Here is a 112225-nt window from a genome sequence, read left to right on the forward strand (position 1 = left end):
GATGATGTCCCGGGTATCTGACAGCCCCGCTTCCCGGGCTTGGCGTATCCAGCGAAAGGCTTGTGCGGCGGCCTGCGGAGGCAATAGCGAGGGACCTTGCCAGCGACCCGGTGCGTACGACAATGGCAATTGCAGCGATCGGCGCCAGGCCGACAGCAGTTGCGCAATTAGCGGCGCGTCACGTTGAGTCTGTCGGGCAAGCGCGGGGAGCTCGGCGCCAATGCGCCCGACGCCAATCCCGACATCAATCCCCGCACTGCGCTGGAAACCATTCACCATCGCAAGCGATCCCCAACTGCTAGGCAACAACCACGTGCGTATGGGCCACATCAGCGGCCCCAGCGTTTCAGCGTGGATGGACGCGGCCAGCAGTTCCAGGCGCAACGGTTCAAACCATGGCGACATTCCGCGCGGGGAATCGGCCGAAAAGTCCATGCAGCGCGCGGCCACGTGATCCGCCAACGTCTGCCCGTCCAGGGGACTGAGCAGGCAGCCGCACACATAGCGACGGCGGCGGGCGGCGTCCGCCTGCGCAAGGCGTTGGGCCAGCCCCATGAGTTCGGGCGCGGGCACATCCCCACATCCCGCCAACCGGACCAGCACTGGGCATGCCTTTGGCGAGTGGGCCAGGTCGGGGCGCGCGACGGTCGTTAGCGCATCGGCGCCCAACACCTTGGTCAACGACGCAAGACTCAGCCCATGCTCCGGCGCGCAGTCCGCCAGGGGATTCAACAACAGGTAGACGCTGTCATCCGCTGCGCGGCGCGCTGCGACCAGGGCGGCCATCGTGCCTGGCGTCGTGGTGTCTGTCGGCATCATGCGTGCCGCGGGCCGGACCGCCCCCTTCGTAGACGCCGTCATATTGCCCAACGTCACCGTGCGCCCCGTCATCGCGCGCGTTCCATGCAATCGTCCAGCAAGCCTTCGACGACATCGCCCGCCATCGACAGCGAATTGCCGCCGCCGCCCGCCTGCGCCACCGGGCCTTTTAGGTTGATGGCAAGTGCTTCCAATGTGATGCCGGAACCATTGATCGTGATGGTGCCGCCCGGCCCCTTGATGACCACGCTTTGCGCGGCCTGCAATTCCAGTGTCACCGTCTTGCCCTCGATCCGCTCGCCCGCATGTACCTGAAAATGCCCCTGGACCTTATGTTCCACATGCCCGCCCGTTTCAATCCAGTGATTGGCCACAGTCTTGTCGCGCCGGTTGTTGCCTACGTCTTCCGTGCGGTCCCGGCCGGTGGCGATGGTGTGGTTGCGGTCGATGGTCAGGAAGTCGTCCTGGCCGATGGTGTGGCGGCGGTCCTGGCCGATGTGGACCTGTTCATCGCTGCCCACCGATTCGCTGCGGTCGTGGCCGATGGTGATGGTTTCGTCATGCTCGACCTGTTCGCTGCGGTCGTTGCCGACGAAGGTGGTCTCGTTGTGATTGACGTGGAGGTTCTGGTCTTTTTGCGCGTGAACGTAGACCTCTTCCTGATCCCGTTCGTCTTCAAAGCGCAGCTCGTTATAGCCCTCGCCCTTGTGGGTCTGGCTTTTGATCGTCATGCGCGTTTTGTGGCGCGGCAGCTCGTAGGGCGGCGGGTTGATCGACCGGTGCGTTCTGCCCGTGACGATCGGCTGCGAGCTATCGCCATCCAGAAAGCTGACGATGACTTCCTGGCCGATGCGCGGGATGGCCATGTGGCCCCAGCCCGCACCCGCCCAGTTTTGCGACACGCGGATCCAGCACGAGCTGTGCTCGTTGTTCTGCCCCACCCGGTCCCACGGAAACTGCACCTTGATGCGGCCGAATTCGTCGCAGTAGATTTCTTCATTGGGCGGGCCGACCACGCTGGCGATCTGCGGGCCGTCCACGCGCGGCTTGCGGCTGGGCGCGGGTTTCCAGTCGACCTTGTCCGGCACGATGTCGGCGGTGTAGCCGTAGCGCGTGCCTTGTTCAGCGCCCGCGCCGTCTTCTTCCTGGCTGCTGTGCTGGATGCCGTGGTGGCGCATGCGCACCGGGCGCCAGCCGTGGTTCCAGTCATCACGCGGGTGGCCGGTCAGGTCGAACGCCACGCCGGGAATTAGCCGTGCGTCGTCGCCGTGCACCTGGGCCATGCGCGCATCGCGGCGCAAGCCCAGCAGGCGGCTTTGCGTGAAGGGTTTGCCGGCCTCGTCGCGCTTGTAGCGGCCAGGGTAGTCGTAGCGCTCGTAGCGGCCGTCTTGGTGTTGCAGGTCGGTGGCGAGGTGCGTGTGCTCCTGGTCGTACTGCGGGTGCGTGTAGGTGTAGTCGCGTTGCGTCTGGCGGGCGGTGCGTAGTTGTTCGGTGTAGATGAAGCGATGCAATGCAGGTTCGCGTTGATCGCCGCCCGGCGTCGGGTTGTAGAGGACCGGCCCGCCGGCGATCTCGCCATGGATGTAGATGCGGTCGCCGTGGATCAGGCGGTGGGAATTTTCGGTATGGGCGTAGCGGTGGAAGTAGCCCTCTTCGGCGGCCAGGCGCGCCACGAAATCCAGATCGGTTTCGCCGGCCTGCACGCAGTATTCACGCACCAGGTGGTGGTGGGTGGTGACCTGTTCGTAGTCGGTAATGCCGTGGCGCTTGAAGACATCGGCCAGGATGTCCGGCACAGACAGTTGCTGGTAGATGCGCCAATCCGAACACAGCGCCGCGCGCGCCAGCGACGGTTCGACCACGGCGCGGTAACGCGTGCGCCGAAAGCCGGTGTCGCCTTGCTCGAAGGCCGTGACGATGCCGTGCACGTGGCGCACGGGCGCATCGCCCCGCCATAGCGTGAACAACGCTGTTTGATCCAGCAGCGCGCCAAAGTCGATGGCGGGGTCGAAGCTGGATAGCTCAAGCTCTAACCGATAGGTCTCGGACAGCGCCTCGTCCAGCGTGAATTCAATAACGTCGAACGCCACGCCACGGGCGGCGGGCACGAAGGTAAAACGCAGGTCGGATGAGTGGGCCATGGGGATCCTGGAATAAGTCCCGACAGCTATGCAACATCCATGCCAACTTTCACGGCGTCCGGTTAAACCCAATGCTTTCAGCGACTTAGGATTTCGGGCGCAGTGCGAACGGCGAAGAAATGGACCTGGTTATCGCCAAACGCGCCGAAAGCCGTGAAAACACAGGTTTTCCTCGCTAAAACCGGCTTGTTCTGCAATAAATCAGGCCAGATCTGGCCCGAAGTTTTGCAAGTGCCTGATTCCTAAGGAGGTTCACTGGGCCAGAATTGGCCCGATCGGGTCAATTCTGGCCCGCGCGACGGTGGGCGGCCTTGGTCCGGCATGCCCTTTTACGCCGCCCTTTTACGCCGCCCTTTTTACGCAGCCCATTTACGCGCCCATTTACGCCGCCCTTTTACGCCCCTTGCCTCCCGGCCAGCCATGCGGGTTTCGCATGACCTCGATCAAAACCGGCATGTCCGCCGCGCCGCTTTCGTCCCTACCATAGGCCTGCTATCCCGACGCCGGCAGCCTGGCGCCATATGAACAGCAACCACGAAAAGACAGGGGCAACGATGAATCAAACCGTCCACGCGACGCTGCCGGCAGGCACGCTGACCGGTGTGCAGGAACGCGGCGGCGTGTGCCGCTTCAGCGCCATTCCCTATGCGCGGCCGCCGGTGGGCAAGCTGCGTTTTGCGCCCCCTGAAGCCGCGACCTGGCAAGGGGATCTGGATGCCACGCAGCCCGGCCCCGTGGCGCCGCAACTGCCGTCGCGCCTGCGCGATGCCATGGGTGACTTCAACGCGCCGCAATCCGAAGACTGTCTGCATCTGACGGTATGGACGCCGGCCGCGGATAGCGCGCGTCGGCCGGTCGTGGTGTGGCTGCATGGCGGCGCCTGGCAAAGCGGCGGCGGCGCGCTGGACTGGTATGACGGGTCCGCCCTGGCCGCTCGTGGCGACGTGGTGGTGGTGGCGGTCAACTACCGGCTGGCCGCGCTGGGCTGGCTGTACGTGCCGGGTCAGACCGCGAACGTGGGGCTGTTGGACCAAGAGGCCGCCATCGATTGGGTGTTTGACAACATCACGGGCCTGGGCGGCGACCCCGAACGCGTCACGGTGATGGGACAGTCGGCCGGCGCGTCGTCGATCTGCGCAATGCTGGCGCGCAAGCCGCGCTTCTCGCGCGCTATCTTGCAAAGCGCCGCGCTGGGCCGGGGGTTTCGGTCGGCGGCACAGGCGCAGGCGTTGGGCCAGGCCTTTCTAGAGGCGGCCGGCGTCGCGTCGCTGGACGCCGCGCGCGCGCTTCCCGTTTCCGCTTTGCTGGCCGCGCAGCAATCGCCCGCGGTCGCGGAGGTGTTGCGGGCCGAAGGAAGCAGCCGCAGCCAGTTCTGCCCGGTGTTGGACGGGCACGTGCTGCCCGAGGACATCGCGCCCGCGCTACAGCGGGCCGCGTCCCGCGCCGACGTGCTGGTGGCGTACACGCGCAATGAAATGGCGGCCTTTCCCGGGTACGTGGCGAATGCAACAAGGGCCGAAGGGCTGGCAACGACGGATAACCACGCCCGCGCACACGTCGACCCCAGCCCCGTCGGCAATGTCAGCCCCTGCCACGTCGACCCCAGCCAGGTCGACCACGTCAAGCCGGGCCACGTTGACCAGGTCGGCCCCGCCCTTGACGACCCCATCGGTGATCAAGTGTTCGGCGCACCGTCACGCGCGTGGGCGCGGGCGGCGGTCACGCAGGGCCGTCAAGCCTGGCTGGCGCGCTTCGACGTTGCTCCGACCGCGCGCTTCAAGGCGTGCCACTGCATTGAACTGCCCTTCGTGTTCGACACGGTATCCGCGTTCGGCGACGCGCCGATGCTGGCCGGATTGGACGCGGACCACGCGCAGCGCCTGACGGCGCAGACGCAGCAGGCATGGCTCGCGTTCATACGCGGCGACGCACCCGATTGGCCAATGGCGCCGCACCTGCACGTCTTTGCCTGAAGGCTGATGTCGGGCGCCGGATGTCACATGGCGGATGTGACATGCCAGACGTCACGTGCCAGATGTCATTGCCGGATGGCACATGCCAAATGCCACACGCCGGATGTCACATGCCAGATGTCACTGCCGGATGACACATGCCAAATGCCACACGCCGGATGTCACATGCCAGATGTCACTGCCGGATGGCACATGCCAAATGCCACACGCCGGATGTCACATGCCAGACGTCACGTGCCAGATGTCACTGCCGGATGTCACATGCCAGACGCCACATGCCTGACCTTTGACGCCGAACTTTCTGTACACACCTACAACACAAGGGGAATTCCATGATTAAGCACATTGCGCCGATGCGCACGTTGGCACTGATGCTAATGCTCGCGATGCTGACGCCGCTGGCCGCGCAGGCCGCCTATCCCGACAAGCCGGTCAAGATCATCGTGTCCAATCCGCCCGGCGGCCCGGTGGACGTGATGCTGCGCGTGCTGGCCAGCAAGCTGGGCGCGGCGTGGAACCAGCCCGTCGTCGTCGAGAACCGCCCTGGCGCGTCCGGCATCATCAGCACCGGCGCGCTGGTGAAGTCCGCGCCCGACGGCTATACGCTGGGCATGGTGGTGGCCTCGTCCGTGACCATCGTGCCCTTCGCTGTCGACAGCCTGCCTTTTGATACGCAAAAAGACTTGCAGCCGATTTCGCTGGTGGCGCGCACGCCATTCATCTTCATCGTGCCCAAGGACAGCCCGCTTAAGACCTGGGACGACTTCGTGCGCGAAAGCAAGACGCGCAGCCTGAGCGTGGGCTCGTTTTCCATCGGCACCGCGTTTCATCTGGTCTGGGAACAAACCGCGCGGCGCGCCGGCATCCGCGCGTTGTACGTGCCGTCGTCCTCGTCGGGCAAAACACAGAACGATCTGATAGGCGGTCAATTGGACGTGGGCCTGGACGCGCCATCAAGTTCCAAGGGCTTGATCGACAGCGGCCGTTTGCGCGCGTTGGCAATCACCAGTCCGGAACGCTTTGGGGGCCTGCCGGACACGCCCACGTTAAAGGAGTCTGGCTTGAAGGATTACGCCCCGCAACCCTGGATCGGCTTGATGGCCCCCGCCGGCGTGCCGCAAGACCGCGTGGCGCTGATTCAGAAATCGGTGGTGGACATTCTGAAAGAACCGGCGATGCGCGCGCAGATGGAAACGTTGGGCATGATTCCAATCGGCAGCACGCCGGAAGAACTGGCGGCCACGATCAAAGCGGACCGAGCCGACATGGAGCCGCTGATCAAGGAGCTGGGCATCAAGCTGCAATAGAAAATGCGGCGGTCGAAATTTGGCTTGTCCAACCTTTCACCGCCGGAAATTCCACCTTTCGGAATCAAAACGGTCGGAATTTAAGCATCCGTAACAAACACGCCGGCCGTGTGGCGCTTGGGTAAGATCCTTGTCCAATAACAGGTTAACAACCACGAGGAGAACACCCATGCAGTCTCGCAACATGCGATTCCGGTTGGCGCCGCTGGCCCTGGCCGCCCATCTGCTGATGAGCGGCCCGGCAGCCGCGCAAAGCGCCCCCGGCACGCAAGGCCCGCTGGCCCCCGCCCCCAACGCCGCGCTGTCCGAACAGATCGACACCCGCGCCCGCGCCATCGAAGACAAGCTCATCGCGTGGCGCCGCGACATTCATCAGCACCCCGAACTCGGCAACCAGGAAACGCGCACGTCCAAGCTGGTGGCGGACCACCTGCGCGCGCTGGGCATGGATGTGAAGACCGGCGTGGCGGGCACGGGCGTTGTCGCCGTGCTCAAGGGGGGCAAGCCCGGCCCCGTGGTGGCGTTGCGCGCCGACATGGACGCGTTGCCCGTCAAGGAACAAGTCGACGTACCCTTTGCGTCGAAAGCCAAGGGCACGTACCTGGGCAAGGAAGTGGACGTGATGCACGCCTGCGGGCACGACACCCACACGGCCATCCTGATGGCCACGGCCGAAGTGCTGGCCGGCATGAAAGACCAGCTGCCCGGCAGCGTGAAATTCATCTTCCAGCCCGCCGAGGAAAGCCCGGCCGACTTCGAACCGGACGGCAAGAAGATCTGGGGCGCCAAGATGATGGTGCAGGAAGGCGTGCTGGAAAATCCCAAGGTGGACGCCATCTTCGGCCTGCACGTGTCCAGCGCGTATCCGGCCGGCTGGTTGTCGTGGCGCAGCGGCCCGGCCATGGCCGCCGCCGACCAGTTCTGGATCGACGTCACCGGCAAGCAGACGCATGGCGCGCGCCCGTGGTCGGGCATCGACCCCATCGTCGTCAGCTCGCAGATCATTCTGGGTTTGCAGACCATTCCCAGCCGCCAGATCAACAGCATGCTGGAGCCGGCCGTCATCACGGTGGGCGCCATCCATGGCGGCAATCGCATGAACATCGTGCCGGACAGCGTGGCCATGACGGGCACCATCCGCACCTACGACGAGGGCATGAAGAAGGACATCCACCAACGCATCGCGCGTACCGCCGACATGATTGCGCAAAGCGCGGGCGCCAAGGCCGATGTGCGCGTGGTGGAACTCTACAACGCCACCGTCAACAACCCGGCGTTGACCGAGAAGATGGGCCCGACCTTGCGGCGCGTGGCAGGCGAAGGCAACTATGGCTTGCAGCCCAAGTCCACCGCGTCCGAGGACTTTTCGTTCTATCAAGAGAAGGTGCCGGGCATGTTCTTCTACCTGGGGGTCACGCCCAAGGGCACCGACGTGGACAAGGCCGCGCCCAACCATTCGCCGCGCTTTTACGTGGATGAATCCGGCCTGATCAACGGGGTGCGCGCGTTGTCGAACCTGACGGTGGATTACATGGCGCGCGCGCAACAACAATCCGGCAGCTGAGCCGGTAGCCTGCGGTCGCTACGCATTGACGCCCGCCCGGGCGCTGGATAAAGTGGCTGGCAACCTTGCGCCATCGGCATCGATGGCGTTCTTTTTTCTTGGCCCGGCTTGCGGTGCGCCGCAGCCCTACCTTCCGGATTCACCATGAACAGCTACCGCGTCGGCATCGCCGGCTTCGGCGCCATCGGCCAGGCCGTGGCGCAATCCCTGGATGCCGGGCTGCCCGGCCTGACCCTGTCCGCCGTCGCGGTGCGCGACCCCAAGGCCGCGCCCGACTTCGCCTGGACCCAGGCCGCCCCCAGGTTCACCACCCTGGACGCCCTGCACGAGCATTGCGACGTGGTCGTTGAATGTGCGCCGGCCGCCGTGTTTCGCAGCATTGCCGAACCCGTGCTGCGTGCCGGCAAGAAGCTGGTGGTGCTCAGTTCCGGCGCGCTGCTGGCCAACCAAGACCTGATCGACGTGGCGCGCCAGCATCACGGGCAGATCCTGGTGCCGTCCGGCGCCATCCTGGGGCTGGACGCCATTACGGCAGCCGCCGAAGGCGTTATCCATTCCGTCACGATGATCACCCGCAAGCCGCCGCGCGGCCTGCTGGGCGCGCCTTACCTTACCGACAACAACATCAGCCTGGACGACGTCACCGAACCGCGCTTGATCTTCCGCGGCTCGCCGCGCGATGCCGCCACGGGCTTTCCGGCCAACCTGAATGTGGCGGTCAGCGTGTCGCTGGCCGGCATCGGGCCGGACCGCACCACGCTGGAAATCTGGGCCGACCCGTCGCTGGAACGCAACGTGCATCGCGTGGAAGTCGTGTCCGACTCGGCAAATTTTTCGATGGAAATCCAGAACATTCCTTCCGCCAATCCCAAGACCGGCCGCATCACCGCGCAAAGCGTCGTTGCCGCGTTGCGCAAGCTGACGGGGCCTTTGCGCGTGGGCACGTAAGCGTCACGCCGCCTCGCGCAGCGGCGCGCCCTGCGGCGGGCCATACGGGTCCATCGGCCCGATCGGTCCCATCGTCCAGCCGCCCGCGCCGTCCAGTTGCAGCCGGTGCGTGTGGAACGGGTCCAGCGTGCTGCGATGGCCCACGCTGACCAGCATGCAATCGGGCAAGGCGCTGCGCAGCAGGCTGTATAGCGAATGTTCCAGGCCTTCGTCGGTCGCCGATGTGGCTTCGTCCAGGAACACGATGGCCGGTCGATTGAACAGCACGCGGGCAAAGGCCACGCGCTGCTGCTCGCCAATCGACAAGATGCGTGACCAATCCGCAACCTCGTCCAGCCGTTGGCTCAAGTGGCCCAGGTTGACCTGATGCAGCGCCTGGGCCAGGCGCGCATCGTCTTGCGGCTGCGCGTGTCCGGGATACGCCACGGCGCTACGCAGATCGCCCAGCGGCAGATACGGCCGCTGCGACAGGAACAACGCCGACGCGCCTTCCGGCCGCCGCACCTGGCCCTGTGCATACGGCCACAAGCCCGCCAGCGCGCGCAGCAATGTCGTCTTGCCGCTGCCCGACGGCCCCTTGATCAGCAGGGTCTGGCCCGGCCGCAGGCGCAAGGTCAGCTCGCGCAGCAAGGTGCTGCCGTCAGGCCGCCTGACCGTGACGCCATCAATGTCCAGGCCGTTGGGCAAGGGTTCGGTACGCACCGTCGGCAGCGCGCGCGCCGCTTCGTTGGCATCCAGGAAGCCGTTCAGCCGGTCCAGCGTGGCGCGGTACTGCGCAAAGGTGTCGTACGACGTGCGAAAGAACGACAGCGCGTCCTGCACCTGCCCAAAGGCCTGCGACGTTTGAATCACATCACCCAGCTTGATGGCGCCGCTGAAGAAACGTGGCGCCTGCAAGATAAACGGAAACACCACGGCCACCTGGCTGACCGACAAGTTGAACCCGTCGAACTTCAAGCCTCGGTACACGCGTGCCCACAGGTTGACGATGTAGGCGGAAAACCGCTGCAACAGGTTCCTGCTTTCTACGGCTTCGCCTTGATAGAACGCGACGTTCTCGGCGTTTTCGCGCAGCCGCACCAGCGCATAGCGGAAATTGGCCGTCAATCTTTCAGACAGAAAATTCAGGCGGATCAGCGGTCGGCCGATCTTGAAGGCAAACCAGGTTGCGACAATTACGTACAGGAACACGACGAAGACCATCGCGCGCGGAATCTCCACGCCCGCCACCGTCAGCGGCCCGGACAGGCCCCACAAAATTCCCGTGAACGCCACCAGCGACACCATCGCGCTTAACGCGCCGATGGCCAGCGTGCGCGAGCCCGTCACGAACATGGCGATGTCTTGCTCGATGCGCTGGTCGGGGTTGTCGACCGGCTCTTCAACAAAGTGGCCTCGGTAGTACGCGCCCGCGCCCAGCCAGTCGCGCGTCAGGCGGTCGTTCAGCCAGACGCGCCAATGAATGTCGAAGGCCTGGCCGGCGTAGCTGTCCGCCAGCGAGCGCACCACGTGCACACAGGCCAATACCGAAAAGATGCCCAGGAAGCGCCAGAAGGCGCTTTGGTCCAGCGCTTGCAACGCGCTGTAGAAGCCGTTGTACCAAAACGAAAACAGCACCGTCATGCGCACGGCAGCCATCGCCAGCAGCAACAACAACGCCAGCATCAGCAGCGGCCGCCAACTGCGTCGAGGGGTCAGATACGGCCATGCCAGGCGCCAGAACTTGCGCCCCCAATCCGTTGTGCGTGCCAGCACGACGGACACGGCCACCAGCACGACGGCCGTGATGCCAAACGCTTGCGCCAGCCAGATGGCGCTTTCCATCAACTGCTGCTGCCAGTTCAAATTCATTGGCGCACCCCATTCGAAACCGTTTCTGGTTAGACGGGACGCATGCGCCGGGTTCCGCGAAAACTGCCGCTTTAAGCGTCGCTTAAGCGTTCTGGCCAGGCAATTGAAGGCGGGTTGAAAGATTGGCGCAAATCAACCTCTGCCCAGGTCCAGATTGGCGAAGACGTCGGCCAGCGTGGGCACGGATCGGGCGGGCCAGATGGCGCTCAGGTCGAAGCTGGGCAGCGCCTGTCCGTCGCGCACTTCGCAAAAGCGGACGCCGCCGAAGTTCATGGTGCGAATCCAGCTGGGCAAGAGCGCCACCCCGCAGCCGCCCGCCACGCACGACAACACGGTCAGCGTGCGGTTGGCCTCTTGCGCGACCTGCACCGCATGCCCGCCCTTGCGCATCGCGTCCATGATGCCGGCATAGAACGCCGGCAATTGCGCTTGCGGATACATCACCAGACCGGCTTGTGCAATTTGCGCCATCGTCACCGTGCCATCGTCCGCCACGTCGAACTCGTCTGGCACCGCCGCCACCAGCCGGTCGCGCAACAGCTGGCGTTCACGCATGCGCCCGCCCACTGCGACCGGCGTGTGCATCAGGCCGATATCGATTTCGCCGGTTTGTAGCGCATCGGCCTGTTCGGCGTTGCTCATCTCGCGCAGGATCACCCGCACGCCGGGCGCCTGCCGACGCATTTCGCGTAGCGCGCGCGGCAGGGTGTCGAACAGCGCGGAGGACACCAGCCCCACCGTCAACTGCCCCGCGCTGCCGCGCCCGATCTCGCGCGCGCGATGCGCCGCTGCGTCGATGCGGGCCACGCTGATACGCACGTCCTCCAGGATGGCCAGCGCGGCGGGCGTGGGCGCGGCGCCCTGGCGCGAGCGGTCGAAAAGGCGCACGCCCAGGTCTTTTTCCATGCGGCCAAGCGCCTGGCTCAGCGCCGGCTGCGCGATGCCCAGCCATTCCGACGCGCGGCTGACGCTGCCATGGTCCACCACCGCCAGAAAATAGCGCAGGTGTCGGGTTTCCATATTGATCCGATATATAAAAAGCGGTTTTAGGCAATAGAAAACTATACCCGCGCTGCCTAGAATCCGCCTCATAGAACAGCGCGCGGCCACGCCGGCGCACAAAACAGGAGACCGCGTTGCCCTCGTCCCCCCTCGGCGTTGCCGTCGATACCCATGCCCATGTTTTCCGGCAAGGGCTGGCGCTGGCGGACGCCCGGCGCCACACGCCCGATTACGACGCCACGCTGGAGCAATACCTGGCGCTGCTGGACGCCGATGGATTGCGCCACGGCGTACTGGTGCAGCCCAGCTTCCTGGGCACCGACAACAGCCATCTGGTGCACGCATTGCGCGCGGCCCCGCAGCGCCTGCGTGGTGTCGCCGTCGTGTCGCCCGAGGTCACCGACGCACAGTTGCAGGCACTGGCCGACGCCGGTGTCGTGGGCATGCGGCTGAACCTCATCGGCCTGCCCTCGCCCGACCTGCAAGCCGCCGACTGGCAGGCTTTGCTGGCCCGGGTCAACGCGCTGGCCTGGCATGTTGAAGTGCACATGCAAGCCGGCAGGCTGCGCGAGGTGTTGCCCGCGCTGCTGGCCGCGGGTTGCCGCGTGGTTGTCGATCATTTCGGTCGGCCTGACCCGGCGCTGGGCGTGTCGGACCCGGGCTTTGCCTACCTGCTGCAACAGGCCGAAAGCGGGCAGGTATGGGTGAAGCTGTCGGCGCCGTACCGGAATTGGCCGGTGGCGGATAGCACTGACCACAGCGATGCCACCGCGCCCACCGCCCCTACCTTTCGCCCCGGCATCCCCGATTACGGCGTTGCCGGCCGTCAGGCTGCCCAGCTTTTGCTGCGCGCCTATACGGCCAAGCGCCTGATGTGGGGCAGCGACTGGCCGCACACCGAACACCGCCACCTGGCGTCCTACCCGGCTGCGACGCAGTGGCTGGGCGGGTGGATCGACGATCCCGCGCAGCGACGCATCGTGCTGGCGGACACGCCGATGCAGCTATTCAACATCCAAAGCCAGAGCCAAGGCTAGACCCAAGGCCAGAACCAAAACCAAAACCAGATCCAACTCCCAGGAGACAAATCATGACCCCCTTCATCAAACGTCTGGCGCGTAGCAGCGCCATGCTGGCCGCCGCCGGCCTGCTGGCGGGTGCAGCCGCCACCGCGTCGGCCGCCTACCCCGAGCGCGCCGTCACGCTGGTGGTGACCTACCCGCCCGGCGGCACGGTGGACGTCGTGGCGCGGCTGATCGGCCCCAAGCTGGCCGCCGAACTTGGCCAACCCGTGGTCATCGAAAACCGCGGTGGCGCGGGCGGCATGATCGGCGGCGCGGTTGTCGCCAAGGCGCAGCCCGACGGATACACGCTGATGCTGGACGCGTCCAACCACGCGCAGAATCCCGCGCTGCATTCCAAGATGCAGTTCGATACGCTGACCGCTTTCGCGCCCGTGTCGCTGCTGCTGCGCGTGCCCAACGTGCTGGTCGTCACGCCGTCGTACGAAGTGAAGTCCGTGGCCGACCTGATCAGGCTGGGGCAGCCCGGACAGAAAGAGCAGGTGTACTTTGCATCGGCCGGCCCGGGGTCGGCCCAGCACTTGGCCGGCGAACTGTTCAATCTGCTGGCCAAGACGCATTTGCAGCACGTGGCCTACAAGGGCGGCGGCCCGGCCATGATCGACGTGATGTCGGGCCAGGTGCCCGTCATGTTCGCCAGCATGGGCTCGGCCTGGCAGCACGTGAAAAACGGCAAGCTGCGCGCGGTGGCGGTCGGCGGGCTGGAGCGGTCCAAGACGGCACCCGACTTGCCCACCATCGCGGAATCCGGCGTGCCGGGCTACGAGACGTATGAATGGAACGCGGTGTTCGCCCCCGCCGGCACGCCGCCGGCCATCGTCGACAAGGTGTCGCAAGCGTTGGCCAAGGTGCTGCGCGACCCGGCGATTGCCGAGCAGCTTGCCGGCATCGGCGCGGAGCCCATCGGCTCGACGCCGGCCGAACTGGACACGTTCCGCCGCGCCGAAATCGCCAAGTGGCAGCGCGTGGTCAGCGAAGCAAATCTGAAACTGGATTGATGGCGGGGCGGGCCATCTTGCCCGCCCCATCGCTACATCGCTCCACCGCTACACCGCCACACCGTTTCACCGCTACACCGCCACGCAGCAACACAGCAACGCACCCAGCCCCCCAGCGCCCCATCTCCCAAGGGGCGCTTTTTTTTGCGCCGGCGTCCCGGCGCTATGATTGCGGCTTGGCTAGAACCCACGCAAAGAGCAGCAACATGGACAAGATTCGACTCGACAAATGGCTATGGGCGGCGCGCTTTTACAAGACGCGCAGCCTGGCCGTGCAAGAGATCGGCAAGGGTCGCGTCTTCGTGAACGACCAGGCCGCCAAACCGTCGCGCGAGGTCGCGCCCGGCGATCGCATCACGATCCGCAAGGAAGATCCGGCGCTACAGGTAAAGGTGGTTGCGGTCAGCGGGGTGCGCGGCCCCGCGCCCGTGGCGCGCCTGTTGTATGAGGAAACGCCGGACAGCATCGCCGCCCGCGAACGCGCAGCGGAAATGCGGCGGCTGGCACCCGAGCCCGCGCTGGGCATCGAAACCGGCCGGCCCACCAAGCGTGACCGCCGCCTGATCGACCTGATGCGGGGCAAGTGATGAAGCGCCCAACCACCGGCGGGCTGGTCTATTCCACCGAAAGCGGCCGCATGTGCCCGCAGTGCCGCCAGCCGCTGGCGCAATGCCAATGCCAGGCGGCAGCGCGCGGCGCACCGGCGGGCGATGGCGTTGCCCGCGTATCACGCGAGACCAAGGGCCGGGGCGGCAAAAGCGTGACCGTGGTGCGGGGCCTGGCCCTGGACCCGATGGCGCTTGCCGTGCTGGGCAAGCAATTGCGCACGGCCTGCGGGTCGGGCGGCACGGTCAAGGACGGGGTGATCGAAGTGCAGGGCGACCACTGCGCACGCATCATCGACGTGCTGACTACCAGCGGCCATCGCGCCAAGCGCGCCGGCGGCTGAATCAACGAGACAACCATGAACGATTTGGCAGTAAGCGGCGTGACCAGCTGGCACGCCCATGTGTACTTCGACGCGGCCAGCCGCGATGCCGCGTTTGCGTTGCGAGAGCGCGTGGTGGCGCAATTCGACGGCAAGATGGAAATGGGGCGCTTCCATGAGCGCCCCGTCGGCCCGCATCCGCAATGGAGCTATCAGATTGCCTTCGGCCCCGAGCAGTTGGCCGAGATCGCCACGTGGCTGACGTTGAACCACGGCGCGCTGGACGTTTTCATGCATCCGAACACGGGCGATTCGCTGCGCGACCACCGTGATTGCGCGGTGTGGATCGGCCATAGCCACACGTTGAACCTGGCCGCGCTGGGCGGCTGAACGCTTACAGCGCGCGGCCCACGATCAAGGGGTCCAGCGCCAGGCCCGGTTCGGCGCTTTTGCCTTCGTACGGCAGGCGGCTCAGCACGTAGCGCATGGCGTTCAGCCGCGCGCGCTTCTTGCAGTCCGACTTGACCACGATCCACGGCGCGTCCGCGGTATCGGTATGCGCGAACATTGCCTCTTTGGCGCGCGTGTAGTCGTCCCATTTGTCCAGCGACGCCAGATCCACAGGGCTTAATTTCCATTGCTTCAGCGGGTGCACCTTGCGTTGCAGGAAACGGCGGCGTTGCTCTTCCTGGCTGACCGAGAACCAGAATTTCACCAAGTGAATGCCGCTGGACACCAGGTGGCGTTCGAAGTCAGGCACCTGACGCAGGAAATCCAGGTATTCCTGCTGCGAGCAAAAGCCCATCACGCGCTCGACGCCCGCGCGGTTGTACCAGGACCGATCGAACATCACGATCTCGCCGGCGGTGGGCAGATGCTGCACGTAGCGCTGGAAATACCATTGGCCTTTTTCCGTGTCGGACGGTTTTTCCAGGGCCACCACGCGCGCGCCGCGCGGGTTCAAGTGTTCCATCATGCGTTTGATGGTGCCGCCCTTGCCCGCTGCATCGCGCCCTTCAAACAGAATCACCACGCGCTGGCCCGTGGCTTTGACCCAGGCTTGAAGCTTCAGCAGTTCGACCTGCAACTGGTATTTCTGCTTTTCATAATTGCGGCGCAGCATGCGGTTGCGATACGGATAGATGCCGTCGCGCCAGTCCGTCGCCAGCTCTTCGTCGGGGTTGCGGCGCACGGCCGGACCCTGCGCGTTTGCCTCCAGCAAGGCGCGATGCACGGCGCGTGCATCGTCGGGCGACAGCTCTTCAATGACGGACCGCAGCGCCTCGTGCGCTTGCGCTTGGGGCACCACGTTATAGCGCCGCGCGATGTCAGCCAACACCGACACCGCTTCCTGGCGCGCGGCGTCTTCACGGGCCACGACTTTCTTGCGCGCCAGCAGGGTTTGCTCGGAGGGCTGCTTGGTGGCGGGGCCGGAGGCCGTCTTGGGGGTCGCCTTGGAAGTCGCCTGTGAAGCCGCTTTGGAAGTCGCCTTGGAAGTCGCCTTGGAAGTCGCCTGCGAAGCCGCCTGGAAAGTCCCTTTAGAAGCCCTCTTCGTCGCCGGGCCTGCCGCCGCCTTGGCGGTTCCGGCACTTCGCTGGGCGGCGGGCGACGGGGTGCCGCGCTTGCGCGGTGTGGCGGCAACGTCTTCCTTAGGGGCTGCTTGCGGTGTCTTGTCTGTCATCGATCCTGTCCTTGCTGCGCTGGTCGTCTGCCCCACGCCGGTCGCCCCGTCACGGGGCGCCCATTCGGGCAAGGCGCCACCCTACCCGCTTGTAGACGGCATGGAATTGACGAGAATCAAACGTTGTAACATTTATTACATGGTCGCGCCCCGCTACACTCTGGCAACTCCCGCCCGCACGGCCCGCCAGCCTTTCTCCGATTCCCATCCCGTATCCCATCCCGATTCCCATGTGGTCAAGCATCAAGCGCTTTCTGTCCGGCCCGGCCCCCGTGGAAGACCCGTTCCGGCAGTCGGTCAGCTTTGACGACACCGGCTTCACCCGGCACTGCGAACTGGCGCGCGCAATCGGCCTGCAAGAGCACTGGGCCTGGGCTGACGTTCACGAATTCGGCTTTTCTTTTCGCCCGGCGATATACCCCGACCCCTGGTCCGGCGACTACATGGAAAGCCTTTGGTATCTATGGGTACGCTGCGACGACGGCGACATGATGCGGGTGATCCTGGACGAGCGCCTGCTTGACGCCAAGCACTTGCCGCCCGCCCTGCTCCGCAACCTGCCGGGGCTGGACATGGGCGTGCTGCATGAGGGGCTGGCCACCGCCGCGCGCGGCGACCGCTACTTTGAAGGCGAAGGCGAATGGGCGGCGTGGCGACGCAATGCCGCCGCGTCATAGCGCCCGGCGGGCGGCTTCGGCACGGTACTTGCGGTAGCGCTGCGGTACTCCGTTACGACTGCCGGCGCGCGTTGACGCGTGCCGGCCCGCTTACTACATTCATGCCCTATGACCCCAATCTTGGTGCGCCATGACTCCGCAGGAAGACACCCTTACGCTTTCCAGGCGCTTGCGCGTGCGTCGTGACGGCCGGCGCTTACTGGCAGGGGCCGCGCTGATTCTGCTGGCGCTGGGCTTGGCCGTGGGCTGGAACCGGATGGGCGAGCGCGCGGAGGAAAAAGTCGCCACCGCTGAAATCCGCAAGGTGGCCGACACCCTGAACCAGATGGTGACGGGCGGCGACGGCGTGCCGGACAACCTGCCGTCCATCGACCCCACTCCCAAGGCGAAAGGCTTTTACGGCGAGCTGGAGCGCGCGATCAAGACGGTGGCCGGCGAACGCGTTGCGCAGCACAAGGCCTATCTGAATGAACTGAAAGACATCGGCATGCCCCGGCTGCTGGACGCGCATCGGCTGGCGCTGGACACCGGGCTGGTGGAAAGCCGCATGATTCTTGAGCTTGCCGAGCGGCTGGTGCCGAAGTACCGCGATCAGAGCATGCAGGTGCTGAAAGACATGCCTGAACTGATCCGGTCCCTGGCCATCCGCGAACCCGAAAAGCAGAAAATGATGGCGACGCTGACGTCTACGCTGGCGCGGCGCAGCGACAGCCTGGGCAAGGTCTGGTTGCTGGAAACGCGCATCCTGCAAGAGTTTGGGCAGATGATCACGCTGCTGGACGACAACCGTCAGTATTGGTACGCGGATCACGACGAACTGATGTTCGAACGCGACGATGATCTGAAACGCTTTTACGCGCACATGGCGGCCATCAACACCATGGCGACCGAACAGGAAAAGCTGGGCAAGCAGCAGCTGGCTAATTTGTTCTCGGCGCTGCCGTAGCGTTGCCGTTGATTTCCCGTGGTGTTGTGCCTCGGTGTTGCCGTGGTGTTGCCTCGGTGTTGCCGTTGAGTTCCCGTGGAGTTGCCGTAGCGCTGCCCGGCGCCGCCGCCCCGCAGCCGCCCTTCAGTGGCGGGAACGTGGGCGCGGGCGCTCGTTGTTGAAAGCGCTGGGGTCCGCCGGAAAATCAGGCCCATGAAACATCGAAGCCGCGTCCAGCGCGGCGCCAAGCAGCGCCTGGAACCAGCCGCGATAGCCGGGCCGGCGTGGCGACGCGTTGCCGTCTTCCCGGCGCGCGTCGGTCTGGACAGTGCGGGTGGTCATGATTGAATCGCCTTCGCGGTCTTGCGCGGATACGTCCGTGCAAAGCAAAGCACGCGCGGACAGGACAGACGATTCTAGGCAGCCGACCGCCGCCCGCCAACGACGCGTTGGTTGAATCCTTATTACAAGCTTGGGGCGATACTGCCCGCGCGCGTCAGAACGGCTTGACCAGCACCAATGTCACGATGACGCCGCAGGCAATGACGGTGAACGGCGCGTAGAAGTCCACCATCGGCGGGCGTTTCAGCGTGCCGTTGGCCATGCGACGCAGCGACGCGCTTTGGATGCCGAGCAGCGCCGACAGCGCCAAGGCAAACCCCGCCTTGACCCAAATCCAGTTCATGGCGAACCAGCCGAACGTCATGGCCAGATGCAGGCCGATCAGCCACGACACGACCATCGCGGGCGTCGTCACCCACAACGTCCAACGACGCAGCGCGCCAAGCATCTTGCGTTCCTTGGGCGCTTCATCGCCCTCTTGCGGCGCCGACGACAGCAGGAACAGCGAGACAAACAGCGAGCCCCCAAGCCAGGCCACCACGGCGGCCACGTGGGCCATTTTCAGCAGTTGATAAGTCATGGCGGGCATTATCGCCGGATGCGGCGGCGGGCAGTAGTCGGCTGCGGCGACAGGTCGGTCGCGCGGGATGACATGCCGGATGACGTGCCGGAGAGCAGGCCGGATGACGTGCCGGAGGGCAGGCCAGATGACATGCCGGATGGCACGCCGGATGACATGCCCGAGGGCACGACCGAGTGCACGCCGGGCCCGGCGTGCGCGGCAGGGGTCAGTTGCCGGTGACGGACGCCGACGCTGCGGGGCTGGCAGCGGCGCCGCTGACGGTAGAGGAGACGCCCGCCGTGGTACCGGTGATCGCAGCCGTGGCCGGCCCTCCGGCTCCGGTCGTAGCGCCGGTCGCAGCGCTGGTAGTCGCACCGGTCGTAGCAGCGGACGGGCTGACCGCCGACGGAGTCGGGATCGACGCGCCCGGCCCCGGCAACGCCGGAGACGTGGCGGGCGTGGCGGGCGGGGTGCCGGTTTGGGTATTGCCCGGCGTCGATGACGGCGTGGCGTGCGGCGCGTCCGCGGCGGGCTTTTGCGTGGTCGTGTCACCGGCCTTGTCACCGGCCTTGTCACCGGCCTTGTCACCGGCCTTATCACTGCCCTTGTCGCTGCCGGCGCCTGGCCCGGACGGCCCGTCCGCCGCAGCGGGATTCAGGGTGTCGGCGGGCGCATCCGGGGACACGACGGGATCGGCGGGCGGTGCCGGCGGCTTGGCTTGGGACGCGCGGGCGCGCGGGCTTGGCGGTACGTGCGGGGCGGCGGCGGCTTCCGCGTCGGGCAGGAAGCGCTGCAACAGCTGGAAAAAGCCTTCGTAGAATTTCGGACGCGACACCGTCTGGCTAGCCGTTTTGACCAGCGAGTCGTCGCTGGAGCCGAACGGCATCGACACCTGGCCCAGCACGCTGACGCCCACGCTGGCCGAGCTGGAAGTGCGCTTGATCGAATAGCGGTCTTGCACCGCGTTGGCAAACACCGTGGCGCGCTGGTTGGCGCTGCCGTCCGAGGCGCAGTCGATATTGAAATTGATCTGCGTGTGCAGCCCGTCTTCGCCCTGGAAGTTCTTGTGCCCGGACACGCGGGCCGCGTCGAAGCGGTCGATGTTGTAGCCCTGGCTCAGCAAGGCGCGGCGGCCCGCATCGCAAGCGGTGGTGCTGGCCGTGGGGAAGGTGCGCGAGAACACGTCATTCTGTGCGAAGTCTTCCCGTTCGTAGGCCGGCTTGGGTGAACTGCATCCCGCAAGGATCGCCGTCAGGCAGACAAACAGGGCAACGGGCAGACGACGGGTAACGCAAGGCATGAGGGGGGTCCGGCTTTAGGCGTAAAGCGGGCATTATCGGCCAGGAAGGGGGCGGCTGGCGAATCTCGCCTGCCCGGCGTGATCCCTTGAAACAGTTTTAACGGGGCCGGGGCGACAGCACAGTTCCGACCCCGTTTTCCGCGCGCCCTTCCTCTTGCCCCAGGCTGCGCCGATAGCTGGCGCAACCCGCCGCCAGCAGCAACACGCACAGCACCGTGGCCACGCCAATCAGCAGCGATAAGGACTGCCCGACCGCCGCCGGATTCTTGAACAGACGATCGGTCAACAAAGCCACCGCCGTCGTCCCCAGCCCCAGGCCGATCAAATTGGAGATCAACAGGAACAGCGCCGACACCTGCGCGCGGATCTGGTTGGGCGGCAATATCTGCATAGCCGCCGTGGACGTCGGCATGGGAAAGGACGCAAAGAACATCGCGGGCAGCAACAGCGCCACCGACGCCGCCAAGCTGTCCACCTGCGTGAACGCCACGGCCGGCAGGGCCATGCCGACCGCCCCGATCACGCCCGCCCGCAGCGGCGCATCGCGATAGCCGCGCTTGGCCAGCGCGTCCATCAGCCAGCCGCCGCAAAAAACGCCCGCCGTATTGGCCACCAGAACCACCACACCCAGCATGTAGCCCACATCCACCGGCGACATGCCGAACTTGCGCATGTAGAAAGCGGGCGTCCAACCCAACAGGGCAAACAGCACCATGGCATAGAACGAAAAGCCCAGGTAGTGGCAAAAGAACGTGCGGCGATGGCGGCCCAGGAAGCGAAACGTGTCGCCCACCGTAGGCTTGTGCGCGTGGCCGTCTGCGCTACGGCGCAAGCCCAGGCGCTGCGGATCGCGCACCGTCAGCAGGATAAGCAGCGCCACCAGCAGGCCCGGCAGGCCCACGATGAAAAACGTGACCTGCCACGGCCGCATTGCGCCGACCCACGGCACCACCACGCTGTCCACGCTTTTAAGCAGGTTGATGACATAGCCGCCGATCAAAAACGCCATGCCGCCACCAATGAACGAGCCGATCGAATAGATGCCGACGGCGCGGCCCAGCTTGTCGCGCGGAAACATATCGCTAAGCATGGAATACGTGGCGGGTGACAAGGCGGCCTCGCCCACGCCCACCCCGATGCGCGCCAGGAACATGTGCGCAAAGCTGCGCGACAGGCCACAGGCGGCAGTGGCCAGGCTCCAGAACGCCACGCCGATGGCAATGATTTTCGGACGCGAATAGCGGTCGGCCAACAAGGCGATGGGGATGCCCATGACGGCGTAGAACAGCGAGAACGCCAAGCCGTGCAGGAGGCTGAACTGCGTGTCGGACAGTTGCAGATCGTGCTTGATGGGTTCGATCATCAGCGCCAGGATCTGTCTGTCGACGAAGGAAAATATGTACGCTAGCATGCATATCACGACGACGTACCACTCGTAGGCGTAGCTTCGTTTCGTCAGTGGCGGCAGCGTCGCGTCAGTCATGTTTTTCCCTTGTTTTCCTTAGTCTTGTCCATCGTTTGTAGGTCTTTGCGCAGCGGGGCTCTATACGCCGCGCGCAACGACTATTCCCACCGCGCAGGAAAGCATGTTCAACGACACCTATCCGCTGAACCGCCATTGCTTGCTGGACTCGGGCAACGCCGCCGAGGTCAAGGACCAGGTCAGCCAGCACCTCTGGTCGCACCGCATGTGCGTGGCTCAGGGCAAACCCTTGCAATCGCGGCTGTATGGCGTGTTCTTCGGCAACGCGGCGCTGTTTGACCTGCACTACGGCGCCGAAGTCGAAATCGACGCGGGCGACATCTCCAGCTACTACCTGATCCGCATCACGCTGCAAGGCTCGGGCCTGGTCACGCTGGGCAAGCGCAGTGCGTCCATGCAAGCGGGCAGCCTCACCATTTCGTCGCCGTCGGAACCCAGCGTGATCAGCATCGGCCGCGACTGCCGCAACCTGATCCTGCGTGTTGAGCGGCAAGCGCTGGAACATCAATTGCAGCGCCTGCTGGACCGCCCCATCAAGCACGCGCTGGTGTTCGACCTGGAAGCGCCGCCCGATTCCCCCGGCCTTGCCGCCGTGCGCGAAACACTGGACTACCTATGCCGCCTTTATCAGCACCCCGCCATTGACGGCGTCACGCAGACGCTTGCGGCCGGCTTTTCCGACTACCTGCTGGCGCTGCTGCTGACCCAACTGCCGCACAACTATTCCGACGCGTTGCGCGCCGACCACCGCCAGCCCCTGCCCCAGCATGTGCGCGCCGCGCGCGACTACATCGAAAGCCATGTCGACGAAGCGATTTCATTGGCGGACCTGGCGGCGCACTGCGGCGTGTCGGTACGAACGCTGCAAAACGGCTTCACCCAGTTTCTCAAACAAAGCCCCAGCGACTACGTGCGCAACCACCGCCTGGCCCTGGTGCACGCCGCGCTGGAACAGGCGCGCGGCGGCGACAGCGTGACCGATATCCTGCTGCGCCACGGCGTCAGCAGCTTCGGCCATTTCGCCACGCATTACCGCAAGCGTTACGGCTGCCTGCCGTCGGACACGCTGCGTCGGCCTCGCCCCTGACGCGCCGTCGCACTCGTCGGCCAGCACTGGCGTTGTCCCCTGCCCGCGCGGCCGCGACACGCTGCCTGCGCTGTCGAAATCCCTTGCCGGATCGGAACGGCGCTTGCGCGTTTGGCGCAGCCCAGGCGCCACGCCGCCGCTAGGATCAAGCCTTCAAAGAAGGAGCTTGATCATGCGAATCAGCGTAATTGGCGGCGGCCACGGCTGCTACGGGGCCGCGGCCGAACTTGCCGAAAACGGACACGAGGTGTGCTGGTGGCGCCGCGACGACGCCGCGTTCGACGGCTTGCGACAGGCCGGCGCGCTGACTGTCACCGACTATCGCGGCACGCGCCAGGTTCCGTTGGGCCAGGGTCCCGGCCACCTGGCGCTGCAAGGCTCGCTGAAGGCCGCGCTGACTGACGCGCGGGTTGTCGTCATCCCCCTGCCCTCGACCACGCACGATGCGCTGGCGCCCATGCTGGCCCCGCTTTTGCAGGACGGGCAGGTGGTGTTCCTGCCGCCCGGCACCTTTGGCAGCTACCTGTTTGCGCGCGCGCAGCGGGACGCCGGCAATACCGCCCGCGTGGCCTTTGCCGAGACGGGCACCCTGCCCTACCTGGCGCGCAAGCACGGCAACACGGTCGTCATCAGCGGCTACGCCACGCGCTTGCCCACCGGCGTGTTCCCCAGCCGGCTGACCGACGACGCGCTGGCGTTGCTGGGCCAGGTCTACCCCAGCATCGAGCCCATCGAAGACGGATTGGCGGGCGCCTTGATGAACGCCGGCCCCATCATCCATCCGCCGCTCATCATGATGAACGCCGGCCCCCTGGAGCATTTCGACAAGTGGGACATCCACAACGAAGGCACCCAGCCATCAATCCGCCGCGTTACCGACGCGCTGGACGCCGAACGCATCGCCATCCGCGAGGCGCTGGGCTATGCCGCGCCACACTTTCCGCTGGCCGACCACTACGCCACGGAGGGCGATGAATGGATGTACGGCCGTGGGGCGCACGGCAAGCTGACCGACAGCGGCGACTGGCGTGAAGCCATCGACCTGCACACGCACCGCTACATGCTTGAGGACACGCGGCTGGGCCTGTCCTTGCTGGTGTCCACGGGGCGCTGGGCGGGCGTGCCGACGCCGGTGGCGCAAGGCTTGCTAAGCATTGCCAGCGCCATCACCGGCCGCGATCTTTACGCCGAGGGCCGCACGCTGGAAAGTCTCGGCCTGGAGCGCCTGTCGCGCGCCGGCATGGCGGAATTGCTGGAACAAGGATGCTGACCATGGAAGACAGAATCTGCGTGATCGGCGCCGGGCGCATGGGGGAAGGCATCACGCTGTCGTACATCCACGCGGGACGCGCCGTGACACTGGTCGACATCAAGCCCAGGACTCAGGCGGAACAAGCCGATCACCACGCGCGCGTGCTGGCGAACCTGCGGCGCGAATTGGGCACGCTAAGCCGGCTTGGCCTGCTGGATGACCAGCAAGCCGAGACCGCCATGCAGCGCGTGCGCCTGTGCGGCCGCGACGACGCCGTGGCCGACCTGCAACGCGCGCGCATCGTCTTCGAAGCCGTGCCGGAACGCCTGGACGCCAAGCGCGACACCTTCGCCTGGCTGGGCCGCGTGTGCGCGGCGGACACCGTGATTGCGTCAACCACGTCCACGTTCCTGGTGACCGAGCTGGCCGAATTGATGCCAGGCCCCGAGCGTTTTTTGAACGCGCACTGGCTCAACCCCGCCTATCTGATTCCGCTGGTCGAAGTCAGCGCCGGGCCGCGCACCGCCGACGCTGCTCTGCAAGCGTTGCTGGCCGTGCTGCGCCAAGCCGGCAAGACGCCCGTGCAATGCGCGCCCACGGCGGGCTACATCGTGCCACGCATCCAGGCCCTGGCCATGAACGAGGCCGCGCGCATGGTCGAGGAAGGCGTGGCCAGCGCCGAAGACATCGACACCGCCGTGCGCCTGGGATTCGGCTTGCGGTTTTCGGTGCTGGGCCTGTTGGAATTCATCGACTGGGGCGGCGGCGACATCCTGTACTACGCATCGCGCTACCTTGAAGCCCAGATCGGCCCACGCTTTGCATCGCCCGACGTCATCGCCAAAAACATGGAGCAAGGCCGCAACGGCTTGCGCGATGGCAAGGGCTTCTACGACTACGCCGACCTGGACGTGGACGCCTACAAGATGCAGCGCCTGGGACAGCTGTGCAAAAGGCTGGAGGTCATGGGGCTATTGCCGCGTTTTGATGGCGCCCACACGGCGGCGGGCACCCAAGCTTGACGGCTGACAGGGGCCGGCCACGGCCTTCGGCCGGCCACCGCCTTCTGCCTGTTTCAGTTCGCTTGCGCGCGGGCTTCGGGTTGCGTTTCCGGGGCCGATCCCGAATCCGTTCCCGTTCCCGTATCCGTTCTTGCTCCCGCCGCCGTTTCCCCTTCAAGAATGCGATACGCCAGCCGCACGCGGGCGTCGTTCGGAATGTTCCGATTCGCCAGGATCACCACGCCGATTTTCCTGGCCGGCACAAACGCCACGTAGGCGCCAAAGCCATTGGTGGAACCCGTCTTGTTGATCCACACATCGGCACGCGGGGGCTGCGGCGGGGTCAGGGCCTTGGCCGGGTGGCTCTGACTGTTCAACGTGCCGGCATTGGCCGCCAACAGCGCTTTGAGCGTCACCGGATACGCCAGTTGTTCCCAGGCCAGGTCCTGCGTCATTCCACCCACGTCGTAGTAGCCCACATGCGTATCGGCCAAGGCCTTGGATAGCACGGCGTCGTTGACGACGGCCTTGGCGATCTTCGCATCCCGGGCGGCCTTGGCACCGAATTCCGCGGGCGCTGACGCCACGCCCATGTTCGCGTCCACGAAGCGGATCAGGTCGCTGGCGCTGGTCTTGACGCCGTAGGCTTCGTCGGCCAGCACGCCCGGGTTCACACGCACCGGCGCGTTCTGTTTGTTGTAGCCCTGCGCGTAGTCGCCCATCTTGGCGGCGGGCACGTGGATATAGGTGTTGGCCAGGCCCAGTTTGGGCAACAGCGTCTTCTCCATGGCCTGCGCATAGGGCTGGCCCAGGCTCTTGGCCGCCACCACGCCCAGCATGCCGATGCTGGGGTTGGCATACGTGCGGTAGGTGCCCGGTGCGTAGCGCGGCGTCCACGCCGACAGGTAGGCCATCAGCTGGGCATCGTCGCCCACCGTGTCCGGCACTTGCAGCGGGAAGCCGCCGCCCGTGTGCGTGCCCAGGTGGATCAGGTTCAGCTTGCCGAATTCCGTGCCTTGCAAGGCAGGCACGAAGCGCGCCGGGCTGTCGGTCAGCGACAGCTTGCCCAGCGCCTGGGCGTAGGTCGCCAGCGTCGCGGTAAAGGTCTTGCTGATCGAGCCCAGCTCAAACAGCGTGTCGCGGCTGACGGGCGCATGCGTTTGCAGCGAGGCCACGCCATAGCTGCGAAATTCATGCCGCCCTTCGCGCGTGACGGCGATGGCCAGGCCCGCCACGTCGTACTCGCGCATTACCGCATGCACGGCGTCGTCGATGTCGGCGCCGGGGGCCACCGGCTCGGCCGACGCCAACGAAACCAGGGCGCCTCCGGCCATCACGGCCAGGGTTTGCAAAACAGTGCGTCGCACGGCGCGAAAGCTCATTCCTATCGTCCTATTCGGTTCACGCCGGCCCAACGGCGCACCCGACATAGTACTAACCCTGAAGCAAATGCGACATGAACTTAGCTATTCTCTACCCCGTCGATTCAAAACCGCGCAGAAGAGACCGGCCCTGGCGGCCGGCGCCGACGGAGCAACCGCCCCGGAAACTCTCAGGCAACAGGACTGCGCGCGTATAGACAATCTGGAGAGAGGCGCCGTGCGCGCCCACCGAAGGGGAACCCGCCGCCCGCGCGGGTGAAACTCTCAGGTACCAAAGACAGATGGGGTGCCGCGTCCACATTGGTCGCGGCCACCTTGTCTGGAGCCACCATGCCCCGCATCGCCATCATTGGCGCCGGTATCACCGGCGTCACGTCCGCCTATGCCCTGTCGAATCTGGGATACGCGGTCACCGTCTACGACCGCCAACGCTATCCCGCCATGGAAACGTCCTATGCCAACGGCGGCCAGCTATCCGCCAGCAACGCCGAAGTCTGGAACAGCACGGCCACGATCATCAAAGGGCTACGCTGGATGCTGCGCAAAAACGCGCCGCTGTTGCTGAACCCCCGCTTCAGCTGGCACAAGTATTCGTGGCTGGCGCAGTTCATGGCGCAAATTCCCAACTACCGCGAAAACACCATCGCCACCACGCGCATGGCCATCGAAGCGCGCCGGCATCTGTTCGACATGGCCGAGGCGGAAGGCATCGACTTCGACCTGGAGCGCCGGGGCATCCTGCACATCTACCACGACGCCGACAGCTTCAAGGCCGCGCATCGCGCCAACGCGCTGCTGCAAGCCGGCGGCCTGGACCGCTACGCAGTCACCGCCGACGAAGCGCGCGCCATCGAACCCGCCATGCAAACCGGATGCCACGGCGGTTTCTACACGCCATCGGACGCCACCGGCGACATCCACAAGTTCGCGCGCGGTCTGGCCCAGGCATGCGAACGCCGTGGCGTCACGTTCGTGCACGATGCCGACATCGACAACATCCAACGCCACGACCGCCCTTACGTGCTGGACATCCGCCGCGACGGCGGCACCCAGCGCGAACGGCACGAAGCGGACGCCATCGTCGTGTGCGCGGGCGCGGCCAGCAGAAAGTTCGCCCGCCTGCTGGGAGATTCCATCAACATCTATCCGGTCAAGGGCTATTCGATCAGCGTGCACCTGGACGACGCCGACAGCCAGGGCGCCGCGCCCCGCGTCAGCCTGCTGGACGAAGCCGCGAAGATTGTCACCAGCCGCCTGGGCGACCGCTTTCGCGTGGCGGGTACGGCGGAATTCAACGGCTTCAACATGGACATCCGTGCCGAACGCGTGCAGCCGCTGATCGACTGGACGCGTAAACACTTCCCCAACATCAACACCACGCGCGTCGTGCCGTGGTGCGGCCTGCGCCCCATGACCCCCAACATGATGCCGCGCGTGGGGGCGGGCAAACGCCCAGGCGTGTTCTACAACACGGGGCACGGACACCTGGGGTGGACGTTGTCAGCCGCGACGGCGCAGGTGCTGGCGCAAAGCGTCAGGGCGGCGTTGCCGGCGCCATCAACAGCGTATAGGGGTTGATCGCGCCGCCGTCGTAGATGCCGTAATGCAAATGCGGCGGCGTGCCTCGCGCGTTGCCGGTGTTGCCGACGTAGCCCAGCACGTCTCCGGGGGCCACCAGCTGCCCCCGTTCAATATCGGCGTAGCCATCCAGGTGCGCGTAGTAATGGCGCTGGCGTCCGGGCCCGAGCACCCACACGACCTGGCCGCCCAGGTTGTTCGTGCCAACCTGCATGACCACGCCTTCCGTGGTGGACAGCACAGGCGTGCCGCGCGCGGCAAAGATGTCGATGCCTTCGTGTTGGCGGCCGCCGGACCGGGCCGCGCCCCAAGTGTCGGTCAAGCGTCTGGCGGACACGCCCTGTACCGGCACGGGCAAGGATGACGGGGCTTGTTGCCAGGCCAGCCGCGCCATATGCCACGGTGCGCGTGCGGCGTCGGGCAGGCGGGGCCACGCCCACGCAGCAAGCCAGATCAATAAGCCCAGGATGACGAGGCGCCAGAGGAAGCGCAATACAGGATTAACGGTCATGCAAGGTTCGACGGCGGGCTGGCCGAGGGGTTCCCGAGGGGTTTCCGAGGGGGTTCCCGAGTGGGTGCCCGAGTGGGTGCCCGAGTGGCTTCAGAGGGGCTTCAGAGGAGCTTCAGAGGGGCTTCAAAGGGGCTTCAGAGTGGCCTGTTGCGCCGGCTATCAAGATCGCCCGCGGTTGCCCCGCCTATGCAAACACCAGGCATACCGGTGTTGGCGTCTGCGCTGCCACGTCCATGTCGCTTAGCTGCCCTGTTGCCACATCGATGCGCAGGCGCAGGATGGAGTCGCCCTTTTGGTTCAACGCGTACAGGCTGCCGCCGTCTGGCGCCAGGGTGAGTGCGCGGGGAAAGCGCAGCCCCTCGGTCCAGGTTTGTACGCGGCGTAATGCGCCATCCTTGGCGATGGCGAAGACGGCGATGCTGTCGGCTTGCGGGTGGTCGTTGTCGACGCGCCGGGTGGAGGCGTACAGGAAGCGGCCGGACGGGTGGACAAGCAACGCCGCCGCGTTGCCCGCGCCGGTGAATCCGGGCGGTGTGGCGGGGACCAGGTGGCGCTGCGCCAGCACCCGGCCGGCGTGGGCGTCGTAGCCGAAGCACGCGATTGAGGCGTCAAGTTCGTTCAACGCGTATAACAGCGCGCCATCGGGGTGCAGCGCAAGATGGCGTGGCCCGCTGCCCGCGGGCAGCGTCGTGCGCTCGGACAGCGACAGCTTGCCATCCTTGAACGTGAACAGATTGATGCGATCGCTGCCCAGATCGGTGGCCAGGACGCGCTGGCCGGTGGAGTCGAACAGCACCATGTGCGGATGCGCGGATTGCTGTTCGGGGCGCGGCCCCGAGCCGGTTTCCTTGACGATGCCCGACACTTCACCCAACGCGCCGTCGGCCTGGACGGGCAACACGTTATACGTGCCACCCCCGTATTGCGCCGTGACCAGGTAGCGGCCGTCTGGCGATACGGCAAGAAACGCCGGCGCGGTGCTGGATAGCGACAGGGGCTGCCGGTTCAGGAAGCGCAGGCTGCCGTCAGCCGGGTCGATCGCATAGGATTCGGCGGTGCCTCGGGCCAGGCCTTCCCATTGATCGATCTCGTTGATGGCGTAGAGAAAGCGCTGCGTGGGGTGCACGGCCAGGTAGGACGGGTTGTCGCTTTCTATCACCTGGATCAGATGCCAGCCGCCCTGCGGACGCAGGGCATAGGCGTGTATGCCGCGCGATGGCGGCCCGCCGGCCGTGCCCCCGGGCGCATCGCGGGTATAGGTGCCCACATAGGCGTAGCGGGGGTCGGCGCGCGCGGTCGCGGCGCCCATGGCCGACAGCCAGGGGCCTGCCGCGCCGGCCGCGGACAAGCTCCCGGCGAACTGGATGAAGGATCGGCGGGGTGCGCTGGATAGGGAATTCATGGCGAAGTCCGGCAAGGCGGGCGGCGCGTCATGACGGGCGCACCGACATCGCATGGTGAAAAACGTTGTTGGGATCGTAGCGGCGCTTGACCTCTTGCAGGAAAGGATAAAGCCCGCCGTCGCCGTAGTACAACCGTGGCCAGAAGGGGTACGCCAGCATGTCGCTGTCGGGGTAGTTGATGTAGCACCCTTCGTAGCGGTCGCCGGGAAACGGGGTGCCGGCGTGGTCGGGCCGGGATGCCGGGTCGGCATACACGTCGCGATAGAAATCCGCCATCCAGCGTACGTGCAGGGCGTCGTGGTCGGCGTGCGTCCAGTACGTTTGGTATTGCAGCTTCATGATCGACGCCCGCTGGTGCACGGCGGTGTCGCGCAGGCGATCCGGCTGGTTGACGGCGCCCCCGTACGAATCCACCTGCAACAGCGATTGGCGCAGGTCGGCGCCGGGGACATCGCGCGTCAGGTGGGCATGGATACGCGCGGCTTCGTGCGCCGTGAAATTGCGCTTCATGTAGGCGGATTTGTATTTGCCGCGCTGATTCGGCCCCGAGCCGTTAAGCGTTTGCGTGGCCACCAGCCAGTCATGGCGAATGACCGTATGCGGTTCGCTGCAAAGCAGGTCGCCGCCCGCGCGCGGACGTGGCAAGCCGGGCGTGGTGGCGCGCGCGGCCACCGGTGCGCAAGGGCGAAAGCGATCCAGGAAATCTTGCAGCACGGTCAGGTCCTGGCAGGTGCCGTCGGGGTTGCAGAACTGCACGATCATGACAATCTGCCCGGCGGAGCGATGCGTCAGTTTCAGCAGCGAGAACATGCCCCAGGTATCGGCGTCGCGGCCGCGCGTGTTCCAGTAGCTGCCGTAGATATCCAGCAACTGCGCAAAGCGCCCGGGCGTCATGCCCGCCCAGTCGAATGCGACGGTGGCGATGGCCACTTCGCGCGGGGCGCGCGGCAAGGCGGCAAAGCCATAGCTGGTGATCACGCCGAAATTGCCGCCACCACCGCCCCGGCATGCGCGGAACAGGTCGGCGTCTTGGGTGGCGCTGGCGGTGCGTGGCACGACATTGCCGTGGGCGTCCACGGTCAGGATGTCGACCGCGCTTAACCAGTCGCAAGCCAGCCCTTGCAGGCGCGACAGCAGCCCATACCCGCCGCCGCTGATATGGCCGCCCGCGCCAACCGAGTAGCACGACCCGCCGGGTAGCGACACGCCGTGACGCTTGTAGAGGTCTTGATCGCCATTCCAGTTTTGCGAACCGGCCGCCACACGCAGCAGGCCATCCGAGGACGGCACGCGGTCCAGCAGGCTAAGGTCCAGGATGACGCCGCCGGGATTGTTGGAGACAAAGTCTTCGTAGCAATGGCCGCCGCTGCGTATCGTGGGGCGCTTGCCCTCGGCAACGATACGGCCCAGCGCTGCCGCCGCCTGGGCCGGGGTTTCGCATAGTTCGATGCGCGTGGCCGCATGGCTGGGCCGCGCGGGCCAGCGTAGGTTGAAGCCCTTTTTCAAGGTCTTGTAGCGGGGATCGCCTGGCGTCACGCTGATGCTCATCTTGACTCGCCCTCCTGGCCTGGGGTCAGGCCGCGACGTGTCAAGGATAGGCCGGTGGCGCGCCAATAGCTGTAGTAGAAATCTTATTTTCGGGGGAGTTCGGCCAGCACTTTTGCCAGTGCCATAGCGAATTCTTCGACGTCCTATTGATAGCGGTCCCGATACCCGACGGGCGACATCCCGCAGTGCTTGCTGAAGATGTCGCGAAACGCCTTCGTGTCGTTGTAGCCCACTTCATACATGACTTCGGCCACGCTTTTGCGCGACGTTTCCAGCCGCTTCTTGGCGGCCTCCACGCGCACGCGTTGCAGGTACTGCACGATGCTGTTGCCCGTCGCCTGGCGAAAGCGCCGTTCCAGCGTGCGCCGCCCCATCGCGTGGCGCTCGGCCAGGGATTCAACGGTGATCTTTTCGGTGTAGCAACGTTCGATGTAGCTCTGCACCGCGCGCACGACCTCGTCGGCATGCGCCTTCTGGCCCATGAACACGGCGAACGGCAGCTGGCTCTGGCGGCTCCAGTCCAGCTGGAAGTACTTGGCGCACCAGATGGCGGTATCGCGGTCGGTGTATTTTTCGATCAGGTGCAGCACCAGATGCGCGGCGGAAAACGCGCCGCCGCTGGTATAGACACCGTTTTCGGCCATCACCACGCGGTCGCTGATCCAGTGGACGTTGGGAAACAGGCTGGCGTACAGATTTTGCGCCACCCAATGCACCACCGCCTGCTGCCCGTCCAACACGCCGCCCGCCGCCAGCAAGGCGGCTCCCATGCACAGGCTGGCCACTTCGCCACCGGCGCGATGGTGGCTTGCCAGCCAATCGATCAGCTCGCGGTTGGACAGCACCACATCGGGCACCGCGCCCAGCAGGGGCGGCGCGATGCAGATATCGATACGCGGCGCGTCGGCCAGCACCTGGTCCGCCAGCACCTTGATACGCCCGTCGTCCAGGCTGACCTCGCGCGTCAACGCCAGCGTGCACACGTGGAATTGCGGTTCGCGGCCTTGCGCGACCAGGTAGGCGTTGGCCACCTGGAAGCCGTGGCGCGCCGTTTCCAGGGACGCAATGTTGGTGCCCGTCGGCAGCAGGAAAGCGACGTTTTTCATGTCGGTAAGCATACGCCCGAGCGCTGTCGCAATCCACCCGCAAGAATGTCGCAATCCCCTATCTGAAAGCGCCGGCGATCCCGATAAAGTGGCGTCTACCGGCCGCTCGTGCCGGGTGGACGCGGCGTGACCAGCGGGCATGCCGAATCCCACACAACAACAGCAACCGAGGAGTGTGCGATGCAGGAATACATAGATGGTTTTTTGCTGCCGGTGCCCAAGGCGAACGTGCCGGCCTACCAGCAGATGGCGGACCAGGCCAAGGCGGTCTGGCTGGAGCACGGCGCGCTGGATTACCGCGAAGGCGTGGCCGATGACCTGGCCAGCGAAACCTTCCGGTCGTTCAGGGAAGCGGCCAGCGCCAAGGACGATGAAACCGTGGTGTTTGCCTGGATCGTGTACGCCAGCAAGGCCGAACGCGACCGGATCAACGCGCTGGTGATGGCCGACCCCCGTCTGGCCAACACGTGCTGCGAAGGCGTGTTCGATTTCAAACGCATGTGCTGGGGCGGATTCAGCACGCTGGTAGCAAAATAAAAACCGTGGGGCGTGTCGATGTCGGCGCTGCCCGTTCGTCGTATAGGCAGGGACACGCCTACCGCCTGTCCCGCCAACCCAACACCGATTTTGGAGACGCATCATGGCTACGCCCGCAACCACGCCCATTCCCGCCGGCATGCACACGCTGACCGCGCACATCGTTTGCGAGGGCGCGTCCGACGCCATCGCCTTCTACAAAAAAGCCTTCGGCGCGGAAGAACTGGCGCGCATGCCCGGGCCGGAAGGCAAGGTCATGCACGCCGCCATCCGTATCGGCGATTCGGTGCTGATGCTGATGGACGATTTTCCTCAGTGGGGCAGCCTGGGCCCGAAGGCGCTGAAGGGCTCACCGGTAACGTTGCATCTGTACGTCAAGGACGTGGACGCCTCGTTCAAACAGGCGGTGGATGCCGGCGCCACCGTGGCGATGCCGGTGGCCGACATGTTCTGGGGCGACCGCTACGGCCAGGTGATCGATCCGTTCGGCCACCGCTGGTCGATCGCCACGCACCAGTTCGATTACACGCCCGAGGAAATCCAGCAGAACATGGCCAAGATGGGCGAGATGTCAGGCTGCGGCAACGCCGACTGACCCGCCTGACGGCCCCGCCCTTCCTGGCTACGTCAACATCCGCTTACTGCGAATACGGACCCAGGAAGTCCAGCTTGCCGATCTTCACGCCGGCGTGGCGCAGAATGTCGTAAGCGGTCGCCACGTGGAAGTAGAAGTTGGGCAGCGCGAAGGTCAGCAGGTAGGTATCGCCGCGAAATTCCGGTTTGAAGTCGCCAAAGTTGACGACGATCTGCCGGTCTTCGGCGCCTTCCACCTGTTCGGCCGTCACGCTTTGCAGGTAGGCGATGGTGTTGGCGATGCGCTGCTGCAACTCTTCCAGGGTCTTTTCTTCGTCGGCAAACTTGGGCGCCTGCCCTTGCGACAGGCGCTGCGCCGCGAATTTGGCGGCGTCGCTGGCGCGTTGGATCTGACCGGACAGCGGGTACATGTCGGGCGCCAGGCGGGCGTTGACGAGTTCAGCGGGGTCGATGCCGGCGGCCTGGGCATGCGCGGCCGCTTTTTCAAGCAGCGTGGCCAGCACGGTCATGCCGCGGATGAAGACAGGCACGGAAGCCTGGTAAACAGAAAGAGTCATGGCAGAAGTTCCAGTTGGGTCCTGGCCGGCGGCTGCGTCAATGCAGCGCCAACCGGGGATGCGGCGATGTTACCGCCGCGACGAGCCATCGCCATGACGCGCCGGGTCGACATATCCATTCCCAATCGGCGAACAATCGGTAGCCGGGTCCACGTCCTGGGTCGGGTCCACGTCCTGGGTCGGGTCCGGATCTGGGTAGGGAGCTGGCCTGGGTCCGAGTCCGCGTCCGCGCTCACTGCCTGCTCAGGCCCCGGCCCCCGGTTCGCCCGCACCCACGCGCCGCAGTCCCTGAAAAAACCGCCACACCAACGCCGACGCATCCGGGCCGTTGCGGGCGTGGTACTTCACCGACGGATCGCCGCCGCTCCAGGCGTGTTCCAGCCGCGTGATCTCGCACAGGCGCAGCACCGTTTTGCGTCCCCGCGTAAGGTCCACGCGGCGATAGGCCTTCTCGGACCCCAAACCCAGCACACGCTCGATGGGCATGTCCTCGGGGCGCGGGTGGTTCAAGGCGCGAAACTGCTCGAACAATTGCTTGGCGTTGCGCGGGGCCACCGCCGGGTCCAGCTGGCCGTGCAGGATCAGCGCGGGCATGCCCAGGTCGAACGCAGCGGGGTCCGCCACGTCACGCACCAGCGACGGCAACGGCTTGAGCGAGCCGCGCCGCATGGTGCTGATGCCGGCGGCGGCACTATGGGCGTCGCCCACCACCGGACCGGAATGCATGGCCACGGCGGCAATCAACGACGGGTGCCGCAACGCCACCAGCGCCGCCATGCCGGCGCCCGCGGACAGGCCGGCCACATACACGCGTTCGGGATCCAGCCCATGCCGCGCCACTTCTGATTCGATCAACGCCGCAATCAGGTCTGCCTCGGCGCCGCCATGTGCGTCATCGGGTTGGAACCAGCGCCAGCAGCGCTGCACCTGACGCGTCATGGATTGCTGCGGGTACAGCACCATGAAGCCGCCGGCGTCCGCCCATTGGTTCATGCGCGTACCGCGCGCGAAAGCCAGCGCGGTCTGCCGGCAACCGTGCAGCATCACCACAACCGGCATGCCTGCCGGCGTGGCCCCGGCCGGGGTGTAACGCGCAAACGTCAGCTGCCGCCCCTTGCCGTCGGAAAATTGACGCGTGCCTTCCCAGCGCCCGTTGCCCAGCGATGGGGTCGCGGGCTGACGGGTCGCGGCGGCGGAAGACGCGGTCTTGGTAGCGGTCTTGGTAGCACTCTTGCGTGGGGTGGTGGCGCGCTTTCTGGCGGGCTTGGGCGATGCCATGCGCAGCGCCGTGCGCTGTAGCTTGCTGATCTTCTTTGCGGCTTTGAAAAACAGATTGGAAAAACTGCGCGCCATTGGTAGGCCTCGGCCAGTAAACCTGCTTGAACCTTCCCGGCGTAGCCGGGGCCACCTGTCGCCATGGCGCACAGGCCACCAGCGCGACGGCGATGGTCAGATCGGTAAGGATATCCGTTGCGTCTTGCGCGACTGCGCGAGCGCGGGTGCGAGCCCAGAAAAAAGAACGTGGTCGCCTCTGTGGGCGGTAGAACTCAATCAAACGGTGTCGGTAAAACAGCCGCAGGAAATGTATCACAGGGTAACCAGCGTTCCCACCCTTTTGTCCCGAGCGTGGCAGCGCCTATTGCTGAAAATCAAAGCGATGCGGCTTTGCGACCGACTGGACGCCGCCGTGGCGTTGAGCCCGGCACGCAAAGCGCTTAAGGTGATGACCTTGCAACCCCCATCACGTATCACGCATTCACCAGACGCACCATGTTTCCCAACGACAGACCCCAGACCCTGGGCGAAGAAATCGCCAACACCATCAGCCACGGGATCGGCGCGGTAGGCGCTTTGGCCGCCGCGCCCATTTTGATCGTGGCCGCCGTGCGCCAGGGCGACGCGGCCTTCATCGCGGGGGCCGCGGTGTTCGCGGCGTCGATGTGCCTGTTGTACCTGGCGTCCACCATCTATCACGCGCTGCCGCTGTGCCGCGCCAAGCAGATTTTCAACGTCCTGGACCATTCGGCCATCTACCTGCTGATCGCCGGTACGTACACGCCGTTTGCGCTGGGCGCGCTGCGCGGGCCGTGGGGCTGGACGCTGTTCGGCCTGGTCTGGGCCATGGCCTTGCTGGGCGTGGGCCTGAAAGCCAGCAAACGCTTGAACCGGCCGGCGCTGTCCACCGGGCTGTACCTGGCGATGGGCTGGCTGGTGGTCATTGCCATCAAGCCGCTGATCGAAAGCGTGCCCACGGGCGGGCTGGGCTGGTTGGTGGCGGGCGGTCTGGCGTATACCGGCGGCGTCGTGTTCTTCGTGTTCGACAACCGTTGGCGCTACGGCCACTTCATCTGGCATCTATTCGTGCTGGCGGGCACCGTGTGCCACTTCTTCGCCGTGCTCTGGTACGCGGCGTGACGGGCAGGCCACAGGCCGCTACCCGCCGCGCAAGTAGTCCGTGGGCGACTGGCCCAGCACGCGTCGGAACATCGTTGAGAACGCCGCAGGGCTTTGGTAGCCGAAGTCCAGTGCAATGGTGGTGACGGCCCCGCCCGCGGCCAGCCTTGCCAGCGCCAGCACCACGCAGGCGCGTTGGCGCCATTCGGAAAACGTCATGCCCGTTTGGCGGCGGAAATAGCGGCTGAAGGTGCGCGGGCTCATGTGCAGGCGGGCGGCCCATGCGTCGGGCGGCGTGCGCGCGTCCGGCGCGGCGATAAAGGCGCGGCACAGCGGCGCCAGCTTCTTGTCGCGAGGCAGCGGAATGTGCAGCGGCAACACCGGCGCACGGTCGATTTCATGCAGCAGCAAGGCCGCCAATGCGCCGTCGCGCCCGTCTGACGCATACGCAGCGGGCATGTCCACCGCTTCCAGCAACAGCTGCCGCAGCAGCGCAGACACCTCGATCACCTCGCAGGCCTGGCGCCCTGCCCGCGCGGCATCTGGCTCGATATACGCGCTACGCGTGCTGACCTCCAGCATGCGCACCTGATGCGTCACCCCTGCCGGAATCCACACCGCGCGCTGGGGCGGCACCACCCAGTTGCCATCGCGTGTGGACACCTGCATCACGCCGGTCGCGCCGTACAGCAGTTGCGCGCGCCGGTGCGAATGCGCGGGCAGCACATGGCCGGTCGGATAGTCATTGCCGATGGCAACCACGGCGCGGTCCAGCTGATCGTAGCGGTCGATGTGCGTATTGCGCATGGCGGGAGCGGGGGGGTGGAAGTGCGGGGCTGAAGTGCGGGGCTGGAGCGCGGGGCTCAACGCGGGGCTGGAGCGCGGGTCGGGAAATGTGCACCCCGGCGCGCGGCTTGGCCGAAACGCAAACATTATTGTCCAAAGCACGAAAGCCGGCCACCCCCGCCTTTCGTATCGTGACGACTTCCCCTCCTGGACCCGTCCGATGCTCTACCTGATATTGGCTTTCTTTGGCTGCGCCAGCGGCGTCACCACCGTGCTGTTCGGCTTTGGCGGCGGCTTTGTCGTGGTGCCGGTGTTGTATGGCGTGTTGACCGCCGCGCATGGCGCGGACGACGCCGTCGGGGCGTCGGCCATGCACATTGCCGTGGCCACCTCAACCTGCGTCATGGTCGTCAACGCCATCGCCGCCACGCGCCGCCAGCAACGCGCGGGCAACCTTGTGCGGGCCTATATCTGGCCTCTGGCGGGGTACATCGCGGTGGGCGCATTGGTGGGCGCGTTGGCCGCCACGCACGCTAGCGGCACGCTGGTGCGCTGGGCCTTCGTGGCCTACCTGGCGGTGACGATTCTGGACTGCCTGCTGCGCCAGGGGTTCCTGGCGCAAGCCGACGGGGCCGACGCGGTGCCGTTGAGCCCAGGCGTGGTGGTGGGCGGCGGCGTGGTGATCGGCATCGTGGCCACGTTCCTGGGCGTGGGCGGCAGCGTGATGACGGTGCCCTTGCTGCGTCGGCGCGGCCTGCCGATGGCCAAGGCGGCGGCCATGGCCAACCCCTTGACGATACCCGTCGCCATCGTCGGCACCGTGGCCTACATGGCAGCGGCGCGCGATCTGCCCGCGCCGCTTGCGCCCTGGATCATCGGCTATGTCGACCTGCTGGCCTTCGCCGTGCTGGCGCTGGGCGCGCTGCTGGGCATCCGTCTGGCGGCGCCGCTGATTCCGCGCCTGCCAGACCGCCTGCATGCGCGCGTCTACATCGCGTTGCTGGCGTCGGTGATGCTGGCCATGCTGCTGATGTAACGGCACCGCGCGCCGCGACGCCAGCACCGCCTTCGGCTGAAAACCGGCACACCTGCGGAAACATCGCGGCCAGCAGCGACTACGAAACCACGCAAAACGTTTCCGAACCGCCCCCCGGCCCCCCTCCTGACAGGCTGCCCGCCATCGTGTCCCGCCGACACAGGAAAACACATCGCGAAACTTGTCCCATGGCGGTTGTGGTCGTCATCATGATCGGACATTTACCGGAACACGGAGGTTTCATGCAGCGTTCCAAATACGCATTCCTATCCGCCGCCATCCTGTCGACGGCGCTGTCCGGTGCAGCGGCCATGGCGCAAAACGCCAGCCAGCCGCCGGCGCAACCGCAGATGGCCCCCGCCATCACGCAACCCACCGACCAGCAATTGCAGCGCTTCGCATCGGCATCGCAAAAGGTCTCGGGCGTGGTTGACGAATACCGCCCGAAGGTCGACGCCGCCAAGACCGATGACGCCAAGCAGAAGGTCGTGCAAGAAGCCGACGCCAAGATGGTGCAGCTGGTGCGCGCCGACGGTCTGACGGTTGAAGAATTCAACGGGATCGGCCAAGCCGTGCAACAGAATCCGCAGCTCAAGCAGCGGGTGATGAGCATGAGCAAAGGCGCGCCCAAGTAGGACAACCAAAGCAGGGCAAGGCTGGACCGGGGATTGTCCGGCCTGCGCCACGCGTCCCTGGGCGCGTGGCGCTTTTTTTTGGCGCTCTTTATTGGCGCGCTTCTTTGGCGCTTTTCCTTGACGTTTCCCGCACGGGCGCAAAGCAGTATCCTGGCAGCCGGTTTGCATTCGACCCACTCGGCAAGGAGCACGGCATCTTGACCCCGGACATCACCCTGTATGACCTGGCTGGCGCGGACGAGTCGCTGCGCTTCAGCCCGCACTGCTGGAAAACGCACCTGGCGCTGGCGCACAAAGGCCTGTCGGCCAAGACCGTGCCCTGGCGTTTCACGGAAAAGGAAGCCATCGATTTTTCCGGCCAGAAGCTGGTGCCCGTGCTGGTGCACGGCGAACACGTGGTCAGCGATTCGTGGCGCATTGCCTGCTATCTGGAAGACACGTTCCCCGAGCGGCCCTCGCTATTTAACGGCGCGGGCGGGCGCGCGGTCAGCCTGTTTGCGAACGCCTGGGCCGACACCACCTTGGTGCCCGTGCTGGCGCGCTTGCTGTTGCCGGCCATCCACGGGCTGATCCACGAGAAAGACAAGGACTATTTCCGCGCCTCGCGCGAAAAGCGCTTTGGCCGTCTGGAAGACCTGCCGGCGGGTTACGACGAGCAGATCGGTGCGCTGCGCGCTGCGCTGTTGCCCTTGAGTCACACCTTGGCCCGGCAAGCTTTTCTGTCGGGCGAGCAGCACGGGTATGCGGACTACGCGGTCTTTGGCATGTTCATGTGGGCGCGCTGCACCAGCACGCTGGAACTGCTGGAGGCCGACGACCCGGTGTATGCCTGGCGCGAGCAGTTGCTGGACGCCTTCGACGGCCTGGCGCGCCGCGCGCCGGCCGTTGCTGGCTGATCGAGCTGATGGGGCGGGACGGTTGGGACCGTCCCGACCGTTTGATTAGGTCTTCAGGCGATAACCCGTCTTGAAGATCCAGCGCACGCCGATCAGACAGGCCAGCAGGAACACCAGCGTCATGCCCACGCTGACGCCGACGCTGACATCCGACACGCCGTAGAACGCCCAGCGAAAGCCGCTGACCAGGTAGACCACGGGGTTGAACAGCGTGGCGGTCTGCCAGAACGGCGGCAGCATCTTGATGGAATAGAAGGTGCCGCCCAGGAACGTCAACGGCGTGACGATCATCAGCGGAATGATTTGCAGCTTCTCGAACCCATCGGCCCACACGCCGATGATGAAGCCGAACAGGCTGAACGTCACCGCCGTCAACACCAGAAAGCCCAGCATCCAGATGGGGTGCGCGATGTCGAACGACACGAACAGGCGCGCCGTGGCCAGCATGATCAGCCCCAGGATGATGGACTTGCTGGCGGCCGCCCCCACATACCCCATGACGATTTCCACGTAAGAGATGGGCGCCGAATGGATTTCGTAGATGGTGCCGGAAAAGCGCGGCATATAGATGCCAAAGGACGCGTTGGCGATGCTTTGCGTCAACAGCGACAGCATGATCATGCCCGGCACGATGAAGGCGCCGTAGCTGACCCCGTCGATCTCGACCATGTGCGAACCGATGGCCGACCCGAACACCACGAAATACAGCGACGTGGAGATCACGGGCGACAGCACGCTTTGCATCAGCGTGCGCCAGGCACGGGCCATTTCAAACAGGTAGATAGCGCGAATGGCGTAGAAGTTCATGATTGACCGTGTACCAGGCTGACAAAGATATCCTCAAGCGAGCTTTCCGACGAATTCAGGTCGGTGAATTCAATCTGAAGCCGGCTCAGGTCCTGCAGCAATTGCGAAATCTGCCCGCCGCCCTGGTTGTCGTAGGTGTAGACCAGTTGATAGCCATCGGCGGACAGGTCCAGCTGATAGGCGTCCAGCGCCGTCGGGATGCCGGGCAGCGGCGCCGTCAACGTCAGCGTCAGTTGGCGCTTGCCCAGCTTGGCCATCAGCGCGTTCTTTTCTTCCACCAGGATAATCTCGCCCTTGCGGATCACGCCGATGCGGTCGGCCATTTCCTGGGCTTCTTCGATGTAGTGCGTGGTCAGGATGATGGTGACGCCGCTTTCACGCAGCCGCCGCACCATTTCCCACATGCCCCGGCGCAGCTCGACGTCCACGCCCGCCGTGGGCTCGTCCAGGAACAGGATGGCCGGCTCGTGCGACAAGGCCTTGGCGATCATCACGCGGCGCTTCATGCCGCCGGACAAGGCCATGATGCGGCTGTCCTTCTTGTCCCACAGCGACAGGTCGCGCAACACCTTTTCGATATAGGCCGGGTTGGCCGGCTTGCCGAACAGGCCACGGCTGAAGGTAACCGTGTTCCAGACGCTTTCAAACGCGTCGGTGGAAATTTCCTGGGGCACCAGCCCGATCTTGGAACGCGCGGCGCGAAAGTCCGACACGATGTCATGGCCATCGGCCAGCACCCGTCCGTCGGACGGGTTGACGATGCCACAGATGATGCTGATCAGCGTCGTCTTGCCCGCGCCGTTCGGCCCGAGCAAGGCGAAGATCTCGCCGCGCTGGATTTCCAGGTTGACGCCCTTGAGCGCCTGGAATCCCGAGGCGTATCGCTTGGATAAACCTTGAACTGATATAACCGGCTGCACACGAGCCCCCAACGTGATCGATAGCCGGGAATTTTACTCGTTACCCTGGCGCCGCTTGGTCGACGTGGTGGAACGCTGTGTTTGGGCCCCGGCGGCGAGGCCGGGCCGGGGCCGCGCGGTGCGCGCACGGGCGACGCAGCCGCCCTTCGAAGACAAGTCCGTTACCGCCCCCAGCGCAACACCAGCGGCTCCAGCCGCCGCGCCGTTTCCAGCAGGCCCTGGCGCACGTCGTCGCGCATCGGCGGGAATGGATGCCGGGGCGCGTCGCACTCGATCACGCCGCCCGCCTTCATCAGCGCCTTGGCCGTCAGGATGCCGCCCTGGCGGTTTTCGTAGTTGATCAGCGGCAGCCAGCGTTCGTACCGCCGGTAGGCCTCGTCGCGCCGGCCGTCGCGGTGCGCCTCGATGATGGGGCGGATGCCGTCGGCAAAGCCGCCGCCCGTCATCGACCCGGTGGCGCCCGCGTCCAGGTCCGGCAGCAACGTGATGGCTTCTTCGCCATCCCAGGGGCCTTCCACCGCCGCGCCGCCCAGCGCAATCAGGTCGCGCAGCTTCGAGGCCGCGCCCGCCGTTTCGATCTTGAAGTACGACACCTGTTCGATTTCGCGCGCCATCCTGGCCAGCAGCGCGGCGGACAGCGGCGTGCCCGCCACCGGGGCATCCTGGATCATGATGGGTATGTCCACCGCGTCCGACACCTGCTGGAAAAACCCTTCGATTTGCGCCTCGGGCACCCGGATCGTCGCGCCGTGATACGGCGGCATGATCATCAACATGGCCGCGCCCTGCTCTTGCGCGCGGCGGCTGCGCGCCGCGCACACGCGCGTGCCGAAGTGCGTGGTCGTCACAATCACCGGCACGCGGCCGGCCACGTGTTCCAGGATGGTTCGCGTCAGCACTTCGCGTTCATCGTCCGACAACACGAACTGCTCCGAGAAATTGGCCAGGATGCACAGGCCGTCCACGCCGGAATCGATCATGAAATCCACCGCGCGCTTCTGGCTGGGCAGGTCCAGCTCGCCTGATTCCGTGAACGTGGTGGGCACTACCGGGAAGATGCCGCGATAGCGCGGCGCCTGGGATATGGCAGTCATGGCGGCCTACTCGATGATGTTGAAATCGTTGAGGTATTCGGTTTTCAAGGTCAGCCCCAGTCCCGGCTTGTTGTCGTCCAGGTCGATGAAGCCTTCCTTGGCGACGGGCTCGCCGTCGAAGATGTAGTAGAACAGTTCGTTGCCCACTTCCACGTCGAACATCGGAAAGTACTCGCTCATGGGCGAGGCCAGCGTGCTCATCGTCAGGTGATAGTTGTGCATCTGGCCGGCGTGCGGAATGACCGGCACGCTATACGCTTCGCACAGCGCGTTGATCTTGTGCGCCGCCGTGATACCGCCCACGCGGTTGGTGTCGTACTGCACCACCGACACCGCCTTCCGGTCCAGCAATTGCTTGAATCCGTACAGCGAAAATTCGTGTTCGCCGCCCGAGATCGGAATCGAGGTCAGCTGGTTCAGTTCGGCGTAGCCGTCGATATCGTCGGCAATGACGGGCTCTTCCAGCCAGCGCGGCTCAAATTTTTCAAGCTTGGGCAGGATGCGCTTGGCGTATTCCAGCGTCCAGCCCATATAGCATTCCAGCATCAGGTCGGTGTCGTAGCCGATGACTTCACGAATGGCTTGGACCGACTTCAGGTTTTCAACCACGCCCTTTTGCAAGTGCGCCGGGCCGTAGCCAAAGCGCATCTTGAACGCGGTAAAGCCCTGGTCCAGATAAGTCTGCGCTTCGTCTTGCATGGCTTTCAGGTCGGTGCGGTACAGCTTTGAGTAATAGACCGGAATCTTCTCCTTGGTACGCCCGCCCAGCAGCTTGAACACGGGCTTGCCCACCGACTTGCCCAAGACGTCCCAGATGGCCAGGTCCACGCCCGAAATCGCCGCCATGGTTACGCCCTTGCGGCCCCACGCATGCGTGGCGCGGTACATGCGCTGCCACAGGAATTCATAGTCCCAGGGGTCCTGGCCCACCACCAGCGGCGCCAGGTACTGGTCGATGATGGCTTTGGCCACGCGCGGCGCCAGCGCCACGTTGCCCAGCCCGACGATGCCGTCGTCCGTTTCAACTTCCACCACCGTCCAGCCATGAAAGCGGAAGGTGCTCATGGTTTCCTCGCGCGAGGGCACCAGGTCCATCGCGTTGGAGCAGAAGTTGCCTTGCGGCGGCACGGTCTTGCCGGTCCATTCGAAAACGCGGGCGCGGACGGATTTGATTTTCATGGTGTGATCCTGTTCAAACAAGGGAAGCTCGGTGCGACGCACCCGTGGACGCACCCATACGGCACGCAATCAGAAACGCCTGCCAGGTGGCGTCCACGTTGGCGCGGCCCTGGCCGGCGATGTCATACGCCGTGCCGTGCGCCGGCGTGGTGATAGGGATGGGCAGGCCACCCTGCACGGTGACCCCGCGCGAAAAGCCCAGCAGCTTGATCGCGATCTGCCCCTGGTCGTGGTACATCGTGACAATTGCCTGGAACTGGCCCGCCTGCGCCTTCAGGAAAATCGTGTCGGCGGGAAACGGTCCGGCGATGGGCAAGCCTTCCTGGTTCAGCTGCCGCACGGCGGGTTCGATGATGTCGACTTCTTCGCGCCCGCACGTGCCGCCGTCGCCGCCGTGGGGGTTGAACGCCGCGACCGCCACACGCGGCTGGGCGATGCCGTTGGCCTGCAACGACCGGTAGATCAGGCGCGTTGCGGCCTTGATGCGGTCCACGCTTAACGCGGCGGCGGCGTCCTTCAAGGGAATGTGCGACGACACGCGCGACGTCCACAAGTCGCCCAACGTATTGAATTCACAGAAGGTGCCCGTCACGCCCAGGTACTGCGCAAAGTGGTGCAGCTCATCGTCGTGCTTCAAGCCGCCCTGCTTCATGGCGAACTTGTTCAAGGGCGCAAAGCAGATGGCGTCGATATGCCCGTCGCGCGCCGCGTCCATGCAGGCGTTCAGTACGCGCAATACCGACGCGCCGCCCGCCGCACCGGCCTGCCCCACGGTCACCTGGTCGGGGCGCAAGGTGTCCATGGCCAGCCACGCGGGCCGGCTTGTGTCGGCGCGGGCCCGCACTGCCGCCATGCTGGTCACCGCTTCGGTGGGCACGTCCACGCCGGCCACGCGCTGGCCTTCGCGCCACAGCCAGGCATCGCCCACCAGCACGATATTGGCGCGTTCGCAGGCCTCGGCTTGCGCCAGCAAGCGCGCGATCAGTTCGGCGCCGATGCCGGCCGGGTCGCCCAGCGTCAAGGCCACCACGGGCTTTTGCGGCATATCCGGTTTTTGCTGCATAGCTATCTTTTGCTGCGCGTGCATACAAGCCTCACTCCACGGAAATGTGGTTCTTTTTGATGATGCCGGCGTAGCGCTGGTTTTCGGCGTTATGGAACTGCGCGAACTGCGCCTGGCTCATCGGGGTGATGTCCGCGCCAATGGCCAACAGCCGCGCCTGCGTTTCGGGCATGGCCAGAATGCGGTTCACGTCGTCGTGAATGCGTGTCTGGATGGCTGCCGGCGTGGCGGTGGGCATGTAGATGCCGTACCAGGCGCTCATTTCGACGCCGGGCACGCCGGCTTCCGCCATCGTCGGCACGTCGGGCAGCTGCGGGTTGCGCCGCGCGCTCAGCACCGCCAGCGCGCGCACCTTGCCGCTCTTGATGTGCGGGATGACCGACGACGCGGTTTCGAAAGCGATCTGCACCTGCCCGCCCATCAGGTCCACCATGGCCGGGCCGCTGCCGCGATACGGAATGTGCGTCATCTGCACGCCGGTGGCGTCCTTGAAGAGTTCGGCCGCGATGTGTTGCGTGCTGCCCGAACCACTGCTGGCAAAGTTCAATTCACCCGGACGACGCTTCAGCAGCGCAATCAACGCCTGCACCGAGTCGGCCGGCACCTGGTTGTTGACCACCAGGATGTTCGGCACCGCGCCCACGAACACCACCGGCGTCAGGTCGCGGTCGTTGTCGTAGGCCAGCTTCAGCAGATGCGGGGCGATAGCGTGGGCGGTGGACACGCCCATCACCATCGTGTGGTTGTCGGCGGACTTGGAGGCCAGGTCGGCGGCCAGCGTGTTGGATGCGCCCGGCTTGTTTTCCACGACCACGGTCTGGCCCAGCATCGGCCCCAGCCGGTCGGCCACGGCGCGCGCCATGGCGTCGGTGCCACCACCGGGTGCGGACCCCACCAGCAGGCGCAGCGGCTTGGTCGGCCAGTCGGCGCGAGGCGTCTGGGCGAACGCGGATGCCGACAGGCACAGGGTGCCCGCGGCCAATGCGGCCGTCGCCGCCAATATGCGGATCTTCATGGTTGTCTCCTTGATGTTTCTTCGCCGCATGGGCTAGTTGTTGTGCAGTCATCTTAGAAACAACGCCTGTTTCCGTAAAATGAAACTTTTGCACCAACCGTTCACCACAGGCGATCAATCATGGAACGCAACTTGAATGTGCCCGCCCTGCTGTCGCGGCTGCGCATGCGGCAAATCGTGCTGCTGCTGGCTATCGACGAACGCGGCACGCTGCGCGCGGCGGCGGCGCAGCTGAACATGACGCAGTCGGCCGCCAGCAAAATGCTGCACGAACTGGAATTGGCGTTGGGGCAGCCCCTGTTTGAACGGGTGGGTCGCGGGCTGGCGCTGACGCCCGCCGGCGTATGCGTGATGGGCTACTTTCGCGGCATGCGCGGCACCATGTCGTCGCTGGCGCGCGAGCTGGATGAATTGCGGCTGGGCAGCGCGGGCAAACTCTTCATCGGCAGCATCATGGCGGCCTCGCCCGGCCACCTGACCGACGCCTTGCTGCGCCTGAAGCAGACCTATCCGCTGCTGGCCGTGGAAATTGCCACGGGCACCAGCGACCTGCTGATCGCGCAGCTGAACGAAGGCAAGCTGGATGTGGTGATCGGCCGCATGCTGACCCTGTCGGACCGCAACTACGTGTTCCGGCCCATCGGCGACGAGGCGCTGTCGGTGATCGCAGCGGTGGACCATCCGCTGGCCGGGCAAAAGCGCCTGGCGTTCGACGCCATGTTGGCGTATCCCTGGATCTTGCAGCCGCATGGCAGCCCGATGCGCGATGTGATCGAACAGGAATTCCGGTCGCACAACGTGGCGACGCCGCCGGGGCTGATCGAGTCCGCGTCCATTTTGACCACCACCAACCTGGCGATGAAGTCGCACATGCTGGGGGTGATTCCCGAGTCGGTGGCCAGCCGGTATGCGGCGCACGGGCTGCTGACCATCCTGCCCTACCAGATACGCCAGTCGCTGACCGAGTTCGGCAGCATCGTCCCGCGCGACCGCCCATTAAGCGCGGCGGGCCAGCATTTTGTGGACCTGCTGCACGATATTCAACGATGATGCGCGCGCGTTAGGCGAATTTTGCGTATCGGGGGAAGTACAATCGCCGATTGCGCCCCGCGCGCGTTTTATCCGAGGTTTTCCCCGTGAGTGTCCTGCCCGCCTGTCCGAAATGCCAATCCGAATACACCTACGAAGACGGCGGCAACTACGTCTGCCCGGAGTGCGCGCATGAATGGTCCATCGCGGCCGGCGATGACACCGCAGCCACCGAGGACGCCCGCGTCTACCGCGATTCGGCCGGTAACGTGCTGCACGACGGCGACACCATCACCGTCATCAAGGACTTGAAGCTCAAGGGCTCGGGCGGCGTGGTCAAGATGGGCACGAAGGTCAAGGGCATCCGCCTGGTCGACAGCGACCACGACATCGATTGCAAGATCGACGGCTTTGGCCAGATGAGCCTGAAGTCGGAATTCGTGAAGAAGGTCTAGCGTCCGGTTGCGCCTGTCGCACTGCCCCGCGCGCGGCGCGGGGCAGCGTTCTATCAGAGGTCTTCGTCTTCAACCGCCTTGGGCATCAGGTAGGCGGTCAGCAGGCTGGACAGCCCCGCCATCACCCACAGCACGAAGAACGACACCGTGTAAAAGCCCACGCGCCCGGTGGGCACGTGCCCGAAGATGGCCACATCCAGCGGGTCGATCAGCGCGAAGATCAACGCGCTGCCCATCGCCGCCGCCAAGAACGACGGCCACAAAATCCACATCAATGAACGCAGGCCCATCTGTGCTCTCCCTGGTTAAGGGTTGGCTTGCGCGGCGCGTGCGCCCTCGCTTGCCCGGGGTGCGACCTGTTCGATCACCAGGCCGCGCTTGACCACGCCGTCCTGGATCGGCTCGTGGGTGAAGTTGCTGTAGGCGAAGTAGATCGTGATGAAGCATCCGATCATGGCCGCGAAGGGGCCGGCCATCAGGATCCACGGCCAGGGCTCGCGGTACCAGGGCTTGGGCGTGGGCAGGGATGAGGCGGTTGTCATGGAAAGTCCTTGAAGCGGGCGAAGCGGGCTTAATCGGGTACGTAGAAACTGGCGGCTTCGTCGGTCTGGATGGACCGGTTTTCGCCGTCGTGGCCGCGCGCGCGCAGCGTGATGGGATGGGCGCCCGGCTCCACGCCGGCAGGCGCGCGGATCACCATGGGCACCAGCTTGTTGGCGGCCGGCTCAACCTCAACCATGTCGGACCCTTGGCGCCCGGCCATCACTTGCAGGCCCGGCATGCCGTCCGCCGACAGGCGCAACCGCATGGCGGTGTCCGACGTGTTGATGATTTGCAGGCGGTAGACGTTTTCGATCTGCCCGCCGGCCACTTCGCGGCCCAAGGCGCCCCGGTCACGGATGACGTCGACCCGCAAGGGGTTGCGCATGGCCAGCGACGCCACAAAGGCCACGGCCAGTATCAGGATCAGCGTGCCGTAGATCAGCACGCGCGGGCGCAGCAGATGCGAGCGCGCGCTTTTGGCGCTCAGGCCATCCTGCATGGCGCGGTCGGACGTGTAGCGGATCAGGCCGGGTTCGTACTGCATCTTGTCCATGACCTGCTCGCAGGCGTCGATACAGGCGCCGCAGCCGATGCACATGTATTGCAGGCCGTCGCGGATGTCGATGCCGGTGGGGCACACTTGCACGCACAGGCTGCAATCGACACAGTCGCCCAGGCCGGCCGCCTTGTGATCCACTTTGCGCGAGCGCCCGCCGCGCGGGTCGCCCCGGCGCTTGTCATACGTAACCACAAAGGTGTCCGGGTCCACCATGACGCTTTGGAAGCGGGCATAGGGGCACATGTACTTGCACACGGATTCGCGCATGAAGCCGGCGTTGCCCCAGGTGGCAAAGCCATAGAACAACATCCAGAACCATTGCCAGGGGCCGAGTTGCAGCGTGAACAGTTCATGGCCCAGTTCGCGGATCGGCGCGAAATAGCCGATGAAGGTCGACCCCGTCCACCAGGCCAGTGCAATCCACAGCACATGCTTGGTGATCTTTACGCGCGCCTTGTGCAGGCTCCAGGGCGCTTCGTCAAGGCGGATGCGGGCGATGCGGTCGCCTTCGACCTTGCGCTCGATCCACATGAAAATTTCGGTGTAGACGGTTTGCGGACAGGCGTAGCCGCAGAACAGTCGGCCGGCGACGGCGGTGAACAGGAACAGCGCCAGCGCCGAGATGACCAGCAGCACGGCCAGGTACACCACGTCTTGCGGCCACAGCACCAGGCCGAACAGATAGAACTTGCGCGCGCCCAGGTCGAACAGCACAGCTTGGCGGCCGTTCCATTGCAGCCAGGGCAAGCCGTAGAAGATCAGCTGCGTGATGAAGACAAACGCGATGCGCCAGCGGGCAAAGTTGCCGCTGACGGATCGCGGATAGATCTTGCTGCGCACGCCGGCCAGCGTCTGCTCCAGGGTTTCGGCCCCGGGACGAGGCGGACGTGTGTGCGGGCGCCAGGGCGGCGGGTCGCCGCCAGGCTGCGTGCCGACGCTTGCGGTTGACCCTTCATCCATATGCTGCTCCGTACTGTAAGTCCATTGATGTGAAGGGCCGCCGGGGCGTCCCTTCACCTATGCGCCGCCGGCCGCGTTACTTGACCGCCGTGGTGCCGCCGACCGCCGCGGTACCGACCGCCGCGGTATCGACCGCCGCGGTGCCGACCGCCGCCTGCCCGCCCGCTTCCGGCTTGTTCGACAAGCCCCATACCCACGCCGTCAACACCTTGATCTGCTCGGGATTCAGGATGTGTTCGTGCGCCGGCATGCGGTTGTCGCGACCGTCCAGGATGGTCTTGACGATGGAGGCTTCCGACGAGCCATACAGCCACACGTCGTCCGTCAGGTTGGGCGCGCCCACCAGCTGGTTGCCCTTGCCGTCCACACCGTGACAGGCGACGCAGAAGTTGCCGAATTCGCGCTTGCCGCGAAACACGCGCACCGGGTCCGCCGTCAGCCCCGACAAGGACCGCACGTACTGCGCGATGTCGCCGGCCGTCTTGGCATCGATTGCGGCCTTCCACGGCGGCATCACGCCATGGCGCCCTTCCTTGATGGTCTTCATGATGGTTTCGGGCGAACCGCCGTGCAGCCAGTCACCATCGGTCAGGTTGGGAAAGCTGGGGCCGCCCTTGGCGTCCGAGCCATGGCACTGCGCGCAGTTGTTCAGGAACAGGCGCTGGCCGATTTCACGGGCGCCCGTGTCCTGCGCGATCTGCGGCACGGTCATCGTTTCAAAACGCGCGTAGATGGGGCGCACGGCCTCGGCCATCTTGGCCTGCTGCCGCGCCACTTCCTCGGTGCTGCTGTAGCCCAGCTGGCCCTTGTACGAACCCAGGCCCGGCATGAAGAACAGATAGCCCAGCGCGAACAGGCACGCCAGCAGGTACATCCACGTCCACCACGTGGGAACAGGATTGTTCAGTTCGGTCAGGTCGCCGTCCCAGACGTGGCCGGTGTCTTCCACCTGCCCGGCGGCCGGCTTGGCGCCCAGCCAGCGGCGCTGCGTATACAGCAGCCACACGCACCAGACCACGCCGCCCACGGCAACGACCGAAATGAAAATGCCCCAGAAGCCATTGACGAAATCGCTCATGACCGATTCGCTCCATCTTGTTGTGCCTGTCCGAATTCATCGGGCAGTGCGAACGGCAACATGGCCGATTCGCGATTGGCGCTCTGGCGCCCGCGCGAGCAGGCCCACCAGACGATGCCGAAAAAGGTCGCCATGGAAATGGCGGTAATGAATGCGCTCAGGATGCCCAGCATGATCAGCCTCCCGAAGCCGCCGGCGCGGCGGCTTGTGCAGCGGGTTGTGCAGCGGGTTGTGCAGTCGATTGCGCGGCGGCCTTCTTCGCCGCTTCGGCCGCCCGGGCCTCTTCGGCCTGCTTGGCGCGGCGCACGCCCACGCCCAGGCTTTGCAGGTAATCGACCAGCGCGTCTTCTTCCGTCTTGCCCTCGATGGCCTTGGGCGCGCCGGCGATCTGCTCGTCCGTGTAAGGCACGCCCAGCTTGCGCAGGGCAAGCATGCGTTCGGACACGTTCTGACCGGTGATCACCGTCTTTTGCAACCACGGATACGCGGGCATGTTCGATTCGGGCACCACCTTGCGCGGGTCGCGCAAGTGGATGCGGTGCCAGTCGTCGGAATAGCGTTCGCCCACGCGCGCCAGGTCGGGCCCGGTGCGCTTGGAACCCCACAGGAACGGATGATCGAAGACCGATTCGGCGGCCGTCGAATACGAACCGTAGCGCTGCACCTCGGCGGCCAGCACGCGCACCTGTTGCGAGTGGCAGCCCACGCAGCCTTCACGGATGTACACGTCGCGGCCCATCAGCCGCAGCGGACTGTAGGGCTCGACGCCCGCCACCGGCTGCGTCGTGCTGTGCTGAAAGAACAGCGGAATGATCTGCACCAGGCCCGCGAAGGACACCACCAGGATGCTGGCGATGATCATCCAGCCGATGTTCTTCTCAAGCGTCTGGTGAGAAAAGAAGCCAGTTTTTTTGTTGGCCATGATGTCCTCGTCAAACAGTGGCGGGCACGGCGGGCGCGGCGGGTGCGGCGACCGACGGGCGAGCGGCATGGGGATCGTCAAGCGGAATGGCGGGGTTGACCGGCTGCGCGCCGCGCACCGTCTTCCACACGTTCCAGGCCATCACGAACACGCCCGACAGGAACAAGGTGCCACCCAGCAAGCGGATCAGGTAGTACGGAACCCGGGTCTTCAGTTCTTCGACAAAGCTGTAGACCAGCGTGCCGTCGGAGGCCGTGTCGCGCCACATCAGGCCCTGCTGCACCCCGGCAATCCACATCGCGGCGATGTACAGCACCACGCCGATGGTGGCGATCCAGAAGTGCAGTTCAATGGCCTTCACGCTGTACATCTTTTCGCGGCCATACAGGCGCGGGATCAGGTAGTAGAGCGAGCCGAAGGAAATCATCGCGACCCAGCCCAGCGCGCCGGAGTGCACGTGGCCGATGGTCCAGTCCGTGTAGTGCGACAGCGCGTTGACGGTGCGGATCGACATCATCGACCCTTCGAACGTGGACATGCCGTAGAACGACAGCGCGGTGACCATGAACTTCAGGATCGGGTCGGTGCGCAGCTTGTACCAGGCGCCTTGCAGCGTCATGATGCCGTTGATCATCCCGCCCCAGGACGGCGCCAGCAGGATCAGCGAAAACGTCATGCCCAACGATTGCGTCCAGTCAGGCAGCGACGTGTACAGCAAGTGGTGCGGACCCGCCCACATGTACGTGAAGGCCAGCGCCCAGAAGTGGACGATGGACAGGCGGTAGGAATAGATGGGGCGGCCGGCCTGCTTGGGCACGAAGTAATACATCATGCCCAGGAAGCTGGTGGTCAGGAAAAAGCCCACCGCGTTATGGCCGTACCACCACTGCACCATGGCGTCCTGCACGCCGGCGTACGCCGAGTACGACTTCCACATCGACACCGGCATTTCGATGTTATTGAAGATGTGCAGGATGGCGATGGTCAGGATGTACGAGCCGAAGAACCAGTTGGCCACGTAGATGTGCTTGGACCGGCGCTTGATGATGGTGCCGAAGAACACGATGGCGTAGGCGACCCAGACCAAGGTGATCAGGATGTCGATGGGCCATTCCAGTTCGGCGTATTCCTTGCTGCTGGTAAAGCCCATGGGCAAGGTGATCGCGGCGGCGACGATGACGATCTGCCAGCCCCAGAACGTGAAGGCGGCCAGCTTGTCGCAGAACAAGCGCGCCTGACAGGTGCGCTGGACAACGTAGTACGACGTCGTGAACAGAGCGCTGCCGCCAAAGGCGAAGATCACCGCGTTGGTGTGCAGCGGGCGCAGGCGGCCGTAGCTGAGCCATGCGGTGTCGAAATTCAACTGCGGCCAAATCAGCTGCGCGGCGATAAATACGCCCACAGCCATGCCGACTATGCCCCACACCACCGTCATGAGCGCGAACTGCCTCACGATCTTGTAGTTGAAGGTATCGGCCTTGCTTGCGATTGCGGGGCAATCGTTCATCACCCTTCCCCTAAAGTAACAAATAGCTCCAGGCTTGAATGATGGGACTAGGCACACAAGTCGACGTTGATATGGATCAAGCGCACAACGGCCAGACAGGGAACGCGGCAATGCCGCAACGGACTCACGCGCGCGCGGCCTCGATGGCAACGCGCGCGCGGGCGCCCAGGCGCCGGGGAACCGGGGTGTCGGGAATGGGTGGGCGGGGTTTGCGCTTAGCCGCGCGAGCCGCGACCGCTGTCGTCGTCGCGCAGGATCGCCGTGCCGGCGTTGTCGGTATCGTCGTACTGGCCGTTGAACACGGCCCACCACAGCGATACGCCGATGGCCAGCACGAACAGCAGCGACAAGGGCAGCAAGAGATAGAGGATGGTCATGGCGCGGCTTCCAGCGCGCCGACGGGTGCGCTGCCAACCGACCAGTCGCGGCGGCACAGGCGCCACGAGTTATAGGCCACGGCCAGCGAGGACAGCAGCATCGTGATGGCGGCCAGCCAGGGTTGCACCCAGCCCAACAACGCCAGCGGCGTCATCAGCAAATGCCAGATCAACGAGCCGTACAGGTTCTGGCGGGCTTTCTCGCGCGCGCGGCGCAGCAGCGCGCCCAGCGCGGCGTCCGACATGGTGGGGTGCGCGGCCAATGCCGAATGCGCGGACGCCATGGCAGTGGGCACCGCCATCGACATCGCACAGGGGCAGCTCATGACCAGCAGCGCCACCATCACGGGCAGGCTGTGGGCGGGGTCGATGGCCGCCCAGCCGATAGCGGCGGCCAGCGCCAGCACCACCTGCGCCAACACGAAGCGCGAGGCCAGCCGATCGGCGCGCGCGCCCAATTCCAGCCGTTGGGTTTCCACGCGCTGATGCCGCAGGCCGCCCGCCGCGTCGCCGAAGGATTGGCGGGCGCACAGTTCCAGGTAGCGCGCGGTCAGCAAGAACGCCACGAACATCGTGACGGAATCGAAATAGACGTCGCCTCGCCCGGTCCAGGTGGCGTGAACGCTGGGAACAAACGCCGCCACGATGCCCAACGCAACGGGCACGTCCATGCCCGCGCGGCCGTGGCGCAGGTTGTCACCGGCATGGCGCCAGATGGGCCAGGCCGAATACAGCACCACGGGAATGGTCAGGGCGAAGCTGGCCCAGTTCATCAGCACGATGGCCCAGTCCAGCGTTTCCAGCGCGTCGGCGGGCATGCTGTCATGGCGCAGGTAACCGGGCCACGCGAACATCATGACCTGCATCATGGCGAGCCACGCCAGCGACAGGCGCACCAAGGCGTGGCGGCGTTGCTGGCGGTCGGCGTCGGACAGGGACGCCGGGACGGCGAAAATCGATTTTGCTCGCATGCGCCGATGGTACCCAGCGGCGAAGGCCGGCACCTTGATCTGGATCAAGGCGGCATTTCCGGCGTCCAAGCCAGCTATCGCAACGCGCCGCGCTTTTTCAGGTCGGCCACCCGCTCGGCGCAGATTCCCGCTTCGGCCAGCACCTCTTCGCTGTGTTCGCCAAACGCGGGCGCGGCGCGCGGCGTGTCCGCCTGGCTGCGACCGAACTTGATCGCCTGCGCGAAGCCCCGGTAGCTGCCAACGACCGGATGCGCGAATGTGGAGATCATCTTCTCGGCCTGCACCTGGGGAAAGTCGAACATGTCTTCAACGCCGCGCGCGGCGGCGCAAGGCACCTCTTCGCCAAACCAGGCCTCCCATTCCAGCGCGGTGCGCGCGCGCAGCGCTTCATGCAGGCGCGGCACGATTTCGTCGCGATGCTCGGCACGCTTGCGCACCGAGTCGTAACGCGGATTTGCAGCCAGGTCCGCCAGCCCGGTCTTCTCGCACAAGGCCTGCCAGAAGTGCGGCGTGTTGGCCGAGATATACAGATAGCCGCCGCCCGTGGGGTGCAGGCCCGTGATGCCGCCCGAACGCATGTCGCGCCCGATCTCGCGCGGTTCGCCCTCGGCCCAGACCAGCCGGGCCGATTGCAACGCCAGCGCACTGCGCAGCAAGGACACGCCCACGAACTGCCCGCGACCGCTGCGTTCGCGTTCATACAGCGCCGACGCCACCCCGGCCGCCACCATGGACGACGCGTAGTAATCCACCACCGAGCCGTACAGGATCTCGGGCGGGCCTTCCGCCTTGCCCTGCAACGCGCACATGCCCGTCATGGTTTGCAGCACCTGGTCGTAGCCCGCCTTGTCCTTGAGCGGACCGGTTTCCCCATAGCCGGTGACGGCGCAGTAGATCAGCCGGGGGTTCACCTCGGCCAGCTGCTCGTAGGCGATGCCCAGGCGCGCGGGCACGCTGGGCCGAAAGTTGTGCACCAGCACGTCGGCCTGGCGCGCCAGGTCGTGCAGCACGGCCAACGCGTCGGGCTGTTTCAGGTCCAGCACCAGCCCGCGCTTGCCCCGGTTCACGCCCAGGAAGGCGCGGCTTTCGGTGTCCAGCGTGGACGGGTACTTGCGCAGGTTGTCGCCCGTGGGCGGTTCCACCTTGATGACGTCCGCGCCCTGGTCCGCCAGCAGCGTGCAGCCATACGGCCCGGCGATGTAGGCGCTTAAGTCCAGCACGCGTACGCCCGCCAGCGGGCCACCGGTACAAACGTGTTCAGTTGCCATCATTGCTGTTGCTCCGTGCCGTCCAGCCCCAAGGCCTGGGCCGAACGCAGTATCGCTTCGGCGCGGCGCAGAAACGGGCCGTCGATCATGCGGCCGTCCACCACGAACGCGGCGACACCTTTGTCCGATGCCTCGCGCGCGGCCTGCACCACGCGGGTAGCGTGGGCGATTTCTTCATCCGTCGGGCGAAACGCGGCGTTGACCAGCGGCACCTGGCGCGGGTGAATGCAGCTTTTGCCCAGGTAGCCCAGGCTGCGCGCCAGCTCGGCCTCGGCGCGAAACCCCGCTTCGTCTTCGATATTGGCAAAGGCCGAGTCATAGGCAAACACCCCCGCCTCGGCCGCCGCCATGCGCAGCGCAAACATCGCCTGCTGCACGGCCACGTTCTGGCGGCGGCTGATGCCGGCGGGTTCGAAAAGATCCCCCAGGCCCAGCTGCAAGCCGGCCACCGACGGATGCGCGGCCGCCAAGGTGGCCGCCCGGCGCAGCGCGCGGGGCGATTCAATGTTCAACAGCAAACCGACCGGTTCATTCACCCCGTTGGCGGCACGCGCCTGTTCGATGGCGCTGGCCGCCGCCACCACGTCGGCCTCGCTTTCCGCCTTTGGCAGGTTCACCAGATGCAGGCCCGGCCGCACCACCGCCTGCACGTCGGCATGAAAATGCCCGCTGTCCAGCGCGTTGACCCGCACGATCAGCGTCTTGCCCGACGCCGCGGTCTGCGGGTCGGCCAGCATGCGGGCCAGGTGCTCGCGCGCTTCGGCCTTGCGCGACGGGGCCACGGCGTCCTCCAGGTCGAACGACAACGCGTCCGCGGGGCCGCTCAATGCCTTGGCGAATAACTCGGGACGGGAACCTGGAACGAACAGTTTGCTTCTCATGCTTGCGCTCTTGTGACGGAGGTTGAATCGGGGTCGTGCTTATTGAATGGATATGTTCCGGTCGCGCGCCACCTGCTTCCACTTGGCGGCGTCGGCCTGCACCAGGTCGGCAAACTGCGGCACGGTCAGTTCGGCCGGCACCGCGCTTTCCTCGGCGAACATGGCGCGCATCTTGTCGTCGTTGACGATGGCGCGGATCTCGGCGTTCAGCTTGTCCACCAGCGGCGCGGGGGTGCCGGCCGGGGCCAGCACGCCCCACCACAGTTCCACCGAGTAGCCGGGCTGGCCTTCACCGATGGTGGGCAGGTCGGGATAGAACTGCGACCGCTTGGGTGACGTGACGGCCAGCACGCGCAGCTTGCCGCCCTTGAGCAGCGATGCCGTCGACGCGAAGCTGCCGATCACGAAATCGACGCGGCCACCGGCCAAATCGTTCAGCGCGTGCGACATGCCCTTGTAGGGCACGTGCGTGAACGCCGTCTTCTCGCCACCCGCCAGGATTTCGCTGGCCATCTGGTTGACCGAGCCCAGCCCGGCGCTGCCGTAGGTCAGCTTGCCCGGTTCTTTGCGCCCGACAGCCAACAGGTCGGCCATGGATTGGTACGGCGAGTCCTTGCCCACCACCAAGGCCATCGGGCTGCGCGCCAGCATCGCCACGGGCGCGAAGCTGCGCACCACGTCGTACTTCAAATTGGTCTGTACCGCCGCGTTGGTGGTCAGCGTGGACGAAGACAGCATCAGCACCGTGCCGTCCTTGGGTGCGCGCGCGACGTATTCCGCGCCAATCGCCCCGCCCGCGCCGGGCCGGTTTTCAACAATGACGGTGTTCGACAGGCGCGCCCCGAGCTTTTCGGCCAGCACGCGTGCGAACACGTCATTGCTGCCGCCAGGCGGAAACGGCACCACCATGGTGATGGTGGGCGGTATGGAGGCGGACTGCGCCATGGCGGTCGCGGGCGCGCCCGCGGCAACCGCCAGCGTCAGGCTCAGGGCCAACGCGGGTATGGCCGCGCGCAGCGTGTGCAAAGTCAGGTTCATCGTAGGTCTCCTCGGTGTCGGTCTGTTCCGGCAGGCGTGGCACGCCCGTCCCGCAGCCGCTTTTCGTTGTGGTCGTCTCGCATACTAGGACCGGCCACTGATGATATAAAGCGAGGATTCTTAAATCACTACGTGAGGATTCCTGATGAAGATCGAATCTTTCCGTACGCTCAATGCGGTGCTGCGCGGCGGCAGCTTCGCGGCGGGCGCCGCGGATATGAACCTGTCGCCCAGCGCCGTCAGCTTGCAGATGAAGCAGATGGAGCAATACTTCGGCCAGCCGCTGTTCGACCGGTCGGCGCTACAGGTCAGGCCGAACGCCTTTGCCGCCGAAGTGGACGCGGTGCTGCAGGACGCGCTGGCCCGGCTGGACGAACTGCGCCGGCGCAGCACGCCCGCCGTTGAAGGGCGCGTGCGGCTGGGCACCATCGAACCGTTACAGGTCACGCTGCTGCCCCCGCTGCTGCGTAAGCTGCGGGAACGCTATCCCCAGCTGGACGTGCGGCTGGTGCGCGGCCGCGCCACCGAATTGACCGAGAAACTGAAAAAAGGGGAAATCGACGCCGCGATCATCACGCAGCCGGAGACGGGCGGGTCCAGCCGCCTGGTGTGGACGCCGCTGTTTCGGGAAACTCTGGTCCTGATCGCCCCGCCCGATTCCACGGAAACGCGCGTGGCCGAATTGTTCCAGCGCTACGAATGGATTCGCTTTGACAAGACCACTATCGGTGGCCGACTGGCCGCGCGCTATGTGGCGCAGCACGCGCCGCACGCGCGCTGCCGCATCGAAATGCAGTCCCTGGCGGCGCTGACGGCGCTGGTGTCCGCAGGGCTGGGGGTCTGCGTGCTGCCCGAGCCAGGGCGCAACCTGCTGGACGTGCATCCCGTGCGCGTGTTGCCGCTGGGCAAACACGCGCCGTACCGGCAAATTTCCTTTGTGTGCCGGCAAGCAGACGAAGAGAACCGGCTGGTGCAGGCGCTGCTGGAAGGTGCGCGGCCTTAGCTGGGCTCTGCCTGCTTGGCCATATCGATAAACGCGCGCAACGCCGACGATACGCGACGTTGCCTTGGGTAATACAGCATGAAGCCGGCAATTGTGGGGCACCAGTCATCCAGCATGCGCACCAGCCGACCCGATTGCAGCAGGTCGCGCACGTAGTATTCCGGCACGCAGCCGATGCCGATGCCGTCCACCGCCGCGCGCACTTCCGCGTGCACGTCGCTAAGCGCGATGCGGCCGGACACGTCGACTTCAATCGCCACCCCGTCCTTTTCAAATTCCCATTTGTAGTAGCGCCCGCTGGGAAAGCGGTAGCGCACGCACTCGTGGGCCAGCAGGTCGTCGGGATGGCGCGGCAATGGCCGGCCCGCCAGGTAGGCAGGTGACGCCACAGTCGCCGCGCGCAGGCTGGGGCCGATCGGCACGGCCACCATGTCTTCCGGCACGGCCTCCAGCAAGCGCACGCCGGCATCGAAACCCGAGCCGACGATATCGACAAAGCTGTCGTCCTCGGCGATTTCCAGGCGGATATCCGGGTACGCCGCCAGGAAGCGCGCGGCCATCGGCATCAGCAACATGTAGGACGCGGCGCGAGACGTGTTGATCCGCAGCGTGCCGGACGCCGAACCCCGAAAGTGGTTCATCTCTTCCAACGCGTCGCCCAGGTTGGCAAGGGCGGGAAGCAGGCGCTCGGCCAGGCGCTGGCCGGCGTCGGTCAGCGCCACGCTGCGCGTCGTGCGGTTGAACAGGTTCACGCCCAACCGTTCTTCCAGGCTGCGGATCGCGTAGCTGACGGCGGACGTGGACAGGCCCAGTTCTTCGCCCGCGCGGCGAAAGCTGCAATGCCGGGCGACGGCGGCGAACGCCGCCAGGTGCGACAGGTTATCTGCCTGCATGATTATGCAAATTCCTTGAATAAAGCATGCGGAAATTCTAGCTTGATAGCGGGAATGCCGAGGAATATTGTGAACGTCTGCTTAACAAATTTAATTCGAGTCCACCATGATCCAAGCCCGTGGCTATGCCGCCCACAGTACCGACACCCCGCTCGTCCCGTTCAGCTTCACGCGTCGCGAGCCGGGCGATGACGACGTGCTGATCGACATTCTTTACAGCGGCATCTGCCATTCCGACTTGCATCAGGCGCGCGGCGACTGGGGCAATTCGGTGTTCCCGATGGTGCCGGGCCACGAGATCGTGGGCCGCGTGGCGCAAGTGGGCAAGAACGTCACCAAGTTCAAGGCAGGCGATTTCGCGGGCGTGGGTTGCATGGTGGATTCCTGCCTGCATTGCAAGGCCTGCCGCTTGAACCTGGAGCAGTACTGCGAGGAAGGCGCCACCCTGACTTATAACGACAAGGAACGCGGCAGCGACGAACTGACGTTTGGCGGCTATTCCGACCGCATCGTCGTCAAGGAACACTTTATTGTGAAGGTGTCTGACAAGCTGGATCTGAAGGCTGTTGCTCCGCTGCTGTGCGCCGGCATCACCACGTATTCGCCGCTGCGCCACTGGAAGGTCGGCCCCGGCCAGAAGGTGGGCGTGATCGGCTTGGGCGGGCTGGGCCACATGGGCGTGAAGTTTGCCCATGCCATGGGCGCACATGTCGTGATGATCACCACTTCCGCCGACAAGGGCCGCGACGCCAGGCGCCTGGGCGCCGACGAGGTGCTGGTGTCGCGCGACGCAGAGGCGATGGCCGCGCACGCGGGCACGTTCGATTTCCTGTTGAACACCGTGCCCGTCAGCCATGACGTGAACCCGTACCTGGCGCTGCTGACGCTGAACGGCACGATGGCGCTGGTGGGCGCGCTGACGCCGCTGGACCCGATTCCGGGCGCGAACCTCATCATGGGCCGCAAGTCGATCGCGGGCTCGGCCATCGGCGGCATGGAAGAAACGCAAGAGATGATGGACTTCTGCGCCGAACACGGCATCGTCAGCGATGTCGAGATCGTGCCGATCCAGGCCGTGAACGAGGCCTATGAACGCCTGGTAAAAAACGACGTGAAGTACCGCTTCGTCATCGACATGGCGTCGCTGGCCGAAGAGGCGACGGCCGCTTAAGAACAGCAAGGCGGGCGCTGCCCCCGAGGGGGAAAAAAAAGGGTGCCCGAAGGCACCCTGAATCCACCCTACAACAGCACCTACAACTGCAAAGCAATCTATCCGTGCGTCACCCGGTCAGCGCTCACCGGGTGACGCACCATGCGTTCAAGCAATCACGCATTCAAGCGTTCAAGCCACCTTCTGTTCCTTGCCGTGTTCGAACTGGGCTTCTTCCGTGGAGCCCGTCAGCGCCGTGGTCGAGGACTGGCCGTTTTCAATCGTCTGCGTCACGGCGTCGAAGTAGCCGGTGCCCACTTCGCGCTGGTGCTTCACGGCGGTGAAGCCCATTTCGGCGGCGGCGAATTCCTTCTGCTGCAATTCCACGAAGGCGCTCATCTGGCGGCGGGCATAGCCGTGGGCCAATTCGAACATGCCGTAGTTCAGTGCATGGAAGCCGGCCAGCGTGATGAACTGGAACTTGTAGCCCATGGCGCCCAGCTCGCGCTGGAACTTGGCGATGGTGCCGTCGTCCAGGTTCTTCTTCCAGTTGAACGAGGGCGAGCAGTTGTACGCCAGCAGCTTGCCCGGAAATTGGCGATGGATCGCGTCCGCGAACTTGCGGGCATATTCCAGGTTGGGCGTGGACGTTTCGCACCAGATCAGGTCGGCGTACGGCGCGTAGGCCAGACCACGCGAAATGGCTTGATCGATGCCGGCCTTGGTGCGGAAGAAGCCTTCCACGGTGCGCTCGCCGGTGATGAACGGGCGGTCGTTTTCGTCCACGTCGCTGGTCACCAGGTCGGCGGCATCGGCGTCGGTGCGGGCCAGCAGCACGGTGGGCGTGCCCATCGTGTCGGCCGCCAGGCGCGCCGACACCAGCTTGGCCACGGCTTCGCGGGTGGGCACCAGCACCTTGCCGCCCATGTGGCCGCACTTTTTCACGGACGCCAACTGGTCTTCGAAGTGCACGCCCGAGGCGCCGGCGTCGATCATTGCCTTCATCAGTTCAAAGGCATTGAGCACGCCGCCAAAGCCCGCTTCAGCATCGGCCACGATGGGCGCGAAGTAATCGATATAGCCTTCGTCGCCCGGGTTCTTGCCTTCCATCCATTGGATCTGGTCGCAGCGCGCCAACGAATTGTTGATGCGGCGAACCACTTGCGGCACCGAGTTGGCGGGGTACAGCGACTGGTCGGGATACATCTCGCCGGCCAGGTTGGCGTCGCCGGCCACTTGCCAGCCCGACAGGTAGATGGCCTTCAAGCCGGCCTTGACCTGTTGCATGGCCTGGTTGCCGGTCAGGGCGCCCAGCGAATTCACGAAGGGTTCGCTATGCAGCAGTTCCCACAGACGGGTGGCGCCACGTTCGGCCAGCGTGTGCTGCACGCTGATCGAGCCGCGCAGGCGGATGACATCCTCGGCGCTGTAGTCGCGCTTGATGCCCTGCCAGCGGGTGTTCTCGGCCCAGTCTTTCTGCAAATTGCGGATTTCGGTTTCGCGAGTGCTCATGGTGATGCTCCTGGTCAGTGATAAGAAGACTTCAAAGATTCGCGTCTTGCATTGCGTGAATCGTTGGACAAAGTCTATGCCTCTGCTGCAAAGCAAGGTGGGCTTGTGTCTTATAGAAGACGAAAAATATTTGCCTATAAAATCAATAGGTTGAAAGCAGCATTTCGCATCACGAAACGCTTTTGTCATCTATGAAATGCGCTTTGGTTGCGCAGCAGCAGGAACTTTCACATCACGAGACTTACATTTCACAATGCGGAAAAACAGCCTTTTTCGCAGCGCCTACAATGCCGCTATTCCCCCAGCTATTCCTGATTTGCCATGACCCTGTCGCACGGCCCCCTGGGCCAGAGCGTGGCCTACGCCTCGCAATACGATCCCTCGCTGCTGTTCCCCATCGCGCGGTCGCACAACCGCGCGGCGCTGAACCTGACCGCCGGCAACCTGCCCTTTACGGGCGTTGATCTCTGGAACGCCTACGAGCTGTCCTGGCTGGACGCCAAGGGCAAGCCGCGCGTGGCAATGGCCACGTTCTCGGTGCCGGCCGACAGCCCCAACATCATCGAATCCAAGTCATTCAAGCTCTATCTGAATTCGTTCAACCAGACGCGGCTGGTCAATTCCGCCGCGCTGCGTGGGCGGCTGGAACGCGACCTGAGCGCCGCGGCCGGCGCGCCGGTGGGCCTGGACTTCTTCCTGCCCCAGCGCTTTTCCGAATTGCAGATGGGCGAGATGGACGGCATCTATATCGACAAGCTGGATATCGAGATCGACACCTACGAGCCGGCGCCGCAAGTGCTGCGCACGCGGCCGGGCGACGTGGTCCAGGAAACGCTGGCATCGCGGCTGTTGAAGTCCAACTGCCCCGTGACGGGCCAGCCGGATTGGGCCAGCGTGCAGATCCGCTACCGGGGCGCGCCCATCGACCGGGAATCGCTGCTGCGCTATGTGGTGTCTTTCCGCCAGCACGCCGAATTTCACGAACACTGCGTCGAGCGCATCTTCAGCGACATCATGCAGGCCTGCGCCCCCGAACAGCTGACCGTGTACGCGCGCTACACGCGCCGTGGTGGGCTGGACATCAACCCCTGGCGCAGCAACTTCGAAGCCGCGCCCCCGGCCGACGTGCGCACCGTTCGCCAATAAAGCCGACGCGGCGCGCCGCCTGGCGCGCGCCGCGGCTCGCCCGTTCTCACGCTTGGTTACACACGCACTGCCCGCCGCCGTTTTCGTTTATGGTTCGCACGGCATCAGGGCGGGCCGACCGGCTCGCCGCCACATCCGAACCTTAGACATTTCACTCCCCCAAGGAGGCGGCAATGCAAGTGCGAGATTGGTTTGTCGAGCGTCAACCCGAGTACGCGCAATGGAGGCAAGACCTGCATGCGCACCCCGAGTTGAGTTTCCAGGAACACCGCACCGCCGAGCTCGTCGCGGCCAAGCTGCGGCAATGGGGTCTGGACGTGCATGCCGGCATCGGCGGCACAGGCGTGGTGGCCGTGTTGCAGGGCGAACGGCCGGGCAAGCGCCGCATCGGCCTGCGCGCCGACATGGACGCGCTGCCCATGCAGGAAAAAACCACGCTGCCCTACCGTTCCACCCATGAAGGCACGTTCCATGGCTGCGGCCACGACGGCCACACCGCCACGCTGCTGGCCGTGGCGCAGCACCTGTCGCAAAACCGGGACTTTGCAGGCACCATCAACTTCATCTTCCAGCCCGCCGAGGAAACCCTGGCCGGCGGCGTCGCGATGATGGCCGATGGACTCTTCAAGCGCTTTCCGTGCGACGAAATCTACGGCCTGCACAACAACCCCATGGTCGGCAAGGGCCGCGTGGCCGTGCGCGAAGGCGCATTGCTGGCAGCCTGTGACGGTTTTGTCATCCGCGTGCATGGCGTGGGCTGCCACGGCGGCATGCCGCAACAGTGCAATGACCCGGTCGTCATCGCCTGCCAGTTGGTGGGCATGCTGCAAACCGTTGTCAGCCGCGCGCTGGACCCTCTGGAATCGGGCGTGGTCAGCGTCGGCATGATGAACGGCGGCACCGCGCCCAACGTCATCCCCGACCTGATCGAGCTGCGCGGCACGATCCGCACCATGAGCCTCGCCGCCCGCGAGACAGCCCTGCGCCGGGTGCGTGAAATGTGCGAGGGGCTTGGGGTTGCCAACGCCACCCGCATCGACGTCGAGTTCGGCATGGGCTGCCCCCCGACCATCAATGCGCCCGGTCCGGCGGCCACCGTCACGGCGGCCGCCACGCGCGTCGTCGGCGCCGACTTGGTCGATGACCGCATCACCCCGTTGATGGCGGGAGAAGATTTCGCGTATCTGCTCCAGGAATGTCCGGGCGCCTACTTCTTCGTAGGCCAGGACGGCCACTTCTGCCATCACCCGGAATACGACTTCGACGACGACATCCTGCCCACGGGCGCGGCCGTCTTCGTCGAGATCGTGCGCGACCGCCTGGGCTGATCCGCCCTTTTCCCTGGCTGTTTCCCTTAGCTTTTCCATCCACGGACGCGCCGCTGCGGCGCGCCCGTGTTCCCTTACGCCTGTACGGCGCTTGCAGGAGTCCGTGATGACGCCTCCGTCTTCCCCCGCTTATCAAGTTTCCGCCGCCATGCGCCGCCGCGTGGTCATTGCGTCGGTGCTGGGCAACGCCTTCGAATGGTTCGATTTCGCCATCTACGGCATGTTTGCCGCCGTGATATCACGGCTGTACTTCCCCACGGGCGACAACGCGACGTCGCTGCTGCTGGGGCTGGCCACCTTTGGGGTGGCCTTTGCGGTGCGGCCCATCGGCGGGCTGGTGCTGGGCATGTACGCCGACCGCCACGGACGGCGGCGCGCGCTGTCGCTGATGATCCTGATGATGGCGGGCGGCACCGCCATGATCGGCGTGCTGCCCACCTACGCGTCCATCGGCATGGCCGCCAGCGTGCTGATGCTGGTGGCGCGCCTGATCCAGGGCTTTTCGGTGGGCGGCGAATATGCCAGCGCCAGCGCCATGCTGGTGGAGTTTGCGCCGCCCAACCGGCGCGGCCTGTACGGCAGCTTTCAGATGTGCTCGCAGGCGCTGGCGTTCTCGGCCGGCGCGGGCGTGGTCTATCTGCTGTCGTCCAACCTGTCGACCGCCGACCTGGAAAGCTGGGGTTGGCGCGTGCCGTTCCTGTTCGGCATCCTGATCGGGCCCATCGGCTATTACCTGCGCACGCAGGTGGACGAGACGCCCGAATTCCGCAAGTTTCAGGATCAGCGCGTCAAGCCCACGCAGACCACGCTGCGCACGCTGTTCTCGCGCTATCCGCGCGAACTGACCGGGTCGTTCTGCATTGTGGTCACGGGCACGGCGTCCAATTACGTCATGCTGCTTTACCTGCCCCTGTTTGCCGTCACGGAGCTGGGCCTGACGATGGGCGACGCGCAACTAAGCAGCGCCTTGGCCGCCGTGTTGCTGCTGGTGTTGTGCCCGCTGTCCGGCGCGCTGTCCGACCGCCTGTCGCGCCGCGCCCTGATGCTGCCGGCCACGTTCGCCTTTGGCGTCGTCACCTGGATCATGATGGCGCGCGTGCTGCAAGAGCCGTCGTTCGCCACCCTGCTGCAAGCGCAGTTGGCGGCGGCGGCGTGCATGGGCGTGATGTGGGGGCCGACGCCCGCGCTGATGACCGAGATCTTGCCGGTGAACCTGCGGTCCACGGGCGTATCCCTGTCGTACAACCTGGCCGTGATGCTGTTCGGCGGCCTGGCGCCTTTTATCAACACCGCGTTGATCCAACGTACGGGTGACCTGATGGTGCCGGTGTACTACGTGGCGTTTTGCGTCTTCATCGGGCTGATCGGCTTGCTGCTGCTGGGGCCGGGCAAGCCGCGCGGCGATACCGGGCTGCACGCGGCGCTGCAAGAAAGGCCGGCGTAATGACGGCATCGGCTTGAAAGCGGTGGCGCCGGCTCAGGGCCGGGCGACCGCCGCCCCCGCCATGACGGGATCGGCGCGGCGCGCCTGCACCGCGATCCATTGCGCCAGCAGCGCCGCCGCCGTGAACGCCACGCCGGCGCCCACCCACGGGCCCTGGCGGAAACCGGCGTCCAGCAAAATGCCGAAGGCCAGCGGCCCCAGCGCCGACCCGACGTCCATGCCCGAATACACCAGCCCATAGACCGAACCGGTCGAGCCCTTGGGCGTTACACGGCGGATCAACATGTCGCGGGACGGCGCGGCCACGCCCGAGCAGAAGCCGGCCAGGCCCACCACCGGCGCGGCTAGCGCGGCGGGCACCCAGCCCAGCGCCAGCACCACCAGCGTCAAGCCCGCCAAGAGCAGCGCAACCATCACGGTGCGCTCGGTGCGCGGGTTGGCCGATACCAGGAAGCCGCCCGCCGCCATGCCCACGGCCGAGGCCACCATGTAGCCGGACAGAGCCGAGCTGGCCACCACGTTGGACAAGCCATACAGCTGATCCAGCAACGGAATCGTGTAGTTCTGCACCGATGACAAGGCAATCGACGTGCAGGCGAAGAACAGGAACGCGCCCCACAGCGCCGGCTTGGACAGCAACGTGGCCAAGGTGGCCAGCACGCCTTCTTGCGGTTTGGGCGCCTGCGCGGCCGCGGCCTTGGCCGGGGAGGCCGCCGTGTTGGTATTGCCGGTGTCGTCGCCCATGACGTCGGCGCTTAGCGGCAACGGGCCGCCCAGCAAGTGGCCGCCCAGCACGGTCAACAGCAGCACCACCGCCACCAACCCGGCGGCGCTGTAGGCCGCCACGCGCCAGTCGGCCAGCAGGATGATCGTGGTCATGAAAACCGGGGTCAGGGCCCAGCCCAGGTTGCCGGTCAGCCCATGCGCCGAAAACGCGTGGCCCAGCCGCGACGCCGTGATGCGGTGGTTGATGATGGAGTAATCGGCCGGGTGGAAAACGGAATTGCCGATACCGCCGACGATAGCCGCCGCCATCAACATCGGGTAGCCGTTGGCCGACCCGATCAACACGCCCGACAGCACAAAGCACGCCAGGCCGAACCACAGCACGGGCCGTGCGCCGATGCGGTCCACGACAAAGCCGGACGACGCCTGCCCCACGCCCGACACGACGTAGAACGTGGCCACCAGCGCGCCGACGCGCGCGAAGTCCAGGCCGAAGGCCGTGGCCAGCGACACGTTCAGCAGCGGCAACACCAGTTGGAAGAAGTGCGAGGCGGCGTGCGCAACGCCGATCAGCAAGATGGTTTTCCAGTCGCGCCGGCGAACGTCGGCTTCTGATGGAAGGATATGGGTGGCGGTGGTCATTGCAAAAAGCCGCGGCAGCGGCGCGTGGCGCAGGCGGCGAAGCCATGCGCGGGTTGTCTCCGGCAACGGCCGGGGAACCCGGACGTCGTGTTCATGGCGAATGCGGCGGCTGGGCCGGGCCGGATCGTGCCGGCCATCGCTCTTTGAGTATGTCGACGGCCGTCCTGTCGCGAGCCGGGCCGCCGATTTGAAATTCAGGATACTGCCCGGTGGACCGGGCGCATACAGCACATACGGCCGATACCGTCGATACGGCGGACCCGCCGTAAACAACGCCTGCCAACGCCTGCCAACGCCTACAGCGCCTTTTCGCGGATGGCGGGCCAGGCGCGTTGCAGGTAGTACAGCATCGACCAGACTGTCAGCACCGCCGCAACGATGATCAGTACATCGCCCAGCAGCTTGGTGTTCATGCCGTAGATCGGCTGGTTGTACAGCAGGCACGGAATTGCCACCATCTGCGCAGCCGTCTTGAATTTGCCCAGCCGGTGCACCGCGACGCTGGCGCTGGCGCCAATTTTCGCCATCCATTCACGCAGGGCCGAAATGGTGATTTCGCGGCCGATGATGATCAGCGAGATAAACGCGTCGACACGGCTCAGGTCCAGCAGCACGATCAGCGCGGCGCACACCATCAGCTTGTCCGCGACGGGGTCCAGGAAGGCGCCGAACGCCGAGGTCTGGTTCCAGCGCCGGGCCAGCCAGCCGTCAAACCAATCGGTCAGTGCCGCGATGATGAACGCCCACGCCGCAAAAGAGTCGCGGGTGGGAACCGACATCCAGCTCTCGGGCAGGTAGAACAGCCCGACCACCAGCGGAATCATGGCGATGCGCAGCCATGTCAGGATAATGGGTACGTTAATTGGCATAGTGTCCGTATGCTACATCAGCCGGATGACGCTGGCTGTATCGGCGCGGTGGGATGGCCGTGGGATGGCCGAGGGTTGGCCGTGAGTTGGGAGCCCCTACCCACGCAGCGCCTCGTAGATGCGTTCCGCCAGGTCCTGCGAAATCCCGTCCACCGACGCCAGGTCCTCGATGCTGGCGGACGCCACCCCCGAAAACCCGCCAAACCGGGCCAGCAGTCGCTGCCGCCGCCGGGCGCCCACGCCCTCGATCTCTTCCAGCCGCGACACGTTGCGCGTCTTGGCGCGGCGCGCGCGCATGCCGGTAATGGCAAAGCGGTGCGCCTCGTCGCGCACCTGGGCGATCAGCATCAGCGCGGCGGACTCACCGCCCAGCGCCACGGGCGGCCGCTCGTCGGCAAACACCAGGGTTTCCAGGCCGACCTTGCGCCCTTCCCCCTTGGCCACGCCCACCAGCGTCTGGATATCCAGCCCCAATTCCGCGAACACCTTGCGCGCCACTTCGACCTGGCCCTTGCCGCCGTCGATCAGCACCAGCCCGGGCATCGGGGCTTCGCCGTCGGCCACCTTGGCGAACCGGCGCGTCAGCACCTGGCGCATCGCCGCGTAATCGTCACCCGGGGTGATGCCCGCAATGTTGTAACGGCGGTATAGCGACGGCTGCATGTCGTGGTGTTCGAACACCACGCAGGACGCCTGGGTGGCCTCGCCCGCCGTATGGCTGATGTCGAAACATTCAATGCGCAGCGCATCCAGCGCGGCCTCGTCGGTGTCCAGGTCCAGCGCCTCGGCCAGCGCCAGTGTGCGACCGGCGCGAGCGCCAGATTCGGTCAGTGCGCGCGCCAGGGCCATCTCGGCATTCTTGCCCGCCTGTTCCAGCCAGGATCGCCGCGCGCCCTGGGGCCGCGTCAGCATGCGCGACGGGCGCCCACCGGCCTGCTCGATCAGCAGGTTGATCAGTTCCGGGTCGGGCAAGGCGTGCGAACAGACCAGCACGGGCGGCATGGCGTTGTCGGTGTAGTGCTGGGCGATGAAGGCCTCCAGCACCTGCGGCGCGGCCTCGCCTTCGGCGTGCGTCGGAAAGAACGGCTTGTCGCCCAGGTGGCGGCCGCCGCGCACCATCGCCAGGTTCACGCACACCTTGCCGCCCGCCACGGCCACCGCAATGATGTCGGTGTCTTCGCCGCTGGTGTTCTCCATGGTCTGCTGATGCAGCACGCGCGCCAGCGAACCCATCTGGTCGCGCAAGGCGGCGGCTTCTTCAAAGCGCAGCTCGCCCGCTGCCTGCTGCATGCGCGTTTCGATTTCGCCCATGACGTCTTTGGCCTCGCCGTTCAGAAAGCGCACGGCGCGCTGCACGTCGCGCTGGTATTCCTCGGCGTCGATCGCGCCTACGCAAGGCGCCGAACAGCGCCCGATCTGATGCAGCAGACAGGGCCGCGAGCGGTTGGCGAAGACGGTGTCTTCACAGGTGCGCAGGCGGAACACCTTTTGCAGGATCTGGATGGTTTCGCGCACGGCCCAGGCGTTGGGGAACGGCCCGAAGTACTGGCCGCGCTTGTTCGTCGCGCCCCGGTAGTAGGCAATGCGCGGCCATTCGTGGCCGGTGATCAGCAGGTACGGGTAGGACTTGTCGTCGCGAAACAGGATGTTGTAACGCGGCTTCAGGCTCTTGATGAGGTTGTTTTCCAGGATCAGCGCTTCGGCTTCCGAGCGCGTCACCGTGACCTCCAGCCGCGCCACCTTCGCCACCATCTGGGCAATGCGCGGGCTGGCCAGGTTCTTCTGGAAATACGACGAGACGCGCTTTTTCAGGTCGCGCGCCTTGCCGACATACATGACTTCACCGGCCGCATCCAGGTGTCGGTAGACACCCGGCAGATGCGGCAGGTCAGCCAGGAACGATTTGAGATTGAAGTCGTCGGGCATTCTGATAACGGCTTTCGGCCTGCAAGGTATCCCAGTCGGGCGCATCAAAACGCGGCATCAGGCGGCGGATGCGTTCGACCGATTCGGGCGCATGCTCGAACGTCAGTCGCGACAGCAGGTCGTCGGCCAGGTCCGGGCGGTTGCACACCAACACCATGTCGCAACCAGCGTTGAGCGCGGCGTTGGCACGGGCCAGGATATCACCTGCGACCGAGGCGCCTTCCATCGTCAGGTCGTCCGAGAAGACCACGCCGTCATAGCCCAGGCGCTTGCGCAGGATGTCCTGCACCCACTTTTTGGAAAAGCCGGCCGGGTGCTTGTCGACCTTGGGGTAGATCACGTGCGCGGGCATGACGGACGGCAGCACGGCGTCGCCCAGCCACGCATACGGGGCGGCGTCGTCATTGAGGATATCGTCCAGCTTGCGCGGGTCCACGGGGATCTCGTGGTGCGAATCGGCTTGCACATAACCATGCCCTGGGAAATGCTTGCCGCAGGCGGACATGCCGGCCAGCGACAGGCCCTGGATCAGGGCGCGCGACAGCATCGTGACCACGCGCGGGTCCGAATGGAAGGCGCGGTTGCCGATCACCTTGCTGACGCCGTAGTCCAGGTCCAGCACGGGGGTGAAGCTCATGTCCACGCCGCAGGCGCGCAGCTCGGCGGCCAGCACATAGCCGGCTTCCGTGGCCAGGCGCATGGCCTGCAAGGGGTCGCGGTCCCATAGCGTGCCCAGGTCGCGCATGGCGGGCAAGACGGTGAAGCCGTCTTCGCGGAAGCGCTGCACGCGGCCCCCCTCGTGGTCAACCAGGATCAGCAGCGGTTCCTTGCGGGCCTTGTGGATCTGGCGCGTCAGGCGGGTCAGCTGCTTGCGGCTTTCGAAGTTGCGGGCGAACAGAATCACGCCGCCCACCAGCGGATGGCGCAGACGCGTCTTTTCTTCTTTGGTAAGCGAGGTGCCCGCCACGTCGACCATCACGGGGCCGGGAGGCAGGACCACCTTGGATTTTTTCTTGGCCATGAGGCTGTCCTTATATCTGTGGGGCAAGCGGCGGGCGCGGGGCCACGGCCGAAGCCGGGGCCGGGCTCGCGCCTACGGCTTGCGTTCGACCACCACGTAGGCGGCGGCCATGTCGGATTCGTCGGTAATGGATACGTGCGCGGCGCCGAAGCGCTGGCCATACCAGTCCAGCAATTCAGGGGCGATGACCAGCACCGGGCGCCCGCCCGGCGCGTTCAAGGTCTGCACGCGTCGCCAGGTCATGGGCATGCGCATGCCCAGCCCGATCGCCTTGGAAAACGCTTCCTTGGCGGCAAAGCGGGTGGCCAGAAAGCGGATGCCGCGCACCGGGTCGCGGGCGCGGCGCGCGTGGAATTTCAGCAATTCCTCGGCGCCCAGGATTTTTTCGGCAAAGCGGTCGCCATGCCGTTCCAGCGCGCGTTCGATGCGGTCGATGCGCAACAAGTCCATGCCGATGCCGGCGATGGCGCCTGCGGGCAACGGGGCTTTGGGGGATTCAGACATGGGCGTCAACCAAAAACGGCAAAAACAGCGGCAAAAACAGCGGCGGGGCAAGCGTCGTGCGTATCCCTGCGATCCGGCCTGCGATCACAGGCCGCGCAGGGCCTTGAGCCGGGCTTGCACCATCACCGCCTTCATATCGCGCACGGCCTTTTCCCAGCCGTCGAACACCGCCTGCGCCACGATGGCGTGGCCAATGTTCAGTTCGGAAATACCGTCGATGGCCGCCACCGGGGCGACGTTGCCCAGGTGCAGGCCGTGGCCGGCGTTCACGCGCAGGCCATGGCGCAAGCCTTCGGTGACCGCCACGCGGATGCGTTGCAATTCTGCCGCGCGGGCTTCCCCTTCGGCTTCGGCGTAGGCGCCCGTGTGCAGTTCGATCACCGTGGCGCCGGCCTTGGCCGCCGCAGCGATCTGCACCGGGTCTGCGTCGATGAACAACGACACCCGGATGCCGGCCTGGGTCAGCAAGCCCACCGCATCCGTCACCGCGCCCATGGCGCCGGCCACTTCCAGACCACCTTCGGTGGTCAGTTCGGTGCGCTTTTCAGGCACCAGGCAGACGTCGTTGGGTTTGACGGCGCAGGCAATCTCCAGCATTTCGGCGGTAATTGCGCATTCCAGGTTCATGCGCGTGCGCAGCTGCGGACGGATGGCGTAGACGTCCGCATCCTGGATATGGCGCCGGTCTTCACGCAGATGCAGCGTGATGAGGTCGGCGCCGGCGTCTTCGGCGCGCAGCGCGGCGGCCACCGGGTCCGGGTATACCGTATGGCGTTGTTGCCGCAACGTGGCAACGTGATCGATATTTACACCAAGTTCTATCATTGAGCGGTCGTCGTCACTTTGGTCGGTTCTTTCGTGGTTTCTTCCCAGCCGCCGCCCAACGCCTTGTAGAGCTCGACACGGTTGATCAGCGCGGCCAAACCGGTTTGCACCAGCGAAAGCTGGGCATTGAAGAAGTCCACCTGCGCGGTCTGCACTTGCAGGTAGCTGTCGATGCCATTGGTATAGCGCAAATTCGACAGTTCAAGCGTGCGCGAGGACGATTCCTGCAACGCGCGCTGCGCGTCCAGCTGCGCCCCGTACGTGGCTTCGCCCGCCAGCGCGTCTGACACTTCCCGGAACGCCTGCTGGATGGTCTGCTCGTACTGCGCCACGGCGATATTGTCGCGCGCCTTGGCCAAATTCAGCCCTTCGCGGATGCTGCCGCCCGCGAACAGGGGCGTGGTGATGGACGGCGAGAAACTCCAGTAGCCCTGCCCGCCCTTGAACAGATCGCCCAGCGACGGGCTGGCAACGCCCAACAGCCCCGTTAACGAAATGGTCGGGAAGAACGCGGCGCGCGCTGCGCCGATGTTGGCGTTGGCCGATAGCAGCTGGTTTTCGGCGGCCAGGATGTCGGGGCGACGTTCCAGCAGATCGGACGGCAGGCCGGACGGCACCGTGGCCAGCAACTGGTCGCGCCCAAACGGCGCGGCCGGCGGCAGGTCGGCGGGCAGCGGCGCGCCCACCAGCAGCACCAGGGCGTTCAAGGCCTGCGCACGGGCACGCGCCAGTTGCGCCAGGTCGGACGACGCCGTGTCGAGCAAGGACTTGGACTGGTTCAGATCCAGTTCCGAGGCCACGCCGCCGTCGAAACGGCGCTTGACCAGGTCATAGGATTCCTGGCGCGAGGCCAGCGTGCGTTGCGTCAAATCCAGCTGGACTTCGGCCGCGCGATAGTTGAAATACGACTGCGCGACGGAGCCGACCAGCGTGATCTGTACGGTTTTCTGCGCCTGCTCGGTCGACAGGTATTGCTGATACGCCGCTTCGGACAGGTTGCGCAAACGGCCGAACAGATCGATTTCGAAGGTGGTCAGGCCGATACCGGCCTGGTACGAGCTGGAAATCGAACTGGAATCCGGCCCGCCCGCGCGCATGTTGGCCGGCAGATGCTGGCGCTGGCCCTGGATGCCGGCGCCGATGCTGGGCCATTGCGCCCCGCGTTGAACGCCGTATTGGGCGCGCGCTTCTTCCACGCGCTGTACGGCCACGCGCAGGTCGCGGTTATTGACCAGCGCCAGCGAAATCAGGCTTTGCAGGCGAGGATCGCGGAAGAATTCGCGCCAGCCCAGGTCGGCGGCCGGCGTGCCGGCCTCGGGCACAACGGCCGAGGCCGGCTGCGTGCCCAACGACGTGGGATTGTTGTAGCCGCCGTATTGCACCTTGGGCTGATCGGGCCAGGCGCCCGTGACCGGGGCATCGGGACGCTGGTAGTCGGGCGCCAGCGAGCAGCCGGCCAACGCCACCGCCACAAAGGCGGACAAGGCGGATTGCTTGATCATCAGGGCTTTCATGCCTTGCCCTCCGGGCCACCATTGGGTTGAACGGGGGTGTATCCCGCGTCTGCGTCGGGCGAGTCGCCGGCTGCCTTCTTGGCCGCCTGCTCTTCTTCCCAGGCCTTCAATTCGGCGCCCAACAGGCGCGGGCGGGTCTTGAACAGGCCCAGCACCACCACGAAGAAGGTCGGCACGAAGATCACGGCGAACGGCGTGGCGGCCAACATGCCGCCCAGCACGCCCAAGCCGACCGCGCGCTGGCTGGCGGCGCCCGCGCCGGTGGCCATGGCCAGCGGCACCACGCCCAGGATGAACGCCAGCGACGTCATCAGAATGGGCCGGAACCGCAATCGGGCCGCTTCCACGGCGGATTCGTACAGCCCCATGCCCCGCGCGTACTGGTCCTTGGCGAACTCCACGATCAGAATGGCGTTCTTGGCCGCCAAGCCGATCACGGTCACCATGCCCACCTGGAAGTACACGTCGTTGGACATGCCCAGCGCGCTGACCAGCGCCACGGCGCCCAGCATGCCCAGGGGCACCACCAGCATGACCGACAGCGGGATGGCCCAGCTTTCATACAGCGCGGCCAACACCAGGAACACGATCAACAGCGACAGGCCCATCAGGATCGGCGCCTGGTTGCCCGCTTGCCGTTCCTGGTAGGACAGGCCCGTCCATTCGTAGCCGAAGCCTTGCGGCAGCTGCGCGACCAGGTTCTGCATTTCTTCCATGGCCTGGCCGGTGGTGTAACCCGGCGCGGCGCTGCCGCCGATACGCATGGATTCGTAGCTGTTGTAGCGCACCACCTGCACCGGCCCTTGCACCCACTCGGCCGACACGAAGGTGGACAGCGGCACCATGCCGCCCTGGGCGTTGCGCGCGTTCAGTTGCAATACGTCGGACAGCTGCATGCGGTACGGCGCGTCCGCCTGGACCCAGATGTTCTGCATCCGGCCCATGTTGGGGAACTTGCTGAGGTAAGCCGAACCCACCGCCGTCGAGATCAGGGATGCCGCTTCGTTGAAGTCCACGCCCAAGGCCGCGGCCTTGTCGCGGTCAACGTTCAGCGTCAGCTGCGTACCGGCCGCCAGACCGGTGATGCGCACCTGCGACAGCACCGGGCTCTTCATTGCCATGCCCATCAGCTGGCCGGTGGCCGCGGCCAGGGCCTCGGACCCGCCCGACCCACGATCCTGCAAGCGCAGGTCGAAGCCGGTGGCGTTACCCAACGACGAAATAGCCGGCGGCACCAACGTGAACACCTGCGCATCGTGGATGCCCATCAACTGCTTCTGGAAGGCATTGAACGCGATGGCGCCCGCGGAGTCCTGCTTGTCCTTGCGGTCCTTGAAGTCTTTCAAGGTGGTGAACGCGATAGCGGCGTTCAGCCCGTTACCGTTAAAGCTGTAGCCCTGCACGGTGATGATGTTTTCAACGGCCGGGACATTGCGGAAATATTCCTCGACCTGTTCGATCACTTCAACCGTGCGGTTGGCGCTGGCGCCCGTGGGCAGCTCGATGTTGCTGATCACGTAGCCCTGGTCTTCTTCGGGCAGGAACGAGGACGGCAGGCGCAGGTACAACCAGCCCAGCAGCAACACCAGCACCAGGAAGGCCAGCATCATGCGGCCGCCCTTGTGCAGGATGCGCGACACCCAGTTCTGATAGCCGTGCGTGGTGGCGTCGAACTTGCGGTTGAACCAGCCGAAAAAGCCCTTCTTCTCGTTGTGGTGGCCCTTGGGCACCGGCTTGAGAATGGTGGCGCACAAGGCGGGCGTGAAGGTCAGCGCCAGCAAGGCCGAGAAGAAGATCGACACGGCCATGGCCACCGAGAACTGCCGGTAGATCACGCCCACGGACCCGCTCATGAAGGCCAGCGGCAGGAACACCGTGACCAGCACCAGCGTGATGCCGATGATGGCGCCGCTGATCTGCGGCATGGCTTTCTTGGTGGCTTCCTTGGGCGGCAGGCCTTCGGTGGCCATGATGCGTTCAACGTTTTCGACCACCACAATGGCGTCGTCCACCAGAATCCCGATGGCTAGCACCATCGCGAACATCGTCAATACGTTGATGGAAAAACCCAGCCCCAGCATCACCGCGAACGAGCCCAGCATGGCCACCGGCACCACCAGCGCCGGAATCAGCGTGTAGCGCACGTTCTGCAGGAACAGGTACATCACCAGGAACACCAGCACCATGGCTTCGACCAGGGTATGCAGCACCTGCTCGATCGACACCTTGACGTAAGGCGCGGTGTCGTAGGGGATGGCGTACTGGATGTTGCCCGGGAAGTACTTGGACAGCTCTTCCATCTGCTGGCGCACGCCCTGGGCCGTGGCCAGCGCGTTGGCGTCCGGCGACAGCACAATGGCGAAGGCAGCGGTGGGCTTGCCGTTCAGGCGAGCACCGAACTGGTAGTTGTCGGCGCCCACTTCCACGCGCGCGACGTCACGCAGCAGCACCTTGGAGCCATCGGTATTGGCGCGCAGCACGATCTTGCCGAAGCCTTCCACCGTGCTCAGTTGCCCGTTGGCCGTGACGGTGGCCGTGATGCGTTGCGATTCCGGGTTGGGCGGCGACCCGATGCTGCCACCGGAGATCAGCACGTTCTGCGCGGCAATCGCCTGATTGACGTCGTTCATGCTCAGGTTGAAGCCCACCAGCTTGTTGGGGTCCACCCAGATACGCATGGCGCGCGGCGCGGCGAACAGCTGGAACTGGCCCACGCCGGCCACCCGCGACACCGGGTTCTGCACGTTGCGCGTGATGTAGTCGGCCAGCGCCGTCTGATCCAGCGAGCCGTCGTTGGACGACAGCGTCACGATCATCAGGAAGCCGGTACTGGTCTGCTCGTATTGCAGGCCCTGCTGCTGCACGGCCGACGGCAACTGCGCGATCACGTTCGATACGCGGTTTTGCACGTCAACCTGCGCCAGGTCGGGGTTGGTGCCCGGGGCGAAGGTGGCGGTGATGGTGGCGGTGCCGTAGGAATCGCTGACCGACTCGTAGTAGATCAGGCCCTTGGCACCGTTGAGCTTGTCTTCGATGATGCTGGTGACTGATTCCGCCACTTCCTTGGCGGACGCGCCCGGGTACGTGGCGGTGATGGTGATGGCCGGCGGGGCCACGTCCGGGTACTGCGCCACTGGCATGTTCGGGATGGCCAACACCCCGGCCAGCAAAATGAACAGGGCAACTACCCAGGCAAAAATTGGTCGATCAATGAAAAATTGCGGCATGTGGGCTGACTCTGAAAGCGATGCTCACCAAAGGGGAACGCGGCGCCTGTGCGCCGCGTGCCGCTTAAGATTTCTGGCCTGCGGCCTTGTCCTGCGTTGCGGGCTCGGCGGGCTTGGACGGATCGGCCGGTGCGGCCGGCTTGGCGCCGGGCTGCGCCGGCGCCTGGCCGTCTTTGGCGGCGGCCCCGTTCTTGGTCCATTGGCTGACCTGCACGGGCGCCCCTGGACGGATCTTCTGGAAGCCTTCAACCACGACCACGTCGCCGGCCTTCAGGCCGCTGGTGATCAGCCAGTTGTTCTTGATGGCGCCGCCGGTCGTGACGGGCAACTGCTGAATCTTGTTGTCCTTGACCAGCATCAGGCTTTGCGAGCCATCTGCGGTGCGTTGCAGCGCCTGCTGCGGCACGACCAGCGCCTTGTCGTCAACGCCCTGCTCCAGCCGCACCCGCACGTACATGCCGGGCAACAGGATGCCGTCGGGGTTGGGCACTTCGGCGCGCAGGTTCACCTGGCCCGTGGACGGGTCCACGGTGATGCCGGTGAACAGCAGCTTGCCGGCGTGCTGGTATTCCGAACCGTCTTCCAGCACGACCGTGGCGCGCGCGGTGTCTTTACCCACCTGCTGCAACTGGCCGCTCGCAAACGCGCGGCGCAGCGTGGCCAGTTCGGCGGTGGACTGGGTGAAGTCCACGTAGACCGGGTCCAGCTGCTGCACGGTGGCCATCTGCGTGGCCGACGTGGATTCCACCAGCGCACCCTCGGTCACCAGCGGCTTGCCGATGCGGCCCGTGATGGGCGAGGTGACGTCGGTGTAACCCAGATTGATCTTGGCGTTGTCCTGCGCGGCCTTGGCGGCGGCGACCGCGGCGTCGGCCTGGCGGAACGAGGCCACCGCGTTGTCGTATTCCTGCTTGCTGACGGCGTTGGCCTTGACCAGCGGCGCGTAGCGGTCGGCCAGCAGCTTGGCGCTGAACAGATTCGCCTGTGCCTGCTTCAGCTGCGCCGTCGCCTGATCGTAGGCGGCCTTGTACGGCGCCGGATCGATCTTGAACAGCAGTTGGTTTTCCTTGACGTCGCCACCTTGCTCGAAGGTGATCTTCTGCACGATGCCGGTCACGCGCGAGCGGATCTGGGCATCGCGCACGGCATCCACGCGGCCGGGCAGTTCGGAGACGATGGGCGCGCGCTCCGGCTGTACGGTGATGACGCTGACTTGAGGCATGCCAGGGTTCATCTGGGGCTTCTCGCCGCACCCGGCCAATATCAGCGCGAGGATGCCACCGGAAACTGCCAGACCTGAAACACGTTTAGGCGAAAACCGCATTGAAACCCCCGCGTAGCGTAGTGAACCGAACCAACAAAGCGATCAGATAATGCCTAACGTCAGTCATGGCACGTGAATAGCCCAATAATGTAACTCAGTTATTGGGGATTACACGTATTTTCAGCCGCTCAAACGATGCGCGGGAGAGACACTGCGCAACAGCCTCAGAGAGTGGAAAGCTCTCGGAGATTGCCCAGGAATACATAGCCCACGCCGTGCACAGTATGCAGCGGCAAGCGGATTCCCGCGCGCAGAACTTTGCTGCGCAGTCGGCAAATTGCCACATTCAACGTGCGCAGATTGGTGCTGGCGCGCGTGGCCATCAGCTCTTGGCGCAGCAGCTCGCGATTGGGGTTGCGCAGCAGGCACAAAAAGCACGCACGTTCGATTTCGGTCAGGTCGATGCGCGCGCCGCTGGGTGCCAACAATGTCCACCCTCGGTAAAGCAGGCTCCACCAACCGTCGACCTGATCGCCGCTTGAGAACGTCGGCTCGTCGGCGTGGGGCAGTCGGGCGGCATCCGGCGGTTGCGGACCATGGGGGGCAAGAGCATCGAAAGCAGTCATCACATGTCTCCACCGGGGAGGCCTTGCCAACGGCGGCGCGGCCGGCTCCCGGAACTGGGTTGCTGGTGGTTCTGGGAGACTACCGGCGTTACGGCCTGATGACGCGCTCTTGATACGGGTTTGGCCTGAATATCAGACCAGTCCTATGCAAATGCTTATGAAGGGTGCTTGCCGTTGCGGTGGATATCGTGCGTCACGAAGCAACTGTCTTCGGTCGGACGGGCCAGAATGCCGGGCTTGGCTAGCGTCTGGCGGATATCCGCCAAGCCGGATTCCCAGTGTTCGCGCATGGCCTCGGTGCCGAATTCATAGTCCTTGGAATAGCGTTCCCGATGCTTGGATTCGTAGATCAGGTTGATGATGTTGGTGGCCGGCGTATGCGACAGCTTGCGGATGTCGGCCAGATCCGGGGCATTGCGCTCGGACTCGGGCATGCGCTCAAGCAAGCGCTGCAATCCGTGGCGCAACTTCAGCACGCGCCGCAGCTGGTCGGTGACCAGGCGCGTGCGGCTGGAATACTGGATGTCTTTCTGCCGTTCGGCCACCTCTTCCAGCGACGTCGGCAGCGCCCCCCGCGCGGGCCACAGGTCTACCTGGAAGGCCAGCGTGTCGCGCATGTTGTCGGTGGTCAGCACCTGCGCCAGCGGCGTGTTGGACACGACACCGCCATCCCAATAGTGCTCGCCATCGATTTCCACCGACGGAAAGCCCGGTGGCAAGGCGCCGGACGCCATGATGTGCTCGGGCCGCAGCGTGTCTTTCAGGCTGTCGAAATAAGCGAAGTTGCCCGACTGCACATTGACCACGCCGAAGCTGGCGCGCACCGCCCCACTGTTAAGCACGTCAAAGTCCACAAACTGGCGCAACGTGGCGGCCAGCGGCGTGGTGTCGTAGAAACTGGTGGAGGCCGCGCCCCGGCCGCTGGCCCAGTAAGGCGGCGGAAAACGCGGTTTGAAAAACCCGGGCTGGCCCGAGAACAGCGCCTGGAAGGCAGAGAGCTGGCCGTTCATGGCGGGCGACCCGAAGCCAAAGGGGATGCCTTCGAACATGCCCGCCAGCGTGTCGCCCCAGGGCACTGAGGCAAAGCCGGCAGGCCGGCAGATGGCTTCCCAGAAACCGCGCAGGCGATCCACCCGCTCGTCTTCGCGCGAGCCCGCGATGATGGCCGCGTTGATCGACCCGATGGAAATGCCGGATATCCAGTTGGGCCGGATGCCCGCCTCGTGCAAGCCCTGGTAGACGCCTGCCTGATAGGACCCCAGCGCCCCGCCCCCTTGCAACACCAGCGCGACGGTTTCGTAGGGTGGCGTATCGCCGGTGTCTTGGGTTGGGGCGTTGCGACGAGCGGTCATGCGGCTACCTCGGGTCAGGGTTTGCTTTTGTCCGGCAACTGCGGCGCGGCCACGCCGGCGCGGAACGGATACTTGGCGAAGATCTGCGCCACGGCCTTGTCCACGTTCTGCGGCGTGTTGGCGCTGTCGGGATTCTGCACTTCGCCCACGGCCACGCCCTCCCACACCAGTTGCTTGCGGCGCGCGTCCACCAGGTCGATGTTCAGCGTGCCTTCGGTGTATTGGTACACGTCGTCGCCCCAGCCGTAGCCGGGCCAACCGCCGTAAAAGCCGGAGCGATAGCCATAGTACGGGCCCATGGGCGGCGCCGCGGGCGTGACTTGGGTTTTTTGCTGGAGCTTGGCGCTGAAGTTGACCAGAAGGTCGGGATTGGACGGGGTGTAGGTGTAGCCCCGCATTTCCATCTGGCCGCGCGTGGCGTCCTTCAGGCGCTCGGTCAGCAGGCTGCTGTAGCCGGCTTTGTCGGTGCCCAGGGGGCTCATGAAACCGAAGGTCTGATACTGCGCGAAATTGGCTTGATGATCGTAATCGCCTTTGATCGTTGGCCCCGAGGCGCAAGCCGCGAGCAAGCCAGTCACGGAACTCGCCGCCAACCATTTCACCGCTTGAATCGCTTTCATGTCGATGTCTCCAAGAGCACTGGGCCACGCCATAGTGCCGCGAAGCCCGTAAACTTTCAACAGAATCTCATTCGCATCACGTGCCGGCTTCTGCCCTGTCGCGGCTGATCGGCCGCCAGGTCGCGCCACGTAGTTTGGACATCGTCCATTACACTCTTGGCTCGCTTTTGACCTTGACCCCGACCCAACCCCTGAACCGTACCCCCTGCCCATGTTGGAACTTGACGGCTCGATCTGGTTTCGTTCCGGCGCCCAGACCTGGGGCGGAAAAAACCGCATAGACCTGCTGGCGCAAATCGACGCCACCGGCTCGATCACGGCCGCCGCGCGCGCCGTGGGCATGAGCTACAAGGGCGCGTGGGACGCCATCGACGCCATGAACAACCTGGCGGGCGAACCCCTAGTGCTGCGGGCGGCGGGCGGCAAAGGCGGCGGCGGCACGCAACTGACCGACCGCGCGCGCCGCCTCATCATGACGTTTCGCGCGCTCGAGGCCGAACACCAGAAGTTCATGGACAACCTGACGCGCGCCGGCCTGGACGCCAGCGGCGACATCGACCTGATGAGGCGCTTCATGTTGAAGACCAGCGCACGCAACAAGTTCCTGGGCACGGTGACCGATATCCGCACCGGCGCCGTGAACGACGAAGTGCAGCTGCGCATCGCGGGCGGCCACCTCATCACCGCCACCATCACCCGCGACAGCACCGCCGAACTTGGCCTGGCGCCGGGCAAGGAAGCGATTGCGCTGGTGAAGGCGTCGACCGTCATCGTGGGCGCGCCGGGCCCCGGCTTGCGGCTATCGGCGCGCAACCAGCTGCAAGGCCACATCACGGCTATCCGCCCCGGCGCGGTCAACAGCGAAATACTGATCGGCATGGAAGGCGGCGCCACGCTGGTGGCCATCGTGACCAACGACAGCGCGCAAGAGCTTGGGCTGGAAACGGGCGCGCCAGCCGTGGCCATCTTCAAGGCTTCCAGCGTAATCCTGGGCGTGCTGGACTGAAGCGGTCCACTCCGCCCTGCATTGTTCCTGCGCCATTCGCTGCGCCATTCGCTGCGCCATTCCCTGCGCCAATCCCTGCGCCATTCCCTGCGCCTTTCCCCGCACTCCGCCTACACGCCCACGTCATCCCGGCGGCGGCCCACCCTGCCTTCGCGCACTTCGAAGACCTCGTCGGCCAGCGCGTCGACATCGGCGGGGTCGTGCGTGATCAGCAGCATCGGCACATCCAGTTGACGCTGCAAGGCATTCAATTCCTGGCGCATGCGGCCGCGCAGTTGCGAATCCAGCGCTGAAAAGGGTTCGTCCAGCAGCAGGATGTCCGGTTGCAGCATCAGCGCCCGAGCCAGCGCCACGCGCTGCTTCTGCCCGCCGGAGATCTCGCCGGGATAGCTGCCGACGATGGCACCCAGTTCGAACGCATCCACCCAGCGCCGCGCCTCGGGCAGCACTTGGCGCCGGGGCGGATTGCGCCAGCCGCGCCGCAACCCGAACGCGATGTTCTGGGCCACTGTCAGATGCGGAAACAGCGCGTAGTCCTGGAACAGATACGCCACCCGCCGCGAACGGGCGGGCAGGCACACGCCCGCCTGCGCATCGAACAGCACGCGCCCATTGATCTCGATGCGCCCGCCATCCGGACGCAGCAACCCCGCCACGGCGCGCAGCGTCAGGCTCTTGCCCGCGCCCGATGGCCCGAACAAGGCAATGCGCTTGGACGACGACGTGAAGGCGGCGTCCAGCTCAAAATGCCGGTCGCCCGACACCATGCGTTTTTGCACCTGGATGCTGACGCTCATCGGCTGCCTCCGTCGCGCGCCCGGGCGCCCTTGGGCACCAGCTTGCCCGCCACCACCAGCACCACCACGCAGGTGATGGACGTGGCCAGCACCAATAGGTTGGCGGTACGGTCATCGCCCGCCTGCACCGCTTCGTAGATGGCCACCGACAGCGTCTGGGTACGGCCCGGCAGATTGCCCGCGATCATCAGCGTGGCGCCGAATTCGCCCAGGGCACGGGCAAAAGCCAGCAGCACGCCGGCCAGGATGCTGCGCGCCGCCAAGGGAAGCGTCACGCGGAAAAACACGCCGATTTCACCCACGCCCAACACCCGGGCCGCGTTTTCAAGCTGCGCGTCCACGTTGTCGAACGCCGCCCGCGCCGACTTGAACACCAGCGGAAACGCCACGATGGACGCGGCAATCACCGCGCCCTGCCAGGTGAAGACCAGTTCGATATTCCACTTGGCCAGCGTTTCGCCGATGATGCCGCGACGGCCCAGCAATACCAGCAGGTAATAGCCCAGCACGGTGGGAGGCAGCACCAGCGGCAAGGTCAGCAGCGCGTCCAGCACATCGCGCCCCGGCCAGCGCCAGCGCGACAGCCCATAGGCCGCGCCGGTGCCGGCCAGCGTCGCCAGCAGCGTGGCCCAGCCCGCCACCTTCAGCGACAGCAGCAGCGGGACCCAGACGGGATCAGTCATCGGCGGCCGCCATCACCCAGGCTCAGGGCTGTTGAAAGCCGTAGCGCGCCAGGATGGCCTGCCCGGCGGGCGACAGCACATAGGCCACGAAACGCTGGGCTTCCTGGGCCGCGGCCTCGCGCGCGGTCACCGCAATGGGATAGGTGACGGGCGTTTGCGACGGTACGCGCAGCGCCACCTTGACCTTGTCGGGCATGATGGCGGCGTCGGTGGCGAACACGAAGCCGGCATCGACCTCGCCGCGCGAGACATAGTCCAGGCTTTGGCGCACGTTCTGCGCCAGCACGCTCTTGGCCTGCACGGCGGTCCACAAGCCGGCCGCTTCCAGCGCACCCTGCGTGTAGCGCCCCACCGGCACCGACGCCGGGTTGCCGTAGGCAATGCGCTTGACGTCCGCGCGCGTCAGGTCGTTCAGCGACGTGATGTTGGCCTTGCTGTCCGCCGGCACGATCAGCACGATCTGGTTGGCGGCGAAGTCCACGCGCGAATCGCGTCGCACGGCCTTTTCCTCCACCGCCTTGTCCATCGCCTTTTGGTCCGCTGACGCGAACACATCGGCGGGAGCGCCCTTCACAATCTGCTGCAACAGCACGTCGGACGCGCCGAAATTCAGCACGACATGGGTGCCGGGGTGTTCCTTTTCATAGCCTTGCGCCACATCCTTGAACGCATTGGTCAGGCTGGCCGCGGCGGACACGACAAGATCGGCGGCCTGGGCGCCTGCCCCCCACAGCGCGGAAATCGCCAGCGTCAGCGCCAGCATCGGACGTTTGCAAGACATGGTCTTCCTTGGAAATGGGGTCGATAACAGGGCCCCGTCGGTAACGAAATATATAGAGGTATATAACGCCCGTCAATTTGCCACCCCGCGCGTTCTGCGCCAGATCAAACCCAAGGAAAAAGCGGGATCAGCCGCGCGCGACCGTCGTAACGTTGACCGAGGCGGGCGCCAGCGCGTCGCGCAGGCTGGCCAGCGCCAGCTCGGGCTGCGCCGCGCCGCACATGAAGATGTCCAGCGCCGCGAACCCGTGCTCGGGCCAGGAATGAATGCTGATGTGCGATTCGCTCAGCATGACCACGCCGGTCACGCCGGAGCCTTCACCGAAAAGATGGAAATGCGCGCTCAGCACGTGCGCGCCGGCGGCCCGCGCCGCCGCGATCAGCTGCGCTTCCAGGGCCACGGCGTCGGTCAGGCGATGGGCCGGCACCCCGCGAAAGTCGGCCAGCACATGACGGCCGGCGCAATCATGCACGGTCACTTGTGCGACCCACCCGATGACCAGCCCGAACTACCGGATGAACTGCTGCCCCAACTGCTGCTGCTACCCCCGCCGCCACCCACCATGCGCACGCCGGGGGAATTGAAGCCCGTGGCCGCCAGGACGACCACCAGCGCATACACACCATAGATAAACTTGCCCATGGTCCTAGTCGTCCCCTTCGGAAAGCTTGTCCGCCATCTTGGCGGGTAACCACAAGAACGCCAGCCCGATCAGGATCGGGATAAAGCGGCCGCCCAGGATATTGCTCAAATTCAAGAAGACCATGCCGATCGTCGCGATCCAGGCCCATTTGCCATAGCCGCCACTTTTGCCTCCCCTCGGCAGCGCTTTTTGCGCGGCCAGCTTGGGGTCGTCGAACCACTGCGCCAGCTGCGCCGGGGCCACGGGCGACGATGCCGACCAGCCCAATTCCGATTCGCTGCGTTCGCGCGTGAGCTTGAGCGTGCCGGCCTTGTAGTCGGTGATGTGCGTGGTGTCGCCCGCCTTGACGCGCCAGTTGAACGCGCCCAGCGGCATCTCGACCTGCGAGGTGTAGTCGTACAGCTTCTGGTACAGCTTCGAACGCCAGCGCACGCTGGTGGCGTTGTTCGGGCTGGGCCAGGTGTCGCACACCTGCACGCGTTCCCAGCCCTCGTCCGTTTCCACCAGCCAGATAAAGCCCTTGGCCGGATTGAACAGCAGGTATTCGATCCAGTCGGACGGCTCTTCGGGATCGCGGTCGGCGCATTTCATCAGGCCGATCAGGGTGTAGCTGGCGCCGTCGATCTTGGCCACCGCGCCCAGCGACAAGGTGGTCTTGATGGACTTGACCTTGCGCGCCTTCTCGATGACTTCGGCGGTGGGCCCGGAACAGTCGACGGTCGCCGCGCATGACGGGCACACCACGGTCGTCGCCATCGCCGCCACGAAGCTGATCGGCGCCCCGCAGTTGGGGCAGTCCAGCGCCTTGATCTGGCCGCGATAACGGCCGGCCGTCTCCTGCACTTGTTCGTTGCTGCGCAACGTGGCCGCCTGCATGGCGGACAGGTCAAAGGCCTTGCCGATGTACAACTCGGGCTCAGGGCCGTCTGAAAAATCCAGCGTGAGGAACGCGTCCAGGCTGCGGAAATCAGCCACCTTGGCGTCCCAGCCGTCGCCCGGCACGAAGGGCAATTCGCCCTGCGCGCCACTGGCCCGCGCCCGGCGCACGTCCGAGGCGATGAACCGCTGTCCGTCCAGTTTGAGCTCATCGCCCGGCGCGATGTCGGCAAACGCGGGCATGCCCTGTACCGACTTGACGCCGCGCCGCCGGGTCAGCGCGTACTGGCCCGACGCGTCCGACAGCCAGCCATCGGCGCCATCGTCGAACCACACGTACCACTCGTTCCAGAAGCCGTCGTCATAGCGCAGCTGGATGCGGCCGATCACGTCGAAACGCTTGCCGTCGGCCTTGCCCGCCGCGCCCAGGCACAGGGGCGAATAATCTTCCAGCACGTCGGCCATTTCGCCGATGCGCTTGACCGAGTCGGCATCTTTGAGCAAGGTGCTGCGGCATGCGCCGCAGACTGCCATGACGGAAGCGGTGGACGTGAACTTGACCGGGGCGCCGCACTGCGGACACAGAACCTGCTGCATGGGACCTTAGCTGGTAAGTTTCTTCAGCACTTCGGCCTTGGCCGTGTCGTAATCGGCGGCGGTGATCAGCCCTTTATCCAGCAGGTCTTTCAGCTGTTGCAAGCGCGCGACCGGGTCGGCGCCGGCGGCTGCCGGCGCAGGCTGAGCCGGCTGTGCGGGTTGCGCAGGCTGCCCGGCTTGTCCGGCTTGCCCGACGCCCAAGCCCGCAGCCATCGTCTGCCCCAGCGCCGCGCCGGCCGCCAGGCCCGCGCCGATGCCGGCGATGCCGCCTTCGTTCTGCGCGGCCAGCGGAATCGACGTGGCCGTCTGGTACTGGGTGAACTTGCCCAGGTCCCCCGCCATGCCCATGGAAATACGCGTGTCCAGCGCCTTTTGCAGCTCTTCGGGCAGCGACACGTTTTCAACGGTGAAGTTGTCCAGCTTGACGCCATAACGGTCGAACACCGGCGCCAGCGCCTCGCTGATGCTTTGCGACATCAAACCCTGGTTGCCGGCGATATCCAGGAACGGCACCTTGGAGCCGCCCAGCGCCGTCGTCATGGCAGCCACCACCATGTTGCGCAGCTGCAATTCCAGGTCGTCGACCGTGTATTCGTCGCGCGTGCCGCTGATTTCGCGATAGAACTTGGCCGGGTCCGAGATCTGGTACGAATACACGCCGAACGCGCGCAGCCGCACCATGCCGAATTCGCTGTCGCGCAGCGTCACCGGCTGCGCCGTGCCCCAACGCCGGCCCAGTTGCAGGCGCGTGCTGAAAAAGATCACGTCCGACTTGAAGGGCGACTCGAACAGCTTGTCCCAGTTCTTCAGGTACGTCAGGATCGGCAGCGTCTGCGTCGTCAGCTTGTACATGCCGGGGCCGAACACATCGGCCACCTTGCCTTCATTGACGAACACCGCCATCTGCGATTCACGCACCGTCAGGCTGGCGCCGTACTGAATTTCAAAGTCCTGCATCGGATGGCGCCAGGCGAGCACGCCGTCGCGATCTTCGTTCCATTGCAGGATGTCGATGAACTGCTTGCGAATAAAGGAACCGAGACTCATAGGTCCTCCCGTGTCAGGTGGGATTGCGCGCGTTTGCCCTCAGGTCAGGCAGCCCGCGTTCACGATGCCGGCGGCCAGCGAGATCGAACCGATCAGGCCGCCCATGGCGATATTGTTTTGTTCGATGGCCTCGTTCATGCCGGCAATGGCCTTGTTGACCACGACATAAACGACGATCTGCACCAGCATGGCGGCCACGCCCCACACCAGGAACATCACGAAGCTGGCATGCACCGCGATGCTGGAACACAAGGTCAGGCTGAAGCCCACCAACGCACCGCCATAGGACAGCACGGCGGCGATATTGCCTTCGCGGATCAGGTCGAATTCCTTGTAGCGGGTCACGGCGGTATAGACCGCCGTGAAAACGCCCAGCATGACCAGCGCCGAGACGATATAGATCAGATAGGTCACCGCCGGATGCATCGCTTCTCCCATTGCCACCCTCCTAATTGCGCGCAGTATATACGCGGCGTTCGATATACTGCGAACGCATTTTTCGCCCCGGACTCCCCAATGCGCGACCGCGTTCTCATCCTATCGGTATTGATCGTTGCTTCCTGCGGCTTGGGCTATGAGCTCATCAGCAGCGCGCTGGCCAGCTATTTACTGGGCGATTCGATCCTTCTGTTCTCCTCCGTTATCGGCTGCTATTTGTTCGCCATGGGCATCGGTTCGTGGTTGTCAAAATATGTAAGAGACGAAGACGTTTTGAATCGGTTCATCGACGTCGAACTGCTGGTGGCGTTGCTGGGCGGCGTCTCCGCCGCCGTGTTGTTCCTGGTGTTCGCCTGGCTGTCCGCGCCCTTTCGCGCGGCGCTGTATGTGGGCGTCTTTGTCATCGGCTTGATGGTGGGCATGGAGATCCCGCTGGTGATGCGCGTGTTCAATCAGCGCAAGACCGAATTCCGCGAGATCGTCAGCCGCGTGTTGACGTTCGACTATCTGGGCGCGCTGGCGGTGTCGCTGATCTTTCCGCTGCTGCTGGCGCCCAAGCTGGGCCTGCTGCGCACCAGTTTCCTGTTCGGCATCCTGAACGCCAGCGTGGCCTTGTGGACCACGTGGCTGTTCCGCGCCGAAGTGCGCCGCCCCGGCGAAAAAGCCATACGCGCCTGCGTCGTGATCGGCTTTCTGGCGCTGGGCTTCATCTATTCCACCGCGATGACGGCCTGGGCCGAAAAGGGCTTGTACGGCGATGACGTGGTGCATGCCGAAACCACGCCGTACCAGCGCCTGGTGGTGACGCGCTGGCATGACGACCTGCGCCTGTACATCAACAACAACCTGCAATTCTCGTCGCGCGACGAACACCGCTATCACGAATCGCTGGTGCATCCCGGGCTGCAAACGCTGCCCTGGGCGCGCAACGTCTTGGTGCTGGGCGGCGGCGATGGCTTGGCGGTGCGCGAAATCCTTAAGTACAAGCACATTGAACACATCACGCTGGTGGACCTGGACCCGGCCATGACCGGGCTGTTCTCGCGGTCCGATCCCCTGGTTGCGTTGAACCAGGGCGCACTGAAAGATCCCCGCGTCACCGTCATCAACGACGACGCCGGCCGCTGGCTGGAAACCCATGCCGAGGTCTACGACTTCATCGTGGTGGACTTTCCCGACCCGTCCAACTTCGGCCTGGGCCGCCTGTATTCCGTGCCCGTCTATCACCTGATGGCGCGCCACCTGGCCGAAAACGGCTACATGGTGATCCAGTCCACCTCGCCCTACTTCGCGCCGCGTTCGTTCTGGAGCGTGAACGCCACGCTGAAGGAAGCGGGCTTGAACACCTGGCCGTATCACACCTACGTGCCCTCGTTTGGCGATTGGGGCTTCATCCTGGCCAGCAAGCGCCGCGACTACACGCCGCCCGACAAGATCACCGTGCCCACGCGCTACCTGGACCCGGCAACCACGCGTGAACTCTTTCACTTCCCGGCCGACATGCCCGCGCTGGAGATGCCGCCCAACCGCTTGAACGAGCAGTCGCTGGTGCGCTATTTCGACGAGGACTGGCGCAAGGTCATCCGCTGATGCGCCGCCGCAGCTTTCTTCTGGGCGCGGCCACGGCGGCGGTGGCCGGCACCGCGGGCTACTACCGCCAGCGCATCGTCGAGACCCCGGCAAACGTGGCTTACCCCGGCATGCAGGCGGGCCACGCGCTGCGCGACGGCGCGGCCCTGCCCGCCGCCACCGCGCACCATCGGCACCAGGTCGTCATCCTGGGCGCGGGCGTGGCCGGCCTGTCATGCGCGTGGAAGCTGGCGCGCGAAGGGTTTACCGACTTTGTCGTGGTGCAGGGGCCGGAATTCGCCGGCAACGCCGCCGCCGGGCGGCAGGACGAACTGCACTATCCGCTGGGCGCGCATTACCTGCCGCTGCCTTCGATGGCGTCCACCCATGTGCGCCAGATGCTGGCCGACTTCGGCATCATCGAACACGGCGCGGGCGATGTCCGCCCGGTGTATGACGAATCCGTCCTGGTGCATTCGCCGCAAGAGCGCCTGCTGCGCAACGGGCGCTGGGAAGACGGCTTGCTGCCCATGACGGGCCTGCCCGATGCCGACGTGGCGCAGCACCATCGCTTCCTGGCGCTGGTCGAACGCCTGCACACGCAGCGGGGCAATGACGGGCGGCGCGTGTTCAGCATCCCGCTGGTGCTGTCCTCGCAAGACCCTGCCTGGCGCGCGCTGGATCAGATCCCCTTCAAGCAGTGGCTGGATCGCGAAGGCTACACGTCGCCCGCCTTGCACTGGTACCTGAACTACTGCTGCCGCGATGACTACGGCGCGGGCTACGACGTGGTGTCGGCCTGGGCCGGCCTGCACTACTTCGCCAGCCGCGACGGCCACGCGGCCAACGCGGGGGAAGGCGCGGTGCTGACGTGGCCGGGCGGGCTGGGCGTGCTGGCCGACCGCATGCGCCAGGCCATCGACGACAAGCTGGGCCACACGCGCTGGCTCATGGCGGGTACGGCGGTGCGCATCGCCGACACGCCCGCCGGCCCGCTCACCACCTGCATGGCCACGGGTTTGGCCCCGGGTTTGACCCCGGACTCCACGCCGCGCGCCTACACCTTGCAAAGCCTGCGCACCGTCTGCGCCATGCCCTTGTTCGTGGCGCAACGCCTGTTGCCCGACATCCGCGCCTATGGCTACGACCCGGCCGTGCATGCGTCATCGCACGCGCCCTGGCTGGTGTCCAATTTTCTGCTGGAAGGCTATCCGCAGGAAGCGCCCGGCGAGCCGCTGTCCTGGGACAACGTCGTCTACCAAGGCCGTGCGCTGGGCTATGTGGTGTCCACGCACCAGCTGCTGCGCGTGGCGCGTTCGCCGCGATCCGTCTTCACGGCCTATCACGCCTTGAGCACGCAGACGCCCAACGCGGCGCGGCAGTGGCTTAGCACGGCCAGCCCCGAAGCCCTGCGCGACGAAGCGGCCGCCGACCTGATCGCCGCCTACGGCCGGGAATTCTGGCGCCATGCGCGCCGGCTGGACATCACCGTGCGCGGCCATGCCATGGCCTCGCCGCTATGCGGCAGCCTGTCCAACGCCGGGCTGGCCGCGCTGCGCGAGGTGGACGGCCCCGTGCTGTTCGCCCATGCCGACTTGTCAGGGTATTCCGTCTTCGAGGAAGCGTCCTGGTGGGGCGTGGTGGCGGCCGGGCGGATATTGGGGCAAGCGCCGCCAAGCGCTTGATTTGCGTCCCCCGCAACAGGGCGACGCGCGCCCGAATCGCGACCCCGATTTTGCTACACGCGCCCGCATCCGCTGCCCTACAATCGCCCGTCATTCGGGCTACGAAGAAGAACTCATGGGAAAGCACGTCATCGTCCTGGGCGCCGGCATTGTGGGCGTGTGCTGCGCGCTGGAGCTGGTGCGACGCGGCTTGCGCGTGACGCTGGTCGACCGGCAGGCGCCCGGCATGGAAACGTCGATGGGCAACGCCGGCGTGCTGGCGCGCAGTTCGCTGATGCCGTTCAACCACCCCGGCCTGTGGGGCCAGTTGCCCCGCCTGATGAAGAACGACACCGTGCAGTTCCGGTATCGCGCGTCCTATCTGGCGCGGAACCTGGGCTGGGCAGCGCGCTTCCTGCTGAACGCGCGGCCGTCGGTGTTCAAGGAAACCACGCGCGCGCTGGACGAACTGATCCGGCTGTCCGCCCCCGAACATCTGAGGCTGCTGGATGCCGCCGGCGCGCGCCATCGTTTGCGCGACACCGGCTGGGTGTTCCTGTACCGCAGCCCGGCCGCCTGGAACGCCAGCGCGTTGGCGCGCCAGACGTTCGCGCAATACCAGGTGCCCACGCAGACGCTGGACCCGGTTGAACTGGCCGCGTTGGAACCCGCGCTGTCACCCATCTTTCACCGTGCGCTGTGGATCCAGGGTTCGTATTCCGTTGACGACCCGCAGGCCGTGGTGACCGCATACGCCGACCTGTTCCGGCAAACGGGCGGCACGGTCAAGGCGATGACGGCCACCGGCATCCGGCGCGACGGCCAGGGCTGGACGGTGCAAGGAGCCCAAGGTTCGGAAACCCTGTCGGCCGATCAGTTGGTGGTGGCGTTGGGGCCGTGGTCCAAGGCGTTGCTCAAGACCACCGGCATCGATCTACCCATGGCGTTTGAACGCGGCTATCACATGCACTATCGCGGCCAGGACGGCGCGCGTGTGACGCGACCGGTGTACGACACCGGCGGCGGCTACGTGCTGTCGCCCATGGCGCGCGGGCTGCGCCTGACCACGGGCGTGGAACTGGACGCCTGCGAAGCCGCGCCGCGCATGACGCAATTGGATCTGGCCGAAGCGCGAGCGCGCGAGGCCTTCCCGCTGGGGGAACGCGTGGACCCCGCCGCCTGGCTGGGCCGGCGCCCCACCCTGCCCGACAGCCGCCCGATGATCGGGCAGGCGCCCAAGCACCCGGGGCTATGGCTGGCGCTGGGGCATCAGCACATTGGCTTCAGCACGGCGCCGGGCACGGCGAAGCTATTGGGCGAACTGATGTTCGACAATCCCGACCCGTCGCGCCACCATGCGTTCCGGCCGGGGCGCTTTATCTAGGGCGCTTCGTCCAGAGCAGCTTCGTTCAGGGCTATCACCCCAGCAACAGCGCGTCGTCCGACAGCTTTTCGCCGCGCACGCGCTCGAACATCGCCAGCAGATCCGGCACGTCCATGCCGCGGCGTTCATCGCCCGACACGTCCAGCACCACCTGCCCTTGATGCAGCATCACCGTGCGGTCGCCCACGTCCAGCGCCTGCCGCATGCTGTGCGTGACCATCATTGTGGTCAGCTGGCTTTCGGCAACGATGCGCGCCGTCAGTTGCAGCACGAAGTCGGCGGTACGCGGGTCCAGCGCGGCGGTGTGCTCGTCCAGTAGCAGGATGCGCGACGGCTGCAAGGCCGCCATCAGCAGGCTGACGGCCTGGCGCTGGCCGCCGGACAGCAGGCCGATGCGGTCGGTCAAGCGGTTTTCCAGGCCCAGGCCCAAGGTGGCCAGACGTTCACGAAAGCCGTCCTTCATCGACGCCTTGACCGCGCGGCTATAGCCACGGCGCACGCCGCGCATCTGCGCCAGCGCCATGTTTTCTTCGATGGTCAGGTCTTCGCAGGTGCCCGCCATGGGATCCTGGAACACGCGGGCCACGCGGCCGGCGCGCGCCCACACGGGCTGGCGCGTCACGTCCACGCCGTTGATGTCGATGCGGCCCGAATCAATCGGCAGGTCGCCCGACACCGCGTTCAGGAACGTGGACTTGCCGGCGCCGTTCGAACCAATGACGGTTACGAACTGGCCTGAAGGAATCTCCAGCGACAGGCCACGCAGCGCGCGCGTCTCGATGGGCGTTCCCGCGTTGAAGGTAATTTTCAGATCTTTTGCGGACAACATATCAGCGCCCCTTCTTGCCGACGATACGGCGCTTGAGCATCGGGATGACCAGGGCAATCGTGACCAGCACCGCGGTGACAAGGTTCAGGTCTTGTGCCTTCAGGCCGATGAAATCGCTATTGAGCGCCAACGCGATGAAAAAGCGGTAGACGATGGCGCCGATGATGACGGCCAGCGTTGCCAGCACCAGCTTGCGCGACGGCAGGATGCTTTCGCCGACGATCACCGCGGCCAGGCCGATCACGATGGTGCCGATACCCATCGAGATATCCGAGCCGCCCTGCGTCTGCGCGAACAGCGCGCCGGCCAGCGCCACCAGCGCGTTGGACAGCGCCATGCCGCCCATGATCATGCGGCCGGTGTTGACGCCCTGCGCGCGCGCCATGCGGCCGTTGGACCCGGTGGCGCGCACGGCCAGCCCGGTCTGCGTGGCAAAGAACCAGTCCAGCGCCAGCTTGGCCAGGATGACGATCACAATCAGGATCAGCGGGCGCGCGACATAGTCGGAGATCCAGCCCGGCTGCAAGATCGTGAACACGGTGGGTTCGGTGATCAGCGGAACGTTCGGCTTGCCCATGATGCGCAGGTTGATCGAGTACAGCGCGATCATCATCAGGATGCTGGCCAGCAGGTCCATGATCTTGAGCTTCACGTTCAGCATGCCCGTGATCAGGCCGGCGACCGCGCCCGCGAACGTGGCGATGATCGTGGCGGAAAACGGATCGGTGCCCGACGCAATCAGCGTGGCACAGACGGCGCCGCCCAGCGGAAAGCTGCCGTCAACGGTCAGGTCGGGGAAGCGCAGCAGGCGAAAGGAGATAAACACGCCCAAGGCCACCAGGCTGAAGATCAGCCCGATCTCCAACGCGCCTAACAACGAGAACAATGACATGGGTTAAATCCAATCAGGGTAAGGAAGGTGCATATTAAAGAGTTGAAACGTCGGATTTCTTGCGTTCAGGCATCAGTTTTACCCGAGCTTTCGCAACAAACGTTTCCCGGTTCGTCATTTTCTCGCGTTTCGTTCCAAAGCATCCGCGCGCTTGCCGGACGGACCGGAAAGCGGCGACGTTCAAAGCCAGGAAAGGGAGCAAAACGGCAGGACCCGGTCGCGGTGCGACCCGAAAAAAGCTTAACAAAAACCCCGCGCACGCCGGGCGGCGTGGCGGGGTCTGGCGGGTGCCGCTTTACTTCACGACCACCGCGGCCGACTTGATCACGGCGTCCGACAGGGTCACGCCCTGCTTGGCGGCGGCGCCCGGGTTCACGTAGAGCTCAAGCTTCGAGATGACTTCCGACGGAATGGCGCCGGGCTTTTCGCCCTTGAGAATGCGCACGACCACCTTGCCGGTCTGCACGCCCAGGTCGTGGTAGTTGATCCCCAGCGCCGCGATACCGCCGCGCTTGACGCTGTCGGTATCCGAGGCGATCAGCGGGATCTTGGCGTCGTTGCCCACCTTGACCAGCGATTCATACGCCGACACGACGTTGTTGTCGGTGTTGGTGTAGATGACGTCGACCTTGCCGATCAGGCTGCGCGCGGCCGAGGCCACGTCAACCGAACGCGGGGCGGCGGCTTCAACCAGGCTCATGCCCGACTTGGGCAGGATTTCCTGCAACTTCTTCACCACCACGACCGAGTTGGCCTCGCCCGGGTTGTAGACGATGCCCACGCGCTTGGCGTTGGGAACGATTTTCTTGATGAGTTCAACCTGCTTTTCCAGCGCCAGCATGTCCGACACGCCCGTCACGTTGGTGCCCGTGGCGTCCATGCTCTTGACCAGCTGCGCTGCCACCGGGTCGGTCACGGCCGAATACACCACCGGCACGTCCTTGGTGGCGGCCACGACGGCCTGGGCCGAGGGCGTGGCGATCGCGACGATGGCGTCGGGACGGTCACCCACGAACTTGCGGGCGATCTGCGCGGCGGTGCCGTTATTGCCCTGCGCGCTTTGGTACTGCCACTTCAGGTTCTTGCCGGATTCGTAGCCGGCTTGCTTCAGGGCGTCTTGCACCCCATCACGCACGGCGTCCAGCGCCGGGTGCTCGACGATGGCGGTAATCGCCACCGACTTTTGCTGCGCCGACACTGGTGAGGCGATAGCCATCGCCAGCGCCATGGCGCCAACCGTCAGAAAATGTTTTTTTCCGATCAGCATACGTAAGCTCCTTGAACCCTTGGTTTTTGTTCGTTATTACAACTACGCCGGCGGCTTCCCGTCGGTCGGTCAGCCGTAAAGCCATATAGTCTAACTTGCCGTCAGACAAAAGAATTTGCGGGGAATCCCTGAAATGGTGCATGCCGGCAAGCATGCTCCACGCCGGGGCGCGCCGCGCCAATATACTAAATATCGCCAAGGCCGACGGCGGATCGTCGGCCACATCCCAAGGCCTCATCATGATCAAACGCGCTCTGGGCCGTTCCGGCCTGCAAGTTCCCCCCCTGACTTTCGGCGGCAACGTCTTCGGCTGGACGGTCGACGAAGCCGGCGCCTATTCCCTGCTTGACGCCATGGTCGACGCGGGCCTGAATTTCATCGACACGGCCGACGTGTATTCGCGCTGGGTGCCCGGCAACCAGGGCGGCGAATCCGAAACGCTGATTGGCAAATGGCTCAAGCGATCCGGCAAGCGCGACCGCGTGATGATTGCCACCAAGGTCGGCATGGAAATGGGCCCCGACGCGCGCGGCCTGGCGCCCGCCTACATCCGGCGTTCACTGGATGCCTCGCTGGCGCGGCTGCAAACGGATTATGTGGACCTGTACCAGTCACACAAAGACGACCCCGATACGCCGTTGACGGACACGCTGGCGGAATACGCCAAGCACATCGAGTCCGGCAAGGTGCGCGCCATCGGCGCGTCAAACTACACGGCCGTGCGCCTGTCCGAAGCGCTGATCGCGGCCGAACGCCACGACCTGCCGCGCTACGAAAGCATCCAGCCCGAATACAACCTGTACAACCGCGCCGGGTTCGAGACCGGGCTGCAAGCCCTGGTGAAAACGCAGCAGATGGGCACCATCAATTACTACGCGCTGGCCAGCGGTTTTCTTAGCGGCAAATATCGCAGCGCGGCCGACGCCGGCAAAAGCGCGCGCGGCCAGAAGATTGTGGAGACCTATCTGAACGAACGCGGCCTGCGCATCCTGAAGGCGCTGGACGAGGTCTCGGAAGACGCCGGCTGCACGCCCGCGCAAGCCGCGCTGGCCTGGCAGATTGCGCAGCCGGGCATCACCTCGCCCATCGTCAGCGCCACGTCGTTGGCGCAGCTTGACGAACTGGTCAAGGCCGCCAGCCTGACGCTGACGCATGACCAGTTGGCCAAGCTGAGCCAGGCCAGCGAATGGCGCTAAGGCATTAATCCAGCTTCACGCCGGAATCTTTCACCACCTTGGCCCAGCGATCGACTTCGCTGTCGACGAACTTGCCAAAGTCGGCGCCCGTCAGCGTGGGCACCGCCGAGCCGTTGCCGGCCCACGTTTCCTTCAGCTTCGGGGTGTTCAGCGCCTTGGTGATTTCCACCGCCATCTTGTCGACCGCCTCTTTCGGCGTGCCGGTCGGCGCCCAGATGGCGTACCAGGTCGACACGACGTAATTCGGCACGCCGGCTTCGGCGGCGGTCGGCACGTTGGGCAGCGAGGCCGACCGTTCGTTGGCCGCGACGGCCAGGGGCTTGATGGCGCCCGCGCGTATATGTCCGGACGACGAACCCAGCCCATCGAACGCCAGGTCTACCTGACCACCGATCAACGCGGACAGCATCGGGCCGGCGCCCTGGTACGGCACGTCCACCAGCTTGATGCCGGTCTGCATGGCGAACAACTCGCCGGCCAGGTGGTGCGTGCTGCCCTTGCCGGCGGTGCCGTAGTTGATTTCGCCCGGATGCTTCTTGGCGTAGTCGACGAATTCCTGCAAGGTCTTGACCGGCAACTTGCCGGCGTTGATCACCACCACCTGCGGCGGCTGCGCCACCAGCGCGACCGGCACGAAGTCCTTCTGGATGTTGTAGTTCAGGCTTTTGTACAGCGACGGGGCCAACGCGTGGTGCGCGCCGCCCATGAAGAAGGTGTAGCCGTCGGGCCGGGCCTTGGCGGCAACGCCCGCGCCCACCGTGCCGCCCGCGCCGCCCTTGTTGTCGATCACCACCGTCTGGCCCAATTGCATGGTCAGTTGTTGGGCCAGCGGGCGGGCGAAGGTGTCCGTGCCGCCGCCTGCGGGGAACGGAACGATCAGCGTGATGGGGCGCTCTGGCCATTGCGCGGCGGCCGTGCCGCCGAAACCCAGGGCTGCCACGGCGACTAGGGCCACGGCGGACTTGCGAACTTTCATAATGTCTCCTCTTGCTGCATCACGGGGACGGCGCGGTTGTGTGCGTCTCGTCTCTTGAAATTCTTATTGAATGAATGCTGCCAGGACTGCAATGCGTAGTCGGATCGAGTCGGAAGGCCTCCTGTGTAGAAAAAAAATGCCGGCCCATGCAGGCCGGCATCTGGCATGGCGTCAAAGCGTCTTATAGGTTTCGCGCAGCACGTTCTTTTGGACCTTGCCCATCGTGTTGCGCGGCAATTGGTCAACGATGTGCACGCGCTTGGGCACCTTGAAGTTGGCGATGCGTGACTTCAGTTCCTGTTGCATCGCGCCCGCGTCCAGCGACGCGCCGTCCTTGGGCACGACCACCGCGACGACGGCTTCGCCGAAGTCCGCGTGCGGCACGCCGATGACCGCCGATTCCGCGACGCCAGGCATGTCGTCGATCAGCGTTTCGATTTCCTTGGGGTAGACGTTAAAGCCGCCCGAGATGATCAGGTCCTTGCTGCGCCCGACGATGGACAGCGTGTCGGCCGGCACTTCGCGCCCGGCGGATTCGCCGCCCCAGCGGCCGACGTCGCCCGTCTTGAACCAGCCGTCTTCGGTGAATTCCTCGCGCGTTTTTTCCGGCATGCGCCAGTAGCCCGAGAACACGTTGGGGCCACGCACCTGCACGTTGCCGATCTCGCCCGGCGCCAGCGGCACGCCCGCGTCGTCCACCACGCGCACCTGCACGCCCGGCAACGCGCGCCCGACCGTACCGGCCAGGCGCTCGCCCTGGGCGGGGTCATAGGGGTTGGACGTCAGCATGACGGTTTCGCTCATGCCGTAGCGTTCCAGGATGGCGTGCCCGCTGCGCGCCTTGAAGTCCGAGAACGTCTCGGCCAACAGCGGCGCCGACCCCGAGATGAACAGGCGCATGTTGGCGCACACGTCGCGGTTAAAGCGCGGGTCGGCCAGCAAACGCACGTAGTACGTGGGCACGCCCATCATCACCGTGCATTGCGGCAGGTAATGCAGCGCCTGGTCGGCATCCAGCTTGGGCAGCCAGATCATCTTTGCGCCGGCCAGCAAGGCGCCGTGCGAGGCCACGAACAAGCCATGCACGTGGAAGATGGGCAGCATGTGCAGCAGCACGTCGTCTTCGCGCCAGCCCCAGTATTCGTGCAGCACCTGCGCGTTGGCGGCCAGGTTGCCATGCGACAGCATCGCGCCCTTGCTGCGGCCGGTGGTGCCGGACGTATACAGAATGGCGGCCAGGTCGTCGGGCTTGCGCTGCACGGTCTTGAACGTTTGCGGCAGGCCGGCGGCGGCGTCCAGCAGCGTGCCCGTGCGGTCTTCGTCCAGCGTGTAGACGTGCGCGCAGCCTGCCTTGTCGGCGGCGCGCTGCACCCAGTCCAGGTTCTTGCTGGCGCAGACCACCACGGCGGGCTCGGCGTTGCCCAGGAAGTATTCGATCTCGGCTTCGCGGTAGGCCGTGTTCAGCGGCAGGTACACCAGCCCGGCGCGCAAGGTGGCCAGGTACAACAGCAGCGCTTCCGGCGATTTTTCGACTTGCACGGCCACGCGCGAACCATCGGGCAGGTCCAGCGACGTCAGCAGGTTGGCCAGGCACGCGGTGGCGCGGTCGATGTCATCCCAGGTGTATTGCAGGTCGGGCGTTTCCAGCGCGACTTTGCTGCGGTCTTTGGGAAAGCCGCCTTGCAGGACAGCATAGAGGTTGGCGTTGCTCACCTTGGTCAGTCTCCGAAAAAGGAAGGATCTACGCCGGCCAGGAAAGCGCGCACGCCTTCCTTGTGGTCCCGGCTTTCGGCATAGGAGAAATAGTCTTGATATTCGTCTTCGGTCAAGGCGCCCCCTTGGGCAAGCCGCGCCGACAGGCGTTTATTGATGCGGGCGGCCAATGGCGCGCCCTGGGCGATGCGATCGGCGCTGCGGCGGGCGGCATCGGCCACCTGATCGTCGGGCACGATGCGCGTCAGCAGCCCCAGGCCGTGCGCCTCGTCGGCGCCGAAGACCCGGCCTTCCAGCAAAATTGCCAGCGTGGCCGCGCGCCCGACCAGGGCCAGCAGACCGCGCATTTCATCGGGCGCCATGGGAAAGCCCAGGCGGTTGATCGGCACGCCGAAACGCGCCGACGCGCCTGCGATGCGCAAGTCGCACTGGCTGGCAATTTCCAGCCCGCCGCCCACGCACACGCCTTCGATCTGGGCGATGACGGGGTGCGGGCAGTCGGCCACGGCCCGCAAGGCGGGCGCCAGGATGTGGCGGTGGTAATGCTGCACGCCGGCGGCGTCGGCCCGCTGCACGGGAAATTCGCGGATGTCGGCGCCCGCGGCAAAGTTGCCGCCTTCGCCCCGCACGATCACGCAGCGCACGGTGCTGTCGGCGGCCAGGCGCGTGAACACGTCACCAAGCTCGCCCCACATGCCCACCGTTATCGCGTTCAACCGCCCCGGGTGCGATAGCGTCACCCAGGCCAACGGCCCCTCGCGTTCCAGCCGCACGCGGCCGGCCACGTCTTGCGTCATGTCCCCTTGCCCCTTTTTTTATTGATATGGACCGCTTTGTAAAGCGATCAGGCCACGCGTCCGACTCCCCGGCTTACCTGCGGCTTACCTTCGCCCAAGCGGGCAAGGTTGGTGTCCAGCTCGTCCAGGTCATACAGGTAGTTGACCATCAGCGCGCAAGACTGCTTCATGCCCTTGACCGAGGTGTCGGCCGCCCAGTTCAAGCGTTCGATGCGCGCGCCGTTGCCCAGGTGAAAACGCGCCACGGGGTCCAGCGGCAGCCCGTTCTTCATGGATTGCAAATACGTGGCGGCCAGCCGGAAGCCGGCGCGTTTGATCACGTCGGACGCCTTGCCCTGCGCGGCGGCCTTGGCCAGCCGCGACACCCAGCGCTGGCCGTCCGGCACCCCTTCGCGCTTGCGGTCCTTGGCGCGCGACTTGTCTTCGCGCACGATGGCCTCCACGGCGTCGGCGTCCAGCTTGCCCAGCCAATCCGAAAACCCGGGAATGGGCGACAGCGTGGCAAAGTTCTTCAGCTTGGGCAGCTCTTCCAGCAGCTGCTCGACCACGCGCTTGAGCAGGAAGTTGCCGAAGCTGATGCCCTTCAGGCCGGGCTGCGTATTCGAAATGGAATAGAAGATCGCCCAGCGCGCCTTGTCCAGATCCTGCGGCGGCAAGGTGCTGTCCAGCAGCACCTGCACGTTGTCGGCCATGCTGCTGGCAAACGCCACTTCCACGAAAATCAGCGGCACGCCCGGCATCTGCGGATGGAAATAGGCGTAGCAGCGGCGGTCGGGCGACACGCGGCGGCGCAGGTCGTCCCACGAGGTGATCTCGTGCACGGCTTCGTACAGGATCAGTTTTTCCAGCAGCGACGCGGGCGAATCCCAGGTCAGCGGGCGCAACTCCAGCAAACCCACGTCGAACCAGGCGGACAGCAGGCCTTCCAGTTCCTTGTCCAGCCCCTGGATACCCGATACCTGCTTGCGCCAACGCAGCATGTCGGCGCGCAGATCCACCAGGAAGCGCAAGCCGTGCGGCAGCGCGTTAAAGCGCTTGAACAGGCGCGTGCCCTCGCCGCCGTCGCCCGCGTACGTGGCGCGCACCTGAGCCAACGCCGCCAGCATCAGCCGGCGGTCCTTGCTGTCGGCCGTGCTGTATTGCTCGCACCAGCGGCGCGCCAGCTTGTTGGCCGCCACATCGGTCAGGCGCGCTTCGAACAGGCGGCGCACCTCGGATTCGCTGGGCAGGCGCCCGCGTTCCCAAAGCTTGCCCAGGCGCGTCATCAGGCTGGCGCCCTCGGCAGCCGCCGCGGGGTCGATCAGCTCGGGCTCGGGCTCAGGCGTGCGTGCGCCCCGCGCGGGCGCGAGATTGGCGGGTACGGACATGGGCGGGCTCCTCGATAACGATGGGATCGGATAACGCCGGATCGGCGGCGTCTTCATTGGCCAAAATGCGCAGCGCTTCCAGCTGCCGCATCAGATGGGTGTGCGCCAGGGCCTGGGCGGCCTCGCTGTCATGCGCTTTCAGGGCGTCGAAAATGGCCAGGTGTTCGGCGCAGGACTGCTGGATGCGCCCGGGGCGCGCCAGACTGCGGTGCCGCGACAGGCTCAGGACCTTGCGCAGGTTGCCCACCATGTCCGACAGCCACTGGTTGCCGGCCAGCGCCTGGACGGCTTCGTGGATCAGGTAATTGGTTTGGTAGTAGGCGTCGATGCGGCCGGCGCGGGCATGGCCGGCCAGTTCGGCGTGCAGCGGCTCAAGCGCCGCCAGTTCGGCGTCGGTCGCCTTGCGGGCGGCTTCGAAAGCGCAGCGCCCTTCCAGCATGGCCATCAGCGGGAAGATGTCTTCCAGGTCTTGCGTGGACAGTTCATTGACAAAGCAGCCGCGGCGCGGCTCCAGCCGCACCAGCCCTTCGGTGGCCAGCACCTTCAGCGCCTCGCGCAAGGGGGTGCGGGATATGCCCATTTCGCCGGCCAGCCGAAGTTCGTCGATCCATTCGCCGTTGGACAGGGCGCGCGCATGGATCATGCCGCGCAGGCGATCCGCGACTTCCAGGTAAAGGGCTTGACGGACGATGGGTTGGCTCATGGGGGCCGGCGCGGGCAGCGCCGTAATTCATAATTATGAACAAGCCCATGTTAAATCCCGACGCGGAAAAAGGTAAACCCCTGGAAAACCCCTTCCGCCCGTCGGCTGCTTCAGAAGTGCAGAACCCCGTCCACGGCGTGGCGCGTCAGCGATCGGGCCCAACGGCGGGCCGGCAGGCCGTATTTGGATTCCACGACTTCGGCCCGCGCCAGCAGATCGGCGGGCGTCACCGCCAGGCGCGGGCCGGAGAAGGCCAGCACGATCTGATTGCCGGCGTCCACCTCGGGCAGCAACACCACGCGGTCGTCGAAGGCCTTGGACAGGTTGTCGATGTTCTTGCCAAAGCTTTCGTGGCGGCCGAACAGGTTGACGGCCACCACGCCGACCTCGCCCAGCACGCGGCGGCAGTCGCGGTAGAACTTCACGCTGTCGCGCACGGGGCCTTCGGCCGAGGCGTCGTACAGGTCGACCATCAACACCGGGCAACGCCCGGCATTGGCGGGGTCGGCCACCCACTGGCCGGCGTCCGCGTGTTCGACCAGCAGCCGGTTCGAGCCCGGCAGGCGGAAGAACATATGGCAGGCGGCGGTTACGCGCGGGTTCCATTCCACGGCCAGCAGCGGGCTACGCGTGTGCTTGACGCAAAAGCGCGCCAGCGACCCCGCGCCCAGGCCCAACATGCCGATGGATTCTTCCTTGGGCGGTTCCAGGAACAGCAGCCAGGCCATCATCTGCGCGGTGTATTCCAGCACCAGTTCAGCCGGACGCTTGACGTGCATCGCACCCTGGACCCACGGGGTGTTGAAGTGCAGATAACGCACGCCATCCAGCTCGGACAGGGTCGGCTGGTCCAGTTCGGAGGGGAAGTTCGATTTATTCATGGCGGCGATTGTAGGTCGGACGCCGCGCCAACGGTGGCTCAAGGCAGATCAGCGTTTTCCTCGGCGGCGCCTTCCCAGATGCGCTCCAGCCACTGGGTGCAAGATGCGTCCGCATGCAGGCTTGCCGCCAAGCGCAACACCCGCTTCAGATACAAGTGCGCGTCGCATTCCCAGGTGATCCCCATGGCGCCATGCACCTGGATGGCGTTCTGGGCCGCGCGCCGGCCCGCTTCCACCGCCAGCAGCGGCACGTAGAGGCTGTCGCGTTCGGCCGAGGGCGCGTCGGCATCGTGCGTGGCGGCGGCCGCCCGACCGGCCAGACGCGCATCGTCCAGCGCCATCCAGTCGTCCGCCAAGCGGTGCTTGATGGCTTGGTTTGCGCCGATGGCGCGGTCAAACTGGCGCCGTTCGCGGGCATACGCCGCCGCCATGTCCAGCGCGGCACTTGCCGCACCCAGCAGCTCAGCCGACCGCAGCAAGGTCAGCCGCGTCTTCAGGCGCCGCCACTGGCCGGCGTCCAACCGCACGTCCACGGTTTCCGCTACGTCAGGACTCGCCACGCTTGCGACGGGCATCGTCGGGTCCAGCCCTGCCCTGCCCGCCACGGGCGCGTGGCGTTCCAGCCGCAACACGCCCGGCGCGGGGTAATGCACCGCCAAGCCGGACACGCCCTGGCCTGCGCCTTCCACAAACGCAGACCCGTCCGGGCGCAGCGTCACATCCGCGAAATATCGCTGGCCCTGCATCATCTGGCGCGCCCAGGTTGCCGCCGGCTCGGGCAAGCCCGCCTTGCACAGGGTTGGCAGCAGCACCATGTTTGCCGCCAGCGGCAGGCTAAGCAGATGACGCCCTGCCGCTTCGGCCACCACCCAGGCGTCGGCCAGCCCCAGGCCCAGGCCGTCTTGTTCAGCGGGCGCCAGCAGTGCGGGCCAGCCTTGTTCGCACAGGTCTTGCCACAGCGCCAGCCGGTCGGCGGCCGGCTGCGTCGCGGCGGCGCGCGCCACGCGGGGCGGATGGCGATCCGCCAGAAAGCGCGCGGCCGATTCTTGCAGCATGCGCTGGTCTTCGTTCAAGGAAAAAGTCATGGTGTCGGCGTTGGTTCGAATCAGGCTTTGGGCTTTGGGCTTCGGGCTTCAGGCTTTAGGCAATCCCAGCATCTGCTCGGCGATGATGTTGCGCTGGATCTCGGAGGTGCCGGCCAGGATGGTTTCGGCGCGTGACCACAAGTAGGCGTGCGTCAGCGTTGCCGCGTCCGCGTCGATATCGGCGTTGAAATCGGCTTCGATACAAGCGTTGCAATCGGGCCTGATGCCAGCTTCCCTATCGGCCTCAACACCGGCAGTACCGCGCACATTGATACCCGCATCGATATCCGCATCGATACCCGCATCGATACCCGCATTGCCGACCGCGCCCGCCTTGCCGGCTCCCTTGCCGTCGCCCGCGCCATGCCCCGCCCCTTCCAGGCACGCGCCTTCTCCCAGCATCTGCAAGGACAGCTCCAGCAAGCGCTGGTGCGCCTCGCTCCAGTGAATCTTGGTGGACGACCCTTCCGGCCCAGGCGGATCACCACGCATGGCGCCTTCCAGCGCGCGCCGCGACTTCAACGCCAGCACGTGGCTGTCGGCCGCCAGCCGCGCCCAACGGTGGCGCACGTCGGCCGACGAAGCCGGCGTGTGCCCGTAAGCGTCGGGCCGCAGCGCCAGCCGCCGCACCGCTTGCAGCTCTTGCGCAAACCGCACCAGACGCGGAATGAAGTAAGTGCCGCGTTCGAAACTGGCGGCGGCCATCGCCACCTTCCAACCCTGGTTCTCGGCGCCCAGCAGCAGGTCTTGCGGCACGAATACATCTTCGAAAAACACTTCGCAGAATTCCGCGTCGCCCGTGATCTGGCGGATCGGTTCGACCCGGACGCCCGTGCTGCGCATGTCCACCAACAGAAAGCTCAGGCCCTTGTGCTTGGGCACGTTGGCATCGGTGCGCGCCAGCACGAAGCACCACTGGGCGCGGTCGGCGAACGACGTCCAGATCTTGTGCCCATTGAGTCGATACCCGCCCGCCACCGGCTCGGCGCGCGTGCGGACCGAGGCCAGGTCCGACCCGGCGCCGGGTTCCGAATAGCCCTGGCACCAGACGTCGCGGTTGGACAATATGCCCGGCAAAAAACGGCGCTTTTGTGCGTCCGTGCCAAAGTGCAGCAACGTAGGCGCCAGGATGCCGTGGCCGATCAGGTTCACGCCCAACGGCGCGCCGCAACGCGCGTGCTCCTCATGGAATACGGCCTGGCGCGATAGCGGCAAGCCGTGCCCGCCATATTCGCTGGGCCAACCCAGGCCGGACCAGCCGTGGCCGCACAAGGTGTCTTCCCACGCCCGGCGAAAGTCCAGGTCACGGGGGCACGCGCCGCCAGGCCAGCCGCGCACAAAGCCGGCATAGGTCTCGGCCAGCCATGCGCGCAATTGCGGGCGAAAGGCGTCGTCGTCCAGTGCCAGGATGCGGGCGGCCGCGTTGTCCTGTCGATCCATACCGCTTACTCCAATCGGATATTCGAATCGCGCGCGACCTTGGCCCAGGTCGACACGTCTTGCCGGATGAACGCCGCGAATGCTTTGGGGTCGCTGCCGATGATGTCCAGCCCCAGCCCCACGAACTGCGCTTTCACGTCGGGCTGTTGCAGGATCTGCGCCAGATTCGTATAGAGCTTGTCGACGACCGCCTGCGGCGTGTTCGCCGGCGCCACCAGTCCCAGCCACGGCATGGCCGAATAGCCCGGCAGGCCGGAAGCCGCCACCGTCGGCAGGTCGGGCACCGAAGCCGAGGGCTTCGTGGTCGTCACCGCCAGCGCGCGCAGCTTGCCGTCCTTGACGAACGGGCCGGACGAGGCCCAGGCGTCGAACATCACCTGGATACGCCCGGCCACCAGATCGTTCAGCGCCGGCGCGCTGCCCTTGTACGGAATATGCGCCATCTGCACGCCCGCCATGCTGTTGAACAGTTCGGCCTCAAGGTGCGTGGAACTGCCCGCGCCCACCGAGCCGTAGCTGACCTTGCCGGGGTTGGCCTTCAGATACGCAATCAGTTCGCCCACGTTCTTGGCCGGAATCGACGGGTGCACCTCAAGCACGTGCACCACCGAGGCCACCTGGCTGACGGGCGTGAAGTCCTTGATGGGGTCGTAGTTGACCTTGGCGTACGTGCTGGGCGCGATGCCCAGCGATGACGCGGCCATCAGCAGCGTGTAGCCGTCGGGCGCCGCGCGCGCCACGTAGTCGGACGCAATCATCGTGCCGCCGCCCGGCTTGTTCTCTACGATCACGGTCTGGCCCAGCTTGGCGGTCAGCCGTTCGGCCAGCAAGCGGCTCATGATGTCGGCCGCGCCACCCGGCGAGAACGGCACCACGATGCGCACGGGCCGGCTGGGATACGCGTCCTGCGCCAGCGCGGGGGTGGCCGCGCCGGCCACGGCGAAGGCCATGCCGGCCAACAGCCCTTTGATTGCTTGTCTCTTCTTCATGCTTGTCTCCTCCTGGGGAATGCGTTGCGCGCATGGCGCGGTGGCACTACGGGGTTGCGGGCAGGATCAACGCGTCCAGTACGGCAACGCCTTGTCCCGCCTCTTTGATCAGCAAGGGATTGACTTCGATTTCGGCCACCTGCGCGGGCGCGGCCAACAGCGCGTTGCCCACGGCGACAATCGCCCGGCAGGCCGCCGCCACGTCCGCACGCGGCTTGCCCCGGTAGCCGTCCAGCAAGGGGTACGCCTTCAGTTCTTGCAGCATCCGCATGGCGATGGCCTCGTCCACGGGCAGCAGGCGGTGGCTGGTGTCTTGATAGATCTCGGTCAGCACGCCGCCCAGGCCCACCGTCAGCACGGGGCCAAAAACGGGGTCGCGCGTGGCGCCCACGATCAGCTCCGCCACCCCGCGTTCCATCTTCTGCACCATCACGCCATCGACGCGCGCGTCGGGTTGCGCGGCCGACGCTGCGTGCAGCACGCGGTCGAACGCAGCGCTGACGGCGGCGTCGTCGGCCAGCCCCAGCGCTACGCCGCCGGCCTCGGTCTTGTGCGCGATGTCGGCGCTAAGTATTTTCAGCGCCACGGGATAGCCCGCCTGGCGCGCGTGGGCCACCGCGTCATCCGCCGTGCGCGCCACCCTGGCAAGCGCTTGCGGCAGCCCGAAGGCGGCAACGTAGGCGCGCGCGTCCACTTCGTTGCAGGGCAGCGCCGGCACGGGCGGGGCGTTGACGTTGATGGGTTGGTCGGTGGGGTTGTCGATGGCCGCCATCCGCCGCGTGCCGCGTGCCTCGCACCACAACAGATACGGCGCCAGCGCGGACACGGCTAGTCCCAGGTCTTCAAACACCGCGACCTCGGCCTCGCGCAAGGCGGCGCGGCTTTGCGCCAGGCCGGTGTCGATGGCGACGAACAAGCGCTGATGCTGGCGCGATGCCTCGGCCAGCGCGTCGGCCATGCGGTCCAGCATGTAGCCGGGCGCGTAGACCACCACGGCGTCGATGGCGTCGGTGGTGGCCAGGGCTTGCAACACCGTGCGCACAAACGCCGGATCGTTGACGACGTTGCCGGTCACGTCCACCGGATTGCCGACCATGCCGTAGTCCGGAATGCCGCCGCGCAGCACGGTTTGCAGGTCGTCGGGCAGATCCGGCAGTTCCAGCCCCGCGCCGATGAACTTGTCGGCCAGGATGGCGCCCAGCGCCCCCGACATCGTCAGCACCGCCACGCGCTTGCCGGCGCTGCGATGGCGCAGCGTGGCCAGGCTGGCCAGATGCGCCATCTGTGCAAAGTCGGTGGCTTCGATGACGTTCAATTGGCGAAACGCCGCCGCGTAAACGCGCTTGTCGCCCGCCAGCGCCGACGTGTGCGAACGCACCGCCGCCGCGCCTTTATCGGTGTTGCCAGCCTTCAGCGCAATCAACAACTTGCCCTGGCGTTCCAGCGCCTGGCAGGCCCGCACGAAGCGTTCGCCATCGCGCAGTTGTTCGATGTAGCCCAGCACTATCTCGGTGTGGGCGTCTGCCGCCAGATATTCCAGGTACTGCGAAAAATCCAGGCAGGCCTCGTTGCCGGTATTGATGAAGTGCGAAAACGGCAGGTCAAGCCGACGCGCGATGGCGTACACCGCCGCGCACACATTGCCGCTTTGCGTCAGCAGGCTGACCACGCCCGGCTGCGTTTGCGCGGGCGCCGTCTTGAATACCGAGGCAAAGGCGGTGTGCGCCTGCGTGTTCAAGTTAGCAAACCCCATGCAGTTCGGGCCCGCCACGGCCATGCCGCTTTGCGCCACGAACGCTTCCAGCTCGGCTTGCAGGCGCGCGCCCTCGCCGCCCGCCTCCGCAAAACCCGCCGCATACACGATGGCCGCGCGCACGCCCCGGGCGTGGCAACGGCGCAGCATGGGCGTGACCTCGGCGGCGGCAATCGCCAGCACGGCCAGGTCCACGGGTTCGGGCACGGCTTCAATGTCGGGCCAGCAACGTAAGCCGAACACTTCCTGGTACTTCGGGTTGACGGGGTAGATGCCGCCCGCGTAGCCAAAGCGCGTCAGCAGTTCCAGCGGCATGCCGCCAATGCGGCCGGCGTTGGCGCTGGCGCCGATCATGGCAATCGAGCGCGGGTCCAGCAGGCAGTCCAGCGCGGGCCTCATGCCGTTTCGCCCTTCTTGTTGCGCTGAATGGCCTGGGCCAGGCCGCGTTCGCGCACGGCCTGGAATTCTTCACTAAGGTGCGACAGCTGGTGCGTGTCGAAATGCGCCGACAAGGCCGTGCGAAAGCCCTGCGCATCGGCCGTGCGGTTCAACGAGCGCTTGATCAGCCGCAGCCCGAAGGGCGGCGCCTGGGCAATGCGCCGGGCCAGCGTCAGCGTGGCTTCGTCCAGCTCGGACTCGGGCACCACGCGGTTCACCATGCCGATACGCAGCGCCTCGGCCGCGTCGACTTTTTCGCCGGTGTAGAGCATTTCCTTGGCTTTGCGCAGGCCCATCACCCAGGGGTGGATCAGCACTTCGGTGGCGGCGGCGGCCAGCGTGTGGCCGACGGGGTCCGAAAAGTACGCGGTGTCGGCGCACACGACCAGGTCGCACATGTTGGCGATCATGAAGCCGCCCGCCACGCAGGCGCCCTGCACCTGCGCGATGGTGGGTTTCGGGAAATCCCAAATGCGCAGGCAATAGCCGTAGTAGCGGCGCGACTCGTATTCCCAGCGTTCTTCCACGGTGAAGTCGGCGCGCTTGGCTTGCGCTTCTTTCAGGTCGTGCCCCGCCGAAAAATGCGCGCCGCGTCCGGCCAGCACCACGACGCGCACGGCGTCGTCTTGTTCGGCCCGGGTCAGGGCGTCGTCCAGTTCATCCAGCATTTGCTGGCTTTGGGCATTGCGCGCCGATTCGCGCGCCAGGCTGATGCGGCAGATCGAGTCGTGGTGCTCGACGGCCAGGGTGGCGTATTCCATAGTCTCCTCGTCTTTTGCAACGCCCGCGCTTGTGGATGGCACGGGTCGATGGGTCGATTCGATTGAATTAACGCACCTGGAATCCTAGAATACAAAATATTCGACCACTTTTTCCCACAATATGAACAAGATGATGGCTACCGGCGGCACCCAAAGCATGCGGCGCGCGCTGGGCCTGCTACGCGTGCTGGCCCAGCATCAGGAAGACGGCATCGACCTGCAAGGCGTGATGAGCGCGACGGGGCTGGAACGGTCCACCGCCCACCGCCTGTTGAGCTGCCTGCTGGAAGAGCAATTCGCCGAACGCGACGCACGCACGCGGCGTTATCGCCTGGGCGTGGATTCCATGCAGCTGGGTTTCGCGGCGTTGCGACGCACGCCCTTGCTGGATGCGCTGCGCCCTTTCGCGCAGAAGCTGGCCCGATTGTCGGGCGACACCGTGTTCCTGGTGATCCGCCAGGGGGATTACGCCTTGTGCCTGCTGCGCGAGGCGGGCTCGTTTCCGGTCAAGGTGTTCACCATCGACCAGGGCGAACGGCGGCTGCTGGGCGTGGGCGCGGGCGGGCTGGCGTTGATGGCGAGTTTGCCGGACGAAGAAATCGCGGCGCTGTATGCGCGGCACGCGGCCAGCTACGCGCAGATTGGCGTCTCAAGCGCGGCGTTGATGAAGGCCGTCAAGCAGACGCGCGCGACGGGGCATTCTGAAATCGTGGATACGATCACGCCGGGCGTGTCGGGCGTGGGCGTCGCGTTTCCGGTATCGGAGTTGACGTGGGTAGCGTTCAGCTTCGGCGCCATCAGCAGCCGGCTGGATGCGCCGCGCCGCGCCAAGATGGGCGAGCTGCTGCGGGCCGAGTGCCAGGCCTGGGCGGCGGGCTATCTGGGCCAGGCATGAAGGAAAAGCGCCCCGCGGGGAGGCGGGGCGCTGGGCGGCGTCATTCAGCTGCGTCATTCGGCTGCGTCATTCGGCTGCTTCCGAAGCCGCAGCCAAACCGGCATCAAACCCTTAAATGCGTTCGAAGATCGCGGCAATGCCTTGGCCGCCACCGATGCACATCGTCACCAGCGCATAGCGGCCGCCCACGCGTTGCAGTTCGTGCAGCGCCTTGACGGTGATGATCGCGCCCGTCGCCCCGATGGGGTGGCCCAGGCCGATGCCGCTGCCGTTGGGGTTGACCTTGGCGGGGTCCAGCTTCAATTCACGCGCCACGGCGCACGCCTGGGCAGCAAACGCTTCGTTGGCTTCGATGACGTCCAACTGGTCCACCGTCAGACCGGCGCGCTTCAAGGCGGCCTGCGTGGCGGGCACCGGGCCGATGCCCATGATGTTGGGGTCGACGCCCGCGTGCGCGTAGGCGACCAGGCGCGCAAGCGGCTTGATGCCGCGCTTGGCGGCTACCGAGGCGTTCATCAGCACCACGGCGCCCGCGCCGTCATTCAGGCCCGACGCATTGCCCGCCGTGACCGTGCCGTTCTCTTTCTGAAACACCGGCTTCAGCCCTGCCATGGTGTCGGCGGTGACGTCGCGGCGCACGTGTTCGTCGGTGTCGAACACGACTTCGCCCTTGCGGGTCTTTTGCACCACCGGCACGATCTGGTCGCGGAAGTAGCCGGCGTCAATGGCGGCGGCGGCGCGGCGATGCGATTCGGCCGCCAACGCGTCCTGGTCCTGGCGGCTGATGTTGAATTTGGCCGCCACGTTTTCGGCCGTGACGCCCATGTGCATGCGGCCGAAGGGGTCGGACAAGGCGCCGGTCATCATGTCCAGCATGACGCTGTCGCCCATGCGCGCGCCCCAGCGTTGCGAGGGCACGATGTATGGGGCGCGGCTCATGCTTTCGGCGCCCGCGCCGATGGCGATATCGGCATCGCCCAGCATGATGGTCTGCGCGGCCGACACGATGGCCTGCAAGCCCGAACCGCACAGGCGGTTGACGTTGAAGGCAGGGGTTTCCTTGGCGATGCCGGCGTTCATGGCCGCCACGCGCGACAGGTACATGTCGCGGGGTTCGGTGTTGATGACGTGGCCCACCGCAACGTGGCCGACTTCGTCGCCCTTGACGGCGGCGCGTTCCAGCGCGGCCCGAATAACCGTGGCGCCCAGGTCGCAGGGCGGCACGTCTTTCAGCGCGCCGCCAAAATCGCCGATGGCGGTGCGCACGGCGGATGCGACGATAACTTCATTCATGGTGTTTCCTCCTTGTGATGTTTTCCATCATAACGCCGGCCTAGCGCCCCCGCGCCGCAAGAAATTGGGCGACGGCGTCCGCGTGCGCGTCGGTCTTGTGGGCCAGCGCCTGGTATGCCGCCGACAGTTCCAGCAAGGCGTCCAGGCGCGCATGCTGGCTTTCGCGCAAGAGGCGCTTGGTCAGCCGCACGGCCTGCGGGGAATTGGCCGCCATGCGTCCGGCCAGCGCGCGCGCTGCCGGCAGCAGTTCCTGGCCCGGCACCACGCGCGACACCAGGCCCCATTCCAGCGCCGTGGCCGCGCCGATGGCGTCGCCGGTAA

General features: G+C 65.6%; 106 protein-coding genes, 1 pseudogene and 2 riboswitches (2 of these 109 cut by a window edge). Of the genes and pseudogenes, 34 read left to right on the forward strand and 73 right to left on the reverse strand.

Annotated elements, in window-relative coordinates; genetic code table 11:
- Both AC0Z35_RS25375 and AC0Z35_RS25380 read right to left on the reverse strand, forming a co-directional pair.
- Positions 1-819 carry the 5' portion of a hypothetical protein gene (locus tag AC0Z35_RS25375; protein WP_485133259.1) on the reverse strand. 174 nt of this gene lie to the left of the window's left edge, so the window shows 819 of its 993 coding nt (coding positions 1-819); its start codon is at positions 817-819; the stop codon falls past the left edge of the window.
- 68 nt (positions 820-887) lie between these two features.
- Complete coding sequence (locus tag AC0Z35_RS25380; RefSeq protein WP_485133258.1) at positions 888-2960, reverse strand: type VI secretion system Vgr family protein; 2073 nt, start codon at positions 2958-2960, stop codon at positions 888-890.
- Positions 2961-3514: 554 nt separating this feature from the next.
- Between AC0Z35_RS25380 and AC0Z35_RS25385 the strand changes: the two genes are divergently transcribed.
- From AC0Z35_RS25385 to AC0Z35_RS25400, 4 genes are all read left to right on the forward strand, one after another.
- Positions 3515-4933, forward strand: a complete 1419-nt coding sequence (locus AC0Z35_RS25385; protein ID WP_485133257.1) for a carboxylesterase family protein — start codon at positions 3515-3517, stop codon at positions 4931-4933.
- A gap of 332 nt (positions 4934-5265) precedes the next feature.
- On the forward strand, positions 5266-6240 hold the full coding sequence (locus AC0Z35_RS25390) for a Bug family tripartite tricarboxylate transporter substrate binding protein (RefSeq protein ID WP_485133256.1): 975 nt from the start codon (positions 5266-5268) through the stop codon (positions 6238-6240).
- 169 nt (positions 6241-6409) lie between these two features.
- A complete protein-coding gene (locus AC0Z35_RS25395; protein WP_485133255.1) occupies positions 6410-7804 on the forward strand; it encodes an amidohydrolase in 1395 nt (464 codons plus the stop codon).
- 144 nt (positions 7805-7948) lie between these two features.
- Entirely contained in the window at positions 7949-8752 is an 804-nt protein-coding gene (locus AC0Z35_RS25400; RefSeq protein ID WP_485133254.1) for an aspartate dehydrogenase, read from the forward strand.
- Positions 8753-8755: 3 nt separating this feature from the next.
- Here AC0Z35_RS25400 and AC0Z35_RS25405 read toward each other — a convergent pair whose 3' ends face one another.
- Together AC0Z35_RS25405 and AC0Z35_RS25410 are read right to left on the reverse strand one after the other, a co-directional pair.
- Positions 8756-10603, reverse strand: a complete 1848-nt coding sequence (locus tag AC0Z35_RS25405; protein WP_485133253.1) for an ABC transporter ATP-binding protein/permease — start codon at positions 10601-10603, stop codon at positions 8756-8758.
- Positions 10604-10735: 132 nt separating this feature from the next.
- Entirely contained in the window at positions 10736-11623 is an 888-nt protein-coding gene (locus AC0Z35_RS25410) for a LysR family transcriptional regulator (RefSeq protein ID WP_046805359.1), read from the reverse strand.
- Between the two features lie 116 nt (positions 11624-11739).
- Here AC0Z35_RS25410 and AC0Z35_RS25415 point away from each other — a divergent pair, with 116 nt between their 5' ends.
- The 5 genes from AC0Z35_RS25415 (at position 11740) to AC0Z35_RS25435 (ending at position 15003) form a co-directional block, all read left to right on the forward strand.
- Positions 11740-12642 carry an amidohydrolase family protein gene (locus AC0Z35_RS25415; protein ID WP_485133252.1) on the forward strand — a complete coding sequence of 301 codons (903 nt, stop codon included), beginning with the start codon at positions 11740-11742 and terminating at the stop codon, positions 12640-12642.
- A 53-nt stretch (positions 12643-12695) separates the two neighbouring features.
- On the forward strand, positions 12696-13685 hold the full coding sequence (locus AC0Z35_RS25420; RefSeq protein ID WP_219990513.1) for a tripartite tricarboxylate transporter substrate binding protein: 990 nt from the start codon (positions 12696-12698) through the stop codon (positions 13683-13685).
- A 206-nt stretch (positions 13686-13891) separates the two neighbouring features.
- Entirely contained in the window at positions 13892-14272 is a 381-nt protein-coding gene (locus tag AC0Z35_RS25425) for an RNA-binding S4 domain-containing protein (RefSeq protein WP_046805362.1), read from the forward strand.
- Positions 14272-14634: a translation initiation factor Sui1 gene (locus tag AC0Z35_RS25430; RefSeq protein ID WP_485133251.1), complete on the forward strand. Its 363-nt coding sequence runs from the start codon at positions 14272-14274 to the stop codon at positions 14632-14634. The genes AC0Z35_RS25425 and AC0Z35_RS25430 overlap by 1 nt, the downstream gene beginning before the upstream one ends.
- Before the next feature lie 15 nt (positions 14635-14649).
- Positions 14650-15003: a DOPA 4,5-dioxygenase family protein gene (locus AC0Z35_RS25435; RefSeq protein ID WP_046805364.1), complete on the forward strand. Its 354-nt coding sequence runs from the start codon at positions 14650-14652 to the stop codon at positions 15001-15003.
- A gap of 4 nt (positions 15004-15007) precedes the next feature.
- Here AC0Z35_RS25435 and ppk2 read toward each other — a convergent pair whose 3' ends face one another.
- The gene (gene ppk2 / locus AC0Z35_RS25440; RefSeq protein ID WP_485133250.1) at positions 15008-16294 is read right to left on the reverse strand and encodes a polyphosphate kinase 2; all 1287 of its coding nucleotides are present in this window, start codon (positions 16292-16294) and stop codon (positions 15008-15010) included.
- 230 nt (positions 16295-16524) lie between these two features.
- Here ppk2 and AC0Z35_RS25445 point away from each other — a divergent pair, with 230 nt between their 5' ends.
- Entirely contained in the window at positions 16525-16971 is a 447-nt protein-coding gene (locus tag AC0Z35_RS25445; RefSeq protein ID WP_104144346.1) for a hypothetical protein, read from the forward strand.
- Positions 16972-17101: 130 nt separating this feature from the next.
- The gene (locus AC0Z35_RS25450; RefSeq protein ID WP_104144345.1) at positions 17102-17917 is read left to right on the forward strand and encodes a hypothetical protein; all 816 of its coding nucleotides are present in this window, start codon (positions 17102-17104) and stop codon (positions 17915-17917) included.
- Positions 17918-18040: 123 nt separating this feature from the next.
- Here AC0Z35_RS25450 and AC0Z35_RS25455 read toward each other — a convergent pair whose 3' ends face one another.
- The 4 genes from AC0Z35_RS25455 to AC0Z35_RS25470 form a co-directional block, all read right to left on the reverse strand.
- Positions 18041-18238, reverse strand: a complete 198-nt coding sequence (locus AC0Z35_RS25455; protein ID WP_146073914.1) for a hypothetical protein — start codon at positions 18236-18238, stop codon at positions 18041-18043.
- Between the two features lie 154 nt (positions 18239-18392).
- Positions 18393-18818 carry a CopD family protein gene (locus tag AC0Z35_RS25460; protein WP_223264877.1) on the reverse strand — a complete coding sequence of 142 codons (426 nt, stop codon included), beginning with the start codon at positions 18816-18818 and terminating at the stop codon, positions 18393-18395.
- A 208-nt stretch (positions 18819-19026) separates the two neighbouring features.
- The gene (locus tag AC0Z35_RS25465; protein ID WP_485133249.1) at positions 19027-20100 is read right to left on the reverse strand and encodes a DUF2242 domain-containing protein; all 1074 of its coding nucleotides are present in this window, start codon (positions 20098-20100) and stop codon (positions 19027-19029) included.
- 97 nt (positions 20101-20197) lie between these two features.
- Entirely contained in the window at positions 20198-21583 is a 1386-nt protein-coding gene (locus AC0Z35_RS25470) for a spinster family MFS transporter (RefSeq protein ID WP_104144342.1), read from the reverse strand.
- Between the two features lie 103 nt (positions 21584-21686).
- Between AC0Z35_RS25470 and AC0Z35_RS25475 the strand changes: the two genes are divergently transcribed.
- From AC0Z35_RS25475 to AC0Z35_RS25485, 3 genes are all read left to right on the forward strand, one after another.
- Positions 21687-22670 carry an AraC-like ligand-binding domain-containing protein gene (locus AC0Z35_RS25475; protein ID WP_046805372.1) on the forward strand — a complete coding sequence of 328 codons (984 nt, stop codon included), beginning with the start codon at positions 21687-21689 and terminating at the stop codon, positions 22668-22670.
- A gap of 172 nt (positions 22671-22842) precedes the next feature.
- Positions 22843-23940, forward strand: a complete 1098-nt coding sequence (locus AC0Z35_RS25480; RefSeq protein ID WP_485133248.1) for an NAD/NADP octopine/nopaline dehydrogenase family protein — start codon at positions 22843-22845, stop codon at positions 23938-23940.
- On the forward strand, positions 23934-24944 hold the full coding sequence (locus AC0Z35_RS25485; protein WP_485133247.1) for a 3-hydroxybutyryl-CoA dehydrogenase: 1011 nt from the start codon (positions 23934-23936) through the stop codon (positions 24942-24944). The genes AC0Z35_RS25480 and AC0Z35_RS25485 overlap by 7 nt, the downstream gene beginning before the upstream one ends.
- A 152-nt stretch (positions 24945-25096) precedes the next feature.
- Here the strand turns inward: AC0Z35_RS25485 and ampC are convergent.
- Positions 25097-26257, reverse strand: a pseudogene (ampC, locus tag AC0Z35_RS25490) (class C beta-lactamase); the annotation flags it as partial.
- A gap of 153 nt (positions 26258-26410) precedes the next feature.
- Positions 26411-26501, forward strand: a riboswitch (glycine riboswitch).
- Positions 26502-26596: riboswitch (glycine riboswitch) on the forward strand. It abuts the riboswitch before it with no gap.
- Positions 26597-26635: 39 nt separating this feature from the next.
- Here ampC and AC0Z35_RS25495 point away from each other — a divergent pair.
- Entirely contained in the window at positions 26636-27883 is a 1248-nt protein-coding gene (locus AC0Z35_RS25495; RefSeq protein WP_485133246.1) for a D-amino acid dehydrogenase, read from the forward strand.
- On the opposite strand, the gene AC0Z35_RS25500 is transcribed toward AC0Z35_RS25495, so the two are convergent.
- From AC0Z35_RS25500 to AC0Z35_RS25515, 4 genes are all read right to left on the reverse strand, one after another.
- Entirely contained in the window at positions 27840-28394 is a 555-nt protein-coding gene (locus AC0Z35_RS25500; protein ID WP_046805376.1) for a M23 family metallopeptidase, read from the reverse strand. The genes AC0Z35_RS25495 and AC0Z35_RS25500 overlap by 44 nt on opposite strands.
- A gap of 184 nt (positions 28395-28578) precedes the next feature.
- Complete coding sequence (locus AC0Z35_RS25505) at positions 28579-29796, reverse strand: lactonase family protein (protein ID WP_413815379.1); 1218 nt, start codon at positions 29794-29796, stop codon at positions 28579-28581.
- 28 nt (positions 29797-29824) lie between these two features.
- A complete protein-coding gene (locus tag AC0Z35_RS25510; protein WP_319302445.1) occupies positions 29825-31345 on the reverse strand; it encodes an FAD-binding oxidoreductase in 1521 nt (506 codons plus the stop codon).
- A gap of 143 nt (positions 31346-31488) precedes the next feature.
- Positions 31489-32463, reverse strand: a complete 975-nt coding sequence (locus AC0Z35_RS25515; RefSeq protein ID WP_219990525.1) for a GlxA family transcriptional regulator — start codon at positions 32461-32463, stop codon at positions 31489-31491.
- A gap of 168 nt (positions 32464-32631) precedes the next feature.
- Here AC0Z35_RS25515 and AC0Z35_RS25520 point away from each other — a divergent pair, with 168 nt between their 5' ends.
- Positions 32632-32988 carry a DUF1428 domain-containing protein gene (locus AC0Z35_RS25520; protein WP_046805380.1) on the forward strand — a complete coding sequence of 119 codons (357 nt, stop codon included), beginning with the start codon at positions 32632-32634 and terminating at the stop codon, positions 32986-32988.
- 103 nt (positions 32989-33091) lie between these two features.
- The gene (locus tag AC0Z35_RS25525; RefSeq protein ID WP_046805381.1) at positions 33092-33583 is read left to right on the forward strand and encodes a VOC family protein; all 492 of its coding nucleotides are present in this window, start codon (positions 33092-33094) and stop codon (positions 33581-33583) included.
- Between the two features lie 43 nt (positions 33584-33626).
- On the opposite strand, the gene AC0Z35_RS25530 is transcribed toward AC0Z35_RS25525, so the two are convergent.
- Positions 33627-34139 (reverse strand): DUF1993 domain-containing protein, encoded by a 513-nt coding sequence (locus AC0Z35_RS25530; protein ID WP_485133245.1) that lies wholly within the window; start codon positions 34137-34139, stop codon positions 33627-33629.
- A 243-nt stretch (positions 34140-34382) separates the two neighbouring features.
- Positions 34383-35492, reverse strand: a complete 1110-nt coding sequence (locus AC0Z35_RS25535) for an extracellular catalytic domain type 1 short-chain-length polyhydroxyalkanoate depolymerase (RefSeq protein ID WP_485133244.1) — start codon at positions 35490-35492, stop codon at positions 34383-34385.
- Between the two features lie 417 nt (positions 35493-35909).
- Here AC0Z35_RS25535 and trhA point away from each other — a divergent pair, with 417 nt between their 5' ends.
- Positions 35910-36554 carry a PAQR family membrane homeostasis protein TrhA gene (trhA, locus tag AC0Z35_RS25540; protein ID WP_120156324.1) on the forward strand — a complete coding sequence of 215 codons (645 nt, stop codon included), beginning with the start codon at positions 35910-35912 and terminating at the stop codon, positions 36552-36554.
- 18 nt (positions 36555-36572) lie between these two features.
- On the opposite strand, the gene AC0Z35_RS25545 is transcribed toward trhA, so the two are convergent.
- Entirely contained in the window at positions 36573-37340 is a 768-nt protein-coding gene (locus tag AC0Z35_RS25545; RefSeq protein WP_485133243.1) for an AraC family transcriptional regulator, read from the reverse strand.
- A 199-nt stretch (positions 37341-37539) separates the two neighbouring features.
- Between AC0Z35_RS25545 and AC0Z35_RS25550 the strand changes: the two genes are divergently transcribed.
- The 3 genes from AC0Z35_RS25550 (at position 37540) to AC0Z35_RS25560 (ending at position 39886) form a co-directional block, all read left to right on the forward strand.
- Positions 37540-38355 carry a sulfite exporter TauE/SafE family protein gene (locus AC0Z35_RS25550; RefSeq protein ID WP_485133242.1) on the forward strand — a complete coding sequence of 272 codons (816 nt, stop codon included), beginning with the start codon at positions 37540-37542 and terminating at the stop codon, positions 38353-38355.
- A gap of 242 nt (positions 38356-38597) precedes the next feature.
- The gene (locus tag AC0Z35_RS25555) at positions 38598-38990 is read left to right on the forward strand and encodes a DUF4168 domain-containing protein (protein WP_046805387.1); all 393 of its coding nucleotides are present in this window, start codon (positions 38598-38600) and stop codon (positions 38988-38990) included.
- Between the two features lie 197 nt (positions 38991-39187).
- Positions 39188-39886 (forward strand): glutathione S-transferase family protein, encoded by a 699-nt coding sequence (locus AC0Z35_RS25560; RefSeq protein ID WP_485133241.1) that lies wholly within the window; start codon positions 39188-39190, stop codon positions 39884-39886.
- Between the two features lie 45 nt (positions 39887-39931).
- Here the strand turns inward: AC0Z35_RS25560 and AC0Z35_RS25565 are convergent, their stop codons facing one another.
- From AC0Z35_RS25565 to AC0Z35_RS25590, 6 genes are all read right to left on the reverse strand, one after another.
- On the reverse strand, positions 39932-40693 hold the full coding sequence (locus tag AC0Z35_RS25565) for an ABC transporter permease (protein WP_046805389.1): 762 nt from the start codon (positions 40691-40693) through the stop codon (positions 39932-39934).
- On the reverse strand, positions 40690-41613 hold the full coding sequence (locus AC0Z35_RS25570) for an ABC transporter ATP-binding protein (protein WP_046805390.1): 924 nt from the start codon (positions 41611-41613) through the stop codon (positions 40690-40692). The genes AC0Z35_RS25565 and AC0Z35_RS25570 overlap by 4 nt, the downstream gene beginning before the upstream one ends.
- A gap of 161 nt (positions 41614-41774) precedes the next feature.
- Positions 41775-42707 (reverse strand): dihydrodipicolinate synthase family protein, encoded by a 933-nt coding sequence (locus tag AC0Z35_RS25575; protein ID WP_485133240.1) that lies wholly within the window; start codon positions 42705-42707, stop codon positions 41775-41777.
- Between the two features lie 6 nt (positions 42708-42713).
- A complete protein-coding gene (locus tag AC0Z35_RS25580) occupies positions 42714-43886 on the reverse strand; it encodes an L-rhamnonate dehydratase (RefSeq protein WP_485133239.1) in 1173 nt (390 codons plus the stop codon).
- Between the two features lie 13 nt (positions 43887-43899).
- Positions 43900-44949: a 4-hydroxythreonine-4-phosphate dehydrogenase PdxA gene (locus AC0Z35_RS25585; RefSeq protein WP_046805393.1), complete on the reverse strand. Its 1050-nt coding sequence runs from the start codon at positions 44947-44949 to the stop codon at positions 43900-43902.
- A gap of 31 nt (positions 44950-44980) precedes the next feature.
- Positions 44981-45964 carry a Bug family tripartite tricarboxylate transporter substrate binding protein gene (locus tag AC0Z35_RS25590; protein WP_104144323.1) on the reverse strand — a complete coding sequence of 328 codons (984 nt, stop codon included), beginning with the start codon at positions 45962-45964 and terminating at the stop codon, positions 44981-44983.
- Positions 45965-46084: 120 nt separating this feature from the next.
- Here AC0Z35_RS25590 and AC0Z35_RS25595 point away from each other — a divergent pair, with 120 nt between their 5' ends.
- Positions 46085-47014 carry a LysR family transcriptional regulator gene (locus tag AC0Z35_RS25595; RefSeq protein WP_485133238.1) on the forward strand — a complete coding sequence of 310 codons (930 nt, stop codon included), beginning with the start codon at positions 46085-46087 and terminating at the stop codon, positions 47012-47014.
- An 86-nt stretch (positions 47015-47100) separates the two neighbouring features.
- Complete coding sequence (locus AC0Z35_RS25600; RefSeq protein WP_485133237.1) at positions 47101-47448, forward strand: zinc ribbon domain-containing protein YjdM; 348 nt, start codon at positions 47101-47103, stop codon at positions 47446-47448.
- Positions 47449-47501: 53 nt separating this feature from the next.
- Here AC0Z35_RS25600 and AC0Z35_RS25605 read toward each other — a convergent pair whose 3' ends face one another.
- The 12 genes from AC0Z35_RS25605 to AC0Z35_RS25660 form a co-directional block, all read right to left on the reverse strand.
- Complete coding sequence (locus tag AC0Z35_RS25605) at positions 47502-47738, reverse strand: hypothetical protein (RefSeq protein ID WP_104144321.1); 237 nt, start codon at positions 47736-47738, stop codon at positions 47502-47504.
- Positions 47739-47753: 15 nt separating this feature from the next.
- Positions 47754-47990 (reverse strand): FixH family protein, encoded by a 237-nt coding sequence (locus tag AC0Z35_RS25610; protein ID WP_046805397.1) that lies wholly within the window; start codon positions 47988-47990, stop codon positions 47754-47756.
- A 29-nt stretch (positions 47991-48019) separates the two neighbouring features.
- Entirely contained in the window at positions 48020-49510 is a 1491-nt protein-coding gene (gene ccoG / locus AC0Z35_RS25615; protein WP_046805398.1) for a cytochrome c oxidase accessory protein CcoG, read from the reverse strand.
- Between the two features lie 76 nt (positions 49511-49586).
- On the reverse strand, positions 49587-50588 hold the full coding sequence (gene ccoP / locus AC0Z35_RS25620; protein ID WP_314359741.1) for a cytochrome-c oxidase, cbb3-type subunit III: 1002 nt from the start codon (positions 50586-50588) through the stop codon (positions 49587-49589).
- Positions 50585-50761, reverse strand: coding sequence for a cbb3-type cytochrome oxidase subunit 3 (locus AC0Z35_RS25625; protein ID WP_104144319.1), 177 nt, complete (start codon positions 50759-50761; stop codon positions 50585-50587). The genes ccoP and AC0Z35_RS25625 overlap by 4 nt, the downstream gene beginning before the upstream one ends.
- 2 nt (positions 50762-50763) lie before the next feature.
- Positions 50764-51510, reverse strand: coding sequence for a cytochrome-c oxidase, cbb3-type subunit II (ccoO, locus tag AC0Z35_RS25630; protein ID WP_046805455.1), 747 nt, complete (start codon positions 51508-51510; stop codon positions 50764-50766).
- Between the two features lie 10 nt (positions 51511-51520).
- Positions 51521-53017, reverse strand: a complete 1497-nt coding sequence (ccoN, locus tag AC0Z35_RS25635) for a cytochrome-c oxidase, cbb3-type subunit I (RefSeq protein WP_046805401.1) — start codon at positions 53015-53017, stop codon at positions 51521-51523.
- Between the two features lie 215 nt (positions 53018-53232).
- Positions 53233-53394 carry a cbb3-type cytochrome oxidase assembly protein CcoS gene (gene ccoS, locus AC0Z35_RS25640; RefSeq protein ID WP_046805402.1) on the reverse strand — a complete coding sequence of 54 codons (162 nt, stop codon included), beginning with the start codon at positions 53392-53394 and terminating at the stop codon, positions 53233-53235.
- Entirely contained in the window at positions 53391-54365 is a 975-nt protein-coding gene (locus AC0Z35_RS25645; RefSeq protein WP_046805456.1) for a P-type ATPase actuator domain-containing protein, read from the reverse strand. The genes ccoS and AC0Z35_RS25645 overlap by 4 nt, the downstream gene beginning before the upstream one ends.
- A gap of 74 nt (positions 54366-54439) precedes the next feature.
- Positions 54440-55636, reverse strand: a complete 1197-nt coding sequence (locus tag AC0Z35_RS25650; RefSeq protein WP_104144318.1) for a CaiB/BaiF CoA transferase family protein — start codon at positions 55634-55636, stop codon at positions 54440-54442.
- Entirely contained in the window at positions 55633-56514 is an 882-nt protein-coding gene (locus tag AC0Z35_RS25655) for an HpcH/HpaI aldolase/citrate lyase family protein (RefSeq protein WP_219990540.1), read from the reverse strand. Before AC0Z35_RS25655 ends, AC0Z35_RS25650 begins: the two co-directional genes overlap by 4 nt.
- A gap of 39 nt (positions 56515-56553) precedes the next feature.
- A complete protein-coding gene (locus AC0Z35_RS25660; RefSeq protein WP_046805405.1) occupies positions 56554-57552 on the reverse strand; it encodes a tripartite tricarboxylate transporter substrate binding protein in 999 nt (332 codons plus the stop codon).
- Positions 57553-57697: 145 nt separating this feature from the next.
- On the opposite strand from AC0Z35_RS25660, the gene AC0Z35_RS25665 reads away from it, so the two are divergent.
- The gene (locus AC0Z35_RS25665; RefSeq protein WP_104144315.1) at positions 57698-58555 is read left to right on the forward strand and encodes a LysR family transcriptional regulator; all 858 of its coding nucleotides are present in this window, start codon (positions 57698-57700) and stop codon (positions 58553-58555) included.
- Here AC0Z35_RS25665 and AC0Z35_RS25670 read toward each other — a convergent pair.
- Positions 58552-59448 (reverse strand): LysR family transcriptional regulator, encoded by an 897-nt coding sequence (locus AC0Z35_RS25670; protein ID WP_485133236.1) that lies wholly within the window; start codon positions 59446-59448, stop codon positions 58552-58554. The genes AC0Z35_RS25665 and AC0Z35_RS25670 overlap by 4 nt on opposite strands.
- A gap of 106 nt (positions 59449-59554) precedes the next feature.
- Between AC0Z35_RS25670 and AC0Z35_RS25675 the strand changes: the two genes are divergently transcribed.
- On the forward strand, positions 59555-60619 hold the full coding sequence (locus tag AC0Z35_RS25675; RefSeq protein WP_485133235.1) for an NAD(P)-dependent alcohol dehydrogenase: 1065 nt from the start codon (positions 59555-59557) through the stop codon (positions 60617-60619).
- A 171-nt stretch (positions 60620-60790) separates the two neighbouring features.
- On the opposite strand, the gene aceA is transcribed toward AC0Z35_RS25675, so the two are convergent.
- On the reverse strand, positions 60791-62110 hold the full coding sequence (gene aceA / locus AC0Z35_RS25680) for an isocitrate lyase (protein ID WP_046805409.1): 1320 nt from the start codon (positions 62108-62110) through the stop codon (positions 60791-60793).
- A 321-nt stretch (positions 62111-62431) separates the two neighbouring features.
- Between aceA and queF the strand changes: the two genes are divergently transcribed.
- The 3 genes from queF (at position 62432) to AC0Z35_RS25695 (ending at position 66028) form a co-directional block, all read left to right on the forward strand.
- Positions 62432-63256 (forward strand): NADPH-dependent 7-cyano-7-deazaguanine reductase QueF, encoded by an 825-nt coding sequence (queF, locus tag AC0Z35_RS25685; RefSeq protein WP_046805410.1) that lies wholly within the window; start codon positions 62432-62434, stop codon positions 63254-63256.
- Between the two features lie 173 nt (positions 63257-63429).
- Complete coding sequence (locus AC0Z35_RS25690) at positions 63430-64584, forward strand: M20 aminoacylase family protein (RefSeq protein ID WP_485133234.1); 1155 nt, start codon at positions 63430-63432, stop codon at positions 64582-64584.
- A 106-nt stretch (positions 64585-64690) separates the two neighbouring features.
- Complete coding sequence (locus AC0Z35_RS25695; protein ID WP_052946036.1) at positions 64691-66028, forward strand: MFS transporter; 1338 nt, start codon at positions 64691-64693, stop codon at positions 66026-66028.
- A gap of 33 nt (positions 66029-66061) precedes the next feature.
- Here the strand turns inward: AC0Z35_RS25695 and AC0Z35_RS25700 are convergent, their stop codons facing one another.
- From AC0Z35_RS25700 to AC0Z35_RS25755, 12 genes are all read right to left on the reverse strand, one after another.
- Positions 66062-67396, reverse strand: a complete 1335-nt coding sequence (locus tag AC0Z35_RS25700; protein ID WP_046805458.1) for an MFS transporter — start codon at positions 67394-67396, stop codon at positions 66062-66064.
- Between the two features lie 296 nt (positions 67397-67692).
- Positions 67693-68265, reverse strand: coding sequence for a CDP-diacylglycerol--glycerol-3-phosphate 3-phosphatidyltransferase (gene pgsA, locus AC0Z35_RS25705; RefSeq protein WP_046805412.1), 573 nt, complete (start codon positions 68263-68265; stop codon positions 67693-67695).
- 96 nt (positions 68266-68361) lie between these two features.
- Positions 68362-70191: an excinuclease ABC subunit UvrC gene (gene uvrC, locus AC0Z35_RS25710; RefSeq protein WP_046805413.1), complete on the reverse strand. Its 1830-nt coding sequence runs from the start codon at positions 70189-70191 to the stop codon at positions 68362-68364.
- Positions 70154-71212 carry a beta-N-acetylhexosaminidase gene (gene nagZ / locus AC0Z35_RS25715; protein ID WP_104144311.1) on the reverse strand — a complete coding sequence of 353 codons (1059 nt, stop codon included), beginning with the start codon at positions 71210-71212 and terminating at the stop codon, positions 70154-70156. Before nagZ ends, uvrC begins: the two co-directional genes overlap by 38 nt.
- A gap of 72 nt (positions 71213-71284) precedes the next feature.
- Complete coding sequence (acpS, locus tag AC0Z35_RS25720) at positions 71285-71716, reverse strand: holo-ACP synthase (RefSeq protein WP_046805459.1); 432 nt, start codon at positions 71714-71716, stop codon at positions 71285-71287.
- A gap of 84 nt (positions 71717-71800) precedes the next feature.
- Positions 71801-72541 carry a pyridoxine 5'-phosphate synthase gene (locus AC0Z35_RS25725; RefSeq protein ID WP_046805415.1) on the reverse strand — a complete coding sequence of 247 codons (741 nt, stop codon included), beginning with the start codon at positions 72539-72541 and terminating at the stop codon, positions 71801-71803.
- A complete protein-coding gene (locus AC0Z35_RS25730; protein WP_046805416.1) occupies positions 72538-74055 on the reverse strand; it encodes an efflux transporter outer membrane subunit in 1518 nt (505 codons plus the stop codon). Before AC0Z35_RS25730 ends, AC0Z35_RS25725 begins: the two co-directional genes overlap by 4 nt.
- Positions 74052-77282 (reverse strand): efflux RND transporter permease subunit, encoded by a 3231-nt coding sequence (locus AC0Z35_RS25735; RefSeq protein ID WP_046805417.1) that lies wholly within the window; start codon positions 77280-77282, stop codon positions 74052-74054. The genes AC0Z35_RS25730 and AC0Z35_RS25735 overlap by 4 nt, the downstream gene beginning before the upstream one ends.
- A gap of 64 nt (positions 77283-77346) precedes the next feature.
- Positions 77347-78606, reverse strand: a complete 1260-nt coding sequence (locus AC0Z35_RS25740) for an efflux RND transporter periplasmic adaptor subunit (RefSeq protein WP_046805418.1) — start codon at positions 78604-78606, stop codon at positions 77347-77349.
- Between the two features lie 164 nt (positions 78607-78770).
- Complete coding sequence (locus AC0Z35_RS25745) at positions 78771-79172, reverse strand: winged helix-turn-helix domain-containing protein (RefSeq protein ID WP_120156334.1); 402 nt, start codon at positions 79170-79172, stop codon at positions 78771-78773.
- A 155-nt stretch (positions 79173-79327) separates the two neighbouring features.
- Entirely contained in the window at positions 79328-80524 is a 1197-nt protein-coding gene (locus AC0Z35_RS25750; protein WP_314359751.1) for a patatin-like phospholipase family protein, read from the reverse strand.
- 14 nt (positions 80525-80538) lie between these two features.
- Positions 80539-81135, reverse strand: coding sequence for a DUF4136 domain-containing protein (locus tag AC0Z35_RS25755; RefSeq protein ID WP_485133295.1), 597 nt, complete (start codon positions 81133-81135; stop codon positions 80539-80541).
- 220 nt (positions 81136-81355) lie between these two features.
- Between AC0Z35_RS25755 and AC0Z35_RS25760 the strand changes: the two genes are divergently transcribed.
- A complete protein-coding gene (locus AC0Z35_RS25760) occupies positions 81356-82150 on the forward strand; it encodes a TOBE domain-containing protein (protein ID WP_104144308.1) in 795 nt (264 codons plus the stop codon).
- A gap of 110 nt (positions 82151-82260) precedes the next feature.
- On the opposite strand, the gene AC0Z35_RS25765 is transcribed toward AC0Z35_RS25760, so the two are convergent.
- The 8 genes from AC0Z35_RS25765 to AC0Z35_RS25800 all read right to left on the reverse strand — a co-directional run bounded on the left by AC0Z35_RS25765 (position 82261) and on the right by AC0Z35_RS25800 (position 88000).
- Positions 82261-82947 carry an ATP-binding cassette domain-containing protein gene (locus AC0Z35_RS25765; protein WP_485133233.1) on the reverse strand — a complete coding sequence of 229 codons (687 nt, stop codon included), beginning with the start codon at positions 82945-82947 and terminating at the stop codon, positions 82261-82263.
- Positions 82944-83630: a molybdate ABC transporter permease subunit gene (gene modB, locus AC0Z35_RS25770; RefSeq protein ID WP_485133232.1), complete on the reverse strand. Its 687-nt coding sequence runs from the start codon at positions 83628-83630 to the stop codon at positions 82944-82946. The genes AC0Z35_RS25765 and modB overlap by 4 nt, the downstream gene beginning before the upstream one ends.
- A 22-nt stretch (positions 83631-83652) precedes the next feature.
- Positions 83653-84411 (reverse strand): molybdate ABC transporter substrate-binding protein, encoded by a 759-nt coding sequence (modA, locus tag AC0Z35_RS25775; protein ID WP_046805425.1) that lies wholly within the window; start codon positions 84409-84411, stop codon positions 83653-83655.
- A gap of 127 nt (positions 84412-84538) precedes the next feature.
- A complete protein-coding gene (gene speD / locus AC0Z35_RS25780) occupies positions 84539-84889 on the reverse strand; it encodes an adenosylmethionine decarboxylase (RefSeq protein ID WP_046805426.1) in 351 nt (116 codons plus the stop codon).
- Entirely contained in the window at positions 84886-85053 is a 168-nt protein-coding gene (locus AC0Z35_RS25785) for a hypothetical protein (RefSeq protein WP_162941240.1), read from the reverse strand. Before AC0Z35_RS25785 ends, speD begins: the two co-directional genes overlap by 4 nt.
- 4 nt (positions 85054-85057) lie before the next feature.
- Entirely contained in the window at positions 85058-86527 is a 1470-nt protein-coding gene (locus AC0Z35_RS25790) for a DUF4178 domain-containing protein (RefSeq protein WP_485133231.1), read from the reverse strand.
- Between the two features lie 6 nt (positions 86528-86533).
- Positions 86534-87574 (reverse strand): SPFH domain-containing protein, encoded by a 1041-nt coding sequence (locus tag AC0Z35_RS25795; protein WP_046805428.1) that lies wholly within the window; start codon positions 87572-87574, stop codon positions 86534-86536.
- A gap of 39 nt (positions 87575-87613) precedes the next feature.
- Positions 87614-88000, reverse strand: a complete 387-nt coding sequence (locus tag AC0Z35_RS25800) for a DUF350 domain-containing protein (RefSeq protein ID WP_046805460.1) — start codon at positions 87998-88000, stop codon at positions 87614-87616.
- A gap of 90 nt (positions 88001-88090) precedes the next feature.
- Here AC0Z35_RS25800 and AC0Z35_RS25805 point away from each other — a divergent pair, with 90 nt between their 5' ends.
- From AC0Z35_RS25805 to AC0Z35_RS25815, 3 genes are all read left to right on the forward strand, one after another.
- Positions 88091-89602, forward strand: a complete 1512-nt coding sequence (locus tag AC0Z35_RS25805; RefSeq protein ID WP_485133230.1) for a polyamine aminopropyltransferase — start codon at positions 88091-88093, stop codon at positions 89600-89602.
- On the forward strand, positions 89602-91266 hold the full coding sequence (locus AC0Z35_RS25810; RefSeq protein WP_485133229.1) for an NAD(P)-binding protein: 1665 nt from the start codon (positions 89602-89604) through the stop codon (positions 91264-91266). The genes AC0Z35_RS25805 and AC0Z35_RS25810 overlap by 1 nt, the downstream gene beginning before the upstream one ends.
- A gap of 115 nt (positions 91267-91381) precedes the next feature.
- A complete protein-coding gene (locus AC0Z35_RS25815) occupies positions 91382-92629 on the forward strand; it encodes an NAD(P)/FAD-dependent oxidoreductase (RefSeq protein ID WP_485133228.1) in 1248 nt (415 codons plus the stop codon).
- Between the two features lie 34 nt (positions 92630-92663).
- Here the strand turns inward: AC0Z35_RS25815 and AC0Z35_RS25820 are convergent, their stop codons facing one another.
- The 3 genes from AC0Z35_RS25820 to AC0Z35_RS25830 all read right to left on the reverse strand — a co-directional run bounded on the left by AC0Z35_RS25820 (position 92664) and on the right by AC0Z35_RS25830 (position 95617).
- Entirely contained in the window at positions 92664-93458 is a 795-nt protein-coding gene (locus tag AC0Z35_RS25820) for an ABC transporter ATP-binding protein (protein ID WP_046805432.1), read from the reverse strand.
- Position 93459: 1 nt separating this feature from the next.
- Positions 93460-94350: an ABC transporter permease gene (locus AC0Z35_RS25825; protein ID WP_046805433.1), complete on the reverse strand. Its 891-nt coding sequence runs from the start codon at positions 94348-94350 to the stop codon at positions 93460-93462.
- Between the two features lie 295 nt (positions 94351-94645).
- On the reverse strand, positions 94646-95617 hold the full coding sequence (locus AC0Z35_RS25830; RefSeq protein ID WP_046805434.1) for an ABC transporter substrate-binding protein: 972 nt from the start codon (positions 95615-95617) through the stop codon (positions 94646-94648).
- Between the two features lie 239 nt (positions 95618-95856).
- Between AC0Z35_RS25830 and AC0Z35_RS25835 the strand changes: the two genes are divergently transcribed.
- Positions 95857-96813 (forward strand): aldo/keto reductase, encoded by a 957-nt coding sequence (locus AC0Z35_RS25835; RefSeq protein WP_120157547.1) that lies wholly within the window; start codon positions 95857-95859, stop codon positions 96811-96813.
- Positions 96814-96817: 4 nt separating this feature from the next.
- On the opposite strand, the gene AC0Z35_RS25840 is transcribed toward AC0Z35_RS25835, so the two are convergent.
- From AC0Z35_RS25840 to AC0Z35_RS25890, 11 genes are all read right to left on the reverse strand, one after another.
- Entirely contained in the window at positions 96818-97789 is a 972-nt protein-coding gene (locus tag AC0Z35_RS25840) for a Bug family tripartite tricarboxylate transporter substrate binding protein (protein ID WP_104144301.1), read from the reverse strand.
- Between the two features lie 171 nt (positions 97790-97960).
- The gene (locus AC0Z35_RS25845; protein ID WP_485133227.1) at positions 97961-99502 is read right to left on the reverse strand and encodes a malonate--CoA ligase; all 1542 of its coding nucleotides are present in this window, start codon (positions 99500-99502) and stop codon (positions 97961-97963) included.
- A 5-nt stretch (positions 99503-99507) separates the two neighbouring features.
- Positions 99508-100299, reverse strand: a complete 792-nt coding sequence (locus AC0Z35_RS25850; protein WP_485133226.1) for an enoyl-CoA hydratase/isomerase family protein — start codon at positions 100297-100299, stop codon at positions 99508-99510.
- Between the two features lie 47 nt (positions 100300-100346).
- Positions 100347-101666, reverse strand: coding sequence for a malonyl-CoA decarboxylase domain-containing protein (locus tag AC0Z35_RS25855; protein WP_046805438.1), 1320 nt, complete (start codon positions 101664-101666; stop codon positions 100347-100349).
- Positions 101617-102369 carry a GntR family transcriptional regulator gene (locus AC0Z35_RS25860; RefSeq protein ID WP_120156343.1) on the reverse strand — a complete coding sequence of 251 codons (753 nt, stop codon included), beginning with the start codon at positions 102367-102369 and terminating at the stop codon, positions 101617-101619. Before AC0Z35_RS25860 ends, AC0Z35_RS25855 begins: the two co-directional genes overlap by 50 nt.
- Before the next feature lie 110 nt (positions 102370-102479).
- Positions 102480-103250, reverse strand: a complete 771-nt coding sequence (locus AC0Z35_RS25865) for a class I SAM-dependent methyltransferase (protein ID WP_046805440.1) — start codon at positions 103248-103250, stop codon at positions 102480-102482.
- 38 nt (positions 103251-103288) lie between these two features.
- On the reverse strand, positions 103289-104335 hold the full coding sequence (locus AC0Z35_RS25870) for an acyl-CoA dehydrogenase family protein (protein ID WP_485133225.1): 1047 nt from the start codon (positions 104333-104335) through the stop codon (positions 103289-103291).
- A 48-nt stretch (positions 104336-104383) separates the two neighbouring features.
- On the reverse strand, positions 104384-105775 hold the full coding sequence (locus AC0Z35_RS25875; RefSeq protein ID WP_485133224.1) for an acyl-CoA dehydrogenase family protein: 1392 nt from the start codon (positions 105773-105775) through the stop codon (positions 104384-104386).
- Positions 105776-105780: 5 nt separating this feature from the next.
- A complete protein-coding gene (locus AC0Z35_RS25880; protein WP_046805442.1) occupies positions 105781-106764 on the reverse strand; it encodes a Bug family tripartite tricarboxylate transporter substrate binding protein in 984 nt (327 codons plus the stop codon).
- Positions 106765-106810: 46 nt separating this feature from the next.
- Positions 106811-108916 (reverse strand): acetate--CoA ligase family protein, encoded by a 2106-nt coding sequence (locus AC0Z35_RS25885; protein ID WP_485133223.1) that lies wholly within the window; start codon positions 108914-108916, stop codon positions 106811-106813.
- A complete protein-coding gene (locus tag AC0Z35_RS25890; protein ID WP_046805444.1) occupies positions 108913-109716 on the reverse strand; it encodes an enoyl-CoA hydratase in 804 nt (267 codons plus the stop codon). The genes AC0Z35_RS25885 and AC0Z35_RS25890 overlap by 4 nt, the downstream gene beginning before the upstream one ends.
- A gap of 121 nt (positions 109717-109837) precedes the next feature.
- Between AC0Z35_RS25890 and AC0Z35_RS25895 the strand changes: the two genes are divergently transcribed.
- A complete protein-coding gene (locus AC0Z35_RS25895) occupies positions 109838-110611 on the forward strand; it encodes an IclR family transcriptional regulator (RefSeq protein ID WP_485133222.1) in 774 nt (257 codons plus the stop codon).
- A gap of 111 nt (positions 110612-110722) precedes the next feature.
- On the opposite strand, the gene bktB is transcribed toward AC0Z35_RS25895, so the two are convergent.
- Positions 110723-111904 carry a beta-ketothiolase BktB gene (gene bktB / locus AC0Z35_RS25900; RefSeq protein WP_046805446.1) on the reverse strand — a complete coding sequence of 394 codons (1182 nt, stop codon included), beginning with the start codon at positions 111902-111904 and terminating at the stop codon, positions 110723-110725.
- A 40-nt stretch (positions 111905-111944) separates the two neighbouring features.
- A protein-coding gene (locus AC0Z35_RS25905) for a crotonase/enoyl-CoA hydratase family protein (RefSeq protein WP_485133221.1) crosses the window boundary here: on the reverse strand, positions 111945-112225 show its final stretch. The gene runs 505 nt beyond the window's last position; the window shows 281 of its 786 coding nt (coding positions 506-786); its start codon lies off the right edge, out of view — the gene reads right to left on this strand; its stop codon occupies positions 111945-111947.

This window comes from Achromobacter sp. 1L-A-4-B-C2 (assembly GCF_057291955.1).

Coding starts and splice junctions, on each gene's coding strand:
- AC0Z35_RS25380 (WP_485133258.1), bottom strand. CDS start 2,960: ATGGCCCACTCATCCGACCTGCGTTTTACCTTCGTGCCCGCCGCCCGT.
- ccoO (WP_046805455.1), bottom strand. CDS start 51,510: ATGGCCAACAAAAAAACTGGCTTCTTTTCTCACCAGACGCTTGAGAAG.
- AC0Z35_RS25425 (WP_046805362.1), top strand. CDS start 13,892: ATGGACAAGATTCGACTCGACAAATGGCTATGGGCGGCGCGCTTTTAC.
- ccoP (WP_314359741.1), bottom strand. CDS start 50,588: ATGAGCGATTTCGTCAATGGCTTCTGGGGCATTTTCATTTCGGTCGTT.
- AC0Z35_RS25455 (WP_146073914.1), bottom strand. CDS start 18,238: ATGACCACCCGCACTGTCCAGACCGACGCGCGCCGGGAAGACGGCAAC.
- queF (WP_046805410.1), top strand. CDS start 62,432: ATGACCCTGTCGCACGGCCCCCTGGGCCAGAGCGTGGCCTACGCCTCG.
- trhA (WP_120156324.1), top strand. CDS start 35,910: ATGTTTCCCAACGACAGACCCCAGACCCTGGGCGAAGAAATCGCCAAC.
- AC0Z35_RS25475 (WP_046805372.1), top strand. CDS start 21,687: ATGTTCAACGACACCTATCCGCTGAACCGCCATTGCTTGCTGGACTCG.
- ppk2 (WP_485133250.1), bottom strand. CDS start 16,294: ATGACAGACAAGACACCGCAAGCAGCCCCTAAGGAAGACGTTGCCGCC.
- AC0Z35_RS25820 (WP_046805432.1), bottom strand. CDS start 93,458: ATGTTGTCCGCAAAAGATCTGAAAATTACCTTCAACGCGGGAACGCCC.
- AC0Z35_RS25765 (WP_485133233.1), bottom strand. CDS start 82,947: ATGAGCGTCAGCATCCAGGTGCAAAAACGCATGGTGTCGGGCGACCGG.
- AC0Z35_RS25460 (WP_223264877.1), bottom strand. CDS start 18,818: ATGACTTATCAACTGCTGAAAATGGCCCACGTGGCCGCCGTGGTGGCC.
- AC0Z35_RS25515 (WP_219990525.1), bottom strand. CDS start 32,463: ATGCTTACCGACATGAAAAACGTCGCTTTCCTGCTGCCGACGGGCACC.
- AC0Z35_RS25565 (WP_046805389.1), bottom strand. CDS start 40,693: ATGAACTTCTACGCCATTCGCGCTATCTACCTGTTTGAAATGGCCCGT.
- AC0Z35_RS25495 (WP_485133246.1), top strand. CDS start 26,636: ATGCCCCGCATCGCCATCATTGGCGCCGGTATCACCGGCGTCACGTCC.
- AC0Z35_RS25840 (WP_104144301.1), bottom strand. CDS start 97,789: ATGAAAGTTCGCAAGTCCGCCGTGGCCCTAGTCGCCGTGGCAGCCCTG.
- AC0Z35_RS25895 (WP_485133222.1), top strand. CDS start 109,838: ATGAACAAGATGATGGCTACCGGCGGCACCCAAAGCATGCGGCGCGCG.
- AC0Z35_RS25435 (WP_046805364.1), top strand. CDS start 14,650: ATGAACGATTTGGCAGTAAGCGGCGTGACCAGCTGGCACGCCCATGTG.
- AC0Z35_RS25550 (WP_485133242.1), top strand. CDS start 37,540: ATGCTCTACCTGATATTGGCTTTCTTTGGCTGCGCCAGCGGCGTCACC.
- AC0Z35_RS25665 (WP_104144315.1), top strand. CDS start 57,698: ATGAAGATCGAATCTTTCCGTACGCTCAATGCGGTGCTGCGCGGCGGC.
- AC0Z35_RS25865 (WP_046805440.1), bottom strand. CDS start 103,250: ATGAATAAATCGAACTTCCCCTCCGAACTGGACCAGCCGACCCTGTCC.
- AC0Z35_RS25500 (WP_046805376.1), bottom strand. CDS start 28,394: ATGACCGTTAATCCTGTATTGCGCTTCCTCTGGCGCCTCGTCATCCTG.
- AC0Z35_RS25595 (WP_485133238.1), top strand. CDS start 46,085: ATGGAACGCAACTTGAATGTGCCCGCCCTGCTGTCGCGGCTGCGCATG.
- pgsA (WP_046805412.1), bottom strand. CDS start 68,265: ATGCCAATTAACGTACCCATTATCCTGACATGGCTGCGCATCGCCATG.
- AC0Z35_RS25470 (WP_104144342.1), bottom strand. CDS start 21,583: ATGACTGACGCGACGCTGCCGCCACTGACGAAACGAAGCTACGCCTAC.
- AC0Z35_RS25850 (WP_485133226.1), bottom strand. CDS start 100,299: ATGACGCAAGACGTGGCCGGCCGCGTGCGGCTGGAACGCGAGGGGCCG.
- AC0Z35_RS25545 (WP_485133243.1), bottom strand. CDS start 37,340: ATGCGCAATACGCACATCGACCGCTACGATCAGCTGGACCGCGCCGTG.
- AC0Z35_RS25825 (WP_046805433.1), bottom strand. CDS start 94,350: ATGTCATTGTTCTCGTTGTTAGGCGCGTTGGAGATCGGGCTGATCTTC.
- aceA (WP_046805409.1), bottom strand. CDS start 62,110: ATGAGCACTCGCGAAACCGAAATCCGCAATTTGCAGAAAGACTGGGCC.
- AC0Z35_RS25745 (WP_120156334.1), bottom strand. CDS start 79,172: ATGACTGCTTTCGATGCTCTTGCCCCCCATGGTCCGCAACCGCCGGAT.
- AC0Z35_RS25450 (WP_104144345.1), top strand. CDS start 17,102: ATGACTCCGCAGGAAGACACCCTTACGCTTTCCAGGCGCTTGCGCGTG.
- AC0Z35_RS25875 (WP_485133224.1), bottom strand. CDS start 105,775: ATGGATCGACAGGACAACGCGGCCGCCCGCATCCTGGCACTGGACGAC.
- AC0Z35_RS25390 (WP_485133256.1), top strand. CDS start 5,266: ATGATTAAGCACATTGCGCCGATGCGCACGTTGGCACTGATGCTAATG.
- AC0Z35_RS25520 (WP_046805380.1), top strand. CDS start 32,632: ATGCAGGAATACATAGATGGTTTTTTGCTGCCGGTGCCCAAGGCGAAC.
- AC0Z35_RS25670 (WP_485133236.1), bottom strand. CDS start 59,448: ATGCAGGCAGATAACCTGTCGCACCTGGCGGCGTTCGCCGCCGTCGCC.
- AC0Z35_RS25400 (WP_485133254.1), top strand. CDS start 7,949: ATGAACAGCTACCGCGTCGGCATCGCCGGCTTCGGCGCCATCGGCCAG.
- AC0Z35_RS25855 (WP_046805438.1), bottom strand. CDS start 101,666: ATGTCCGTACCCGCCAATCTCGCGCCCGCGCGGGGCGCACGCACGCCT.
- AC0Z35_RS25395 (WP_485133255.1), top strand. CDS start 6,410: ATGCAGTCTCGCAACATGCGATTCCGGTTGGCGCCGCTGGCCCTGGCC.
- AC0Z35_RS25660 (WP_046805405.1), bottom strand. CDS start 57,552: ATGAACCTGACTTTGCACACGCTGCGCGCGGCCATACCCGCGTTGGCC.
- AC0Z35_RS25800 (WP_046805460.1), bottom strand. CDS start 88,000: ATGCATCCGGCGGTGACCTATCTGATCTATATCGTCTCGGCGCTGGTC.
- AC0Z35_RS25650 (WP_104144318.1), bottom strand. CDS start 55,636: ATGATGGCAACTGAACACGTTTGTACCGGTGGCCCGCTGGCGGGCGTA.
- ccoS (WP_046805402.1), bottom strand. CDS start 53,394: ATGACCATCCTCTATCTCTTGCTGCCCTTGTCGCTGCTGTTCGTGCTG.
- AC0Z35_RS25860 (WP_120156343.1), bottom strand. CDS start 102,369: ATGAGCCAACCCATCGTCCGTCAAGCCCTTTACCTGGAAGTCGCGGAT.
- uvrC (WP_046805413.1), bottom strand. CDS start 70,191: ATGCCCGACGACTTCAATCTCAAATCGTTCCTGGCTGACCTGCCGCAT.
- AC0Z35_RS25525 (WP_046805381.1), top strand. CDS start 33,092: ATGGCTACGCCCGCAACCACGCCCATTCCCGCCGGCATGCACACGCTG.
- AC0Z35_RS25605 (WP_104144321.1), bottom strand. CDS start 47,738: ATGGGCCTGCGTTCATTGATGTGGATTTTGTGGCCGTCGTTCTTGGCG.
- AC0Z35_RS25625 (WP_104144319.1), bottom strand. CDS start 50,761: ATGCTGGGCATCCTGAGCGCATTCATTACCGCCATTTCCATGGCGACC.
- AC0Z35_RS25610 (WP_046805397.1), bottom strand. CDS start 47,990: ATGACAACCGCCTCATCCCTGCCCACGCCCAAGCCCTGGTACCGCGAG.
- AC0Z35_RS25675 (WP_485133235.1), top strand. CDS start 59,555: ATGATCCAAGCCCGTGGCTATGCCGCCCACAGTACCGACACCCCGCTC.
- AC0Z35_RS25580 (WP_485133239.1), bottom strand. CDS start 43,886: ATGAAAATCAAATCCGTCCGCGCCCGCGTTTTCGAATGGACCGGCAAG.
- nagZ (WP_104144311.1), bottom strand. CDS start 71,212: ATGGCCAAGAAAAAATCCAAGGTGGTCCTGCCTCCCGGCCCCGTGATG.
- AC0Z35_RS25555 (WP_046805387.1), top strand. CDS start 38,598: ATGCAGCGTTCCAAATACGCATTCCTATCCGCCGCCATCCTGTCGACG.
- AC0Z35_RS25535 (WP_485133244.1), bottom strand. CDS start 35,492: ATGGCGCGCAGTTTTTCCAATCTGTTTTTCAAAGCCGCAAAGAAGATC.
- AC0Z35_RS25870 (WP_485133225.1), bottom strand. CDS start 104,335: ATGACTTTTTCCTTGAACGAAGACCAGCGCATGCTGCAAGAATCGGCC.
- AC0Z35_RS25785 (WP_162941240.1), bottom strand. CDS start 85,053: ATGGGCAAGTTTATCTATGGTGTGTATGCGCTGGTGGTCGTCCTGGCG.
- ccoN (WP_046805401.1), bottom strand. CDS start 53,017: ATGAACGATTGCCCCGCAATCGCAAGCAAGGCCGATACCTTCAACTAC.
- AC0Z35_RS25735 (WP_046805417.1), bottom strand. CDS start 77,282: ATGCCGCAATTTTTCATTGATCGACCAATTTTTGCCTGGGTAGTTGCC.
- AC0Z35_RS25385 (WP_485133257.1), top strand. CDS start 3,515: ATGAATCAAACCGTCCACGCGACGCTGCCGGCAGGCACGCTGACCGGT.
- bktB (WP_046805446.1), bottom strand. CDS start 111,904: ATGAATGAAGTTATCGTCGCATCCGCCGTGCGCACCGCCATCGGCGAT.
- AC0Z35_RS25750 (WP_314359751.1), bottom strand. CDS start 80,524: ATGACCGCTCGTCGCAACGCCCCAACCCAAGACACCGGCGATACGCCA.
- AC0Z35_RS25485 (WP_485133247.1), top strand. CDS start 23,934: ATGCTGACCATGGAAGACAGAATCTGCGTGATCGGCGCCGGGCGCATG.
- AC0Z35_RS25810 (WP_485133229.1), top strand. CDS start 89,602: ATGCGCCGCCGCAGCTTTCTTCTGGGCGCGGCCACGGCGGCGGTGGCC.
- AC0Z35_RS25590 (WP_104144323.1), bottom strand. CDS start 45,964: ATGAAGATCCGCATATTGGCGGCGACGGCCGCATTGGCCGCGGGCACC.
- AC0Z35_RS25830 (WP_046805434.1), bottom strand. CDS start 95,617: ATGCTGATCGGAAAAAAACATTTTCTGACGGTTGGCGCCATGGCGCTG.
- acpS (WP_046805459.1), bottom strand. CDS start 71,716: ATGTCTGAATCCCCCAAAGCCCCGTTGCCCGCAGGCGCCATCGCCGGC.
- AC0Z35_RS25835 (WP_120157547.1), top strand. CDS start 95,857: ATGATCAAACGCGCTCTGGGCCGTTCCGGCCTGCAAGTTCCCCCCCTG.
- AC0Z35_RS25655 (WP_219990540.1), bottom strand. CDS start 56,514: ATGAGAAGCAAACTGTTCGTTCCAGGTTCCCGTCCCGAGTTATTCGCC.
- AC0Z35_RS25420 (WP_219990513.1), top strand. CDS start 12,696: ATGACCCCCTTCATCAAACGTCTGGCGCGTAGCAGCGCCATGCTGGCC.
- AC0Z35_RS25695 (WP_052946036.1), top strand. CDS start 64,691: ATGACGCCTCCGTCTTCCCCCGCTTATCAAGTTTCCGCCGCCATGCGC.
- AC0Z35_RS25410 (WP_046805359.1), bottom strand. CDS start 11,623: ATGGAAACCCGACACCTGCGCTATTTTCTGGCGGTGGTGGACCATGGC.
- AC0Z35_RS25790 (WP_485133231.1), bottom strand. CDS start 86,527: ATGCAGCAGGTTCTGTGTCCGCAGTGCGGCGCCCCGGTCAAGTTCACG.
- AC0Z35_RS25445 (WP_104144346.1), top strand. CDS start 16,525: ATGTGGTCAAGCATCAAGCGCTTTCTGTCCGGCCCGGCCCCCGTGGAA.
- AC0Z35_RS25815 (WP_485133228.1), top strand. CDS start 91,382: ATGGGAAAGCACGTCATCGTCCTGGGCGCCGGCATTGTGGGCGTGTGC.
- AC0Z35_RS25480 (WP_485133248.1), top strand. CDS start 22,843: ATGCGAATCAGCGTAATTGGCGGCGGCCACGGCTGCTACGGGGCCGCG.
- AC0Z35_RS25430 (WP_485133251.1), top strand. CDS start 14,272: ATGAAGCGCCCAACCACCGGCGGGCTGGTCTATTCCACCGAAAGCGGC.
- AC0Z35_RS25740 (WP_046805418.1), bottom strand. CDS start 78,606: ATGCGGTTTTCGCCTAAACGTGTTTCAGGTCTGGCAGTTTCCGGTGGC.
- AC0Z35_RS25700 (WP_046805458.1), bottom strand. CDS start 67,396: ATGACCACCGCCACCCATATCCTTCCATCAGAAGCCGACGTTCGCCGG.
- AC0Z35_RS25795 (WP_046805428.1), bottom strand. CDS start 87,574: ATGAGTCTCGGTTCCTTTATTCGCAAGCAGTTCATCGACATCCTGCAA.
- AC0Z35_RS25885 (WP_485133223.1), bottom strand. CDS start 108,916: ATGAGGCCCGCGCTGGACTGCCTGCTGGACCCGCGCTCGATTGCCATG.
- AC0Z35_RS25510 (WP_319302445.1), bottom strand. CDS start 31,345: ATGAGCATCAGCGTGACGCCAGGCGATCCCCGCTACAAGACCTTGAAA.
- modA (WP_046805425.1), bottom strand. CDS start 84,411: ATGTCTTGCAAACGTCCGATGCTGGCGCTGACGCTGGCGATTTCCGCG.
- ccoG (WP_046805398.1), bottom strand. CDS start 49,510: ATGGATGAAGGGTCAACCGCAAGCGTCGGCACGCAGCCTGGCGGCGAC.
- AC0Z35_RS25690 (WP_485133234.1), top strand. CDS start 63,430: ATGCAAGTGCGAGATTGGTTTGTCGAGCGTCAACCCGAGTACGCGCAA.
- AC0Z35_RS25575 (WP_485133240.1), bottom strand. CDS start 42,707: ATGACTGCCATATCCCAGGCGCCGCGCTATCGCGGCATCTTCCCGGTA.
- AC0Z35_RS25585 (WP_046805393.1), bottom strand. CDS start 44,949: ATGCAGCAAAAACCGGATATGCCGCAAAAGCCCGTGGTGGCCTTGACG.
- AC0Z35_RS25725 (WP_046805415.1), bottom strand. CDS start 72,541: ATGATAGAACTTGGTGTAAATATCGATCACGTTGCCACGTTGCGGCAA.
- AC0Z35_RS25760 (WP_104144308.1), top strand. CDS start 81,356: ATGTTGGAACTTGACGGCTCGATCTGGTTTCGTTCCGGCGCCCAGACC.
- AC0Z35_RS25880 (WP_046805442.1), bottom strand. CDS start 106,764: ATGAAGAAGAGACAAGCAATCAAAGGGCTGTTGGCCGGCATGGCCTTC.
- AC0Z35_RS25530 (WP_485133245.1), bottom strand. CDS start 34,139: ATGACTCTTTCTGTTTACCAGGCTTCCGTGCCTGTCTTCATCCGCGGC.
- modB (WP_485133232.1), bottom strand. CDS start 83,630: ATGACTGATCCCGTCTGGGTCCCGCTGCTGCTGTCGCTGAAGGTGGCG.
- AC0Z35_RS25645 (WP_046805456.1), bottom strand. CDS start 54,365: ATGCGAGCAAAATCGATTTTCGCCGTCCCGGCGTCCCTGTCCGACGCC.
- AC0Z35_RS25890 (WP_046805444.1), bottom strand. CDS start 109,716: ATGGAATACGCCACCCTGGCCGTCGAGCACCACGACTCGATCTGCCGC.
- AC0Z35_RS25405 (WP_485133253.1), bottom strand. CDS start 10,603: ATGAATTTGAACTGGCAGCAGCAGTTGATGGAAAGCGCCATCTGGCTG.
- AC0Z35_RS25805 (WP_485133230.1), top strand. CDS start 88,091: ATGCGCGACCGCGTTCTCATCCTATCGGTATTGATCGTTGCTTCCTGC.
- AC0Z35_RS25465 (WP_485133249.1), bottom strand. CDS start 20,100: ATGCCTTGCGTTACCCGTCGTCTGCCCGTTGCCCTGTTTGTCTGCCTG.
- AC0Z35_RS25505 (WP_413815379.1), bottom strand. CDS start 29,796: ATGAATTCCCTATCCAGCGCACCCCGCCGATCCTTCATCCAGTTCGCC.
- AC0Z35_RS25730 (WP_046805416.1), bottom strand. CDS start 74,055: ATGAAAGCCCTGATGATCAAGCAATCCGCCTTGTCCGCCTTTGTGGCG.